Consider the following 115,343-nt stretch of genomic DNA (forward strand, 5'->3'; position numbering starts at 1 on the left):
GATTTATCTGCTGGCCGGCTGCCTGCTGTCGGCAGCGACGGCGCTGCTTATGAAAGAGACGAGCCACAGCTGATCTCCCTTTTGTTTCACGGGCGTGTGACATACTATCGGGTAGAGTCGCACACCTGTGGAACAAGGAGACAGAGATGAATAATAAGGGCTCCAGCCTGACCCCGGCTCAGGCGCTGGAAAAACTCGACGCGCTGTACGAACAGTCCGTCAACGCGCTGCGCGGCGCCATCAGCGAATATATCGAAACAGGGAAACTTCCCGACCAAAAGGCCAGAATCGAGGGCCTTTTTGTTTATCCATCGCTCTCTGTGACCTGGGACGGCAGCGCCAGCAGTAATCCCAAAACCCGCGCCTACGCGCGCTTTACCCACTCCGGCTGCTACAGCACCACCGTCACCCGCCCTGCGCTGTTCCGCCCGTATCTTGAAGAACAACTCACGCTGCTGTACCAGGACTACGGCGCGCACATTGCCGTTGAGCCCTCGCAGCATGAGATCCCGTATCCCTACGTGATTGACGGCTCGGCGCTGACGCTGGATCGCTCCATGAGCGCGGGGCTGACCCGCCACTTCCCGACGACAGAACTTTCACAGATTGGCGATGAGACGGCCGACGGGATTTATCACCCGGCAGAATTTTCTCCCCTGTCGCATTTTGATGCCCGCCGGGTCGATTTCTCCCTTGCGCGCCTGCGCCACTACACCGGTACGCCAGTCGAACATTTCCAGCCGTTCGTGCTCTTTACCAACTACACCCGTTACGTTGACGAGTTTGTCCGCTGGGGCTGCAGCCAGATCCTCGACCCGGAAAGCCCGTACATCGCGCTGTCCTGCGCGGGCGGGATCTGGATCACCGCGGAGACCGAAGCGCCCGAGCAGGCCATTTCCGACCTGGCGTGGAAAAAGCACCAGATGCCCGCCTGGCACCTGATCACCGCCGACGGTCAGGGCATCACCCTAATCAACATCGGCGTGGGCCCGTCAAATGCCAAGACCATCTGCGACCATCTGGCGGTCCTGCGCCCGGACGTGTGGCTGATGATTGGCCACTGCGGCGGCCTGCGCGAAAGCCAGCTGATTGGCGACTACGTGCTGGCACACGCCTATCTGCGCGATGACCACGTGCTTGATGCGGTCCTGCCGCCGGACATCCCAATCCCGAGCATCGCCGAAGTACAGCGCGCGCTGTATGACGCTACCAAAGAGGTCAGCGGCATGCCGGGTGAAGAGGTTAAACAGCGCCTGCGCACCGGCACGGTCGTCACAACGGATGACCGCAACTGGGAGCTGCGCTACTCCGCCTCCGCGCTGCGGTTCAACCTGAGCCGCGCGGTGGCGATCGATATGGAGAGCGCCACCATCGCCGCCCAGGGATATCGCTTCCGCGTTCCTTACGGCACGCTGCTGTGCGTCTCCGATAAGCCGCTGCACGGCGAAATTAAGCTTCCGGGCCAGGCCAACCGTTTCTACGAAGGGGCTATCTCAGAGCATCTGCAGATTGGTATTCGTGCGATTGATTTACTTCGCGCGGAGGGCGACAAGCTGCATTCGCGCAAGCTGCGCACCTTCAACGAGCCGCCGTTCCGCTAATAACAAGGATAAACCATGCACACCACATCACCGCTCTCTGCCCTGCGCCACTGGCTTGAGGCCAGTCAACTCGACGGGATGATCGTCCCGCGCGCGGATGCCTGGCAGAGCGAATACTGCGCGCCCTACGACGAAAAGCTGGCCTGGCTGACGGGCTTTGACGGCTCGGCCGGCGTGGCGCTGGTGTTGAAAAACAAAGCGCTGCTGTTCGTCGACGGGCGCTATCAGGTTCAGGCACGCGTTCAGGTCAATATGGATGAGGTTGAGATCCACCACCTGCACAACGAACCGCTGGCAGAATGGCTGGCAGAAAACGTTGCGGCCGGAACGCGCATCGGTTTTGACGCGCTGCTGATGACCAACTCGGAGTTTGAGCAACTGTCTGCCACGCCGTGCGAGCTGGTGCCTCTGAAGGCCTCGCCATTTGATACGCTATGGACCGATCGCCCTGCCGCGCCGGCGGGGCTTATCCGTGAAATGCCGGTTGAACACAGCGGCGAACGCAGCGCGGACAAACGCCAGCGCGTCGCCGCCGTGCTGGCCGCAAACAATGCGGATTATCTCGCCGTTACCCTGCCGGATAACATCGCCTGGCTGCTAAACGTGCGCGGTGCGGATATTCCCTACAGCCCGGTACCGCTCTCCTTTGCCCTTCTCGGTCGTGACGGTCACGTTGAGTGGTTTGTTAACGACAATAAGCTCAGCGCCCTGCCTGACAATGTGCGCAATGCGTTCACCATTGCGCCGCAGGATACCTTTATTGAACGCTGCCAGCAGATTGCTAAAGGCAAACGGGTGATGATTGATGCCGATTCCGCGCCGGTTGCCCTGCGCTTCGCCATCGAACCATGGGGAGAAATTGTCTGGCGGACCGACCCCATCACCCTGATGAAAGCGACTAAAAACCCGGTCGAGCTGGCAGGCTATCGCGAGTGCCATCACCAGGACGGGGCCGCGTGGGTCAACTTCCTCGCCTGGCTGAGCCGTGAAGTACCGCTGCGCGAGGCGGCTGGGCAACCGCTCACCGAGCTGGACGCACAGGCGCAGCAGCTTGCGTTCCGTCAACAGCAGCCGGGGTTCATCGAGCAGAGTTTTGAAACCATCTCCGCCTCTTCGAGCAATGCGGCGATGTGCCACTACCATTCGAGCGAGGCCAGCAATAAGCCTATCGGGCATGACCATTTTTACCTGAACGATTCCGGCGGCCAGTATGCTAACGGCACCACCGACGCCACCCGCACGCTGGCGTGGGGGAAAGTCGATCCGCAGCAGCGCCTGCACTACACTGCCGTGCTGAGAGGCTTCCTGTCGCTCATTACCCTGCAGTTCCCTTCCGGGACTCAGGGGCATCAGCTGGATGCGTTTGCGCGTCGCCCGCTGTGGGAGATGGGGCTGGATTACGATCACGGTACGGGACACGGCGTGGGGCACCAGCTGCTGATCCATGAGAACCCGCATCGCATCGCCAAAAAGGTCAACCCGTGGCCGCTGGTGGCGGGCAATATCATGACTATCGAGCCGGGCTACTATCTGGGCGATAGCCACGGTATTCGTATTGAAAACCAGGTGGAGATTGTGGAGAGCCGTCCGGGGTTCTGCAAATTTGCCTCGCTGACGCTGATCCCGATCGACTTAAGTCAGGTTGAGCTGCATCTGCTGAGCGAGCAGGAAAAGCAGTGGCTGGATGCGTATCACCGGCAGGTACGCGAGGCGCTTTCACCTCTGGTGAATAGCGATGCGCGTCCGTGGCTGGTTGAGGCGACGGCACCGATTAGTGTGTAATTTCGTGCGGTCTGGTGCCCTCACCCCAACCCTCTCCCACGGGAGAGGGTGCACACACTAAAAACGGCAACAAGGTTGCCGTTTTGCATTTACCTTGCGCAGAAAAGCAAAAAGCCTGCTTTAAAAGCAGGCTTTTTAAATTTGGCTCCTCTGACTGGACTCGAACCAGTGACATACGGATTAACAGTCCGCCGTTCTACCGACTGAACTACAGAGGAATCGTGTGAACGGGGCGCATATTATCGATGCTCCCCCATGATGTCAAAGGCAGAATGCACATTTCCGATCGTTTGCCGAATTATTCTCCACTTCGCGCAATTGTCAGGCATTTTTCCGCGGATATTTCCACAGCCAGCGCCCGCTGACCATCCGCCAGTAGAACAGCGCGCCCCGCACGGCCCAGTCGAGGAACATCCCCAGCCAGACGCCGACCACACCCCATCCGAGCATCACCCCGAGCGTATACCCCGCGACAACGCGACATCCCCACATGCCGAGCATCGATACCCACATCGCAAAGCGGGCATCGCGCGCGCCTTTCAGCCCGGCGGGCAATACCCATGAGGCCGCCCAGATGGGCATGAAGGCCGCGTTGAGCCAGATGAGGATCTTAACGACCTCTTTAACGTCGTCTTCGTGGGTATAGAACGAGGCCATCAGCCCGGCAAACGGCGCGGTTCCCCAGGCAATCAGCGTCAGCCCAATGGTCGACAGCCAGAACACGTGCCGCAGCTGCCGCTCCGCCTGGCCTATCTGCCCTTTCCCGAGCCGTTTACCTGTAATAATGGTCGAAGCCGAACCCAGCGCGTTACCCGGCAGGTTAATCAGCGAGGCAATAGAGAAGGCGATAAAGTTACCGGCGATAACGTCGGTGCCCATCCCGGCGACAAACATCTGCGTGAGCAGCTTCCCGCCGTTGAACAACACCGATTCAATGCTCGCGGGAATGCCGATCCCCATCACTTCCCAGATAATGGCGAAATTAAAGGGACGGAAATAGCTTTTCAGCGTCAGACGCAGCGAGGGGGTGATCCCCGCCATCAGCACCCCAATGATGGCTACCGCACCGATATAGCGTGAAATGGTTAACCCCAGTCCGGCACCAACGAACCCCAGCCCCTCCCACGAGAACACGCCGTAGATCAGCACGCTGCTGATAATGATATTCAGGATATTCATCCCGCCATTGATCAGCAGCGGAATTTTGGTGTTGCCCGCCCCGCGCAGCGCGCCGCTGCCAATCAGCGCAATGGCAGCCGCCGGATAGCTTAAGACGGTCATCTCCAGATAGGTCAGCGCCAGGTCTTTAACCTCGTTCGTGGCCTCCCCGGCGACAAAGTCGATAATCTCTTTACCGAAATAGTGGATCACCGCCGCCAGAACGATCGAAAAAATGGTCATGATCATCAGCGACTGGCGTGCCGCCTCGCGTGCACGTTTGGGATCAAGCTTGCCGAGGCTAAAAGCCACCACCACCGTCGTCCCGAGATCTATGGCGGCAAAGAACGAGATCACCACCATGTTAAAGCTGTCCGCCAGCCCAACCCCTGCCATCGCCTCTTTCCCCAGCCAGCTCACCAGGAAGGTGCTCAGGACCCCCATCAGCAGAACGCAGGTATTTTCCAGGAAGATAGGCACGGCAAGAGGGGTGATTTCACGCCAGAACAGGACACGATAGCTTTTACGTTTTGCATACCACGGCGTGCGCGTTATCGCCTGGCGTAAGGAGGCAGTGACGTTCAAAATGGACCTTAGCGAGAAAAGTTGAAACTCCATTTCAAATGATGGGGGACAAATGCTAATCCTGCAAAGTATTTTCCAGAAAAAGATGTGTGGATTTACAACAAACTGACGACAGAATCAGCAATCGGTCGATTTTCCCTAAGATCAGGTTTGACAAAACTTTTTTCGCCGCTAAGATAAGCCTCCACAACGATTCCTCTGTAGTTCAGTCGGTAGAACGGCGGACTGTTAATCCGTATGTCACTGGTTCGAGTCCAGTCAGAGGAGCCAAATTTAAAAAGCCTGCTTTTAAAGCAGGCTTTTTGCTTTGCGGATGAGGGAAAATGAACGCTCTGTTTGTCTACGGCACGCTGCGCCCGGGCCACTCTAATGCGCATATTCTTGAAGACATCGGCGGCGAATGGCTGGCCGGTTCCGTATCCGGCACGTTTTACGAACGCGGCTGGGGCGCAGCGGCGGACTTCCCGGGAATTGTGCTCCACCCTGACGGACCCCGCGTCGAAGGCTATCTGTTTATCTCGGATAACCTTGCCGCACACTGGCAAATGCTGGACGAATTTGAAGACGGCTACGATCGGGTTGAGGTCACGGTGACCACCCTTGAAGGCAAGCAGGTTAAGGCCTGGATTTATCAGCTACAGCCGCGTTCTGAATCATAAAAAAGGCTCTCTGTCACCAGAGAGCCTTTTTCACTATTCGCTGCGATTACTCGCTTTTTGCTTCGCCGTTTTTGATTTCGCCCATCACTTTCAGCTTTTTAGAGATGTCACGACGCTCTTTGGACAGCTCAGCGTTTTTGATGATGTAGTCATCAACGCGGTCTTCATAGTCGCTCTTCATGCTGGCGATGATGCCCTGAATAGCTTCAACGCTCATACCTGGCTTGATGTAGTCGCTCAGGTTGTCGAGCAGCAGAACACGTTTCTGGTTGTCACGGATCTTCTTCTCAACGTCCTGGATTTCACGCTGCAGCTTGTTTTTGCGGCGGAACAGGCGGACGAATTCCAGAACATCCTGGAACGAAGGCTTGGTAGTTTCCATTTTTACACCCCTGATAATGTGAGATTCGGATTCGTTAAGGCAACCGTTGTAACAATAACCTTACTGACAGCGGCTGCGAATGACAATGAGTATATCGTTTAAAGCTATCATAACCCCAATTGCTGCTGAATCGAAGCAGCAGGCGTCACATACGCCTTTTATTTGCGCAGCGCCCGGCAAATAAGGTGCGATAACAGCTCAAGCTGCCGCGCCAGTTCCATGCTCAGCCAGACATAGCCATGAATAGGCGTTTCCGCCACGTTATCGCTTTGGCGCTCATTGATTAGCTGCTTCAGCTCCGCAACGATCTCATTCAGCCGCTCGCTGTTGGCCAGTATCGGCTGCGGGTTCCCTTCATAGAGCGCATGGGCGATGGTCAACAGCGTTTGCTGCGTCATCTGCTGGGTCTCTTTAAGGGTCTGCGCGTTAAGCATCAACAGATGGCTGGGACGCGAGGCCCAGTGCGCGTTGATCTGCAGTTCAAGCATGCAGACCAGATTGCGGCTTACCGTCTGGATGGCTTCGAAAATCGATTTCTGAATATGGGTTTCTTTGCTGGCGGGCGTGATCAGGCCGCGCATTTTGACCACGTCGTTGAGGATCGTTTGCAGATGCTTTTCCAGCCGGGGACGCTCAACCAGATTCGGGGAAAAACCGGCCTGATAGACGCGGTTAAAGGCGGTGACGTAGTTCGCCATCTGAATACGCCAGTGCAGAAAAGCCCGCTGCGGCCAGATACCGGTGAAGAGCATGGCCAGCAGTGACCCCAGGATGACATCCCCGCTTCGCCACAGCGCGGTGGTCATATCCCCGGCGGGCGCACCGACAACCACCGCGAGCGTAATACCAATCAGCAGCGCCTGATACGGCCTCTTACCCAGCGCCAGCCAGCCGCACAGGAACATGGCGGCACCGCACCATGCCAGCATCACGGGAAATGAGATGAGCTCCAGCTTCAGGGCGATAAGCCCAAGGGCCGAGCCTAAAACCGTCCCGCCAATTCGCTCAAAAGCGCGCGGAACAACGTTTCCCCAAAACGAGATGGGCCCCATCACCACCACAAGGGTGATCAGCGGCCACGTCCCTTCCGGAACGTCCAGCAAACGGACCAGTACAAACGTCAATACGAACGCCAGCGCGATGCGACACCCGTGCACCACGCGGTAATGTTTGTACAACCGAATTTCAAAAGGGGTTAATGATTTGTCGGGACGCACACCCGCTCTCCAGCTACACGGCAAATCACAATTGTACTGTGTTTTCAGCCGGGCGGATCGCTCCCGGCTGAAAAACCCTTCATTTAGCAGGCTTAAGCCGTTTTATGCTCTACCGCGATATACATTTCGATATCCCAGTAGCCGTCTGCATTGCCGTCATTGAGATAGCGCTCGAAGCAGGGTTTGAGCGCCATCTGGTACTTATTGTCCTGCAGCAGGGAATTAAAGAACTGATACCACGGCGTGGCGAAGTCGTAGTTTTCCACGCGCGCCGTCGCCACGGCATAATCCCCGGCCGCGATTTCCGTCATCATGACGCCTTCGCTGTTTTCCGGGATAACGAAATCATCCGGTACCGTAACGGCCGTATCGCAGCGCAGTTTTTCTGCCGGGACCTCATCCGGATTATCGTAGTAGACCGCAACCCACTCCAGCGGCTCAATGTGGCGCCCGTCCACCCACATCACCAGCTGTTCAAAGCCCTGTTTTACCGTTTGTTCCCACGGTCCGACCAAATGAAAACCGGCAATCTTACGTTTCTTTTGCTGCTTGATGCTGTAGTCCATGCTGCCTCCATTTATTACTGTATATACATACACTATAAAGCGGATTCTGAGGGTTCAGCAAACGAGAAGTGTTTATTATGTGAGCAGACTCGCAACCCTGCCAGCCTGCTCGTCAACCGCTAGAGCGTGTGATGCAGATAATCGCTCATGCGAGAGAACAGTCCACCTTTATCAACGGCTTCCAGCGTCACCAGCGGCCAGTGCGCCACCACCTTGTCGCGGTCATAGAGCTGGATCTCCCCGACCCGTTGATGCGCAGCAATCGGCGCTTCCAGCTCTTTTTTATCCAGCACGTATTTGGCTTTGATGTTCGGCACTTCCGCTTTCGGCAGGGCCAGCCAGAAGTCCTGGTCGGTGCCCAGTTTCACCTGCTCCTTATCGCCGTACCAGATACGCTCTGTCCCCACTTTTTTACCGTTGTGCAGAATTTGCACCGTATCGAAGTTCTGCTGCCCCCAGTGCAGCAGTTTCCGGGCCTGGTCCTCACGCCCTTTCGGGCTGTCCGCCCCCATCACCACCGCGATTAAACGACGCTGCCCGTCAACGGCGGACGCAATCAGGTTAAAGCCCGCTCCCGAGGTGTGCCCCGTTTTAAGCCCGTCCACGTTCATGGTTTTATCCCACAGCAGGCCGTTACGGTTTTGCTGGGTGATCCCGTTCCAGGTCAGGCTCTTTTCGCTGTACATATGGTAAAACTCAGGCTCGCCGTGAATGATGGCCCGGGAAAGTACGGCCAGGTCATAGGCCGAGCTGTGCTGGCCCGGTGCGTCCAGCCCGTGGACGGTTTCAAAGTGCGTATCGCGCAGGTTCAGCTTCTGCACGTAGTCGTTCATCATCTTCACAAACTGCGGCTGGCCGCCCGCCACGTGATCGGCCAGCGCCACGCAGGCGTCGTTGCCGGAATCGACAATCAGACCGCGGCTTAAGTCACGCACGGAGACGCGATCGCCCTCTTTCAGGAACATGAGCGACGAGCCGTCAAAAACCGGGTTGCCTTTTGCCCACGCGTCACGCCCGACGGTGACAATGTCGTCCGGCGTAATGCGATGGCTATCAATGGCCCGATCGACCACATATCCCGTCATCAGCTTGGTCAGGCTCGCCGGATTGCGTTGTTGATGTTCGTTGCCCGCCGTTAAGATCTGGCCAGTCGTGTAGTCCATCAGCACCCAGGAGCCAGCCTGAATGGCCGGAGGCTGCGGCGAAAAATCCAGTGGTTCGGCCGCAAAAGCAGATGAGACACTCGAAGCGAGTAAAGAAACAGCAATAAACAGACGGCGTTTCAACGGTATATCCTCAGGTCATTAAAAATCGATGACCTTTTTACGGGAGTTCTGATGTCGTTACCTGGCTTAATTGCAAAAAAATGTGACAGAACGCAGATTATTCTCTGAAGCTGGCGCGCAAATTTGCGTCACGGCGGTGCTTTTTATTCGGTCTGAACCGCACGATCGTTTACCATAGTGACGTCATTTTTTAACAGGATGGTATTACTGGTGTCTGACTCTGCCGCTCGCCCGACTTTTTTATTTCATGACTACGAAACCTTTGGCACGCACCCGGCGCTGGACCGACCGGCGCAGTTTGCCGCCATCCGTACCGACGACGAATTCAACATTATTGGCGAGCCTGAGGTCTTTTACTGCAAACCGGCTGATGACTACCTGCCGCAGCCCGGGGCGGTCATGGTCACCGGGATCACTCCTCAGGAAGCGCGCGAGAAAGGCGTTAACGAGGCAGAATTCGCCCGACGCATCCACGATCTGTTTACCGTCCCCAATACCTGCGTGGTCGGTTACAACAACATCCGCTTCGATGACGAAGTGACGCGCAACATCTTCTATCGTAACTTCTACGATCCCTATGCCTGGAGCTGGCAGAACCGCAATTCACGCTGGGATTTGCTAGACATCATGCGCGCCTGTTATGCCCTGCGTCCTGAGGGCATTAACTGGCCGGAAAATGAGGAAGGGCTGACGAGCTTCCGGCTGGAACACCTGACGCGCGCCAACGGCATCGAGCACAGCAATGCCCACGACGCGATGGCGGACGTCTATGCCACCATTGCCATGGCGAAGCTAGTGAAAAACGCGCAGCCCCGGCTGTTTGAATATCTGCTGAGCCACCGCAGCAAGCAGAAGCTCATGACCCTTATCGACGTGCCGCAGATGAAACCCCTGGTGCATATCTCCGGCATGTTTGGCGCCTGGCGCGGCAATACCAGCTGGGTCGCGCCGCTGGCGTGGCATCCGGACAACCGTAATGCGGTCATCATGGTGGATTTAGCCGGCGATATTTCGCCGCTGCTTGAGCTCGACAGCGATACCCTGCGCGAACGGCTTTATACCCCGAAAAATGAACTCGGCGATCTGCCTGCGGTGCCGGTCAAACTGGTGCATATCAATAAATGTCCGGTACTCGCGCAGGCAAACACGCTGCGCCCGGAAGATGCGGACAGACTGGGCATTAACCGTCAGCACTGCCTCGATAACCTGAAAGCGCTGCGCGAAAACCCGCAGGTGCGCGAGAAAGTGGTTGCTATCTTTGCCGAGGCGGAGCCGTTCATGCCGTCTGAAAACGTGGATGCCCAGCTCTACAACGGCTTCTTCAGCGACGCCGACCGTGCGGCGATGAATATCGTTCTGCAAACCGAGCCGCGTAACTTACCGGCGCTGGATATTACTTTCGCTGATAAACGCATCGAAAAGCTGATGTTTAACTACCGCGCGCGTAACTTCCCCGGCACGCTGGACGAGGCAGAGCAGGATCGCTGGCTGCAGCACCGTCGCAATGTCTTTACCCCGGAGTTCCTTAATAGCTATGCCCAGGAGCTGGAAATGCTTTATGGCCAGTATGAAGGGAATGCTGAGAAACAGGCACTGTTGAAATCCCTGTTCCAGTACGCGCAAGAGATAGTTTGATCGATGGGTATAAAAAAGCCGGAGGCGATGTCTCCGGCTTTTTTTTGCCCGGTGGCGCTTCGCTTACGCGGGCCTACAGGGTATGTAGGTCGGGTAAGGCGTAGCCGCCACCCGACACAGTCTTACGCGACGTCTTCGTACTGTGGAACCGGGTTACGGAAGCTCTTCGTGACGCAGGCCAGGTAAATCAGGCCGATACCCGCCCAAATCAGGCCAAGCACCATAGAGCTCTCTTCCAGGTTAACCCACAGCGCGCCCACGGTCAGGGCACCGCACATCGGCAGGAACAGATACTGGAAGTGATCTTTCAGCGTCTTGTTACGCTTTTCACGGATCCAGAACTGAGAGATAACCGACAGGTTAACAAAGGTGAACGCCACCAGTGCACCGAAGTTAATCAGCGCCGTTGCCATCACCAGGTCAAAGTTAATCGCCAGCAGCGCAATGGCACCGACCAGGATGATGTTCATCGCCGGAGTACGCCAGGTTGGATGAACGTAGCCGAAGAAGCTTTTCGGGAATACGCCATCGCGGCCCATCACATACATCAGACGCGCAACGCCTGCATGCGCGGCCATACCGGACGCCAGTACGGTAATGGTGGAGAAGATCAGCGCGCCAACCTGGAATGCTTTACCCGCCACATAGAGCATGATTTCCGGCTGAGACGCATCCGGATCCTTGAAGCGGGAGATATCCGGGAAGTACAGCTGCAGGAAATAGGTCGAGAAAATAAAGATCAGACCGCCAATCAGCGCCGTCAGGAAGATGGCGCGAGGGATCACGCGCTCTGCATCTTTCGTTTCTTCAGACAGGTTGCTGATGCCGTCAAAACCGGTAAAGGAGAAGCACAGAATGGTTGCCCCGGTAATCATCGGGATCACATGGGCATCACCTGACCAGAACGGCTTGCTGCTCGCCAGAGTGCCGGCACCTTCACCATGGAACACACCGTAAATCACCATGCCAAGAATAACGGCAATCAGGACAACCTGAAGGACGACGATAACTGAGTTAAAGTTGGCAACGGACTTAATGCTGCGCAGGTTAAAGGCCGTCATAAAGGCCACCAGCGCCACGACGAACATCCAGGATGGAATCGACGGCACCAGCGCTTCAAAATAAATTTTTGCCAGCAGAATGTTGATCATCGGCGCGAACAGATAGTCGAGCAGCGAAGACCAGCCCACCATAAAGCCAACTGTCGGGCTGATGGATTTCTGGGCATAGGTGTAGGCGGAACCGGCAGACGGATAGCGACGCACCAGTTTACCGTAGCTCAGCGCGGTAAAGAGGATCGCAATCAGCGCGAAGCCGTATGCCGTAGGCACATGACCGTCTGTGAGGCCTGATACGATACCGAATGTATCGAACAGCGTCATCGGTTGCATATAGGCAAGGCCCATCATAACAACCGGAATCAACGTAAGCGTTTTACGTAATTCCACGCGAGAGGTGTTTGGAGTTGCGTTATGCGACATAGTTATTCTCCTTTACGGTGATAACCGCCACGTAAGCGAAAAATTGCCCCATTTCTTTCTTCCTCAGCGACAACAACTGTCGGATTTTAGTAAATATCTATCCGGTACGAAGCCCGGCCTCTTGGTTTTTAGTTTCGTTTCGTACATGCAAAAAAAAATAACCGACGCCTTTTATATCGTCGATTATTCATTTGGTTGCAGCGGCGGCATTTTGCCCCACATCGGATACAAAAGGCAATACTTTGCAACGCCCGGTCCGTTTTTCTTTTTGCTAACTGGCTGATTTCTGGACGCCGGGCTGAGAGTAGACGGCGGCGATAGCACTATTTGCTAAAATCTCGTCTCGCCACCAGGCGCTTGCAAGCCCGGCAGTTTGTTCATTCCAGCCTACCCACACCGATTCATTACTGCTTTGAGCAAGTACCTGTTTTTCAACAAGCGCACCGCTGTCTATAAACCGCTGCGCCAGATAGCGGGGTAAATAGCCGCAGCCAAGGCCGCTTATTTGCAGTTCCAGCTTGGTTTTATAGTCGAAAACGGTAATGGCCTCCTGCTCATCAAGTAGCTGCGAGGAGACCGAACATTCCGGACGAGAGCTGTCCCCGACAACTATGGCGCGGTAGCCTTTAATCACGCGACGGTTAAGCGGCTCGGGTTCCTGAGCCAGCGGGTGATGAGGCGCTACGGCAAATACCTGCTCGAGCACGCCCAGCCGGGCAAAACCAAAATCACTCAGCTGGGGAGGCTCATGGAGTGCACCGACGAAAATGTCCGCCCTGCCCTGCGTTAAGGCATCCCAGGAGCCACCCAGCACGCCGTTGATAAAGATGAGCCGGGTCACGCTGTGGTGTTGATAGAAGGCTTCAATCAGCGGCGTCAGGAGAGAAAACGGAAAGGTATCATCCACGCCAATAACCAGCTCGTTTTCCCATCCCTGATGGAGTTTTACGGCCTGTTTTTCGAGCTCACGAACGGTATGGAGGACTTCACGGCCTTTTTCCAGCAGCATCTGTCCGGTACGGGTAAAACGAGCGCGGTGCCCGGAGCGATCGAGGATCTGGATATTGAGATCGCTCTCCAGTTTTTGAACGGTATAGCTCAGCGCAGATGGGGTTTTGTAGAGCTTTGCTGACGCAGCGGCAAAGCTCCCCTCTTTTTCCAGAGCATCCAGAATAATAAGAACATCCAGCAGCGGTTTCATGCTCGCCCCCCTTCTGGTGCGCGATCGTCTCCGCTGCGGGTCTTATTCCATGGGCATCACCAGCGGATCGGGATACTGATACTCAAACCCCAGCTCATGACAAATGCGATTGCCATCAACAATTTTGCCTTTACTGTCATCCTTTGCCTCACCGAAAACCGGCGCCGCCAGGCCCAGCTGACGTGCCATCAGCGGGTAAAACGTGCTGCGCGCCGGATGGGAAGGTGCACATATATTATAGATGTGTCCACCTTTCGGAGCCTGTAAGAGTAGCTCAATCGCGCCTACAACATCGTCAAGATGGACAAGATTGACGACATGCTGGCCGTCCGGCGCAGATTTTCCGGCAAAAAAGCGTCCCGGATGGCGGCCAGGGCCCACCAGCCCCGCCAGACGTACGATATCGACCTGCGTGCCGGGAAGATTATGCAGCCAGTCTTCCAGCTCTTTCAGAACCTGACCGCTCGCCGTAACGGGACGGCGCTCGGAACTCTCCTTAACAACGCCTTCAACCTCGCCATAGACCGACGTCGAGCTGGTAAAAATGATGCGCGGAACATGGTGCGCCAGCGCGCTGTCGACGATCTCCTGCATCGCCTGCAGATAAAACGACTCGCCCGGCCCGCTGCGCCGCGCGGGGAGCGTGATCACCAGCGCATCGACGTTCATCAGCGTGTCCAGATCGTCAGCATCACACACCAGCTCCGGTTCAAGGCGCAGTTCAACGCCGTCAATACCGCACATGCGCGCTGCCTCCACCCCATCCGCCGTTGTTTTGCTCCCGGTCACCTGCCAGCCTTTCGCGGCCAATGACATCGCCAGCGGCATTCCCAGCCATCCTAAACCGACAATCGCGACCTTTTTCATGCGAATTCTCCTGACTCATACTCGTCTTTTATAAGGCTACGCCAGCCCGGCAGAACACACAATTCATAGCATCAATATGAAATGAATTAATGATCAAAAAAAGCCCTTGCAATATGTCGTACAACTGGTTTAGGTTAAAAGACATCAAATGAATAAGCATTCATCGAGAATTTATATGACACGCGTTCAATTTAAACACCACCATCATCACCATCATCCTGACTAGTCTTTCAGGCGATGTGTGCTGGAAGACGTTTGGATCTTCCAGTGGTGCATGAACGCATGAAAAAGCCCCCGGAAGATCTTCTTCCGGGGGCTTTTTTTTGGACCGAATTCAGACAGGTTAAAACAGGTTAACGAGGAATAAAGAATGTTAGATAACTCACGCTTACGCATAGCTATTCAAAAATCAGGCCGTTTGAGCGATGACTCACGCGAACTGCTGGCCCGCTGCGGGATTAAAATTAACCTGCACACCCAGCGCCTGATTGCTCTGGCTGAAAACATGCCCATCGACATTCTGCGCGTGCGTGATGACGATATTCCCGGCCTGGTCATGGACGGCGTCGTTGACCTCGGCATCATCGGTGAAAACGTGCTGGAAGAAGAGCTGCTGACTCGCCGCGCGCAGGGCGAAGATCCGCGTTATTTCACCCTGCGTCGTCTGGACTTCGGCGGCTGCCGCCTGTCGCTGGCTACGCCGGTTGACGAAGCGTGGGACGGCCCAGCCGCGTTGAACGGCAAACGTATTGCCACCTCTTACCCTCACCTGTTAAAGCGTTATCTCGACCAGAAAGGCGTGCAGTTTAAATCCTGCCTGCTGAACGGCTCCGTTGAAGTGGCGCCGCGTGCGGGTCTGGCGGACGCCATCTGCGATCTCGTCTCGACCGGCGCGACGCTGGAAGCGAACGGTCTGCGCGAAGTGGAAGTGATCTACCGCTCTAAAGCGTGCCTGATTCAGCGCGACGGCGAGATGGCCGATGCCAAGCAGCAGCTGATCGACAAGCTGCTGACCCGCATTCAGGGCGTGATTCAGGCGCGTGAGTCCAAATACATCATGATGCACGCCCCAACCGAGCGTCTGGATGAAGTGATTGCCCTGCTGCCGGGCGCTGAGCGCCCAACCATCCTGCCGCTGGCGGGCGATCAGCAGCGCGTGGCGATGCACATGGTGAGCAGCGAAACCCTGTTCTGGGAAACCATGGAAAAACTGAAGGCGCTGGGCGCAAGCTCCATCCTGGTGCTGCCTATTGAGAAGATGATGGAGTAATGGCCATGAGCTTTAACACAATCATCGACTGGAATACCTGTAGCGACGCACAGCAGCGCGAGCTGCTGATGCGCCCGGCGATTTCCGCCTCAGAAAGCATCTCACGCACCGTGGCCGAGATCCTGGACAACGTCAAAGCCCGTGGCGATGACGCGCTGCGTGAATACAGCGCGAAGTTTGATAAGACGGAAGTCGGCGCATTACGGGTTACCGAGCAGGAAATCATTGATGCCAGCAATCGTCTGGGTGACGACATCAAACAGGCGATGGCCGTCGCGGTGAAAAACATTGATACCTTCCACACCGCGCAAAAGCTGCAGACCGTGGATGTTGAAACCCTGCCCGGCGTGCGATGCCAGCAGGTCACGCGCCCGGTTGCATCCGTTGGCCTCTATATTCCCGGCGGCTCTGCCCCGCTTTTCTCCACCGTATTGATGCTGGCGACTCCCGCACGCATTGCCGGGTGTCAGAAAGTGGTGCTGTGCTCACCGCCCCCGATTGCCGACGAGATCCTTTATGCGGCGAAGCTGTGCGGCGTGCAGGCGGTATACAAAGTGGGCGGCGCGCAGGCGATTTCGGCTCTGGCGTTCGGCACGGAATCCATTCCTAAGGTCGACAAGATTTTTGGCCCGGGCAATGCGTACGTGACCGAAGCCAAGCGTCAGGTCAGCCAGCGTCTGGACGGCGCGGCCATCGATATGCCTGCCGGGCCGTCTGAGGTGCTGGTGATTGCCGACAGCGGCGCAACGCCGGACTTCGTGGCGTCCGACCTGCTTTCTCAGGCGGAACACGGCCCGGACTCGCAGGTCATCCTGCTGACGCCGGACGCCGATATGGCGAAACGCGTGGGCGAAGCCGTTGAACGCCAGCTTTCCGACCTGCCCCGCGCCGACACGGCACGTCAGGCGCTAGCGGCTAGCCGCCTGATAGTGGCGCGCGATCTGGCGCAGTGCATTACCATCTCCAACCAGTACGGTCCGGAGCACCTGATTATTCAGACCCGCAGCGCGCGCGATCTGGTCGACAGCATTACCAGCGCAGGCTCGGTGTTCCTCGGCGACTGGTCACCGGAGTCCGCGGGCGATTACGCCTCCGGCACCAACCACGTGCTGCCCACGTATGGCTACACCTCAACCTGTTCGAGCCTGGGCCTGGCGGATTTCCAGAAACGCATGACCGTTCAGGAGCTCTCCCGCGAAGGGTTTGCGTCACTGGCGTCTACAATTGAAACCCTCGCTGCCGCCGAGCGGCTGACCGCCCACAAAAATGCCGTTACGCTGCGCGTTGCAGCTCTGAAGGAGCAAGCATGAACATTGAAGAATTAGCCCGCGAAAATGTCCGTCGCCTGACGCCTTACCAGTCTGCGCGTCGTCTCGGCGGCAAAGGGGATGTCTGGCTGAACGCCAACGAATTCCCGACGGCGGTGCAGTTTGAGCTGTCGCAGCAAACGCTGAACCGCTATCCGGAATGTCAGCCGAAAGCGGTGATTGAAAACTACGCGCAGTATGCGGGAGTGAAGCCAGAGCAGGTGCTGGTCAGTCGTGGCGCGGATGAGGGTATTGAACTGCTGATCCGCGCCTTCTGCGAGCCGGGCAAAGACGCGGTGATGTACTGCCAGCCTACCTACGGCATGTACAGCGTCAGCGCGGAAACCTTCGGCGTGGCGTGCCGCAACGTGCAGGCGCTGGAGAACTGGCAGCTGGATCTGCAGGGCATTGCCGACAATCTCGATGGCGTAAAAGTGGTGTTTGTCTGTAGCCCGAACAACCCGACCGGACAGATTATCAACCCGCAGGATATCCGCACCCTGCTGGAGATGACGCGCGGTAAAGCCCTGGTGGTGGCCGACGAAGCCTACATCGAGTTCTGCCCACAGGCGACGCTGGCAGGCTGGCTGGAGGAGTACCCGCACCTGGTGGTACTGCGTACGCTGTCGAAAGCCTTTGCCCTTGCGGGTCTGCGCTGCGGATTCACGCTGGCGAATAAAGAGGTCATCGACCTGCTGCTGAAAGTGATCGCCCCGTACCCGCTCTCGACGCCGGTTGCCGATATTGCCGCACAGGCGCTGACGCCACAGGGGATCAACGCGATGCGCGAGCGCGTGGCGCAAATTCTGGAGGAACGTCAGTATCTGGTGACCGCCCTGAAGGATATCTCATGCGTGGAGCAGGTATTCGACTCAGAAACCAACTACATCCTGGTGCGCTTCACCGCCTCCAGTGCCGTATTTAAATCTTTATGGGATCAGGGCATTATCTTACGAGACCAGAATAAACAACCTTCTCTGAGCGGGTGCCTGCGCATTACCGTAGGCACCCGTGCAGAGAGCCAGCGCGTGATTGACGCCCTGAAAGCGGAGAAAGTATGACCCAGAAGATCCTTTTCATCGATCGTGACGGCACCCTTATTTCGGAGCCACCAGCCGATTTTCAGGTCGATCGATTCGACAAGCTGGCTTTTGAACCGGACGTTATCCCGGTGCTGCTCAAGCTGCAAAAAGCAGGCTTTAAGCTGGTGATGATCACCAACCAGGATGGTCTGGGTACCGACAGCTTCCCGCAGGCAGACTTTGACGGCCCGCATAATCTGATGATGCAGGTGCTGACCTCTCAGGGCGTGGTATTTGATGAAGTGCTGATTTGCCCGCACATGCCGGCCGACGAGTGCGACTGCCGTAAGCCAAAGGTGAAGCTGGTAGAGCGCTACCTGGCAGAAGATGCGCTGGATAAAACCAACAGCTATGTCATCGGCGATCGCATCACCGATATCACGCTGGCGGAAAACATGGGCATCGCGGGGCTGCGCTACGACCGCAACAACCTTAACTGGGCGAAGATTGGCGAGCAGTTGACCAAACGCGACCGCTATTCCCACGTTGAGCGCAACACTAAAGAGACGCAAATTGACGTGAAAGTCTGGCTGGACCGTGAAGGCGGCAGCAAGATCCACACCGGCGTCGGTTTCTTCGATCATATGCTGGATCAGATTGCCACCCACGGCGGCTTCCGCATGGAGATCGCGGTAAAAGGCGACCTCTATATCGACGATCACCACACCGTTGAAGATACAGGCCTGGCGCTGGGTGAAGCCCTGAAGCTGGCGCTCGGCGACAAGCGCGGCATTAACCGTTTTGGCTTCGTTCTGCCGATGGACGAGTGTCTGGCGCGCTGCGCGATGGACATCTCCGGTCGTCCGCACCTGGAATATAAAGCCGACTTCACCTATCAGCGCGTGGGCGATCTGAGCACCGAAATGGTGGAGCACTTCTTCCGCTCATTGTCCTACACCATGGGCCTGACGCTGCACCTGAAGACCAAGGGCAAGAACGACCACCACCGCGTGGAGAGCCTCTTTAAAGCCTTTGGCCGTACCCTTCGCCAGGCGATTCGCGTAGAAGGCGACGCCCTGCCCTCGTCGAAAGGAGTGCTGTAATGAACGTGGTCATTCTGGATACCGGATGCGCCAACCTGAACTCCGTGAAATCGGCCATTGCGCGCCACGGCTATGAGCCGGCGGTGAGTCGTGACCCGGACGTGGTGCTGCGCGCCGACAAACTCTTTTTACCGGGCGTGGGAACCGCGCAGGCAGCGATGGATCAGATTCGCGAACGTGAGCTGGTCGATCTGATCAAAGCCTGTACCCAGCCGGTGCTGGGCATTTGCCTTGGCATGCAGATCCTGGGCCGTCGCAGCGAAGAGAGCAACGGCGTCGACCTGCTGGGCATTATTGACGAAGACGTGCCGAAAATGACCGACCACGGCCTGCCTCTGCCGCACATGGGCTGGAACCGCGTTTACGCCAAAGCGGGCGACAGGCTGTTTCGCGGCATCGAAGACGGCGCGTATTTTTACTTCGTGCACAGCTACGCCATGCCGGTGAACGTGAATACGATCGCCCAGTGCACCTACGGCGAGGCGTTTACGGCAGCCGTACAGAAAGACAATTTCTTCGGCGTGCAGTTTCACCCGGAGCGCTCTGGCGCCGCGGGCGCGCAGCTGCTGAAAAACTTCCTGGAGATGTGATGATTATTCCCGCTTTAGATTTAATTGACGGTACGGTTGTTCGTCTCCACCAGGGCGATTATGGCCAGCAGCGCGACTACGGAAACGACCCGCTGCCGCGTCTGCAGGATTATGCCGCTCAGGGTGCGCAGGTATTGCACCTCGTGGATTTGACGGGCGCGAAAGACCCGGCGAAACGCCAGATCCCGCTGCTTAAACAACTTGTTGCGGGTGTTGATGTGCCCGTCCAGGTCGGCGGCGGCGTGCGTACGGAAGATGACGTCGCGGCGCTGCTGGACGCTGGCGTGGCCCGCGTGGTGGTGGGTTCAACCGCCGTGAAAGATCCTGAGACCGTGAAAGGCTGGTTCCGCCGCTTTGGCGCCGATGCCCTGGTCCTGGCGCTGGACGTGCGTATTGATGAACAGGGTAATAAGCAGGTGGCCGTTAGCGGCTGGCAGGAAAACTCCGGCGTGACGCTGGAAGAGCTGGTCGATATCTATCTTCCCGTTGGTCTGAAGCACGTGTTGTGCACGGACATATCCCGGGACGGAACGCTGGCGGGCTCCAACGTCTCACTGTATGAAGAGGTCTGCGCGCGTTATCCGCAGGTAGCGTTCCAGTCTTCTGGCGGTATCGGTGATATAGAGGACGTGGCCGCGCTGCGCGGTACCGGTGTGCAAGGTGTGATTGTGGGCCGGGCCCTGCTGGAAGGAAAATTTACTGTGACGGAGGCGATTCAATGCTGGCAAAACGGATAATCCCCTGCCTGGACGTACGCGATGGTCAGGTCGTGAAAGGCGTGCAGTTCCGCAACCACGAGATCATTGGCGACATCGTCCCGCTGGCAAAACGCTATGCCGATGAAGGCGCCGACGAGCTGGTTTTTTATGATATTACCGCTTCAAGCGATGGCCGCGTGGTCGATAAAAGCTGGGTGGCACGCGTGGCGGAAGTGATCGACATTCCGTTCTGCGTGGCGGGCGGGATTAAGTCCGCTGACGACGCCGCCAAAATTCTCTCGTTTGGCGCCGACAAGATTTCTATCAACTCCCCTGCCCTGGCCGACCCGGAGCTTATTACCCGCCTTGCAGATCGTTTTGGCGTGCAGTGTATTGTGGTTGGGATCGACACCTGGTATGACGCCGCAACGGGCAAGTACCACGTAAACCAGTACACCGGGGATGAAAGCCGCACGCGCGTGACGCAGTGGGAAACGCTCGACTGGGTGCAGGAAGTGCAGAAGCGTGGCGCGGGTGAAATTGTCCTCAACATGATGAACCAGGACGGCGTGCGTAACGGGTATGACCTCGAGCAACTGAAAAAAGTCCGTGCGGTCTGCCACGTTCCGCTGATTGCCTCCGGCGGTGCGGGCACCATGGAACACTTCCTTGAAGCCTTCCGCGATGCCAACGTGGACGGCGCGCTGGCCGCGTCCGTGTTCCACAAACAGATTATTAATATTGGTGAGTTAAAAACGTACCTGGCCGGCCAGGGCGTGGAGATCAGGGTATGTTAACAGAGCAACAACAGGCGCAGCTGGACTGGGAAAAAACTGACGGATTACTGCCGGTGGTTGTCCAGCATGCCGTCTCAGGCGAAGTGCTGATGCTGGGATATATGAACCAGGACGCGCTGACGAAAACAATCGACAGCGGCAAAGTGACCTTTTACTCGCGCACGAAACAGCGCCTGTGGACCAAAGGCGAAACCTCGGGTCATTTCCTGAACGTGGTCAGCATGGCGCCTGACTGCGATAACGATACCCTGCTCGTGCTGGCAAACCCAATCGGCCCAACCTGCCATAAGGGCACCAGCAGCTGCTTCGGCGAGACGAGCCACCAGTGGTTGTTCCTGTATCAACTGGAGCAACTGCTTGCAGAGCGTAAAACGGCTGATCCCGAGAGCTCCTACACCGCGAAGCTGTACGCCAGCGGAACCAAGCGTATTGCACAGAAGGTGGGTGAAGAAGGCGTTGAAACCGCACTGGCCGCGACCGTACATGACCGCGAGGAGCTGACGAATGAAGCGTCTGATTTGATGTACCACCTGCTGGTGCTGCTGCAGGATCAGGAGCTGGATTTGACGGCGGTGATTGAAAATCTTCGCAAACGTCATAAATAAAAAAACCGGGGATATTCCCCGGTTTTTTTTAATCTGCAAATCAGGCTTTGGGTTTGTAGTTGCGTATTCCATTACGCGCGAGTACTACTACAGAACCCATCATTAAGCCCAGCAGCACGGCAAGGATCAGAATAATAGGTTTTTTTGGGCTGTCACGATGGACAGGCAGATCTGGCTTCATAACGTAACGATAAACGTGAATAGTGTCCGGATTTACGTTCAGATTCTGGATATCCAACAGATTTTGTTTGGTCTGATAATACGCGGCTGAGAAGATCAGCGGGCGTGAAGCTTCATTGTCAATCATCGATTTCAGCCCGTCGCTTCCCAGCAGGAACATCGTTTCCTGGGTTACATCCTGGGTCTGCTGAATGCGCGGCGAGGTAATTTTCGCTGCCTCAGCATTCTTCAGTGCCTCAGCAATCTGTTTGATTCGCAGATCTTTCTGCTCCTGAGCGACCTTCTCCTGACTTACCAGAGAATCGTTCAGGGTTTTAATCTGCTCCTTGATATTGTCCTTGAGGTCAAGAGCAAGTTCTTTTGCCGTTTGTCCATCAACCTGCTGGATATACTGCGCAAGCTGCTTTTGAGCAGCTTCAGCTGATGTGCTGGTATAGGTGACGCTTAACGGCAGCGTTTCCCCTTTAACAGCAGGTTCAATGGTAAGTTTTTCAGGTACGTCCTGATTGTCGAGTGCCTGCGATAACGCGGAGAAAGAAGAGTTAAAACGTCCAATCGCGCGCGTTTGAATGTCCAGCATTGAAGGGGCAGCACTGCCATAGAGGATGTTCAATGCATTTGAATAGGTTGCTATCTGGGCCGCATCAGGTTGTGCAATAATCGCCCTTGAGGTCCATTTTTCCTTTGCGAATGCTAGATATCCAATTGCCATGGCAATAAAAACAACAACAAAGATTGCTATCGTCCACTTCCCACGCCACAACTGTAACATTAAATCAAATAAATCAATGTGCTCAGGGTCATTGCTTCGGCTGACCGGGCTATTGTTGTTTTGCGTCATACAATCCCTAACAGATAAAAAAAGGGTAAACATTATTATGTTTGCATAGTGTATATATTGCTGAAGATTTTTCTATAAGAATCCGATGAGTTATATCGGAAAGATGGGTTATGTAACCTGCACCCTTCGCGCTATCATAGACGTCGTCTGATGCGCTATGGCATCTGTAAGAAAAGGTTTATGAGGGAAGCTATGAAATTTTTGGTCACGGGCGCTGCAGGTTTTATCGGTGCGAATGTCAGCAAACGCCTCCTTGAGGCCGGTCATCAGGTTGTTGGTATCGATAACCTCAATGAATACTACGATGTCAACCTGAAGCTGGCACGCCTGGAACTGTTAAAATCTGAGCGTTTCACCTTTCACAAGCTGGAATTAGCTGACCGCGAAGGTATGGCCACGCTTTTCGCCAGTGAGAAATTTGATCGCGTCATTCACCTGGCCGCACAGGCAGGCGTACGCTACTCCCTGGAAAATCCGCACGCCTATGCGGATGCCAACCTTATCGGCCATCTCAACGTGCTGGAAGGCTGCCGCCATAATAACGTTCAGCATCTTCTCTATGCCTCATCCAGCTCCGTATATGGCCTCAACCGCAAGATGCCTTTCTCCACTGACGATTCCGTGGATCACCCGGTATCGCTCTATGCCGCGACCAAAAAAGCCAATGAACTGATGTCGCATACCTATTCGCATCTCTACAATCTGCCGACCACCGGCCTGCGCTTCTTTACCGTGTACGGTCCGTGGGGACGCCCGGACATGGCCCTGTTTAAGTTTACTAAGGCGATGATTGAAGGCAAAAGCATTGATGTCTATAACTACGGTAAGATGAAGCGCGACTTCACGTATATTGATGACATCGCTGAAGCAATTATTCGTCTGCAGGATATTATTCCTCAGGCAGATGCTAACTGGACCGTTGAGACCGGCTCCCCGGCAACCAGCTCAGCGCCTTACCGGGTTTATAACATCGGTAACAGTTCGCCAGTAGAACTGATGGATTACATTACCGCCCTGGAAGACGCGCTGGGTAAAAAAGCCGAGAAAAACTTGCTGCCTCTCCAGCCAGGCGACGTACTGGAAACCAGCGCAGACACTAAAGCACTGTATGACGTGATTGGTTTTAAACCGCAAACCGCAGTCAAAGACGGAGTAAAGAACTTCGTTGACTGGTATCGCGATTTCTACAAGGTCTGAAAATAAAAAACCCGGCAATTCAGCCGGGTTTTTTACAGGATAAAGCAGAGAATCAGTCGCTACCAAACAGATCGCGGGTATAAACCTTATCCGCTACATCAGCCAGCTCTTCCGCCATGCGGTTTGAAATGATGACATCAGCTTCTTTCTTAAAGGCATCCAGATCGCGGATCACACGGGAATTGAAGAACTGATCGTCCGGCATGGCAGGCTCATAGATAACAACCTCAACCCCTTTCGCCTTAATGCGCTTCATGATCCCCTGAATGGAAGAGGCGCGGAAGTTATCGGAGCCACTCTTCATGATCAGACGGTACACACCAACAACCTTCGGTTGACGCGCAAGGATGGAGTCGGAGATGAAATCTTTACGAGTACGGTTAGCGTCAACAATCGCCGAAATGAGGTTATTCGGTACAGCCTGATAGTTTGCCAGCAGTTGCTTAGTGTCTTTTGGCAGGCAATAGCCGCCGTAGCCAAATGACGGGTTGTTGTAGTGGTTGCCAATACGCGGGTCGAGACACACCCCTTCAATAATCTGGCGGGTATTCAGGCCAAGACTTTCTGCGTAGCTGTCGAGCTCATTGAAATAAGCTACTCGCATTGCCAGGTAGGTATTCGCGAAGAGCTTAATCGCCTCAGCTTCGGTGGAGTCGGTGAACAGCACCTGAATATCTTTCTTCACTGCGCCTTCCTGCAGCAGTGCGGCAAAACGTTCAGCGCGCTCAGAACGTTCGCCAATAACGATACGCGAAGGATGCAGGTTATCGTAAAGCGCTCTCCCCTCACGCAGGAATTCCGGCGAGAAGAAGATATTATCAATACCGAACTTTTCTTTAATGGATTTGGTAAAACCAACAGGAATGGTCGATTTAATGACCATTACCGCATCAGGGTTGATCGCGATAACGTCTTTGATCACCGCCTCTACAGTTGAGGTGTTGAAGTAGTTGGTTTTAGGATCGTAGTCAGTAGGCGTCGCAATGATGACGTAATCCGCATCGCGGTATGCATCTTCTTTATCTGTCGTGGCGCGGAAATTCAGCGGTTTATTGCTGAGATAGTCCTGGATTTCTTTATCCACAATCGGCGATTTTTTCTGATTGAGCATATCGACTTTGGCCTGCACGATATCCAGCGCAACCACTTCATGATTCTGGGCAATCAGAATGCCGTTAGAAAGACCGACATACCCTGTTCCGGAGATTGTTATTTTCATTCGCTAATGACTTCTGTGAGTTAACTGTACTGATGGCCGCCTGACCATCGCGATAAACATAACTGTTGGGCTTTGTACCTCCTGGCAAACTGAACTGTCAAGGCAAACCAGGAGTAATCACTTCGAGCGGGGCGAGATTCAGACTACTTCGAATAACAGACGACATTTTTCGCATAAAAAAACCCGGAGACTGGCTCCGGGTTTTGATTACAGCGAGTAAGTTAACTTATTCCATCCATTCAGTATGGAACACGCCTTCTTTATCGGTGCGTTTGTAAGTATGCGCACCAAAGTAGTCACGCTGTGCCTGAATCAGGTTGGCAGGCAGAACGGCCGCGCGGTAGCTGTCGTAGTAGGCTACTGCAGCAGAGAAGGTCGGAACCGGGATCCCGTTCTGGACAGCGTAGGCAACCACGTCACGCAGCGCCTGCTGATATTCATCCGCAATCTTCTTGAAGTACGGTGCCAGCAGCAGGTTGGCGATACCGGCGTTTTCAGCATAGGCATCGGTGATTTTCTGCAGGAACTGCGCACGAATGATGCAACCCGCGCGGAAGATCTTCGCGATTTCACCGTAGTTCAGGTCCCAGTTGTTCTCGTCTGACGCCGCACGCAGCTGAGAGAAGCCCTGCGCGTAAGAAACGATTTTACCCAGGTACAGGGCACGACGCACTTTTTCAACGAATTCGGCTTTGTCACCCGCTGGTTTAGCCTGTGGGCCAGACAGCACTTTAGATGCCGCGACGCGCTGCTCTTTCAGGGAAGAGATGTAACGCGCGAAGACGGATTCGGTGATCAGAGACAACGGTTCGCCCAGATCCAGAGAGCTCTGGCTGGTCCATTTACCGGTACCTTTGTTCGCAGCTTCATCCAGAATCACATCAACCAGGTATTTACCCTCTTCATCTTTTTTCGTGAAGATATCTTTGGTGATGTCGATCAGGTAGCTGTTCAGCTCGCCTTTGTTCCACTCGGTAAAGGTTTCAGCCAGCTCTTCATTAGAGAGGTTCAGACCGCCTTTCAGCAGGGAATAAGCTTCAGCAATCAGCTGCATGTCGCCGTATTCGATACCGTTGTGCACCATTTTCACATAGTGGCCTGCACCGTCGGCACCGATATAGGTTACGCAAGGCTCACCATCTTCAGCCACGGCTGCGATTTTTGTCAGGATAGGCGCAACCAGTTCGTACGCATCTTTCTGGCCGCCAGGCATGATAGATGGGCCTTTCAGGGCGCCCTCTTCACCACCGGAAACCCCGGTACCGATGAAGTTGAAGCCTTCAGCAGACAGTTCACGGTTACGACGAATGGTGTCCTGGAAGAAGGTGTTACCGCCATCAATAATGATGTCACCTTTTTCGAGGTAAGGCTTCAGGGAATCGATAGCTGCATCGGTACCTGCGCCCGCTTTCACCATTAACAGGATACGACGAGGCGTTTCCAGAGACTCAACGAACTCTTTCACCGTATAGAAAGGAACCAGTTTCTTGCCTGGGTTCTCGGCAATAACTTCTTCGGTCTTATCACGGGAGCGGTTGAAAACGGAGACGGTATAACCACGGCTTTCGATGTTGAGCGCCAGGTTGCGCCCCATCACTGCCATACCGACAACGCCGATCTGTTGCTTGGACATTACATACTCCTGTCAGGTGTGGTCCCACCGGGTACTTCCCGGTGGATATAATATCGAATTATCTTAACTCAGAAATCGAGAGCAGAGGTAGGTAATTATGGTCATTAACACACTTAAACCTTAACAAAAACATGGTTTATCGGAGATTATTTTTTCGTCAGTGAGGGGCATTGATTTTTATTTTCTTTAATAAGTTTCTGATAAATATAATAGCTTAACTTCGGCGTACGCTTCAATGTCTTATCATCAAAATCAACACCAATTATGCCAAACCTATTTTTGTAACCCCATAACCATTCGAAGTTATCAAGCAAACTCCAAAATAGATAGCCCTGGATATCCAACCCTTCCTTTTTTGCTTCCATAACTGCAGACACATGTCTATTGAGATAGTCTGCTCGCAACTTATCAGAAATGACACCGTCATTAAGTTTTTCATCTTCTAAACCAAAACCTGCACCATTCTCAGTAATAATGAAGGTAGGATGTGCATATTTTGCATCAAACTTTTTCATCATCGTAACCATCGCTTCTGGAGAGACAGGTCCGTTTACAGAAGGTTTTTTATCCGGGTTAGGAACATTACCTATTTCAAACGATTCAGATTTATCATGCTTAACCAATGTTGGACCATAATAATTTACGCCGATAAAATCAGGTTTCCCCTGGGTAATGAGTTGCATATCTTGAGATGTAGGGTAATGACTCCAAATTATTGATAGTGTTTTATGTTCAGATAATGCCCGATGACTTTATCATGCAGCTCCACCGATTTTGAGAACGACAGCGACTTCCGTCCCAGCCGTGCCAGGTGCTGCCTCAGATTCAGGTTATGTCGCTCAATTCGCTGCGTATATCGCTTGCTGATTACGTGCAGCTTTCCCTTCAGGCGGGATTCATACAGCGGCCAGCCATCCGTCATCCATATCACCACGTCAAAGGGTGACAGCAGGCTCATAAGACGCCCCAGCGTCGCCATAGTGCGTTCACCGAATACGTGCGCAACAACCGTCTTCCGGAGCCTGTCATACGCGTAAAACAGCCAGCGCTGGCGCGATTTAGCCCCGACGTAGCCCCACTGTTCGTCCATTTCCGCGCAGACGATGACGTCACTGCCCGGCTGTATGCGCGAGGTTACCGACTGCGGCCTGAGTTTTTTAAGTGACGTAAAATCGTGTTGAGGCCAACGCCCATAATGCGGGCGGTTGCCCGGCATCCAACGCCATTCATGGCCATATCAATGATTTTCTGGTGCGTACCGGGTTGAGAGGCGGTGTATGTGAACTGTAACTGCCATGTTTTACGGCAGTGAGAGCAGAGATAGCGCTGATGTCCGGCAGTACTTTTACCGTTACGCACCACCCCGTCAGTAGCTGAACAGGAGGGACAGCTGATAGAAACAGAAGCCACTGGAGCACCTCAAAAACACCATCATACACTAAATCAGTAAGTTGGCAGCATCACCAGATGTAGGCTTGAATTTAGGATATGCAGACTGATACATTTTCAATACTGAATCAGGGTATTTCCCCTTATAAAGAGCATCCAGAATCCAGTTGTTATGGAGATCGTTACATAACTTCTCAGTAGCACTATTTGGATTGTCATTATCAATGCATGGCGATAAGTTTAATGCAATCCCAATACGTCCATCATATTTTGCTTTGTGGTAATTCCGTACTGCCATCGCATTTGCAATCAAAAGATTGTGCAGTGCTATCGCTTGTTTTCCACGAGAAGCAACGGATAAAACGTCACGATATCCGTCTGGCTTTTTATCAATAAGGTTTGCTGCAAGAGGTTCAAGAGTAAAAACGTATCCTTCAGGCTCATTAAAAGTTATAAAATAATGACTTCTGCTACCAAAATTTTCAAAAACTACTTGTGCATATTTCTCAAACCAAACTGGTGATTCAGGATTAGACCAACTTCCTTTCTTATAAAGTGCTAATGGCATGTCCCAGTGGTAAAGTGTAATCACAGGTTCAATATTGGCTTCTTTTAAGTCAGTAATCAATTGGCTGTAATATTCTAATCCCTTTTTATTAACCGTCACTCCGTCGGGCATGATCCTTGACCAGGAAATAGAGAAGCGGTACGAATTGACACCTAATTCTTTCATGAGTTGTATATCTTTTAGATAGACATCTCGCGAAATTTGATTGGCCGCAATATCTCCATTTTCAACAGTGCCAATGGTATACTTTGTGACCTCATTATGGGTAAAATAATCCCAATTTGAAGGCCCCTTTCCATTTATATTCCAACCACCTTCAACCTGGTAGGATGAGGATGCCGTGCCCCAGAGAAAATCACATTGCTGTTTTTCGCCGGAGAATGCAGGAGGTAACAGAAGTACAGAGGTAAAGAAAAAATATTTTGCTTTCATTTTAGAATTATTACCAGATACCCATGAAAGATATGATATTGTTAGATAACAATAACTGCTATTTACTATTCTTTATTAAATTGAGTAAATATTGACCGTAATTGGTCTTGCTCATTTCATTTCCGTAGGTCATGACCTCACTTTCAGTGAGCCAGCCGTTACGGTAAGCAATTTCTTCCAGGCAGGCGATTTTGAACCCCTGTCGTTTCTCAATAGTATGAATAAATTGTGATGCTTCGATTAAACTATCATGGGTACCGGTATCGAGCCATGCAAAACCACGACCCAGCAATTCTACCTGAAGATTCCCCTGCTCGAGATACATTTCATTCAGTGTAGTAATTTCAAGTTCACCGCGTGCTGATGGCTTGACACATTTAGCCATATCAACCACGTTTTCATCGTAAAAGTATAGGCCAGTGACAGCCCAGTTGGATTTAGGCGCAGCTGGCTTTTCTTCTATACTTAATGCCTTGAAGTTTTCATCAAACTCGACAACTCCAAAACGTTCAGGATCCATTACCTGATACCCAAAAACAGTAGCTCCGGCATTGCCGGAAACAACCGATTCAAGTTTCCTGCCAAAACTTTGCCCGAAGAAAATGTTATCGCCTAATACAAGGGCACATTTATCACCCGCGATAAACTCTTCACCAATAATGAATGCTTGCGCGAGGCCATCAGGAGATGGCTGAATTTCATAGGATAAATTAATTCCGAAACGACTACCATCGCCCAGTAAACGTTTAAAAGAAGGCATATCTTCAGGTGTTGTGATTAAGAGAATATCTCGAATTCCCGCAAGCATAAGCACCGACATTGGATAATAAACCATAGGTTTATCATAAATGGGTAAGAGTTGTTTAGAGACTCCACGTGTTATCGGGTGCAAACGTGTTCCAGAACCGCCAGCCAGGATAATGCCTTTCATTTTACTACCTCAATACTTTTAAGCTAAATAGATTAGATATCTTTATTTAAACAACATCTTCTCTGATATCAGTCGAACATAATGTTTTTACCCACGAGTCTACACTATAACGCGAAATTGCATCCAGGTGCGCATCGTTATATGGGATTTCAAAAAAACCAGAGTCGATTTGGATATTATCTCGATCGATAAAGTAAAAATTTTCAGCTGAATAGAAATCGTAATTTTTAACTCGTGAATTGGTAGTTATAAATTTCCTCTTGAGAGGCAAGCATTCTATTGTCCTCATCGTCAAACCTGTCTGACGGGGATGCTGGATATCAAGAACCGCATCAGCACTAGAGAAGAATGATGCTATCTGCTTTTTATTTCTAGAGCGAAGGGTAAAACTAAAAAGTCTGAACCTAATGATAGACTTAATATTAGTAAGAAGAAAACCTGCCAAGACAACAATTGAAGGGAAATAAAGAACAAACCTCAAATCATATTCATTTTTATATTTCTCATAAATCTCCCCCAATAGTCTGTATCTGTCACTATGTACGGTACCGAGAAATGCAATGGATGGCTTAAAATTCTTTGAAGCGTCTTTTTTCGCTGTGCTTACAAAATCCGGGGAATAAAACAATGGTAAATGAGTCATAAAATCATATTCTCGCGCATCGTTATCATCAAAGGTAAACACGCGGTCAAATAAATTCAGGTACTCTTGAATATGAGGGTAGTTTTTAATAGAATCCCATGCGTAGTAAATGAATTTAGCTTTCTTATATTTATTTTTGAATTTTAATAAATTTTTTCTATTGAGAGATTCACCTTTGAGTACTATGACGTAGTCATAGTCATCATTTGTTTGAAGCAAAATCTTCTCAAAATACGCATCTGAAATACGTTTAAGAAAATTATTATCTTTCCAAAGTCTGAGTAATATTTTAAAAAATACGTTATTAAATGGTTTTTCATCGAAATAATCAACGGTGGCACCGGCTCGCCTTAATCCATCAGATATTTCATTTTCATAGTTAAAAAAGCGAGGACATAAAAACAACACTTTCATTTCAAATACTCTTCTTCACAACGGCCGGGATACCTACAAGTAGCACATTGTTATCACAGGAATGCATTACAACAGCGTTTGCAGCGACAATAACATTGTCGCCAATTCGAATACCGCCAAGAACCTTAGCCCCAGAGGCAATAACCACATTATCACCTAAAACAGGGCGATTTAGGTGATTAAAGGGAATATCTATATTTTTTGCGCCCAGAGTAACTTGTTGGTATATCGTAGCGTTAACACCAATTTTAGATGCACCAATAACAATGCCCTGCGAATGAGGAATAAAGAAACCACCACCTATTTCGCAATTAGAAGCAATCTCAACACCAAAGACAACAAAATTTATTAGAGAAAAAACTTTCCCTAAAATAGGTATTTTTTTCTTAAAGCAAAAATGGCTCATCCGGTATAAAATAACTGGAGTCATTTTCATTCCAAAAAAAGCCGATATTATACCTAAGATAGATACTTTTGATTTATTTCGCCCAGTCAGTTTGTAATATCTCAGTACATCATCTTTAACAAACTTAAACATGAGGATGACTCCCTGTAAATATTTTTATTCTCACAAAAACAAGAGTAACAATGAAAAGTAAAAAATAGGTTTGAATAAAGAACAAATTATAAAAGCCACTGAATATTGCACATTGCATTGCAATCGCATAAGGAAACAAACTATAACGATACGATTTAAGCAAATTCTTGTAAGCAATACTAAAAAGCAGAAGTAAACATGTAACCACAATAAGGGAGCCCGCTATCCCAAGATCGGGCATTAGCTTTTCAAACATTGTCGAAACGTTGGCATTATCGTCTACTAACGTCATGGTATCATGGAATCCTAAATCACTGTAAATAAGATTTCGGATAACACTGGGGAAAAGGTCCTGGAAGCTTGTAAAATCGTATACCGGAACTATGTGTGCAAAGTTATATGCAAGGTTTGCAAGACCTGCCGTAACATAGACATAAAACCATGTGAAGCCTGAAGGCAAACTCGACAGAAATTGTCCTTCTGGTGACAACAAATATTGATAAGGATTTTCAGCGCCCCTGATATCTCCTACAGCTCCAAAAAGGAGAACTATTGTGATTACAGAAAACACAGTGTAAATAAACATCTTTTTAGTGAATTTTTTATAGATAAAAAATAAAAAAAATATTTCCACGAGGCCAGACATCAGTATACCTCGTCTGAAGACCAGCATTTCCCATATACTCATCAATAGTATAACCAGCAGAATAATTTTTCTTTTTGACAAAAGAAAATGATAATACAGTGACGGAAAAACAAAAAGGAATAGCATATTAACTATCCCATGATATGTCGGTATACCGAATTCGGTATAATTATAGCCGCCCCTAAACTGCATAATCATTGGAATCCCGCCAGCAACAACCACATCAGGAATTATCGCAAAGCACCAAATGATGAGCCATATTTTAGTCGCTCGCCAGGATGGCATAATTTTATCCAGACGAACGCGATTAATACTGCCAGGAGTGATAAATGGAAGTGAAAAAATCAAACCCAAAACAACATTGATTGATAAAAAAACCACCATCTCGTTTGAGAGCGGGCTAATATTAGTAGTCAATCCAAGCGAATATAATATAATTGTGAACAGCCAAATTGAAGCATACACAAACCCTGGGGACATTAAAAAAATACTCATCCTACATCCTCAGCTGTCGAAGTCTTCCACCTTCAATATATGAAAGTGCCAATACGATCTTATATATGAAGTCAGGTACTTTAATCGCTTTTGTATCTAATTTGTCACACAACCAAAGAAGGCTTTTTCGGGTTGTTGTAAGTGGTAGAAGATGGATAACATTTATGAGCAATTTACTGGGAAGTCTCGTATCATCTAACATTACTTCGTAGGATGAAAAGAGGCTGTCCTTCACGCACTCCGGGTGTTTTTCTTTCAATACAGGGAAAGATTTTGATGCATACACAACCATTCTTTCTGATGCTCGGCGCAATGTTGGTGTATCGCTGTCTTCTGCTTTTGCATCGGGTAAAAAATAAAAGTCATATTTTGCTTTTGAAACTCGGATGCCAAGTTCCTCATCTTCACAGCCGTAATGATAGAACGTCTCATCAAAACCACCGATTGTATTAATGATATCTCGTGTCAGGATAATGCCGTCACTTGCAAAGAAGCGAGTACTTATAATCCCTTCAGGTATATTACGCGCTCCGAGATAACGGCTATCAAAATAACGGAGGTAATTGCTAGTGGAAAGTCTCGCTGGGTCGATTCGTATATTAATTCTGGCTGCCGTGAAGTGCTTACCATGGAAAAAAGAAACTATTTTTTTTATTGCATTAGGTTCAAGCAGGTTGTCGATATCAATAAACATTATCAACGAGTTTGTCGCTAAAGAAATACCAACATTGCGGGAAATAGCCCTGCCAGAATTTACCTGATTCCTGTGGAATGAAAAATTTATTTTATCTTTAAAGGCTTCTCCATAAGAGGCTGCGATTTCTTTCAGTGAAACCGGACTACAATCATCAATAAGAATTAACTCAATAAGGTTATCAGGATAATCAATATTCAGTATGGCATCCATGAAACGCTTAACTTTCGATGGTTCACAATAGGCAGGGACCACTATTGAAATCTTATCATTGTACTGCACCAATGCACCTCGTAGAATAAATTATATTGAAGGCGTAAACTACTGCTAAACCGAAGACGATGTTACTAATACCCATATAATGAAAAATAGCAGGCACAACAGCCACTACCAGGCAGAAAGCTATCAACCACTTAATAGCTAATTTATTTAGCTGATTCATTCTAATTAGAACCATGCTGAGCAATTGATCTATAGCTAAAATTGGGGTTAACCAGACAAACGTTCGCAAATAACTATAGGCATTAACAAGCTTTGCACCATAAAGAATATGAATAATCATGTCTGCAAGAACTGTTGTAAACAATGCGCCTGCGCAGGTTACTGCAAGTGTAGCGAAAACACAGAATGGCAATTTTCTTTTAATGTTTGTTATATCAATGAATTTAAATATAAAAATTGGTGCAATTGCCTGGACAAACAGAATACATATTGCATACCAGTTATCGACCAACTGAAGTGCTGCTGCATAGTTGGAATACATTTCTCCGGAAATTTTACCTTCCAGATATACACGATCAAACTTCATAGTGACCTGTTGCATGATCAAACAAAACCATACGGCAACACCAATCTTAAGATATGAGAAAATTTCAGAATCAACCTTCACAAATCTAAACCCGGTAGCCTTTCTGAAAGAATAAAAGATAAAGCCACAAGGTAAAAGTGATTCAATGACCCATGCTACCCAAAGATAATTTATTGGTAACTGATTCCTTACACCAATATAAATGACAATGAGTTTAATTATTGCAGCTAACATTAGTACCAGGCAAGGTAATTTAAGACGAGCCTGGCTTTGGTACCATGTTAAACCGACGATGAAAGTTTCTCGTAATGCGACAGATATGGCCAAACCAATTATGAACTGTCTGGACAGCCCACTTGCAGCAAAAAATCCCCATGCCACCATACACAACGCAACGAAAGTCCCTGCAGCCAGACGTAATATAATCACGTTGCTCATTGTGGTATTTATTTTAGATGGCGCATCCAGCAATTTAGGAATTACCACCTCGGCCCCACAGATCCATGTGCCTGTCATAAATATGGCTAAAATGACGAGAGAATATTGCCAACTGCTGAAATCACCAAAGTCATAATGATTTATCAACAATCTGTTAATAATAATAATAATAACAAGTTGAGTGATTCTCTCGATGCTAAGATAAAAGAAGTTAACAAAGACTTTTCTTTTATCTTCATCCGCCATAGTTTTTTTTATGGCTGATAATAAAAAATTAGACATCTGTCATATTCTTTTTAAAGTTATCAATCATTATTTCTATATCGGACAATACATTGTTATAGACATGACCGAACTCATTCCTTGTTCTCGTATTATCCGTCGGTGGAAAATATTCTCCTTTGAAACCTTCATGCCATTTGATCGTGCAACCAGTTTTACTTGCAATTAAGTCTGCAATATCAGCAGCTGTTGTATTAACGCCTGATGCAATATTGTAGATGTTATACTCATTTTTACGGCTGATCTGGTAAATAAGCTCAGCAACGTCCGTGACTGAAACATAATCTTTTGCATAGGCAGGGGCAACATACATATCAATATGTTTATTCGAGATTGCATTTCTGATTATGCTAGGCAGGAATAACTTACTCTTTAATGCCAAACCATATACATTGCTGGGTCTGACAATAATCGTATCTCGGTTGCTTTTTAAGCATAACTCTTCACTTACCAGTTTAGTAAGATTGAAAAGCCTTCGGTTATCGCCCGTGCATACCGTAAGATTATCCATTTCCGACGCGCTATCTTGTTCCATGTAAACACGCGTTGATGAAATATAGATTAATTTCGAGAATTGAGCGCGTTCCAAAAGTGTTGCCAGCAACTCGGTGTTAGATTTATATACTTCAAACGGCGTGTTTGCACAATCACCATTGCCAGCAGCATAGATGACAATTCCCAGATCTCTTTCAAAAAGAGTCTTATCATCACGCGGTGGAACCTCAACATTCTCACCCTTAGCCAGAAGGTTTTCAACGATTTCACTGCCAATGAAACCACGTCCACCAATCACTGTATAATGTGCTTTCATAAAGATTTTTTATACTCTGCAAGTGTAATTAATTTAATATCTTTTTCTGAGAGAACTGGTGCTGTTACCGGCCAGTCAATAGCAATATCCGGATCATTCCAGATAATTCCACCTTCATCCTTTGGATCGTAAAAATCAGTACACTTATAGTGAAAATCGGCATATTCGCTTAATACACAAAATCCATGGGCAAATCCGGGAGGAACGTATAATTGGTTATTCTTCTCGCCAGAAAGAAGAACACCCACATACTGACCAAATGTCTCAGAATCGTGGCGCAGATCCACTGCAACATCATAAACTTCCCCGCTGATTACGCTGACTAATTTACCTTGGGGTTTCGTTTTCTGGAAATGCAGTCCACGCAAAACATTTCGACTCGAACGTGAGCGGTTATCCTGTACAAAATTACCTTTGATTCCTGCATTTTCATATTTTTCTTTATGCCAGGCTTCAAGGAAAAAACCGCGAGTATCGCCAAAAACCTTAGGTTCAATGATCACACAATCTTTTAAAGGTGTTTGAATTACATTCATTTAAAATCCCTCAGCTGGAAAGATATTCTCACCAGCTGCTTTATTAGTTAATTTCGGATACTGGTTGAAACTATAAATACTTAACTTTTGTGTTCTTTCCAAAGTAAGTCACAGATATCATCAGTAGGATTAAATGCGGTAGGTGCATTTAACAGTATTTCGCGTACCCGCTCATAATCAAAGTTGCGACATGAGCTATCCAATTCTGCGATAATGTCTTTCATTTCATCCCACGGAAGCATGACTTCATTAGCCGTCTTAATTCGTGGATGCTGTGTTATTGAGACGTTATCGCCAATCAACAATTCTTCATACAGCTTCTCACCAGGACGCAAGCCAGTCGTTTTGATAGCAATATCGCCATAAGGATTTTTATCATCACGAACTGAAAGTCCTTGCAAGGCAATCATACGGTGGGCGAGGTCAATAATTTTGACCGGATCACCCATATCCAATACGAAAACATCCCCACCACTGCCCATTGCTCCAGCTTGAATAACAAGCTGTGCGGCCTCAGGAATGGTCATGAAATAACGTGTGATGTCAGGATGCGTTAACGTCACCGGACCACCAGCAGCAATTTGTTTTTCAAATAATGGTACGACGGAGCCGGATGAACCTAGCACATTTCCAAACCGGACCATGCTGAAACAGGTTTTACTTGACTCTGATGCGAGAGCCTGAAGTATTAGCTCTGCCATTCTTTTTGTTGCGCCCATGGTGTTCGTTGGTCGCACAGCTTTATCCGTAGAGATAAGCACAAAACTTTCGACACCACAGTTTTCGGCAGCTTGTGCACAACATAAGGTCCCGAAGATATTATTACGAACACCATCAATAACGTTAAATTCAACCAGGGGAACATGCTTATAAGCAGCCGCATGATAGATGGTCTCAACGCTAAATGCCTTGATTAACCTTTCAAGATGCGCCATATCCTGAACGTTGCCCAGAATTGGATAAATCTTAACATTTAAAGATTGTGAAAGTATTAAATTTCGCAATTCAGAATCAATTGAATATAGTGAGAATTCTGATAATTCGAAAAGAATTAGTTGAGTAGGTTTATTTCTGATTATCTGTCGACATAGTTCAGAGCCTATAGAGCCACCCGCGCCAGTAACCATGACTGTTTTACCCTGAATATTCTTTGAAATTAATTCAGGGATCGGGGTAACAGGATCGCGACCTAAAAGGTCAGTAATTACTACCTTACGTAAGGCATCGATTCTTGCTTTTCCTTCAACGAGGTCGACCATCCCAGGTATTGAAAGCACCTCGCACGGAAGTCCCTCAAGGGTAGATATAACCTCATTTTTTCTGGCGCGGCTGGCACTTGGCATTGCCAGGAGAATTTTCTTAGCTTCGTACTTCTCTATCAACCAGGCCAATTTTTCAGGTGAAAATACGCTTACACCATGGATGACCTGCCCCTGCAATGAGCGATTGTCATCAACAAAAGCCACAGGATAGTATTCATCCATTTGGCTTAACGCAGGAAGTAACTGGCGTCCAGACGCTCCAGCCCCATATATAATTACGCGTGTTCCCAATTTTAAACCGCGATTGACCAGCATTCTCATAGCAAGGCGTGAGCCTGCAACGAACAATACTCCGAAAGAGAAGTAGATAAACGGGATTGTTCTTGGAAGATAGAGATTCGTGTAAAATGCGGCAATAATCAGCAACAACGACGAAATTAGCATCCCAATAGCAACTACAAGCAGTATTTTCGCAGTTATATACCTTATGACAGCTCTATAAAGGCCAAGTTTTACAAAGATGGCCAAAGTAATCACTATTATCGATGTTAGCAGTAACCAATGAGATACGCTTGATAATGGCGTCATTGAATCAATACGGACCCAAAATGCAAACCAAAATGCGCACATTAACAGTACTACATCAATAGAGAGCGTTATAATCCGTTTTATTAGTCTTGGCAAAGAAATTAAATAAGTTAGCATACTAAAAACTAGTCGCCTCGTTAAAGCTTGCTATTAATTTATAAAATAGTACCTGGAGGGCATATGACATGCTCTTCCACTTTAGCACTATATCCACCCACTGTTCCCGCTTGCAGAAATGCCGATTTACCAATACACGCTCCCCCTGCAAGATGCACCCCAACACCTAAATGGGCAAAATCACCGAGAGTTGAATCATGATCGACTGTAGAATGACAATTAACTATCGTACCTACACCAAGAGTTGAGTTTGCTCCTACAACCGCACCGGCTAAAACTACGCTGCCATGTCCCAAAGTAGCGGACGTGCTCACAAATGCAAAAGGATGAATTAGCGTTATCGGATAAATGCTTAGCAATTCTAGCTGTTGGTGGAATGACTCTCTGAGCTTATTATTACCTATGCCAATTACAATGTGTTTAGCTGTACCAGCATAAACCTTCAGATCTGAGGTTTTCCCGATAACACGAACCTTTGAATTGTCGGAGCGAGATTCATTATCGTCGAGAAATACAATTTTTTCATATCCCAATAGCGTAGCAGTTTCGTACAATGTACGTCCATGTCCTCCAGCTCCAACAATGATCAGATCATTCATTTATGCCTTCTCTTTATCTTTAACTCCAGCACCACATCTGAATACAAGAATAATCAATGGTAACCAGGCGATGGTAATGCCTACAATTCCATCAATTTTTGCAGAGATGATTAAGTAAGCAATAGGGAGCAGCCACATGAAGTTAATAGCTATAGCCGCCATAGTAACAGGAACATGGCTCTTATATTTACGGGCAAGAATTTGGTAACAATGACTTGCATGTGCTTCATAGACTTTCTTACCCGCCAGTAATCTTCTCAGTAAGGTAGTAGTTGCATCAACAATGAAAACACCCATCAGACAGAGTTCTGCGATCAGAACACGTGAGTCCAGCTTTGCAAAATAAAGGATCATCAGCCCAATGGTGATACCCAGAAAACCGCTTCCAGCATCGCCCATGAAGATCCTTGCCACAGGGAAGTTCCACACGATGAACCCCGCGACCGATCCAGCGAGTGCTAATGCAAGCATAGTCATTGCATCAGATGAATCAGAGTAGTTATTGATAGTTATTATCAAGATACTACAAAGCGAAAAGGTAATAGCTTGCGCACTTGCAAGACCATTAATACCATCCATAAAGTTATATAAATTCAACATCCATACAAGATAGATACTACCGAGGATCATTCCAAACCATGACAAAGAAACATCGTAGCCAAACATATTAATGCTTGGGAACGATCCTAGATAAAAAAGCCCTATAGCTGCAGCGATGAAGTGCATTAACAAGCGCCAGCGTGCGGCGATATGGCCATGATCGTCGAGGAAACCAATAACCGCAATCAATAAGCCAGGCACGAAGAAACCTAAAAATGTTGCCTGAGTTATATGATTTGTAAGGACCAGCCATACTAATGAAGCTAACAATGTTAATACAATAGCCACCCCTCCCCCACGAGGTGTAGGAACACTGTGAGAACTTCTTTGGTTTGGTTGATCAATTACATTATTCTTGATGGCATATAACCTTAAACCCCAGGTCAACGCGCATGATATAAAGAATGCAAAAACGACAATGCCCAGATACAACATTATTTGTTACCTTCAATAAAATACTTCGCTGTTTTTACCATCGTTTCTTGTAACGAGACGGGTGGCGTCCATTGAAGCTGCTCTCTTGATTTTCTTGAATCAACTTCCAGATCGCCAAACAGTTGATCATATATACTTTTCTTGCCCAGTATAGAAAGGAAAATTTTCAGTATTGTTTTGGGGAAATAGACAAGTCGCGCTTTCATACCCATCCCGGTAGAAAATGCCGTTATCATTTCTTCAGTTGAAGGATGCACTTCGTCAGCCAAAAGATAGAGTTCATTCTTTGACTTCTCATTCGTTACACATTCGCAGATAAAGCTCACAACATTGTCCAGTGAAGCAAGAGCACGCTTATTTTTAACCGATTTAAAAGGCAGTGGCAGATTTCGCGACACTAGTTTTAACAATCGTTGAATGTTACCCGGTGCATTTGGACCACAAATCAATGCCGGACGCACTATGGTTATCCCCATATTGCTACCAGTAAATGCTTTAAGAAGACTTTCCTCGGCTTCCAGCTTTGAAATAGCATAATCTGAAGTGGGTCTGGCAGGTGTCGTTTCACTAAAAGGTATCCCCGAAGTGGAATTACCATTAACACCTATTGAACTGACGAAGATGAAATGTTTCACATTACAACTTATTGCATCATGAGCTAATTTCATCGTGGCATCGTGATTCACACGACGAAATTCTGTCAGCGTATCTTCGGCTTTATCATTAAGAATATGTGCTCTGCCTGCTGTGTGAATGACAGTATCACAATCCTGGAGAAGGGTTGTCCAGTTTGTTTGTGCAGAGATATCGCCAAGGTTGTACATCCCATTGTCGATATTTTCGTCTCGACGGGAAGTGAAAATTACCTGATGACCTGCCGACCTCAGCGTTTTGACTAAAGCAGAACCGAGAAAACCAGTTCCCCCTGTCACTAAAACTTTCATTGTCATCCCCTATCAGTTAATGAACTATAAACAAATATAGAAATAAACTGCTCTTAACGATTTTGATAATTTTGCGCAATCCAGGATTTATAATTACCGCTTTTAACGTTTTCCACCCATTCTGTATTTGTCAAATACCATTCAACGGTTTTACGAATGCCACTTTCAAAGGTCTCCTGTGGCGCCCATCCCAACTCAGCACTAATTTTATTTGCATCAATGGCGTAGCGACGGTCATGGCCCGGACGATCAGCAACATACGTAATCTGATCGCGATAAGACCCCTCTTTTGGCACAATCTCATCAAGCAGATCGCAAATCGTATGGACCACGTCCAGGTTCTGCTTCTCGTTATGACCGCCAATATTGTACGTTTCACCCGGTTTCCCTTGAGTGACAACGGTGTAGAGAGCACGCGCATGATCTTCTACATATAGCCAGTCACGGATCTGATCGCCCTTACCGTAAACAGGAAGAGCTTTTCCGTCCAGCGCATTCAGGATAACCAGTGGGATCAGTTTTTCAGGGAAATGGTACGGACCGTAGTTGTTTGAACAGTTGGTGACAATGGTGGGGAAACCGTAGGTACGCAGCCAGGCACGAACAAGATGATCGCTCGAGGCTTTCGACGCTGAATACGGACTGCTAGGCGCATAAGCAGTGGTCTCAGTGAAGAGTGGCAGCTCAGTTGACGCCGGATGCTCATCAGGATGCGGCAAATCACCATACACTTCGTCGGTTGAGATGTGGTGGAAACGAAACGCTTTCTTCGCCTGCTCATCCAACGTTGACCAGTACGCACGAGCGGCTTCCAGCAGTACATAAGTGCCGACGATATTGGTTTCGATAAACGCAGCCGGGCCTGTAATCGAACGATCGACGTGACTTTCAGCGGCCAGGTGCATCACCGCATCAGGCTTATGCTTTGCGAAAATGCGATCCATAGCGTCTTTGTCGCAAATATCCGCATGTTCAAAAGCATATCGGCCGCTGTCGCTGACTTCACTGAGCGACTCAAGGTTGCCGGCATAGGTCAGCTTATCCACATTGACGACGTCGTCCTGGGTATTTTTAATAATATGTCGTACAACCGCTGAGCCGATAAAGCCGGCCCCACCCGTCACAAGAATTTTCACGTTATCTGTTCCATCTGTTGGAAATGTCTGGATACTTGCGCTCTGAAACCTGAACATTTATTAACTGACGGTTTCAGAAATTGAGCACGCTACCGCCCCTGGCTTAACAGCTACCAGTGCACTGAGCGATGTGTGATTAAATGATTTTTCTTGTCTGGATACAGACAAAAAACTGGCGTTAATTGTCGTCCTAAACGACCTCAGAAACAAGCACAAATCGCTACAAAGCAATCCGTATTTAGACCCTGTAACTCGCTGTAATCATGGGATTAATAACAAAAAGCGGCAGTCATCATTTTGGTTAGATATCAACACACCAAAATAATGACTACCGCTTGTTCAAATCGTGGCCGGAATATCAGTCGTTTGCGAGCAACTTCTCAATACGGGTTCTGAACTTCGCCCCTTCTTTCAGGTTACGCAGCCCATAGTTCACGAACGCCTGCATATAACCCATTTTCTTACCGCAGTCATAGCTGTCGCCGGTCATCAGCATAGCGTCTACGGACTGTTTTTTCGCCAGCTCGGCAATCGCGTCGGTCAGCTGAATACGATCCCAAGCGCCTGGCTCGGTTTTTTCCAGCTCGGCCCAGATATCTGCGTTCAGAACATAGCGACCTACAGCCATCAGGTCTGAGTCCAGCGTCTGTGGCTGATCCGGTTTTTCGATAAACTCAACGATGCGGCTCACCTGCCCTTCCGTCTCCAGCGGCTCTTTAGTCTGGATCACAGAGTACTCGGAGAGATCGCCCTTCATGCGTTTCGCCAGCACCTGGCTACGGCCGGTTTCATTGAAACGTGCCACCATTGCCGCCAGGTTATAACGCAGCGGATCGGCAGAAGCAGTATCAATGATGATATCCGGCAGCACGACGATGAATGGATTATCGCCCACAACCGGACGGGCACACAGAATAGAGTGGCCCAGACCCAGCGGCTGCGCCTGGCGCACGTTCATGATGGTCACGCCTGGCGGACAAATAGACTGCACTTCCGCCAGCAGCTGGCGCTTAACGCGCTGTTCAAGCAGCGCTTCGAGTTCGTAAGAGGTGTCGAAGTGGTTTTCTACCGCATTCTTGGACGAGTGCGTAACCAGGACGATTTCTTTGATCCCTGCAGCAACAATCTCGTCGACAATGTACTGAATCATTGGCTTGTCGACGATCGGCAGCATCTCTTTAGGAATGGCTTTTGTGGCTGGCAGCATATGCATGCCCAAGCCTGCTACCGGAATGACTGCTTTCAAATTAATCATTATTTCTTCCACCTTAAAATGGTTGACGAATTATAGCTCTTAAACCTGTTTTCGCCAGCATGATTTGCCGTAATCCTCAGGTAATGTTACGCCTTAGCCCTACAAATTTCTGTAGTTGTAATCTGAATAGATCACGCTTCTTTCCCAGGAATAGTCTCAAAACAGCTATTTGTCGATTATCTGTGCGGAAGCGCAAAGTTAAGCTTTTCCGCATTCACCACCTGCTGGTCGACCCGGTCAATATCCACCGAGCTTTGCCCCTTCTCATTCACCGCTTTAATGTTCGCCAGCGACAGCAAGGTCTCATCTTTCGCCATAAATTTCCCCCTCACATCCTTGCGCAGATCGAAGTTGATCTTCAGGGCGGGACCCACAGCGGCTTCCTGCATCACATTGATGTTGCGTAAAAAAAGATGCTGCGGCTTGTTGTGCAGTTCAAGCGTAGCACGCTGCATTTCCACGTTGGTTATCGCCACAAACGAGGTGGCGTTACCGGATGAAATCTGTATTCCGCGCAATTTATACGCAAGCTGACGATTATCGAGATGAATATTGTTGAGCTTGAAGTTCTGCGGGATGGACAAATAATCGCCTTTTATCACCCCATAGCCGATTAACATTCCGGCACTGTTCACCATATCGACATTATCAATAATGAAATTATCACAGCCATAAATGGCCACCGTGGCATTGTCTATTCCCGCCTTTTTACTGAAGTCGGGAGTTATATTTTTGGCCTTAATATTGCGAATAACAAAATGTTTACCGTTTTCAACGTGCACCAGCTGGCGACAGTTGCTGCCGGTAATGTTTGCCACCACGAAGTTCTTGACGGTTTGCTTCTCCGGATAGTCGTTATCGTAGGTGCTGCCGGCGAGGCCAATGCCGATGCCCCAGTTGATCTTGCCGTTGGTGCAGTTGATGTTGTCGATGACATGATCGGAGATCAGGATATTGCGATCGTTGATGGCGACGTTCCACTCGATCGCATCGCCCTGGAGATGGCTAAATTTACTGTTGGTGATGCGGGCACCGTCCACCTGGTTGTGGAAACCCTGGCGCAGGATGGCGTAGTTGGCCTGGCTTACGCTGATGTTATCAATCAGCAAATTGCGCATCACGCTCGGTTTCTTGCCGCCGATGTAGATCTGCGTCACCGGGCCAAAACCGCTCATGGCCAGCCCTTTGATGACGCAGTCAGAGCCGCGAACGTCGAGCGTGATGTTCTCCGTGCGGCCAGCACCTTCGCCTATTACTTTGCTGCCTTCCTGCAGAACAAAGCGGCCGCGCCCGTTGCCGGTTAACGCTCCGCGGATCAGCAGCGTTTTACCGTCGGGAATGAAAATGCCCGTATTGATGTTTGCGCAGGTGAGCCCGGCGGGGACCACGACGGTGTCACCGTCATTGAACGCCTGCTTAAAGGCGGCGATCCAGTCGTTGTTATTGTACTGATTAACAGAGACCGTTCTGCCGCTTGCCGCCTGCGCGATGCGTGACGACAGCAGCGGCGTGGCCGCCAGAACGGAGAGAGAAGAGACAAAGGTGCGTCGGGTAATCTTTTTCAGCATACATCCTCGGCGTTACAACGTTTGCAGCAGGCTGGCTAACTGGCGGTTAATCACCTGCTGGTTAAAATCGGTTTCCACTTTTTGTCGGGCGTTATGGAGCACGGGCTCCAGCGCCTGCTGGTCAATATCGCTGAAGGCTGCTAATCGGTCCGCAAGGGCCATCGCGTTATTCTCCGGCACCAGCCAGCCGGAGTGGTCAGACTTAATCAGCTCCGGGATCCCGCTGTGCAGGGTTGATACCACCGGAATACCTACGGCCATCGCCTCCATCAGCGCCACCGGAATGCCTTCCATATCGCCATCGGCACCCGTCACCGAGGGCAGCAGAAACACATCCGCCTCGTCGAGCATGGACTTGACCTCGTGGCTCGGCTTGAAGCCCGGCATCTCTACGACATCTTCCAGCTGATACTGTTCGATAAGCGTGCGCAGACGACGCTCCCACGGCCCAATGCCGAGAATGCGATAGTGGAAATCCACCCCGCGCGCTTTTAGCTGTCGGCAGGCTTCAATGGCCACATGGAGGCCTTTCTTCTCGGTCAGGCGAGCAACGGAGATGATCTGCAGCGGTTTTCCCGGCACCTTGACAGGACGGCGAGTGAAGCGCGTTAAGTCCACGCCCATACGCGAAACGGCAATTTTTTCTCCCGGGCAGCCCATGTTTTTCAGGCGTCCGGCCCACAGGTCGCTGATAGGCAGCATCATGTCACCGCGTCTGAACAGCTGCTGATACTCCGGCGTGTAGTGGTTAAGCACTTCGCGGCTGGAGATGTCGATACCGTGGAAGATGGTCGCAATTTTGCCGTCAATCACGCCCAGCTCGCGTAGCTTCGCGGCGGTGACGCCCGCCGGGCCAAAGTGGGCGATAAACACGTCGGCACGATACGGCTGCGCGGTTTGCCCGCAGATGGCCGACAGGATCAGATTGCGGGATTCGGACCCATAGCGGGAAACATTCAGCGCCCGCCACGTCGACGCGCGGTGGATCCCGCGCAACGTCTGGCTGGCCCGGTAGCGCAGCTTGCTCAGCTTTCCGGACGGCTCATCCTGCAGCCAGCGGGTTTTCGCCTCCAGCCCATACTGGGTATACGCCGCATGGGTGTTTTTGGTATCGCCCTTTTGCAGGGCGATAATCTCCACGTCATATCCCATATCGATAAACGCGGTGATTTGGTTCAGGACAAACGTTTCAGACGACAGCGGAAATTTCAGTAAGAAGAAACCAACCTTCATTTCCCCTCCCGCACGCGGTCAAGTACCGATTTCACCATCCCAATGCCCTTCTCGCGCTCGGCTTTCACCGCCACCGCCAGGCGTTCATTGATCGCAGGCAGCTGGCCGAGCGTGTCGCCCACCATCGCACCGAGCGAACCATCGAGCAGATGACGGATATCCACGGCCATTTCCGGCATACCGAGCTGCTGCATGATGCCTGCTGATTTGTGTTCGTAGTTGATGGCAATGGCCGGCGTGCCAAAGTTCATGGAGATAATGGCGGAGTGCAGCCGCGTGCCGACGGTCAGGTCGCAGGCGGAGAGCAGCTTGCCCATCTCCAGATCGTTCAGTTCGTCCATCACCACGTGATAGCGGGACGGATCGTTCACCAGATTGCGCAGGTTCAGCGCCACCATGCGGTCGTCTTTGTTGTAGCTGTCGATACCCGTGCAGGTGGAGAGCGCCAGCACCTGGTACCCGCTGTCCAGCACGCGGTTCACCACGTCGGCGAAGGCTTTCTCGTACGCCGCCTGCGTTGTGCCTAAACGCTTATCGAAGGGCGCCAGCTCGCGCAGGGTTATTGCGACGGTTTTCTGTTTCGCCGCCACGTCGAGCCAGTGCTGCACCGCGTAGCTCGGCTGGAAGCTGTCGTCCTGGTGATCCACAAGCCACGCGGTGTCCACGCCGTGCTCAACTTTTGAGGTGTCAATTTCGCTGCGCTTCATCATGTCGAGGCTGACCGACTCGCGCAGGATCAGCGCGTCGCAGTGGCCGAAGACGTAGTTTGCGAGCTGGTTAAACTGCGGATCCTGGAATGGCCCGACGCTGTGGCCAATCATAAACAGCGGCTTTTTCGCCATGAACGTACAAAGCGCATGCTCAAACTGAGGCACGCCGTAGAGATCGACGAAGAAAGAACCGCCAACCTGGATAATGGCGTCATAGCCGGACAGCAGACGAACAAAATCGGTAAAGCCCTGCGCGATAGCGATGTTGCGCAGCTTGCCGGTATCGGTCACACGGGAAAGCAGCACCTGGTGCTGGTAGCGACGACGCAGCACTTTCTTCACGCGGCCCATCACGCCCGCGGCGTTGTTATGCTGTTTCATCTGGCTGTAGAGCGGGTCGCCCATCACCGGGCGGTTCAGCAACCAGGATGAGCTGACCGGATAACGGCTCATCACGTCCACTTCGGTCTCAGGCTTAAGGGTGTTAATTGCATCCAGTAAACCGCGCAGGATGGCGCTGTCGCCACGGTTGCCGCAGGTATGGTTGCCAAGAATTAATAATTTCATAATGGCCTCTTAAATAACTAGCCTGCGCGAAGCAGCGTTTTCATTTTTTCGTTACGGCAAAACTGGCGCTTCATCTCCACCACCAGCGCATTGCGCGACAGCACAATCATCACGACGAATGCCAGCGCCCCCGCGGCAACCTGTACCGCCAGCAGCGCGGCCAGCGGCAGGTGGCCGCCGATGATGATGCCCAGGCCGTAGCTCACCGCCAGGGTCGGCAATGAGAGATAGAACGGCAGCCACAGGCTCAGGATGTACTGACGGTAGCTGGAGCCCAGCACCGGCTTGATCATGATGAAGTAGCTCAGAACGGTATTGATTATCTGCACCAGCAGGAAGCCCAGCGTGACGCCGATGGCGCCTGCCATATGCCCGCCGACGATAATCGCCGGAATAAACAGGAAGGTTTTGAACATGTTGAACTTAAAGCTGATATCCACGCGCGCTTTTGCCATCAGCAGGGAACCGATCGGATTCCCCACGGAGCGCAGGAGCCCCACCACGCACAGCAGCTGAAGGATCGGGATGATGCCGTTCCACTTCTCGCCAAACACCAGCGGCACGAAGTTACTGGAAACCACCATCAGCCCCAGCAGCACCGGGAAGTTGATAATCCCCACCACGGAAAGCAGCTTGTAGAAGTTAACGCGCAGCTTCTCGGTGTCGTCCTGAATCTTGGCAAACGCCGGGAACAGGACGCGGGTGATGATCGGGTTCAGCTTCATCGGCGGCACCACCGCGACGTTGTAGGCCAGGTTGTATCCCCCCGCCACGCTCGCGCCAAGAATACGCGCCAGCACCAGCGTCGACAGGTTGGTATTCACATAGTTGATGATGCTGTCCGCCGTCAGCCACGCGCCAAAGCGCAGGTTGGACGAGACGGATGCGAGAGAGAAATGCAGCCCGGGACGGTAGATCTTGCGGCCAAAGTAGCCGAACAGCAGCGTACGCACGGCAGAGTTAACCAGGTATCCGAGGATGGCGGTCATCGCCAGCGGCCAGAAATGGGCGCTCACGACGGTGAAGGTAAAGCCCGCCAGCACGGCGCTGGTCTCGATCATGCCGATCTTGTTGAACTCCAGCTCTTTCTGCATCAGCGTGCGGAACTGCTGCCCGTGCGGGATCACCACGAAAGCAAACGACAGCGTGCGCATCAGCGGAGCGAGATCCGGGTTATGCAGCACGCTGGCGATAGTGTCGCTCAGCAGAAACACCAGCACGAACACGAAAATCCCCAGCCCCACGTTCAGCCAGTAGAGGGTGGTCAACTCAAGATGGCTAATCTCTTTGCGCTGGATAATCGAGTTGGCAATACCAAAGTCAGACAGCGTATCGGCCAGCGCGATAATCACCAGCGAGACGGTCAGCAGACCGAACTGGTGATTATCAATAATGCGCGCCAGCACGGTCATCTGCACCAGGCCGAGGCCAATGATGACGATGGTCGCCATCGCTGACCACTTCGCCCCGCTGATGGTTTTTTCACGTAAGCTCATCTTAGTACGCCGCTTTGTTCACGAAACCTTTGAAGATGGTCAGAAAAACAATCTTGATATCGAACCAGATACTCCATTCACGGATGTACTCCAGATCGAATTCGATACGTTTTTCCATTTTTTCCAGCGTGTCGGTTTCGCCGCGCCAGCCGTTGATCTGCGCCCAGCCGGTGATGCCCGGCTTCACCTTATGGCGCAGCATGTAGCCTTCAATCAGCGAGCGGTACTGCTCGTTGTGCGCCACCGCGTGCGGACGCGGGCCAACAATCGACATGCCGCCGGTGAAGACGTTGATAAACTGCGGGAGTTCATCCAGCGAGGTGCGGCGCAGGAAGTTCCCCACGCGGGTGACGCGCGGATCGTTCTGCGTTGCCTGGGTCACCACCTTGTCGTTTTCCATCACCTTCATGGAGCGGAATTTCCACACCATAATCGGCTTACCGTCCATACCGTAGCGGGTCTGGCGGAAGATAACCGGGCCGGGAGAGCTCAGCTTCACCGCAAGGGCAATGCAGCACAGAACAGGCGAAATCAGCAGCAGGATCAGCGAAGAGAGCACAATATCTTCCGCGCGCTTCAGCACGCGGTTAATCCCGGACAGCGGGGTGTCGTACAGCGGTACCACCGGCACGCCGTTCACTTCTTCAATGCGTGAATGGAGGATGTTAAAGGTAAAGACGTCCGGGATCAGGATCACCGAACAGGTGGTGTCCGCCAGCTCGCGCATCAGTTGCTTAATGCGGGATTCGTCTCTCATCTGCATGGCGATGTAGACGTTGTGAATTTTACCGGCTTTCGCGTCTTCAATAAGCTGTTCGTAATTGCCCGCCCAGTCAGACGGCACGCCGCCCGGCTTCGCGTCGTGATAAATCCCGACCACTTCAAACCCTAACCACGGCTCTTTGCGGAAGCTGTCGAGCAGGACCTTACCAACCGGCAGATCGCCCGCTACCGCCACGAAGCGACGGTTATAACCGCGGTTACGCAGCCAGCCCGCGCCGAAGCGGATAAGGGAACGGCACACCACCATGCCGACGCTGGTCAGCAGATACCAGCAGAGGTAGGTGACGAGGCGATTATCAAAATCATGGCTGAATGCCACCAGGCCTGCGCTAAAGATCAGGCTTAGGGTCCAGTTCTGCAGCAACAGCATCAGCTCGGTGGTCATTTTCACGCCGCGCCAGGAGCGATAAAAATCGGTCATCCCGCCGATCATCTGAAACACGACCAGCGCAATGAGTGCCATCAGCAGATGCATATATAAGAACGGCAGCCCGCCGATCCGACACACCGCCCATAATCCACCGACCATGATGGTGATATCAGAAAAACGCTGCACCATAGAGATTAACGATGCATTCGTTCTCGCTCGTTCGCGTTTTTTTAGATTCGTCATCGTTGTTCCTTTAGTTCTAAACCTTACCCCTCACCCTGCCCCTCTCCCCAAAGGGGAGAGGGAATTTGAACACCCTCTCCCCTTTGGGGAGAGGGCTGGGGTGAGGGGCAGTTATTACTGATTCAACAGCGCCAGAATGTCCTTCGTTCGGGCTTCCATCAGCGCCGTGTCAGCACGGGACTCCACGTTCAGGCGCACCACCGGCTCGGTGTTGGACGAGCGCAGGTTGAAGCGCCACTGCGGGAACGCCATGCTGATGCCGTCCGTACGGTCAATTTCCAGCGCGTGGATCGCAAAGTGCTGCTCCACGCGGGCAATGGCCTCGGCCGGCTCCGCCAGCTTGCTGTTGATCTCCCCGCTCGCCGGGAACGCCGCCATGCGGTCGCGCACCAGCTCGCCCAGCGTCTGCCCCTTCAGGCACAGCAGCTCGGTGACCAGCAGCCACGGGATCATCCCGCTGTCGCAGTAGGCAAAATCACGGAAGTAGTGGTGGGCGCTCATCTCGCCGCCGTAGATGGCGTCTTCTTCGCGCATGCGCTCTTTGATGAAGGCGTGGCCGGTTTTGGACATTACCGGCGTGCCGCCCGCCGCTGACACCACGTCGACGGTGTTCCAGGAAAGGCGCGGGTCATGGATGATTTTCGCGCCCGGGTTTTTCTCGAGGAACGCTTCCGCCAGCAGGCCGACAATGTAGTAGCCCTCGATGAACTGCCCTTTCTCGTCGAACAGGAAGCAACGGTCGAAGTCACCGTCAAAGGCGATCCCCATGTCCGCGCCGTGCTCAATCACCGCGTTGCGGGTGTCGTCGCGGCATTCCGGCAGCAGCGGGTTAGGAATACCGTTCGGGAAGTTGCCGTCCGGGGTGTTGTGTACCTTGACGAAGGTCACCGGCACGTTCAGCGCCTTAAAGCGGGCTTCCAGCGCGTCCACCACCGGGCCGGCCGCGCCGTTACCGGAGTTAATCACCAGCTTCAGCGGCTTGAGGTTCGCCACGTTGATGTAGCCCAGCAGGTGGTCGATGTACTCTTTCTGCAGGTTGATTTTTTTGTAGCTGCCGCGCTTCGCCTCGTTCACCGGCGGGAAATCGTTGGCTTCCGCCAGGCGCTGCACGTCGCGCAGGCCGGTGTCGCCGCTGATCGGGCGGGCGCCCTTGCGCACCAGCTTCATCCCGTTGTAGTCCATCGGGTTGTGGCTGGCCGTCACTTCGATACCGCCGTCCACGCCCAGGTGGAAGGTGGCAAAGTAAATCTCCTCGGTCCCGGAAAGGCCGATATCCAGCACGTCCACGCCCGCGTCCTGCAGCCCTTTCGCCAGGGCCAGCTTGAGGGATTCACTAGTCAGACGCACGTCGCCGCCCAGCACGATGGTCTGCGGTTTTAAATATTCGCCGTACGCGCGGCCAATGCGCCACGCGATGTCTTCATTCAGCTCTTCGCCCAGCTTGCCGCGAATATCGTAGGCTTTAAAACAGGTTAATTTTTCCATGATGACCCCTTTTTCAGGCAACAGTCGGCCCTGACCACTTAATGGCCAAATTGATTTTTTTGTCATTCGCAGGCCCGGTAAGCGCAGCCCACCGGGCATAATGCAGAGTGCTACACCCGCCCGTAGCGGTCCTGGAAGCGCACGATATCGTCCTCTTCCAGATACGAGCCGGAGCGCACCTCAATTAAGTCGAGAGGAATTTTCCCCGGGTTCTCCAGACAGTGCGTCGCCCCCAGCGGAATATAAATGGACTCGTTTTCACCCAGCAGTTTGATTTCACCGTCGATAGTGACTTTAGCGGTACCCGCAACCACCACCCAGTGCTCGGCGCGGTGATGGTGCATCTGCACCGACAGCCCCTCGCCCGGCTTCACGGTGATGCGTTTCACCTGGTAGCGGTCACCGGAGTCAATGGAGTCATATTTCCCCCACGGACGGTAGACTTCGCGGTGAATATGGTGCTCGTGACGGCCATCGGCCTTGATCTGCTCCACCACTTTTTTAACGTCCTGCACGGCGTTACGGTCGGCAATCAGCACGGCGTCCTTGGTCTGGACAACCACCAGATCCTTCACCCCGACCGTGGTCACCAGGCCGGATTCGGCGTAGACGTAGCTGTTTTCCGTTTTGTGGCTAATAACATCGCCGTGGTGGACGTTACCCTCCGGGGTATGGGCGCTGATCTCCCACAGAGAGGACCAGGAGCCGACATCGCTCCAGCCCGCATCCATAGGTACCACGACGGCGTCCGCCGTACGTTCCATCACCGCATAGTCAATGGACTCTTCCGGGCAGGCGAGGAACGCCTCTTCATCCACGCGGATGAAGTCGAGATCCGGGTCCACCACCGCCATCGCTTTCTCGCAGGCATTCAGAATATCCGGGCGGTATTTGCGCAGCTCTTCCAGGTAGCGTCCGGCACGGAACAGGAACATCCCGCTGTTCCAGTAATATTCACCGCTGGCGACATACGCCTGCGCGGTTTCCAGATTCGGTTTTTCAACAAACTGCGCCACGTCAAACGCCACGCTGTCGCCTTCACCCGGCGTCACGCTGCCGCGACGAATGTAGCCATAGCCGGTTTCCGGCAGATCCGGCACGATGCCGAAGGTCACCAGCTTGCCGCTCTCGGCGTAAGGGATCGCCGCACGCACCGCGTCGCGGAAGGCGTCTTCCTGCTGGATAACGTGGTCTGCCGCCAGGACCAGCATCAGCGGGTCACAGTCCGGGCTGCTGCGTTTTGCCGCCAGCGCCGCCAGGGCGATCGCAGGCGCGGTATTGCGTCCGGCAGGCTCCAGGATGATGTTTTCGGTGAGCTTATTCAGCTGGCGCAGCTGCTCGGCAACAATAAAGCGGTGCTGTTCGTTACAGATCACCACCGGGCTTTCACACTCCACGCCGTGCAGACGGTTTACCGTCGTCTGCAGCATGGTGAGATCCCCTTTCAGGCAGAGGAACTGTTTTGGATAGAGCACGCGGGACAGCGGCCACAACCGGCTACCAGAGCCACCAGCCATCACAACCGGATACAAAGTGGTTTGACTCATGATTTATCCCCGTATATCTGCAATAAATTGGCTCAGCACGTTCTCTTTTTCGAGCGTGCGTTCGGCATATTCACGTGCCACCGTGTTCACTTTTGGCATGGCAAGTGCCTGTTCAATTCCGGTTACCAGCGCCGGGACCGATTCCGGCTCCACGCACACGGCAATCCCCGGATAGCTGTCACACAGCTGGCCTAATTCTGTTTCGGCTTCTGCCGTGATCACCGCGTTACCGCCCACTGCCAGAATGTTGGTCAGCTTGGACGGCAGCACCGCGTCCGCGGCGCCGCGTTTTTGGACCACCAGATGGCAGTCGCCCATCTTCAGCAGCGCAGGCAATGCCTCGTAAGACTGAAGCGGGAAAAATTTCACGTTGGTCAAGCCGCGTTCCCCGGCCATTTTTTCCAGCCGCGCTTTTCCACCGCCCTGCCCGACAATCACAAACGTCCACGGATGTTCACTCAGCAGCTGGGCCGCTTCAATCACGCTTTCCAGCCCCTGCTTTTCGCCGATGTTGCCTGAGTAAAGAATGATTTTTTGATCTTCAGGCAAACCGAGCTGCGCGCGCAGGACATGAGCATCTTGCTCAGTTACATCGCGAAAACGCGCCACTTCGGACCAGTTCGGGAAGAAAATGACTTTCTCCGCCGGGACGCCCTTCTCCTGCGCCTTGTTCATCATCGAGCGCGAGATAGTCGAGACGTAATCCACGTTGTGCAGCCCGCTGCGCTCAAACGCGCTGGCGAGCTTCGCCACCTTGCCGCCCTTGCTTTTGCCTGCCATCCCCAGGCCCAGCATGGCGTCAACTTCATAATCCTGAATATGCAGCAGGGTGCGCGCGCCGGAGAGTTTGCCCAGCAGGCGCATGCCCGGCGTGCAGAACAGCGTCGGCACCACGCCGATAATGCGATCCGGCTTCCAGCGACGCTGCGCCATCAGCGGGAAAAAACTGCTCAGGGCAAAGCTGCCCAGATGAAGTAACCGTTTCAGCGTTGAGGGCTGCTTAGGGACATACAGCGGGCAGCGCCAGACGGTCGCTGCACCCTCTTCGCGACGGTAGCGCCAGCTTGAGTAGCGCTCCCCGACTTTCCACTCCGGGTAGTACGGCGGCGCGGTAATGACCCGCACGTCATGTCCCTGGCTCGCCATCCACTCGACCATCTCGCCGGTGTATTTTCCGATGCCGGTTAATTCCGGCGAGTAGTTGATTCCGTATACGAGGATCTTCATATGCCCGGCACCTCGGCCTGACGTTCAGCCAGGAAATAGGCACGACTGTTGTCATGCACATTGTCGCTGGCAAGCAGCGCCTCTGGCGTTTGCCAGCGGTAGTCGTCATGCTGAGAATCAGGCAGACGCAGGTCTGCCTCACTCACCTTCAGGCGGAACCCCAGCACGATGTAGTGCGTGGTGAACCCGGTGCCTGAAAAGTTATCGTCATAGAAGTGCTGCCAGACCCCGTAAAACTGGCCCGCTGCCATCGGCAGCTGCAGGCCCAGTTCCGCCAGAGTGAGTCGCTCAAACGCATCGCTCAGCGTCTCATCCTTCTGCACGCGCCCGCCGGGCACGAACCAGAAGCCCTGTGCAGGACGGTTGGTTCGTTTCCCCAGCAAGAACTCGCCGCGTTCGTTCTCCACGATCAAATCAATTGAGATGAGCGGAGTGGAACGCACTACCGTGGCAAAATCTTCCTGACTTAAAAACATCGTTACCCCCGGAAGCGGTGCTGGTTTTCCAGGAACCACTGGTAGGTACTGGCCAGACCCTGCTCCAGTGACACCTCGTGATACCAGCCCAGCTGATGCAGACGGGTCACGTCCAGCAGCTTGCGCGGCGTGCCGTCCGGTTTCGTCGCGTCAAACACCACGCGGCCTTTGTAGCCCACTACCTGCGCGATGGTTTGCGCCAGCTCGCGAATGGTGCAGTCCACGCCGGTACCAACGTTGATGTGCGACAGCATCGGCTCGGTGTTCTCCTGCCACACCTCGCGATCCAGCTCCATCACGTGAATGCTGGCGGCAGCCATGTCGTCCACGTGCAGGAATTCACGCATCGGCGTACCGCTGCCCCACACCACAACGTCCGGCGCGTTCTCGGCGGTAGCCTCGTGGAAGCGGCGCAGCAGCGCCGGGATCACGTGCGAGTTGCTCGGGTGGAAGTTGTCGTGCGGTCCGTACAGGTTGGTCGGCATCACCGAGCGATAGTCGCGGTTGTACTGACGGTTGTAGGACTCGCACAGCTTGATCCCGGCAATCTTGGCAATCGCGTACGGCTCGTTGGTGGCTTCCAGCGTGCCCTGCAGCAGTTCGCTCTCGGCGATCGGCTGCTTCGCCATTTTCGGGTAAATACAGGACGATCCGAGGAACAGCAGCTTATTCACGTTGTGCAAATGCGCCGCGTGAATGATGTTGCTCTCGATCATCATGTTTTCGTAGATGAAATCCGCAGGGTAGGTGTTGTTGGCAACAATGCCGCCTACCTTCGCCGCGGCCAGATACACCTGGTCAATGCGTTCGTTAGCAAAGAAGTCCTGTACCGCACGGCTGTCGAGCAGGTTCAGCTCGTCGCGCGTGCGGACAACCACCTCGACGTCACCGCGCTGTTCGAGCTGGCGAACAATCGCGGAACCCACCATTCCGCGATGACCGGCGACAAAAATACGTTGTTTTGTCATTCTCAGGACTCCAGCGCGATGGCAACCTCGTAGCCATGAGACTTAAGCAGAGAGTGTTTTTTCGCTGCTTCAAGATCTTTGGCTACCATCTCGGAAACCATTTCCTGCAGAGTGATTTCTGGTTTCCAGCCCAGCTTCTCGTGCGCTTTGGTTGGGTCGCCCAGCAGGGTTTCCACTTCAGCAGGACGGAAGTAGCGCGGGTCAACCTGCACAATCACGTCGCCTGGCTTCACGCCCGGAGCGTCGTGGCCGGTCACGGAAACCACGATACCTTTCTCTTCCACGCCGGTGCCTTCGAAGCGCAGTTTGATGCCCAGCTGTGCCGCGGCCATTTCAACGAACTGACGAACGGAGTACTGCACGCCGGTCGCAATCACGAAGTCTTCTGGCTGTTCCTGCTGCAGCATCATCCACTGCATTTTCACGTAGTCTTTGGCATGGCCCCAGTCACGCAGGGAATCCATGTTGCCGAGGTGCAGGCAAGACTCCAGACCCTGCGCGATGTTGGCGATGGCGCGGGTGATTTTGCGGGTCACGAAGGTTTCGCCGCGACGCGGAGATTCGTGGTTGAACAGGATGCCGTTACAGGCGTACATGCCGTAGGATTCACGGTAGTTCACGGTGATCCAGTAGGCGTACAGTTTTGCTACCGCATACGGAGAGCGCGGGTAGAACGGCGTGGTCTCTTTCTGTGGGATTTCCTGCACCAGACCGTACAGCTCGGAGGTGGATGCCTGATAGAAGCGAGTTTTCTTCTCAAGGCCAAGGAAGCGGATCGCTTCCAGCAGACGCAGCGTACCCATGGCATCAACGTCAGCGGTGTATTCCGGGGATTCGAAGGAGACCGCTACGTGGCTCATCGCGCCCAGGTTGTAGACTTCATCCGGCTGTACTTCCTGCAGGATACGGGTCAGGTTGGAGGTATCGGTCAGGTCGCCGTAGTGCAGGTGGAATTTCGGGTTCGCCGCATGAGGATCCTGATAAATATGATCCACACGTTCAGTGTTGAAAGAAGATGCACGACGTTTAATACCGTGTACTTCATACCCTTTTTCCAGCAGGAACTCTGCCAGGTAAGAACCATCCTGCCCGGTAACGCCGGTGATGAGAGCGACTTTAGACATGTTTATATTCCTCTACTTATGAATTTAATCAGTTTCAACGCGTTCGCGTATCACCACTGCGGGGTTGCCACGGCAAATTTTATTTGCCGGTAGCGATTTAAAAACGCTGCTGCGGGCACCGACTACCGTGCCATCGCCAACAGAAACACCCGGTGCAACAAAAACATCCGTTGCCAGCCAGCATTTTTCACCTATCGCAATAGGCGAAGCGGTAATATCAAAATGCTGACTCATAAAATCGTGGCTGCCGGTGCACAAATAACACTTCTGTGAAACCACCGAATTTGCGCCAATCGTTATTTCGCCAAGGGTATATAACACCGCGTCATCCCCAACCCATGCGTAATCTCCCAGCGTTAATTTCCACGGATAGGTAATTTTCACAGAAGGTCGGATGACTACGTTTTTTCCGATTTTTGCGCCAAACAGACGCAATAAAAAAGCTCGCCAGCGGTACATTATTTGCGGCGACCAGGCAAATAATGTTGCCTGAACGGCCCACCACAGCTGTACCTTAATACCATTCCCGCCCCGAAAACCTTCCGGCACGGAGAAACCTTTTAAATCCTGCATTGCGTTTCCTTATATTCAGGCTTTGTTATATAAGGTTTTCGTTTTGCCTGTGGTACGCAGGCGTAATAAATAAGATAATTCCGCCCAGAACCCCGGCACGCATAATATTTTACGCTGTACGTTTTTGGCATCCTGGCACAATTCCAGATTATTAGACGTTGACACGCCGCCCATTGAGAATTCAGACACCAGCCCTTTAATTCGACGGAACGGGTAACCAGATTTATACAGGCTGGCTGCCAGCGCATAATCGGAAGACACTTTATACTGCAAATCGTAAGGCTGTTTTTTCAGACCCTTTACCGGGAAGAAAATGGCCTGGTGGCTGGCCGGCAAGCTGTGGTAGATATACCAGCCTGGCTTCGCGCTGCGGCACACTTTATGTCCGTCGCCAAAATCGAGCAGCGCATCGCCAATATACATGGCGTCCTCTTTCTGGCGAGCCAGCTGACGTGCAAACAGCGCCACGTCTTCATGGAAAATATCGCCCGAGTTCAGGAAGATGGCATAACGGCCTTGCGCCATGCTGATGCCTTTATTCATCGCATCATAGATGCCTTTATCTTTCTCGCTGATGTAGCGTAAGTTGAACTCACCGTTGAGTTTTTCCAGAAACTCCGCCGTGCCATCGTTCGAGCCGCCGTCGACCACAATCCACTCAAAGGTGAGGCTTGGATCGCGCGCCAGGTTGCGCAGCGAGCGCCAGGTTTTTACCATCCCTTCGTAATTACGAAAAGCGACAGTAATGACGCTAAGAAACATAAATCACCTCATTTCGTCATACGTTCGTAATATTAAGCGCCTTGCGCAGAATAAACGGACAGACAATCAAGAAAGCATATTCTGGGCTAAATATTGACCCGGTAAAAAACAGCGACACCGGAGTAAACAGATAAAGCTGAACGCGAAAGTTCTGGTTATCACCAAACGCGTTAATCATCATTTTGAAAACTTTAAACAGATACCACAGGGTCAACAGTACGGCGAACCACGAAAAATAAATAATTAACAGATACAGACCATTGTCTATGGTTTTACCGACATCCGCACCGTTAAAGATTCCGAATGATGCAACATATTCGTAAAGTGAGCCGAATCTTACTACCCCATCAATATGGGTTAAGGAATAACCCACCATCACCAGTGGCCCAATGATGCGATAATAGGACGAAGACCCTTCCGTTCCCAAATCACCCAGACGTTCTGAGATGTACGGGAAGGCAAATATCACGCCTACCATAAATACCGTCAGGGAGATAATCGCCAGCGGCAGTTTTTTCTTAATCGCATCTTTGTTCAGGTACTGGAACGCCCACTCCAGCAGGTAAAACAGGATAAATGTCATTACCCCTGAGAACGATCCAGACAGAACAATTCCTGCAAGAATCATAGCATCGGTCTTAGGCGTTTTGATACCAAACTGTTTGATGCTGAGCCAAATTGAGATTAACGCCAGAGCGAAAAACGCCGGTTCAAAATAGAGGGCCGTAGTACGCTTCCCGCCAAACTTGATGAAGTTCAATACATAGCTGTTACTGTAAATGAGATATTTCGAAATTATCTCCATCAGGCTGCTGCCGCCGGTGAGAATAATTTGCGCCATCTCCAGCGCGGCAAGCATAACAATTAACGCAACGGCAATATAAAAGAACCTAAGGATTTTCCGATAATTGTGCGGAGAAATAGTTTTAAACCGAATACTCCAGACCATTCCGATAATAATAACAATATAAACAAACAGCATGGTCGAGGTGACGTATTTACTGGCATCCAGCGACTGGCCAAAGATGTAGTTAAACAGCGTCAGGCCCGTGCCCAGCCCTAAGGCAATCATCAGCTTCTTGAGGTTGATTTTATCGACATACAGCAGAAGCAGAACGGGCAAGAAGGTTACGATGGTTATCGGGAAGCTTTCGCCGAGCTGGGCAATTTTGACGTTGACCAGCAGGTAGATCAGCGGCAGCAGCAGATAACTACAGATTCTGATAGAACGAGACATACTCCTCCAGCATCTGTTGTCCACTGTAGGCCTTGCGGCTGCGGTTGCGGAACGATTCCAGGTCAGTACCAAAAACGATCTCAGCAATCTGCGCCTTCGGCAGCTGCACCAGGGGCAGGACCTCCTGCTCAGTGAAGGTTTTCCCGCCGGACTTTTCCAGCACTTCACGCGCCGCATCGCTGTGGGTGGCAATCACCGGCACGCCGATAGAGAGCGCTTCGCAGAGGATCAGCGGGTAGTTATCCACGCGGGAGCTGAACACCAGGGCGTCCATTTCATTCAGCGCGCTCATCAGCTTGCGCTTGTCGGTCTCAAACCCGTGGTTCACCACGTTGGCCCCTTCGAACGGTGAAAACTTGCCGAAGGTGTGAAGCTCGATCTTGTCACCCAGCGCCATCATGTCGCGCACCAGCTGCTGGTTGGTCTTACCGTCGTAACGCAGGTCATGCGCAACGATAGCGATTTTCGGTTTGCCCGCGGTTTCGGCCACCGGGGTCAGCTCGGCAAGAATGGCTTCCGTCGCTACGTCGATGCCGTTGTTGATAATCTGACAGCGCCCTGCCCCGTACAGGCTGTTGAAGGCATCGGCTACGTGCTGGCTCGGGGAGATAAACGTACAGCCGAGCGAGAGCATGTCGCGGAACAGCTGACGCTTTCCGGCCACCAGCTGATGCGCGCGATCCACCTTCACCGGTGGGTAGTTGCTTAACGTCGGGCACTTCTGGCAGTTATCTTTCCAGCCTTCGCAGCCGTCGGTAAACGCGCAGCGTCCGGTCACGCTCCAGTGATCGTGCAGCGTCCAGACGAATCGGGTGTCGGGCTTGTGGGTCTGCACCTTCTGGCAAAACGCCACCACCTCTTCCAGATTCAGCCAGTAGCTGTGCAGCACGTGAAAATGCAGTACAACCGGGCCCGTGGTGCGGGTAACCGTGCGGTAAAGATTGTTCAGGTTGCCAAACAGATCGCGGTTAAACAGGCGGAACAGCGCAATGTTGGCAATCGAGGTCAGACGCGGCGTGTGCTTGTGCACCTGCGGGAAATTATCGTGGCTGACGCTTTTCTTGCCGCCTTTGCCGTAGCCGTAAATAAAACGAGACTGAAGTCCTTTTTGCAGCGCGCGCTGGTGCAAATCCAGGGCCACGCCTGCCGCTCCGCCTTCTGCGAGGCGTACGTTAAATTGCAGAATGTTCATTTAATCACCTTCACGCGGGCTTTTTCTCCCACCACCAGCGCGTTATCCGGAATGCTGTCCAGCACCACGCTGCCAGCACCAATCGTGACGTTATTACCAATCGTAATGTCACCGATGATCACCACGTTCGCCCCCAGCTCGACGTTATTGCCAATGACCGGGCAGGCCAGGCTGTCAGGCCCGCGGTTGCCAATGGTGACCGCATGACGAATGGTGAAATCATCCCCGGCGACCACGAACTTGTTGATCACCACCGCATAGCCGTGATGGATGGTAAAGCGGCGGCCAATGGTGGCAGCGGCCTGAATTTCATAGCCAAAAAAGCATTCGGTGATGATGCGGTACAGCACCAGCACGGGTGCCGCCCAGATATTGTTCAGCACGTTTTTCTTACGCCACACCGAGCAAAAGTGCGCGATGCGGTACGCCAGAACCATGCAGCACGGACGCAGGCTCCAGCCGTTAGCGCGGCAATCTTCCAGAAACATTATTTCCCCCGAAGTCCATCAGCCAGGCGTTTGCCGTTACGCACGGACAGCAGCGTCAGCAGCGTGCGCCAGTTCATGCGCTTATTGCGGATCTGATAGAGGGTAAAGAGCTGATATTTACGGCTGGCACGGTCAAACTTGTCCTTGTGCTTGCGGTAAAAATGGAAGTAGCCGGAGAACTTTTTCGGCGAGGAGGTGATTTGCATCTCCCCGTGGTTGATATGCAGGATCTGCGTGGCCTCTTCCACTTTCCACGGCTCGCCGTATTCCACCACCATGCGCAGGAAGATATCGTAATCCTGCGCGGCCTTGAGTTCGGTATCGAACAGGCACTCTTTGAAACGCCACGCCCAAGTGAAGACCTGGTTACCAATAATGTTGCGCTTGTAGAACAGGCGGCGAGAGTACGGTGATTTCGGATACAGCGGCAGGCTCGCGGGCTGCGAGTAAACCTCGCCCTGGCAGACATAGTCGTTGGCATACAGGAAAGCGTGCGTGACCAGCTGTTCTTTATGCGACAGGAAGATAGACAGGCGGTTCGGCGTCCATTCGTCATCGTCGTCGATCCCGGTCAGATACTGCCCTTTGGCCTGCATAATCGCCTGATTACGCACCGCACATGCGCCGGAGTTAATGGCGTTATGCGTATAGACCACCCGCGGGTCGTTGAGGTCAGTCACAAACTTTTGCAGCTGTTCATACGAGGAAGAGCAGTCATCAACGATGATCAGCTCCCAGTTATCGTAATCCTGTCGCAGGACGGATTTGATTGCGCGGATCGCCAGCTGCTGACGATTCCATGTCGGCATATAGATTGAAACTAAAGGGCGTTGTGTGGTCATGGTCTTCCCCTTATCCCTCACCCCGCCCCTCTCCCGGAGGGAGAGGGAGAAAGCTGCTCTCCCCTCTGGGGAGAGGGTTAGGGTGAGGGGGATTTTTATTTGCTGTCAGATTTATATTCGTACTCGTAATAGCCGTAATCCTGGTACCCGGTCGCGCGGCGGAAGATGGAGTTCAGGATCACCCCTTTCACCTCAATGCCGTTCTGCTCGAAGCGGCTCAGGCTGGTTTCCACCTCTTTCAGGGTGTTCACCGCGTAACGCGCCACCATCAGCGTGGTGCCCGCATGGCGGCCAACAACGGCCGCGTCGGTCACGGCCAGAATTGGCGGCGTATCGATCAGCACCAGGTCGTAGTTTTTGCTCGCCCACTCCACCAGCTCGGTGAAGCGTTCGCTCATCAGCAGCTCGGACGGGTTAGGCGGTACCTGACCGCGTGGGATCAGGTCAAATTTCGGCACCGTTGTAGGTTTCGCGCTCTGGCTGATTTCACCTTTGCCGAGCAGGATTTCCGACAGACCGTTAACGTTGTTGGTACCCAGCAGCTCATGGGTGTAGCCCTTACGCATATCGCAGTCGATCAGCAGCACGCGCTTGTTGGTCTGGCTGACCACGGCCGCCAGGTTGGCGCAGACGAAGGTTTTACCGATTGACGGGCTCACGCCGGTTAACATCAGGACGTTGTTTTTGGCCTGCATCATGGCGAAGTGCAGACTGGTACGCAGGCTACGGATCGCTTCGATGGCGAGGTCGGTCGGGTTACCCACCGCCAGAAGCTGGCTCTGTTTGTAACGCTTGACGCCCTTGATGGTTTTGACGCTGTCACGGGATTTTTGCCATTCAGACAGCGGAATGCTGGCATAGACGTTGATACCGCTCTCTTCCAGAACCTGCGGGCTTTCGATGCCGCGGTTGAACAGCGAACGCAGCAGCACGCCCACGATGGAGAGCATCAGGCCGAGAATAATGCTGCCGAGAATAATCAGCGCTTTCTTCGGCTTCAGCACCCCAGGCTGGGTAATGGCCGGGTCGACGATGCGCACGTCACCGACGGTACTGGCTTCGGTGATTTTCAGCTCCTGCTGCTTGTTCAGCAGCTGCATGTAAACCTGCTGTCCTGACTCCACGTCGCGGGTCAGACGCACAATCTCCTGCTGCGTTTTCGGCATCGCGGTCACGCGGTCATTGAGCTTCGCCTTCTCCTCTTCCAGCGTGCGGCGTTTCTCCAGCAGCGTGCGGTAGGCCGGGTGACGTTTGGTATAAAGCTTGGAAATCTCCGCCTCTTTGAAGGTCAGCTCGTTGAGCTGCGCATCAATGTTGACCATCGAATCGAGGACCGATTTCGCTTCAAGCGGCAGGTCAACGGAGTCTTTATCCTGACGGTAGGCGTTCAGCTTGTTCTCGGCATCATCCAGATGGGCGCGCACTTCCGGGAGCTGTTTGGCGAGGAAGGCCAGGCTTTTCGCCGCTTCCGCCGACTTACGCTCAACGTTCTGCTCAAGATAGTTGCGGGTAATGCTGTTCAGGATGTCGCGGATTTGATCCTTATCTTCACCGGTAAAGGTCATGCTCAGCACGCCGGTGTCCTTACCGTTTTCGGTGACGGTCAGGTTATTTTGCAGATTGTTGATCATCCCCAGCGTGGAGAATTTGGTGACGGTGAATTCACCGCCCTCCTGGGCGTTAATCGCGCTGACCATCATGCTGACGCCGTCTTTGGTCAGCATCTGCCCCACTTCACCGCGGGCGCTAAAGCCTGCGTCGCTGGTTAGCTGGTACTGTTTCGGGCCAAGCACCTTCAGGGTAAACGTCTGATCGGCCGCCCCTTTCGGCAGCACGAAGTCAGTGACTTTTACCGTGTCGTTGCTTCGTCCCATCAGCCGATCCCAACCGGCACCAAAGACTGGGAAGGTATTCTTGGTGACGGAGATATCGAGCCCGAGGTCGTGAACCGTTTTACCCAGCACCAGGCGTGACTGGATGAGCTGAATTTCGGCGTCGGATGCCGGCGGCTTGTTCGCCAGCGCGGAACCAATGTCCTGCACCAGCGAGTTGCCGGTATTCTGCTCGATCTGCACCAGCGCGTCGGCGCTGTAGATAGGGGTGGCGAACAGCGTATAGACGACGGCCGCCGCGGCGAACACGGCGGTAATGCCCAGCACCCACCACTTTGCCTCTACAACAGTGCCGACCAGGCGCCCAATATCAATTTCATCACTGCCCGAAGTCGGGGCGGCAGAAGGTCTTGTTTTTTCTGTCATTGTTATCCCTGCTGAACTTTCAGTGCCTGCGCCCACTGTTGGGCAGACTGGTCAAGTAAGGTGTAAACCGCCTCAAAGGCCTCATGGCTTTTGCGATACGGATCGGGGATTTCACGTTCATTGTCCCAGTGACCAAACAGCATCACTTTGCCGCGCATCTCCGGAGCGATATCGCACAGCGCATGAATATGGCGTTTTTCCATCGTCAGGATCAGGTCATACTCCCGGCACATGCGGCCAGTGACCTGGCGGGCCACGTGGCCGTCGAGAGAGAGGTGATGATCCCGCGCCACGCTCGTTGCGCGCTCATCGGCACCTTTACCGACCAGTGCACCCAGCCCTGCCGAATCAACGGTCAGTTCGGGCTGGTAGTGTTTCAACAACCGTTCAGCCGTAGGGGAACGGCAAATGTTCCCCACGCATACCACCAGAATTTTGTTAAACATCGCGGATTACCAGGTATGAATGTCGCGCGCCGTATCCGTCATGTAGCGAACGCCACTGATGGTTGGCAGCAACTGGTTGATCAGACGGTTCCAGCGGGCAACCGGCGCGGTGGTGACGTACACCACATCGTATGGCTGGAGACGGAACTCCGTTGCCATCACCAGAGAGGTCGCATCGGACATATCCAGCTGGTAGATGTTGGCAATCTTGCCTTTCGCACTGCCCTCACCTTTCAGCGGACGGATAACGAAGATGCCGGTCGCGTTAGAGGTCGTCAGATCGATACCCTCAGCATTGCCCAGCGCTTCGGTCAGCGTCATACCGCTGAAGTCCATTTTGAGGGTGCTCTGTTTCTTCACTTCACCCATCACGAAGACTTTCAGATCGTCATTGCGCGGCACGTAGAGAATGTCGCCCGGATAGAGCAGGCGGTTCTGGGTCAGATCGCCGTTTTGCATCAGCGCCTGCAGCGAAATGCGCTGCTCCTTCCCGTTGTGGGTGAGCACGACGTTGCGCCAGTCGGCTCCGTCGGTTAACCCACCCGCGGCGTTGATGGCATCCAGTACGGTCAGAGGAACGTTGGTGATGGCCTGCTGGCCGGATTTGTTCACCTGTCCAGAGATATAGGCTTTTTGCGAGCGGAATGCGGCGATATTAACGTCCACCTGCGGATCGGCGATGTACTGCGCTAAGCGGCCGGTAATATCACTACGGATCTCGGCAAGCGTTTTCCCTGCAACATGGACTTTACCAATGTAGGGATAGAACATGGTGCCATCTGACTGCACCCAGTTACCGGTGTCGCTTGAGCTGCGGTACTGGCCCGCTGGCGTGGTCAGTTCAGGGTGGTCCCAGACGGTCACGTTGATCACGTCACCCGGCCCCACGCGGTACTGGTAGGACGCAATTTCCTGGTCCAGTGACATATTTGGCTGGGCAACATTCGGACGTGGACGTAATTGTTCGACCAGACGAGGCGTTAGTGGATAAACATTCACCATTTTGTCGAGATCAAAATCGGCATCCTGTTGCTTGATCACATCCTTACCCATTGTTGACATATTGCTGCCGGGAAAGACCGTGCAACCACTCATCAAGGTCACAGACACCAATAATGGCATCAATTTCATTTTGGATTTCATCATTGATTATTTATCACTTTGGCAGAGTAATTATCCTGTGCAATTTAAATAAGCTCGAGTCGTATTGGGTTTCAGCATGCAGTTAATCAAATAGAAATATAACTGGCATCAGTCCTAAAAAAAGCTTATTCATCCATTGGCTATTGACAGAATAATCGAGGCTGATTCACACGCTTTCAGGCACGCTACCGCCCTTGGCTTTTCAGTTACCAATCCACTGACTAAACAATGTGTTATGGATAGACACCCTCTTGAGCAAGGTCTTCTGGATATATATCAGTCGCTTGAGAAACCCGACGGATAATGAATAACCACCCCTGAAGACCGAACATTAATAGCAACACCGAGATTTAACATTTGATGCTGGGAGAATTGTTGCAGCTAACCTAATAGCAGGCAAGGAGACAACTGTCCTAATATTGGTTTTTAAGATTAATATTAAGAGCAAATTTTTGACCTTTTAGGAATTTCTTTATATTGACAAAATGAGAGTAAAAATCATCACCTGCGATATATCCTAAAATGCCTTCATTGTAATTAAATATACGTATTTCGCTTATTTACACCCTATTGAGAATGCTCTCTTTTTTACCCGTCGTATTAAGAGAAATCTCAGCCCGCCATTGCAATTTCCCCCAGCTTTATCCATGATCGAAGTGTGACATTCGTCATATAACAGAAGGTATTGCTATTACTATGGAATGGATTGCCGATCCCTCAATCTGGGCCGGGCTGGTTACGCTGGTCGTCATCGAGCTCGTGCTCGGGATTGATAATCTGGTCTTTATCGCCATCCTCGCTGAAAAACTGCCCCCTTCCCAGCGCGACCGCGCGCGCGTGACGGGTCTGCTGCTGGCGATGGTGATGCGTTTACTGCTGCTGGCCTCTATCTCCTGGCTAGTGACGCTCACTCAGCCTCTGTTCTCCATTCACGGCCTGAGTTTTAGCGCCCGCGATCTGATCATGCTCTTCGGCGGGTTGTTCCTGCTGTTCAAAGCCACGGTAGAGCTCAACGAGCGGCTGGAGGGCAAAGACAGCGAGAACCCGACCCAGCGCCGCGGAGCGAAATTCTGGCCGGTGGTGGCGCAAATCGTGGTGCTGGATGCGGTCTTTTCTCTCGACTCGGTGATCACCGCCGTCGGGATGGTGGACCACCTTGCGGTGATGATGGCCGCGGTGATCATTGCCATCACGCTGATGGTCATGGCCAGCAAGGCGCTGACCCGCTTTGTGAACAGTCACCCGACCATCGTGATCCTCTGCCTGAGCTTCCTGCTGATGATTGGCTTTAGCCTGGTGGCCGACGGTTTTGGCTTCCATATTCCGAAAGGTTACCTGTACGCCGCCATCGGCTTCTCGGTCATGATTGAAGCGCTCAACCAGCTGGCGATATTTAACCGCCGCCGCTTCCTGTCCGCGAATCAGACCCTGCGTCAGCGCACGGCCGACACGGTTATGCGCCTGCTAAGCGGTAAGAAAGAGGATGCGGAGCTGGATGCCGAATCCTCCGCCATGCTGGCCGATCACAGCGACGGGCTGATCTTCGACCCGCAGGAACGACGGATGATCGAGCGGGTGCTCAATCTGAACCAGCGGACGGTCAGCAGCATCATGACCTCGCGGCATGACATTGAGCATATCGACCTGACGGCACCGGAAGAGCACATTCGCGCCCTGCTGGATAAAAACCAGCACACCCGCGTGGTGGTGACCGGCGGTGAAGAGGAAGAAGAGCTGCTGGGCGTGGTGCATGTTATTGACCTGCTCCAGCAGCAGCTGCACGGCGAGGCGCTCAATGTGCGCGTCCTGGTCCGCCAGCCGCTGGTTTTCCCGGAGGGACTACCGCTGCTTTCCGCCCTTGAGCAATTCCGTAACGCGCGCACGCACTTTGCCTTTGTGGTGGATGAGTTTGGTTCGGTGGAAGGACTGGTCACGCTCAGCGACGTCATGGAAACCATTGCCGGTAATCTGCCTAACGAGGTGGATGAGATTGACGCCCGCCATGATATTCAGAAAAACGCAGACGGTTCGTGGACGGCTAACGGCCATATGCCGCTGGAAGACCTGGTGCAATACGTGCCGCTGCCGCTGGATGAAAAACGGGAATATCACACTATTGCCGGTCTGCTGATGGAGTATTTGCAGCGTATCCCGCAGCCGGGGGAAGAAGTTCAGGTTGGCGACTATCTGCTCAAAACGCTGCAGATTGAAAACCATCGCGTGCAGAAGGTTCAGCTCATTCCGCTGCGGGATGAGGAAGAACTGGATTTTGAGGTTTAGGTAAAACAAAACGGCAACCCGGTTGCCGTTTTTAGTGTTTGCTCCCTCTCCCGTGGGAGAGGGCCGGGGTGAGGGCATCAGGCCGCAACGCCACCCGGCGCAACGGACATTAAAGCTTATCCAGCAGCTTCTTCACATCCTTACCGTCCTGTGAATCTTTATTGCGTTCCGCCCAGCCGCTAAGCCGACGTTTCGCTTCATCCTGCAGATGCTTACGCAGGATCTGATCCACCTCCAGACTGTAATTCAGGGCCTGCCATTTGCCGTATACGGTCAGCGGGACCGGCGTCTCTTTCAGGAAGTCGATGAGCTTGCTTTCACCCTGCCAGCCGGAAAGTACCCGCACGTTAAAGCGCGTGTCAGCCGTCTCTTTCACCAGATCCAGCTTACCTTCACCGGTCATTGATAAGAATGAAGAAGTACCCTGCATACCGTCGAGAGTAAGTTGTCCGTTGTCCAGCGTCAGGTCCGTGGTGAAGCTGTCGAGGCGCGTGGCGCTGTCGTAGTTATCCTGGGCCTTCACATCGCTGCTGCGCTCGACCGCCTGCTGCACCAGCTGCTGGAAGTTAAGCCCTTCCATACGGGAATTTTTCAGATCAAGATGCGCCTGCCCTTGCCACTCGTGGCGGAAAGCATCGGCATCAATTTTCGTGCCTGAGAAGTCACCCGCGAGCGTCAACTGCCCCGTCAGGGATATCGGATAGTTAAACGCGTTCAGGATGGTGCCTATCTCAACGTTGTCGAGACGCGGCTGGAATTCGGCGGTGGCAACGTCTTTACGGACGTCCAGCGTGCCGGGCAGCGAGAGGTTCCCTGCGCCCATCTTTCCGCTCAGCTCGGAGATCACCAGCAAACCGTTATGGTTAAACATCTGGCTGCTCACGTCGGTAAAATCAATGCCGCGCCAGCGCAGGCTATTGGCTTTCAGCAGAATATCCGCCGAGAACCCGCGCAGGGCGTTATAGTCAGGTTGATCGAGATTAGACGAGATTACCGGACGTGATACCGGTGCCTGGCTTTGCCCCGTCTGCGTGGCATCGCTGTCCGTGGCGCTGGCGGGCAGAGGCGGCAGCAGATTTTCCAGGTTGAGCTTGTCAAACTGCAGATTCAGCACCCACTTCGGCTTCTCTTCGAGCGTGACGCTCGCCTGCCCCTTCAGGCTACTGTCATTTGCCTGCAGGTTGAGATTATCCAGCTCCAGCTGCTTTTGCTCTTCGCGCCACACGGCCTGCAGCGTTCCCTGCCCTGCGATCCCCTGGGTGGGAAGATCGGCACCCGTCAGCTGCCAGTTCAGCTGCTGGATGTCGGCCGTAAGCTGGTGCGGATAGTCTGAGGCGTTCACATTAGCATTCAGCGACAGGGACAAATCACGCTGATCGCGGTTCACGCGCCCGCTAAATTCCAGCGACGCAAGATGGTGAGCATCCTGTTCCATCTGCAGGTTAATGTTGCGAATGGTCACCTGCTCCTGGTGCTCATGCTGGAAAACCAACACGCTATCGGCAACTTTCAGCTTGCCGATATCAAAGGACCAGCCGGTATCGGACGGATCATCAGGCAGAGTATTTTCGCGCGGCGCAACCGGCGCACTGGCATCACGCACGGCTTCGGTTTGCGGGGTGAGCTGGATCACCGCGCCTTTCAGCATCACCTGCTTAACCTGCAGCTGATGGGAAATGAGCGGGATCAGCGCCACATCAAGGCGCATGTTGTCTGCGGACACCAGCGGCTGGGCCGCCCCGGCGCCGTGAGCGACATGCGGCCAGAGAGAATGCTGAGCTGCGGCCAGACGTGCCAGCGCAGCGGCCCGTCAAGCTTCAGTTGATAACCACTGCGGGCCTCGACCTGCCGCACCATGTAAGCGCGGAAATCGTTGGGGTTAACCAGCAGAACCAACGCCGAAAGGCCAGCCACCAGCACCACCAGCAAAATCATCAGCGTTGTCAGAACTCTTCTCATGGCATCCTCAATGGGCTAACGATCAGTCTTTATCAATACGGCTGGCAACCGCGCCCTGCTGGTCGCGATATTTTGCGTCCTGCCGACGGTTGTAAGGACGATCTGCCGGGCCTGACAGCGGTTCAAAGCTCAACGCGCCGATCATCATGCCCGGGCGCAGCGCCAGCGGCAATTTACCGGCGTTGAAGAATTCCAGCACGATTCGCCCCGACCAGCCTGGATCGATACGGTGCGCGGTCACGTGAACCATCAGCCCCAGTCGCGCCAGCGAAGAACGGCCATCAAGCCAGCCGACCAGGTCCGGAGGCAGGGTGACGGATTCAAACGTCACCGCCAGGGCCAGTTCACCCGGATGCAGATAAAAAGCTTCGCCTTCATCGATTACGATTTCGTCACTCATCACGCGATCGAGCGCGGCGCTGACTTCGTCCTTCGGCCCGCTAAGGTCAATGAACGGTGCGGTATGGCCGCTAAAGGTGCGGAATTTATTGCCTAACCGGACATCAACGGTCACGCCATTGATACGCTCAACGGGTGGACGTGGGGTAATAGACAAACGGCCTTCATCCAGCCAGGCTTCTATATCGCGATCACAAAGACGCATGGCACTTTCTCCTTTCATGCATCGTACCCTGAGGCGTTAAGCGCTCAGGGTAAAACCAGGTTATCTCTGAACGGTACACAATTCGCGCGGCTTATTCAAAAAACTGGCTGATTTTCGCTTTTAAGATATCAATAGCAATGCGGTTTTTACCCCCGCGCGGCACGATGATATCGGCGTATTGTTTGGATGGCTCAATAAACTGCAGGAACATCGGGCGGACCGTTTTCTGGTACTGCGCCATGACGGAGTCCATCGAACGGCCGCGTTCATTCACGTCACGCTTGATGCGGCGCATCAGGCAGATATCCAGCGGGGTATCAACGAAAATCGAGAAGTTCATGGATTCGCGCAGGCGGGCGTCGGTCAGCAGCAGGATGCCTTCAAGGATAATGACCTTTTTCGGCTCGATGCGGATGGTTTCCTGGGTGCGGGTGTGTTCTACGTAACTGTAAACGGGCAGCTCAATCGCCTGGCCGCTCTTGAGCGCTTCTAAATGCTGGAACAGCAAGCTGTGATCCATTGCATTTGGGTGGTCATAGTTGGTTTTGACGCGCTCTTCCATCGACAGATGGGATTGATCTTTGTAATAGCTGTCTTCGGGAATGACGCCGATATGCTCATCACCTACTTGTTCACGCAGTTCGCGATAAAGCGTACTGGCAATTAGACTTTTACCTGAAGCCGATGCGCCGGCGATGCCTATAATGACGCACTGATGAGACTTATCAGTCATAAATTTAGCGACCTGATTAACCTGGATGTAAAGGAAGGACGACGCCGGAGCGTCAAACGCGGCAATTATAGGGATTTCGCGGGCGTGATACCAGTCGAAAGCACAGGTTCTGCGAGACTGGCCGAAAAGAGGCGCTTTATTCCCTGAGTGAAATTTAAATGAGCGTTTTTTCAGCGTTTAACCGTTTTTTTTCACGGAGCCTCTATTTAATAAGTCTGTGGTGTCAAATTCTGAGCGGTCACCATATGAATTGTAAATTGTTTGTACTAGCATAAACCAAATTATCAAATTCACGCGTTCGGACATCTTCCCTGACGGCATGGCGTCTCTGGATAAAGCGGTAATGAATAAACAATACCAGCGGGTTTTGGTTACCACCCCACATCCTTTAATACGACTTGTCTGTCTGGGCCTGGTCACCTTTATCTTTACCTTATTTTCGCTGGAGCTCACCCGGTTCGGCACCCTGCTTGCCCCGCTCTGGTTCCCCACCGCGATTATGATGGTGGCGTTTTACCGCCATGCAGGAAAAATGTGGCCCGGAATCGCCCTGGCCTGTTCGTTCGGCAATATTCTGGCCACCTGGATGCTGTTTTCGTGGGGATCGATAAGCCTCACCTACACCTCAATTAACGTGGTTGAAGCTTTTACAGGTGCGTTGTTGTTGCGCAAATTGCTCCCGTGGTACAACCCGCTGCAGAATCTGAATGACTGGATCCGCGTGGCCATCGGCAGCGCAGTGATACCGCCGCTGGTTGGCGGCGTCCTGGTGTCTCTGCTGGCTCCCGGCCCTGAACCCTTGCGTAATTTCTTCGTCTGGGTGTTGTCCGAAGCCATTGGCGCACTGGCGGTGGTACCGTTGGGGCTGTTATTTAAACCGCATTATCTGCTGCGCCATCGTGACCCGAGACTGCTGCTGGAAACCCTGACCACGCTGGCCGTAACGCTGGCCCTCAGCTGGGCAGCCATCACCTGGCTGCCGTGGCCTTTCACCTGCGTTATCGTTTTGCTTATGTGGAGCGCCGTGCGCTTGCCGCGGATGGAAGCGTTCATGGTGTTTCTGGTCACGGTGATGGTTGTGTCGCTGATGATTGCTCAAAACCCTGTGGCGCTGACAACCCAGCACGTCGGGCCGATGCTAAACGCCCCCTGGCTGCCGTTCCTGATGCTGCTCCTGCCTGCCAACGTGATGACCATGGTGATGTACGCCTTCCGCGCAGAGCGCAAACACATCACCGAAAGCGAGGAGCGTTTCCGCAATGCGATGGAGTATTCCGCCATCGGTATGGCGCTGGTCAGCATTGAGGGCAAATGGCTGCAGGCTAACAAGGCGCTGTGTAATTTCCTCGGTTACAGCCAGACGGAGCTTCAGTCGCTGACCTTCCAGCAGCTCACCTGGCCGGAAGATCTGCACACCGACCTGGAACAGCTCGAACAGCTGGTCAACGGCGACATCAATACCTATACCCTCGAGAAGCGCTATTACACCCGCAACGGGGAAGTAGTCTGGGCGCTCCTTGCCGTCTCCGTCGTGCGCCATGCTGACGGCTCGCCGCTCTATTTTATCGCCCAGATTGAAGACATTAACGACCTGAAGCAGACCGAGTGGGTCAACAAACGCCTGATGGAGCGCATTACGCTGGCTAACGAAGCGGGCGGTATCGGCATCTGGGAGTGGGATCTGGAGCCAGACATTATCAGCTGGGACAAGCGGATGTTTGAGCTATATGAAATCCCGCCGCACATCAAGCCTACCTGGCAGCTCTGGCACGACACGATGCTGCCGGAAGATCGTGCCCACGCTGAGCAGGTGCTGCGGGACTCGCTGATTTCCCGCCTGCCGTTTAAGCTGGAATTCCGCATCCGCGTGAAGGAAGGCGTGCGCCACATTCGCTCCCTGGCGAACCGGGTGCTCAATAAGCAGGGTGAAGTCGAACGGCTGCTCGGGATCAACATGGATATGACCGAGGTGAAGCAGCTCAACGAGGCTCTTTTCCAGGAAAAAGAGCGTCTGCACATCACCCTCGACTCCATCGGTGAAGCGGTGCTGTGTACCGATATCAACATGAACGTCACCTTTATGAACCCGGTGGCCGAGAAAATGAGCGGCTGGCTGCAGACCGAGGCTATCGGCCAGCCGATCCTGAAGGTGTTGCACATCACCTTTGGTGAAAAAGGGCCGCTGATGGAGAATATTCACAGCGGCGATATGTCCCGCTCCGATATCGATCAGGACGTGGTGCTGAACTGCCGTACCGGCGGTAATTTTGATATTCACTACAGCATTACGCCGCTCAGCACGCTGGACGGGCAGAATATTGGCTCGGTTATCGTGATTCAGGACGTGACCGAGTCGCGCAAAATGCTGCGTCAGCTGAGCTATAGCGCCTCCCACGATGCCCTGACCCATCTGGCAAACCGGGTCAGCTTCGAAAATCATCTTAAACGGCTCCTGCAGACCGTTCGCGAAACGCGCCAGCGTCATGCCCTGGTCTTTATCGATCTCGATCGCTTCAAAGCCGTCAACGATACGGCAGGCCATGCGGCGGGCGATGCCCTGCTGCGGGAACTCTCTTCTCTGATGTTGACCATGCTCCGCTCCAGCGACGTGCTGGCGCGTCTGGGTGGGGATGAGTTCGGATTACTGCTGCCGGACTGCAATATTGAAAGCGCGCGCTATATCGCTGGGCGCCTGATCCACACGATCAATGACTATCACTTTATGTGGGAAGGCCGCCTGCACCGGATCGGCGCCAGCGCAGGCATCACGCTGATTGATGAAAATAACCATCAGGCGTCGGAGGTGATGTCGCAGGCGGATATAGCCTGTTATGCCTCGAAAAACAGCGGGCGCGGCATGGTGACGGTTTACGAACCCCAGCAGGAGCGGGATCACAACACGCGCAGCATGATGTCGCTTGATGAACAGTGGCACATGATTAAAGACAATCACCTGATGATGATCGCCCGCAGCGTCGCTTCCCCGCGCATTCCGGAAAGCAGTAATTTCTGGCTGCTGTCGTTACGCCTGTGGACCAGCCAGGGCGAAGTCCAGGAAGAGCATGCCTTCCGCTCGGGTCTGGCCGAGCCTGAGCTTTTGCACGCCCTCGACAGGCGCATTTTTAATGAGTTTTTCCGCGCCTCTGCCGCACAGGTCGCCAGTAAAGGCATGGGAGTGGCGCTGCCGCTTTCTGAGGCCGGTTTAGCCAGCGTAACGCTGGTCGATGAACTTCTCGACCTGCTGGATAAAAGCCCGATGCCGGGCCGTCTCCTGCATCTGGTTATCTCTGCCGACGTGGTGTGCAGCCCGGATAAAAACCTGCAGCGGAGTCTGCAAAAGCTTCGCCAGGCGGGCTGCCGCGTGATCTTCAGTCAGGTGGGTCGCGACATGAACGTCTTCACCCACCTGACCGCCAATATGGCCGACTATCTGATGCTGGACGCAGAAGTGGTAAGCAACGTGTATGGCAACCTGATGGATGAGATGATGGTGACCATTGTTCAGGGCCACGCCCAGCGTCTGGGGATGAAAACCATCGCCGGCCCGTGCAATCAGCCCATCATGATGGATACGCTCTCCGGCATCGGCATTGATTTCATCTATGGCGACACTATCGCCGAGCCGCAGCCGCTGGATCTACTGCTCAACACCAGCTATTTCGCCATCAACTGACGGCGTCCAGCCGTCGGTATACCAGATATGCAGCAGCGCGTAAGAGCGCCACTGCTGCCAGCGCTCGGCATAACGCCGAATCTGCGCGGGCGTCATCCCGGCAAAGCGTTGCTTAATCAGATAATCATCCGGCAGAAAGACATCTTTCGCCTGCCAGCCGCGCAGGGCCAGGTAGTTTGCCGTCCAGCGCCCTATCCCCGGCCGCTGCTGTAGCGCCTTCATCCCGGCCTCAATATTCGCGGGCGGGAAAAGCGGAAACGTCCCGTCGATGACCGACTGCGCCAGGTGAATTAACGACTCCGCGCGTTTTACGGGCATCCCTAACGCTTTCAGCGCCAGCGGGTCCGCTGCCGCCAGCGCGTCCGGCGTGGGGAAGCAGAGATAGCCCGGACAGTCCGCCACCGGTTCGCCGCACAGCGCCACCACGCGCGACGTCAGTTTCGCCGCCATCGCCACGCTCACCAGCTGCCCGAGGATCGCCCGTACGCCCTGCTCGTACGCGTCCATCGCCCCCGGCAAACGCAAGCCTGGCCGGGCAGCACCGAGATCGCCCAGCGTATCCGCGATATGCTGCGGGTTGCAGGCGAGATCGAACAGGCGTTCGATGCGTTCAAGGCACGTCTGCGCAACCGGGATTAACCCCGGACTGAGCGTGACGGTCAGCGTATGGGTGGCGATATCCGGCGTGGCGCGAAATATCCCCTGATGCCCTTCACAGGCAAAACTGCGCTCGTAGTAGTCGTGTGTGACGGTTTCAATGCCCGTCACCGCACGCGCGCCGAGAAAGCCAAACATCCACTGCCAGTCGTAAGGGGGTTGCCAGTTCAGGGTGTACATCGTTGCTCCTTTTTTGTTCTTATCAGCATAAACGGAAAGACCTTGTATTGCCTTGCTTTCATATTCCTGTTGTCGCCATGAAGACATTTCGTTAAAGTCTCGCCCCTTCTCACTGGCATGGGGATTTATCGTGTTTATTGGATTCGACTACGGTACGGCAAACTGCTCGGTTGCGATTATGCAAAACGGGCAGCCACAGCTCCTGAAAATGGAAAAAGAGAGCACGCTGCTGCCCTCAATGCTCTGCGCGCCGACGCGTGAAGCGGTAAGCGAATGGCTGTTCCGCCACCATCAGGTTCCGGCCACGGCGGCGGAGACCCAGGCGCTGCTGCGCCGGGCAGTCAGCTTTAACCGCGAGGAAGACATCGACGTTACGCCCTCCAGCGTGCAGTTCGGCCTCTCTTCGCTCGGGCACTACATTGAAGATCCTGAAGAGGTTTACTTCGTTAAGTCGCCAAAATCCTTCCTCGGCGCCAGCGGGCTGAAGCCGCAGCAGGTGGCGATGTTCGAAGACCTGGTGTGCGCGATGATGCTGCATATTCGCAATCAGGCGCAGACGCAGGTCTCCGATGCGATTACCCAGGCGGTCATTGGCCGCCCGATCAACTTCCAGGGGCTGGGCGGCGACGAGGCTAACCAGCAGGCGCAGGGGATCCTTGAACGCGCGGCGCACCGGGCAGGATTCCGCGACGTGGTGTTCCAGTACGAGCCGGTTGCGGCGGGGCTGGACTTTGAAGCCACGCTTGCGGAAGAGAAGCGCGTGTTAGTCGTGGATATCGGCGGGGGCACAACGGACTGCTCGCTGCTGCTGATGGGACCGCAGTGGCATAACCGTCGCGATCGTGAAAATAGCCTGCTCGGGCACAGCGGCTGCCGCGTAGGCGGTAACGATCTCGATATCGCGCTGGCATTCAAGAGCCTGATGCCGCTGCTCGGCATGGGCGGTCAGACGGAAAAAGGCATCGCCCTGCCGATCCTGCCGTGGTGGAACGCGATTGCCATCAACGACGTGCCTGCGCAAAGTGATTTTTACAGCACCGCGAACGGCCGCTTCCTTAACGATCTGGTGCGCGACGCGCAGGACGCCGAGAAGGTTGCCCTGCTGTATAAAGTGTGGCGTCAGCGCCTGAGCTACCGCGTGGTGCGCACTGCCGAAGAGAGCAAAATTGCCCTTTCCGACCGCGCTGAGCATGCGGTCTCCTTGCCGTTTATCAGCGACGATCTGGCCACCGCGATTTCGCAGGACGGGCTGGAGACGGCGCTCGCGCAGCCGCTGCAGCGTATTCTGGAGCAGGTGCAGCTGGCGCTGGAGAACGGCAAAGAGAAGCCGGACGTTATCTACCTGACCGGGGGTAGCGCCCGTTCGCCGCTGATCAAAAAAGCGCTGACGGAACAGCTGCCGGGCATTCCGATTGCCGGTGGGGATGACTTTGGCTCCGTTACCGCTGGTCTGGCGCGCTGGGCGCAGGTGATGTTTAGCTAGCATTGTTGCGGTGCGGTCTGGTGCCCTCACCCCGGCCCTCTCCCGCAGGGAGAGGGAGAAAACACCAAAAACGGCAACGGATGTTGCCTTTTTAAGTTTACCTCCATTCAGACCATTCCTGACAGTCTTCCATATTTCCTCCATTTTTCCGCTGTGTTAGCTGACTAAACTAGTATCATTCCCCGAAGTCTTCAGGATGAGAACGTATAACGATGAAAGGCAGTAACAAATCCCGCTGGGCAATCGCCGCCGGCATCATTGTGGTGGTCCTTGCCGCCGCCTGGTACTGGCACAGTCAATCCGCGAACTCCGCCGCTCCCGCAGGTACCAGCAGTCAGGCACAGCGCCCGGCAGGCGGAGGGCGTCACGGCATGCGCGGCGGCGCGCTGGCGCCGGTCCAGGCGGCGACGGCGGTCAATAAAGCCGTTCCTCGCTATCTTACCGGTCTCGGAACCATTACCGCCGCCAACACCGTGACGGTGCGCAGCCGCGTCGACGGCCAGCTTCAGGCCATTCACTTCCAGGAAGGTCAGCAGGTTAAAGCTGGCGATCTGCTGGCCGAAATAGACCCGAGCCAGTTTAAGGTCGCCCTCGCCCAGGCGCAGGGGCAGCTCGCGAAAGACAAAGCCACCCTCGCCAACGCCCGCCGCGATCTGGCCCGCTACCAGCAGCTGGTGAAAACCAACCTCGTGTCTCGTCAGGAGCTGGATACCCAGCAGTCGCTGGTCAGCGAAACGCAGGGCACCATCAAAGCCGACGAGGCCGCCGTGGCCAGCGCACAGCTGCAGCTGGACTGGAGCCGCATCACCGCGCCGATTGACGGGCGCGTGGGCCTGAAGCAGGTCGATATCGGCAACCAGATCTCCAGCGGCGACACCACGGGCATCGTGGTCATCACCCAGACCCACCCGATTGATTTAGTCTTTACCCTGCCGGAAAGCGACATTGCGACCGTGGTGCAGGCGCAAAAAGCAGGTAAAGGTCTGGTGGTTGAAGCCTGGGACCGCAGCAACAAGCAGAAGCTGAGCGAAGGCTCCCTGCTCAGTCTGGATAACCAGATCGACACCACCACCGGCACCATCAAGCTGAAGGCGCGCTTTAACAACCAGGACGATGCCCTCTTCCCGAACCAGTTCGTCAACGCGCGCATGCTGGTCGCGACCGAAGAGAACGCGGTGGTGATCCCCACCGCCGCGCTGCAGATGGGCAACGAAGGTAACTTCGTCTGGGTACTTAACAGCGACAATAAGGTCAGCAAACATCTGGTGAAAACCGGTATCCAGGACAGCCAGACGGTGGTCATCGCCGCCGGCCTTTCCGCAGGCGACCGCGTGGTCACCGACGGCATTGACCGTCTGACCGAAGGGGCCAAAGTGGAAGTGGTTGAACCTGCGAAACAGGGAGAGAAATCCTGATGCAGGTTATGCCCCCAGGCTCTACAGGCGGGCCGTCACGCCTGTTTATCCTCCGTCCTGTCGCGACCACGCTGCTGATGGTGGCGATCCTGCTCGCCGGGATTATCGGCTATCGCTTCCTGCCCGTGTCGGCGCTGCCGGAGGTGGATTACCCAACGATTCAGGTTGTCACGCTCTATCCAGGCGCCAGCCCGGACGTGGTGACGTCCGCCATTACCGCCCCGCTGGAGCGTCAGTTCGGCCAGATGTCGGGGTTAAAACAGATGTCCTCCCAGAGTTCCGGCGGGGCATCCGTCGTGACGCTGCAGTTCCAGCTGACGCTGTCGCTGGACGTCGCTGAGCAGGAGGTGCAGGCCGCCATCAACGCCGCCACCAACCTGCTGCCGTCCGACCTGCCTAACCCGCCGGTTTACAGCAAGGTGAACCCGGCGGATCCGCCAATCATGACGCTTGCCGTCACCTCCTCCGCCATGCCGATGACCCAGGTCGAAGACATGGTCGAAACGCGCGTGGCGCAGAAAATTTCACAGGTCTCCGGCGTCGGCCTCGTCACGCTGGCGGGCGGCCAGCGCCCCGCCGTGCGCGTGAAGCTTAACGCGCAGGCGATTGCCGCGCTGGGCCTGACCAGCGAAACAATCCGCACCGCCATCAGCAGCGCCAACGTTAACTCGGCAAAAGGCTCGCTGGACGGCCCCACCCGCGCCGTGACGCTCTCTGCCAACGATCAGATGCAGTCCGCCGATGAATACCGTCAGCTGATTATTGCTTACCAGAACGGCGCCCCGGTGCGTCTGGGTGACGTGGCGACCGTGGAGCAAGGTGCGGAAAACAGCTGGCTCGGCGCCTGGGCCAACAGGCAGCAGGCGATCGTGATGAACGTGCAGCGCCAGCCGGGCGCTAACATCATCGAAACCGCCGACAGCATCCGCACCATGCTGCCGCAGCTGATCGAAAGCCTGCCGAAATCGGTCAGCGTGAAGGTGCTTTCCGACCGTACCACGAACATTCGCGCGTCGGTCACCGACACCCAGTTTGAGCTGATGCTGGCGATTGCGCTGGTGGTCATGATCATCTATCTGTTCCTGCGCAACGTTCCGGCAACCATTATTCCCGCCGTCGCCGTGCCGCTCTCGCTGGTCGGAACCTTTGCGGTGATGGTGTTCCTCGATTTTTCGATTAACAACCTGACGCTGATGGCGCTCACCATCGCCACCGGGTTCGTGGTGGATGACGCCATCGTCGTTATCGAGAACATTTCGCGCTATATCGAGAAAGGCGAAAAGCCGCTGGCGGCCGCGCTGAAGGGCGCGGGCGAAATCGGCTTTACCATTATCTCGCTAACCTTCTCGCTGATTGCGGTGCTGATCCCGCTGCTGTTTATGGGCGATATCGTCGGACGTCTGTTCCGCGAGTTTGCCGTGACGCTGGCGGTCGCCATTTTGATCTCCGCCGTGGTGTCGCTGACCCTGACGCCGATGATGTGCGCCCGCATGCTGAGCCACGAGTCCCTGCGCAAGCAAAACCGCTTCTCGCGCGCTTCCGAGCGGATGTTCGAGCGCATTATTGCCGCCTACGGCCGCGTGCTGGCGAAAGTTCTGAACCATCCGTGGGCCACGCTCGGCGTGGCGCTGGGAACCCTGGCGCTCAGCGTGATGCTGTGGATTTTCATTCCGAAAGGTTTCTTTCCCATCCAGGACAACGGCATTATTCAGGGCACGCTTCAGGCCCCGCAGTCGGTCTCCTTCGCGAACATGGCCCAGCGCCAGCAGCAGGTGTCAGAGATCGTCATGAAGGATCCGGCTGTAGAGAGCCTGACCTCCTACGTGGGCGTCGACGGCACCAACCCGTCGCTCAACAGCGCGCGTCTGCAGATCAACCTCAAGCCGCTGGATGAACGCGACGACCGCGTCAACGCCGTCATTGAGCGTCTGCAAAACGCCGTCGCGCGCGTGCCGGGCGTTGAGCTTTACCTGCAGCCGATTCAGGATTTGACCATTGATACCCAGGTCAGCCGCACGCAGTACCAGTTCACGCTGCAGGCCACCTCGCTGGACGCGCTCAGCACCTGGGTGCCGCAGCTGGTAAATAAGCTTAACACCCTGCCGCAGCTCGCCGACGTCAGCAGCGACTGGCAGGACAAAGGGCTGGCGGCGTACGTGAACGTCAACCGCGATACCGCCAGCCGTCTGGGCATCACCATGTCGGACGTGGACAACGCCCTGTACAACGCCTTCGGCCAGCGCCTGATCTCCACCATCTACACCCAGGCCAACCAGTATCGCGTGGTGCTGGAGCACAACACGGAGAACACGCCCGGCCTCGCCGCGCTGGACTCGGTGCGCCTGACCGGTAAAGACGGCGGCATTGTGCCGCTGAGCGCTATCGCCACGGTGGAAGAACGCTATACCCCGCTGTCGATTAACCATCTGGATCAGTTCCCGTCCACCACCATCTCCTTCAACGTGCCGGACAATTATTCTCTCGGCGAAGCGGTGGAGGCCATTCAGGCCGCTGAAAAAGAGCTCAGCTTCCCGTCCGATATTCAGACCCAGTTCCAGGGCAGCACACTGGCGTTTCAGGCCGCGCTGGGTAACACCATCTGGCTGATCGTCGCGGCGGTCGTGGCAATGTACATCGTGCTCGGGGTGCTGTACGAAAGCTTTATCCACCCGATCACCATCCTCTCTACCCTGCCGACGGCGGGCGTGGGGGCGCTGCTCGCATTGATGCTGGCGGGCAGCGAGCTGGACGTTATTGCCATCATCGGCATTATCCTGCTTATCGGGATCGTCAAGAAAAACGCCATCATGATGATCGACTTCGCCCTGGCCGCCGAGCGCGAGCAGGGCATGTCGCCGCGCGATGCCATCTTCCAGGCCTGTCTGCTGCGTTTTCGTCCGATCCTGATGACCACGCTGGCCGCCCTGCTGGGCGCGCTGCCGCTGATGCTCAGCACCGGCGTCGGCGCGGAGCTGCGCCGTCCGCTGGGTATCGGCATGGTCGGCGGTCTGCTGGTGAGCCAGGTGCTAACGCTCTTCACCACGCCGGTGATCTACCTGCTGTTTGACCGCCTGGCGCTGTGGACCGAAAGCCGCTTCCCGAAACGTGAAGAGGAGGCATAAGTGAAGTTTTTCGCCCTCTTCATTTATCGCCCGGTGGCGACGATTTTAATCTCGCTCGCCATTACCCTCTGCGGCGTGCTGGGCTTCCGGCTGCTGCCGGTAGCGCCGCTGCCGCAGGTGGATTTCCCGGTGATCATGGTCAGCGCCTCGCTGCCGGGTGCGTCACCGGAGACCATGGCCTCGTCGGTTGCCACGCCGCTGGAGCGTTCCCTTGGGCGGATTGCGGGGGTCAACGAGATGACCTCCAGCAGCTCGCTCGGCAGCACGCGCATCATTCTGGAGTTCAGCTTCGACCGGGATATTAACGGTGCGGCGCGCGACGTGCAGGCGGCCATCAACGCCGCACAAAGCCTGCTGCCGAGCGGGATGCCGAGCCGTCCAACCTACCGCAAGGCCAACCCGTCCGATGCGCCGATCATGATCCTGACGCTGACCTCGGATACGTACTCGCAGGGGCAGCTTTACGACTTTGCGTCTACCCAGCTGGCGCAGACAATCTCACAAATTAACGGCGTCGGTGACGTGAGCGTTGGCGGAAGTTCCCTGCCCGCCGTGCGCGTAGGCCTAAACCCGCAGGCGCTGTTCAACCAGGGCGTGTCGCTGGATGACGTGCGCTCCGCCATCAGCACGGCTAACGTCCGCAAGCCGCAGGGGGCGATTGAGGACGGTAGCCACCGCTGGCAGATCCACACCAACGACGAGCTGAAAACCGCCGCCGAATATCAGCCGCTCATTATTCACTACAACAACGGCGCGGCGGTGCGCTTGAGCGACGTTGCCAGCGTCACCGACTCGGTGCAGGACGTTCGTAACGCCGGGATGACCAACGCTAAACCGGCCATTCTGCTGATGATCCGCAAGCTGCCGGAAGCGAACATTATTGAGACGGTGAACAGCATTCGTGCCCGTCTTCCGGACCTGCAGGAGACCATCCCGGCAGCAATCGATCTGCAAATTGCGCAGGATCGCTCCCCGACCATTCGCGCCTCGCTTGAAGAGGTGGAGCAAACGCTGATTATCTCCGTCGCGCTGGTGATCCTGGTGGTCTTCCTGTTCCTGCGATCCGGCCGCGCGACGCTTATTCCGGCGGTGGCCGTGCCGGTCTCGCTGATCGGTACCTTTGCCGCCATGTACCTGTGCGGGTTTAGCCTCAACAACCTGTCGCTGATGGCCCTGACGATTGCCACGGGCTTCGTGGTGGATGACGCCATCGTGGTGCTGGAAAACATTTCCCGCCACCTGGAAGCGGGCGTGAAGCCGCTGCAGGCAGCGCTGCAGGGCACGCGCGAGGTGGGCTTTACGGTGCTCTCCATGAGCCTGTCGCTGGTGGCGGTATTCCTGCCGCTGCTGCTGATGGGCGGGCTGCCGGGCCGGCTGCTGCGCGAGTTTGCCGTCACCCTCTCCGTCGCTATCGGAATTTCGCTGGTTATCTCCCTAACGCTGACGCCGATGATGTGCGGCTGGATGCTCAAGCGCAGCAAACCCCATTCGCAGCCGCGCCGCAAAGGCTTTGGCCGCCTCCTGATGGCGATGCAGGAAGGCTACGGCAAATCGCTGAAGTGGGTGCTGAACCATACCCGGCTGGTTGGCCTGGTGCTGATCGGCACCATCGTGCTCAACGTCTGGATGTACATCACCATCCCGAAAACCTTCTTCCCCGAGCAGGACACCGGCGTGCTGATGGGGGGAATTCAGGCGGACCAGAGCATTTCGTTCCAGGCGATGCGCGGCAAGCTGCAGGACTTTATGAAGATCATTCGTGAAGACAAAGCCGTGGATAACGTCACCGGCTTTACCGGCGGGTCACGCGTTAACAGCGGGATGATGTTTATTACCCTGAAACCGCGCGGCGAGCGCAACGAAACCGCCCAGCAGGTGATTGACCGCCTGCGGGTGAAGCTCGCCAAAGAGCCGGGGGCAAACCTGTTTTTGATGGCCGTTCAGGATATCCGCGTCGGCGGCCGTCAGGCGAACGCCAGCTATCAGTACACGTTGCTCTCGGACGATTTAGCCGCCCTGCGCGAGTGGGAGCCGAAGATCCGCAAGGCGCTGGCTGCCCTGCCGGAGCTGGCGGACGTCAACTCCGATCAGCAGGACAACGGCGCCGAGATGGCCCTGACCTATGACCGCGAAACCATGTCGCGTCTGGGCATTAACGTTGAAGCCGCCAACAGCCTGCTGAACAACGCCTTCGGCCAGCGCGAGATCTCTACCATCTACCAGCCGATGAACCAGTACAAGGTGGTGATGGAAGTTGACCCGCGCTACACCCAGGACATCAGCGCCCTGGACAAAATGTTTGTGATTAACAACGACGGCAAGGCGATTCCGCTCTCCTACTTTGCCAGCTGGCAGCCTGCCAACGCGCCGCTGTCGGTGAACCATCAGGGGCTTTCGGCAGCGTCGACCATCTCCTTTAACCTGCCGCCGGTTCGTCGCTTTCTGAGGCCAGCGATGCAATCAACCGCGCGATGACGCAGCTCGGCGTGCCGTCCACCGTGCGCGGCAGCTTTGCCGGGACGGCGCAGGTGTTCCAGGAGACGATGAACTCGCAGGTGATTTTGATTCTGGCCGCCATCGCCACGGTTTATATTGTGCTGGGCGTGCTGTACGAGAGCTACGTTCACCCGCTGACCATTCTCTCGACGCTGCCGTCGGCGGGCGTGGGGGCGCTGCTGGCGCTGGAGCTGTTCGGCGCGCCGTTCAGCCTTATCGCGCTCATCGGGATCATGCTATTGATTGGTATTGTGAAGAAAAACGCGATCATGATGGTCGATTTCGCCCTGGACGCCCAGCGCAACGGCAATCTGTCGCCGGAAGAGGCGATCTTCCAGGCCTGCCTGCTGCGTTTTCGTCCGATCATGATGACCACCCTGGCGGCGCTGTTTGGCGCGCTGCCTCTGGTTATCTCGGGCGGAGACGGCTCAGAGCTGCGCCAGCCGCTGGGGATCACCATCGTCGGCGGCCTGGTCATGAGCCAGCTGCTGACGCTGTACACCACGCCGGTGGTCTATTTGTTCTTCGACCGCCTGCGGCTGCGCTTCTCGCGTAAAAACAGAACCACGGTGACCGAGTAAATGACCGATCTCCCCGCTAACGTTCGCTGGCAGCTATGGATAGTCGCTTTCGGCTTCTTTATGCAGTCGCTGGATACGACCATCGTCAACACCGCTCTCCCCTCCATGGCGAAAAGCCTGGGGGAGAGCCCGCTGCATATGCATATGGTGATTGTCTCCTACGTGCTGACGGTAGCCGTCATGCTGCCTGCCAGCGGCTGGCTGGCGGACAAAGTGGGCGTGCGGAATATCTTTTTTACCGCCATCGTGCTGTTTACCACCGGCTCGCTGTTTTGCGCCCAGGCCAACACCCTCGACCAGCTGGTGATGGCGCGGGTGCTGCAGGGCGTCGGCGGGGCGATGATGGTTCCCGTCGGGCGGCTAACGGTGATGAAGATTGTGCCGCGCGAGCAGTATATGGCGGCGATGACCTTTGTGACCCTGCCCGGCCAGGTAGGGCCGCTGCTGGGCCCGGCGCTCGGCGGTATTCTGGTGGAGTACGCCTCCTGGCACTGGATCTTCTTAATCAATCTTCCTGTTGGCATCATCGGCGCCATCGCCACCCTGACGCTGATGCCGAACTATAAAATGCAGACGCGGCGCTTTGATTTCTTCGGCTTTATCCTGCTGGCGGCGGGCATGGCCACGCTTACCCTGGCGCTCGACGGGCAAAAAGGGCTGGGGATTTCGCCCCTGACGCTCGGGCTCCTGATCGCGCTCGGCGTTACCGCCATACTGTGGTATCTGCGGCACGCCAGAGGTAACGATAAGGCGCTGTTCAGCCTGAACCTGTTTAAAAACCCTACCTACCGCCTTGGCCTGTTCGGCAGCTTCGCCGGGCGCGTCGGCAGCGGCATGCTGCCGTTTATGACGCCCGTTTTCCTGCAAATCGGAATGGGATTTTCTCCGTTCCACGCGGGCCTGATGATGATCCCGATGGTGCTCGGCAGCATGGGAATGAAGCGCATCGTGGTGCAGGTGGTGAACCGGTTTGGCTACCGTCACGTGCTGGTGACCGCCACGCTGGGGCTGTCGCTGGTGAGTCTGGTGTTTATGGGCGTGGCGCTGATGGGCTGGTACTACGTTCTGCCGCTGGTGCTGTTCTGCCAGGGGATCGTCAACTCCATGCGCTTTTCGTCGATGAATACCCTGACGCTGAAGGACCTGCCGGACGATCTGGCAAGCAGCGGCAACAGCCTGCTGTCGATGATCATGCAGCTCTCGATGAGCATCGGGGTGACCATCGCGGGTTTACTGCTCGGCATGTACGGCCAGCACCACCTCAGCGTCGACACGCCGGTGGCGCATCAGGTCTTTTTGTATACCTATCTCAGCATGGCGGTCATCATCGCCCTGCCCGCTTTCATCTTCGCCAGAGTGCCGGATGATACCAGCAAGAACGCCGTGATTAGGCGCGGTAAAAGGAGTGGTTCATGAAATTCTGGCGTCCGGGCATTACCGGCAAGCTCTTCGTGGCGATATTTGCCACCTGTATCGTCCTGCTGATCACCATGCACTGGGCGGTGCGGATCAGTTTTGAGCGCGGTTTTATTGATTACATCAAGCATGGCAATGAACAGCGTTTACAGGGCTTAAGCGATGCGCTGAGTGAACAGTACGCCCAGCACGGCAACTGGCGTTTTCTGCGCAATAACGACCGCTTTATTTTCCAGATCCTGCGCTCGCTGGAGCACGATACCGGTGACGATCGCCCGGGGCCGGGCATGCCGCCGCACGGCTGGCGCACCCAGTTCTGGGTGATTGACCAGGACATGCGCACGCTGGTGGGTCCGCGCGCGCCGATACCACCGGACGGCACCCGTCGTGCAATCAAAGTCAATAATGCGACAGTCGGCTGGGTTATCGCCTCTCCGGTGGAGCGCCTGACGCGCAACACCGATATCAACTTTGACCGCCAGCAGCGTCGGACAAGCTGGCTGATTGTCGCCCTCTCTACCCTGCTCGCCGCGCTCGCCACCTTCCCGCTGGCGCGCGGCCTGCTCGCCCCGGTGAAACGGCTGGTGGAAGGCACGCACAAGCTGGCCGCCGGGGATTTCACCACCCGCGTCGATACCCGCAGCCAGGACGAACTGGGCAAGCTGGCGCAGGATTTTAACCAGCTCGCCAGCACGCTGGAGAAGAACCAGCAGATGCGCCGCGACTTTATGGCCGATATTTCCCACGAGCTGCGCACGCCGCTGGCGGTGCTGCGCGGCGAGCTGGAGGCCATTCAGGACGGCGTGCGCCAGTTTACGCCCGAATCGGTGGCCTCTCTGCAGGCGGAGGTGGGTACGCTCACCAAGCTGGTGGACGATCTCCACCAGCTCTCCATGTCCGACGAAGGCGCGCTGGCCTACCAGAAAGCGCCGGTGGACGTGATTAACATTCTGGAAGTGATCAGCGGCGCCTTCCGCGAGCGGTTTGCCAGCCGCAACCTGAAAATCGACCTCTCCCTGCCGGACAGCGCGGTGGTGTTCGGCGACAAGGACCGGCTGATGCAGCTGTTCAATAACCTGCTGGAAAACAGCCTGCGCTACACCGACAGCGGCGGCGGGCTGCACATCTCCGGCAGGCAGGAAAACGGGCGCTTTACCCTTACCTTCGCGGATTCCGCCCCCGGCGTGCAGGACGCGCAGCTGGAAAAACTGTTTGAACGTTTTTACCGTACCGAAGGCTCCCGCAACCGTGCCAGCGGCGGTTCCGGCCTGGGGCTGGCGATTTGCGTTAACATCGTCGAGGCGCATAATGGCACGATCCGCGCCGCCCATTCGCCTTTTGGCGGGGTTAGCATTACAGTAGAGTTACCTCTGGAACGGGATTTATCGAGAGAAGTATGACCGAGTTACCGATTGACGAAAACACGCCGCGCATTTTGATCGTGGAAGACGAACCCAAGCTTGGGCAGCTGCTGATCGACTATTTACGCGCGGCCAGCTACGCCCCGTCGCTGATCAGTCACGGCGATAAAGTGCTGGCATACGTGCGCCAGACCCCACCGGATCTGATCCTGCTTGATTTAATGCTGCCGGGCGTTGACGGACTGACCCTGTGCCGGGAAATTCGTCGCTTCTCCGACGTGCCGATCGTCATGGTCACCGCCAAAATTGAAGAGATTGACCGCCTGCTGGGGCTCGAAATTGGCGCAGACGATTACATCTGCAAACCCTACAGCCCGCGTGAAGTGGTCGCCCGCGTGAAAACCATTCTGCGCCGCTGCAGGCCGCAGCGCGAGCTTCAGGTGCTGGACGCCGAAAGCCCGCTGATTGTGGACGAAAGCCGCTTCCAGGCGAGCTGGCGCAGCAAGCTGCTGGACCTGACGCCTGCGGAGTTCCGCCTGCTGAAAACCCTCTCCCACGAGCCGGGAAAAGTCTTTTCCCGCGAACAGCTTCTGAACCACCTGTATGACGATTACCGCGTCGTGACCGACCGCACCATCGACAGCCATATTAAAAACCTGCGCCGCAAGCTGGAGGCGCTGGACGCCGAGCAGTCGTTTATTCGCGCGGTGTATGGCGTGGGGTATCGCTGGGAAGCGGATGCGTGCAGGATTGCGTAAATACCCCCCCTCACCCTGCCCTCTCCCCAAAGGGGAGAGGGTGTTTGAGTCCCCTCGCCCCTTTGGGGAGAGGGTTAGGGTGAGGGGCAAAGCTTTACCTCCCTGCCCCGCAGCGCTACAATGCCCGCCCTTAAAGTGGGGGATCTCCCCTTACCGCTGCACCTGGTGCACGCGGATCTGACCTGTCATCAGAACGAGAACAAACATGTTTAAACCGGAACTCCTTTCCCCGGCGGGAACGCTGCAAAATATGCGTTACGCTTTCGCCTATGGTGCCGACGCCGTTTATGCGGGCCAGCCGCGCTACTCGCTGCGCGTGCGTAACAACGAATTCAACCACGAGAACCTGCAGCTCGGCATCAACGAAGCGCATGCCCTGGGCAAAAAATTCTACGTGGTCGTGAACATCGCGCCGCACAACGCCAAGCTGAAAACGTTCATTCGTGACCTGAAGCCGGTGGTGGATATGGGGCCGGACGCGCTGATCATGTCGGACCCGGGTTTAATCATGCTGGTTCGGGAGAACTTCCCGGAGATGGATATTCACCTCTCCGTACAGGCTAACGCCGTCAACTGGGCGACGGTGAAGTTCTGGAAGCAGATGGGGCTGACCCGCGTTATTCTTTCTCGCGAGCTGTCTCTTGAAGAGATCGAAGAGATCCGCACCCAGGTGCCGGATATGGAAATCGAAATCTTCGTTCACGGCGCGCTGTGCATGGCCTACTCCGGCCGCTGCCTGCTCTCCGGCTATATCAACAAGCGCGACCCGAACCAGGGCACCTGCACCAACGCCTGCCGCTGGGAATATAACGTCCAGGAAGGCAAAGAGGATGACGTCGGTAATATCGTGCACAAGCACGAGCCGATCCCGGTGACTAACGTCGAACCTACGCTGGGCATCGGCGCGCCAACCGACAGCGTGTTTATGATTGAAGAAGCCAAACGTCCGGGTGAGTACATGACCGCCTTTGAGGACGAGCACGGCACCTACATCATGAACTCGAAAGATCTGCGCGCCATCGCCCACGTCGAACGTCTGACCCAGATGGGCGTGCACTCTCTGAAGATCGAAGGCCGCACCAAATCCTATTACTACTGCGCACGTACCGCGCAGGTGTACCGCAAAGCCATCGACGATGCAGCGGCCGGTAAACCGTTCGATACCAGCCTGCTGGAAACCCTGGAAGGCCTGGCGCACCGCGGCTACACCGAGGGCTTCCTGCGCCGTCATACCCATGACGACTACCAGAACTACGAGCACGGCTACTCTGTTTCCGAGCGCCAGCAGTTTGTCGGCGACTTCACCGGCGAGCGCAAAGGCGCGCTGGCGGCCGTCGCGGTGAAAAACAAGTTCACCAAAGGCGACAGCCTGGAGCTGATGACCCCGCAGGGCAACATGAACTTCACGCTGGAGCATCTGGAAAACGGCAAAGGCGAAGCGATTGACGTGGCGCCGGGTGACGGCCACACCGTCTGGCTGCCGGTTCCGGAAGAGGTGGAGCTGAAGTTCGCGCTGCTGATGCGTAACTTCAACGGTGAAAGCACCCGAAACCCACACGGCAAATAGTTAAGCAGGGAAATTTTTTCGCGCTGGGATAATTCTTAGAATCGGATCACATACCGCTTCGTTCAATACGGGTATTATCCCCCCGCTGAAAAACATAACCCATAAATGCTAGCTGTACCAGGAACCACCTTGACCTGCCCCCACGATTAGATACAACACTCAGTTAGTAACGTCGGAATCTTCATTCTCAGAATGACCCTTTCTCCAGCCCGCTGCAAATTCAGACGGTGTCTGATAATTCAGCGTGGAGTGCGGGCGGCATTCGTTATAATCCTGCCGCCAGTCATTAATAATTTTCCTGGCATGAACGATATCGCTGAACCAGTGCTCATTCAAACATTCATCGCGAAATCGTCCGTTAAAGCTCTCAATAAATCCGTTCTGCGTTGGCTTGCCCGGCTGGATTAAGCGCAACTCAACACCATGCTCAAAGGCCCATTGATCCAGTGCACGGCAAGTGAACTCCGGCCCCTGGTCAGTTCTTATCGTCGCCGGATAGCCTCGAAACAGTGCAATGCTGTCCAGAATACGCGTGACCTGAACGCCTGAAATCCCAAAGGCAACAGTGACCGTCAGGCATTCCTTTGTGAAATCATCGACGCAGGTAAGACACTTGATCCTGCGACCGGTGGAAAGTGCGTCCATGACGAAATCCATCGACCAGGTCAGATTGGGCGCCGCCGGACGGAGCAGCGGCAGACGTTCTGTTGCCAGCCCTTTACGACGTCTTCTGCGTTTTACGCCCAGGCCACTGAGGTGATAAAGCCGGTACACGCGCTTATGATTAACATGAAGCCCTTCACGGCGCAGCAACTGCCAAATACGACGGTAGCCAAAACGCCTGCGCTCCAGTGCCAGCTCAGTGATGCGCCCTGATAAATGCGCATCAGCAGCCGGACGGTGAGCCTCATAGCGGCAGGTCGACAGGGATAAACCTGTAAGCCTGCAGGCACGACGTTGCGACAGACCGGTCGCATCACACATCAACATCACGGCTTCCCGCTTCTGGTCTGTCGTCAGTACTTTCGCCCAAGAGCCACCTGAAGCGCCTCTTTATCCAGCATGGCTTCGGCAAGCAGCTTCTTGAGTCTGGCGTTCTCTTCCTCAAGCGACTTCAGGCGCTTAACTTCAGGCACCTCCATACCGCCATACTTCTTACGCCAGGTGTAAAACGTGGCATCGGAAATGGCATGCTTGCGGCAGAGTTCACGGGCGGGTACCCCAGCTTCGGCTTCGCGGAGAATACTGATGATCTGTTCGTCGGAAAAACGCTTCTTCATGGGGATGTCCTCATGTGGCTTATGAAGACATTACTAACATCGGGGTGTACTAATCAACGGGGAGCAGGTCAACCTCCTTAGCCTGCGTAATCTCCCTTACGCGGGCTTATTTTTTGCCTTCTCTCTCCTCAACCCAGGCAATCAGTTCGTCGATTTGCCCCTCAGAGAAGACGGCTATCCCATGCTCTGCGAGCAACGATGCAGCAACACCCCTCCCCGCTTTATGGATCCCGCGAAAAGATCCGTAATAAATAAACTGACTGCCGCACGTTGGGCTGCCATCGGTTAATAGCGCTGCGCTACACCCCGACTCCTGAGCAGCGCGTAGCGCGAGCCAGGCTGCAAGCTGATACTGCTCAGTCACATCATGCCCTGTATTTTCACTAATTCTGGCTTGCCCGCGCATTACGTCTTTGCCATCAGCGGACATAATCTCTGCCGGAGGACGAGGTACAGGCAGCCCGGCCGCAAGTTCAGGGCAGTGGATAACCAGATGCTGTTCCTGCTGCCAGCGCTTGAGCTGCTCGTTCATTCGCGCTTTTTCACTTCCGTTATAACGAACCTTAAAGCCCATCAGGCAAGCGCTTACCAAAATTTTATTCATCATCACTTTCCTGTGATTACATTAACGTCATCGCTGAAGTGTAACGCGCTTTCGTGCCTATTTTGTTCCTTTCATCCTGTTCTTACCCGCTTTTTTCCTCTCTGCTATACACTCTTACTAACGCTAAAAAAGGGAGCAGCGCGGATGGCAACCTATTCAGACAGTTTATTGATTCTCAATGGCAAAAGCGCAGGCAACGATCTGTTGCGTCAGGCAATTCAGGGTTTGCGTGAAGATGGCGCGCGCATTCACGTCAGGGTGACGTGGGAAAAAGGCGACGCGGCACGCTATATCAATGAAGCCCTCGGGCTTGGCGTCAGCACCATCATTTCCGGCGGCGGCGATGGCACCATCAATGAGATTGCGTCAGCGCTTATCGACCTGCCCCCGGCAAACCGGCCGGTGATGGGCATTTTACCGCTCGGCACCGCCAATGATTTTGCCACCAGCGCCGGGATCCCGGAGGAGTTAGAGAAGGCGCTCCAGCTGGCGATCCTCGGCAAAGCCACCGCTGTGGATATTGCTCAGGTGAATGATAAAACCTGCTTTATCAATATGGCGACCGGCGGGTTTGGCACGCGCATCACCAGCGAAACGCCGGAAAAGCTGAAGGCGGCGCTGGGCGGCGTGTCGTACCTGATCCACGGTCTGATGCGCATGGACACCCTCAAACCTGACCGCTGCGAAATTCGCGGCGAGGATTTTCAGTGGCAGGGAGACGCGCTGGTGATTGGCATCGGCAACGGGCGTCAGGCGGGCGGCGGACAGCAGCTCTGCCCGGAGGCGCTGATTAATGACGGTCAGCTCCAGCTGCGTATTTTCACGGGCGACGGCCTGCTGCCCGCGCTGTTTACTACGCTGACGCAGCCGGAAGAGAGTCCAAATATCATCGCCGGGAAATCGGCGTGGTTTGAAGTGAATGCTCCGCACGGGATGACCTTTAACCTCGACGGAGAGCCGCTGAGCGGGACGCAGTTCCGCATTGAGGTGTTGCCCGGCGCGCTGCAGTGTCGGCTGCCGCCGGACTGCGTGCTTTTGCGCTGATGTTTCGCACGGTGCGCGATGATGCCCTCTCCCACAGGGAGAGGGAGATGGAGCCGTCAGGCAATCGTGACTTTGCTGTCCAGATAGACGTCCTGAACCGCATTGATCAGCTTCACGCCGTCGGCCATCGATTTCTTAAACGCCTTACGGCCAAGGATCAGCCCCATGCCGCCCGCGCGTTTGTTGATAACCGCCGTACGCACCGCGTCTGACAGGTCGGTATCACCGCCCGCCGCGCCGCCGGAGTTAATCAGCCCCGCGCGGCCCATGTAGCAGTTCGCCAGCTGGTAGCGCACCAGATCGATCGGGTTATCGCTGGTCAACTTGCTGTAAACGCGATCGTCGGTGTAGCCAAAGTTCACCGCTTTATAGCCGCCGTTATTCTCGGCCATTTTCTGCTTCACAATATCTGCGCCGATGGTCGCCGCAAGGTGGTTCGCCTGCCCGGTCAGGTCGGCCGACACGTGGTAATCCACGCCGTCTTTCTTGAACGCGTTGTTGCGCAGATACGCCCACAGTACGGTGACCATGCCCAGCTCGTGCGCGCGCTCAAACGCCGCGGAGATCTCTTCAATCTGACGACGGGACTGTTCGGAGCCGAAATAGATGGTCGCCCCTACCGCCACCGCGCCCATGTTGAACGCCTGCTCGACGCTGGCGTAAAGGGTCTGGTCATATTCGGTTGGGTAGCTAAGGGTTTCGTTGTGGTTCAGCTTCACAAGAAACGGAATGCGGTGGGCGTAGCGACGCGAAACCGAGGCCAGCACGCCGTAGGTAGAGGCCACGCAGTTACAGCCCGCTTCAATGGCCAGCTCAACAATGTTCTTCGGATCGAAGTAGAGCGGATTCGCCGCGAAAGAGGCGCCCGCCGAGTGCTCAACGCCCTGGTCCACCGGCAGAATAGAGAGATACCCGGTGCCGCCGAGCCGCCCGGTGTTGTAGAGCGTCTGCATATTTCGCAGGACCGCAGGCGGACGGTTGTTATCGATCATCACGCGGTCAACGTAGTCGTGACCAGGCAGATACAGCTGGTCGGCTGGAATGGTCATACAACGATGCTGTAAAAGGCTGTCGGCGTCTTTGCCAAGCAACTGCGCAATATCAGTCATGTGATACTCCCGTAAGTCCGACATCGTGTCGGTGTGTGTTTATCCAGTCCCATCTTTTATGGGCAGACTAAGCCTGGTACCGACTTAACAGATTTTCCACTCTTTGCTTTTTTTTTCAGCACAATCTGCTGGCTCGATTCGTGTACAACAAAACTGTTACATTGATCAAACAATCGCCACAAAGGTATTTAAAAGGTATTATTGAGTGGTATGTTAAAGGCGTACCCTCTCTGACATGCAGGATTAAAAAATGAAAACGAAAGTCCAACTGTCATTCATGATGTTTGTTGAATGGTTTATCTGGGGCGCGTGGTTTGTGCCGCTGTGGCTGTGGCTGAGCAAAAGCGGTTTTACCGCCGGGGAAATCGGCTGGTCTTACGCCTGTACCGCCATTGCCGCGATCCTCTCGCCGATTCTGGTCGGCTCGCTGACGGACCGCTTCTTCGCCGCGCAGAAAGTGCTGTCAGTGCTGATGTTCGCCGGAGCCATTCTGATGTACTTCGCCGCACAGCAAACCCAGTTCAGCACCTTCTTCCCGCTGCTGCTGGTTTACTCCCTGACCTATATGCCAACCATCGCGCTGACCAACAGTATCGCCTTTGCCAACGTGGACGACGTCGAGGCCGATTTCCCGCGCATCCGCGTGATGGGCACCATCGGCTGGATCGCCTCCGGGCTGGCGTGCGGGTTCCTGCCGCAGCTGCTGGGCTACAGCGATATTTCCGATACCAATATCCCGCTGCTGATGACTGCAGCCAGCTCCGCCCTGCTCGGCGTCTTTGCCCTGTTCCTGCCGAACACCCCGCCGAAGAGCACCGGCAAGCTGGATTTCAAAGTGATGCTGGGGCTGGACGCGCTGATCCTGCTGCGCGACAGAAACTTTCTGGTGTTCTTCTTCTGCTCGTTCCTGTTCGCCATGCCGCTGGCCTTCTATTACATCTTCGCCAACGGCTATCTCACCGAAGTGGGGATGAAAAACGCCACCGGCTGGATGACGCTCGGCCAGTTCTCCGAAATCTTCTTTATGCTCGCCCTGCCGTTCTTTACCAAACGCTTTGGTATTAAGAAGGTCTTACTGCTGGGTCTGATCACCGCGGCCATCCGCTACGGGTTCTTCGTTTACGGCGGAGCGGAACAGTACTTCACCTACGCCCTGCTGTTCCTCGGCATTCTGCTGCACGGCGTGAGCTACGACTTCTATTACGTCACCGCGTACATTTACGTGGACAAAAAAGCGCCGGTGCACATGCGCACCGCCGCGCAGGGCCTGATTACGCTGTGCTGTCAGGGCTTTGGTAGCCTGCTGGGCTACCGCCTGGGCGGCGTGATGATGGAAAAAATGTTCGCATACAAAGAGCCGGTGAATGGGCTGACCTTCAACTGGGCCGGAATGTGGACGTTTGGTGCAATCATGATTGCCGTGATTGCCGTGCTGTTTATGCTGTTTTTCCGCGAATCGGATAAAGAGATCGCCGCAATTGAGGTGGTTGATAGCGATGCCGCGCTGACACAAGGGGAAGTTAAATGAAACAAGAACGTGTTCTCGGTGCTCTTTACGGGCAGGCGTTAGGGGATGCGATGGGCATGCCGTCGGAGCTGTGGCCGAGAAAGCGCGTCAAGGCACACTTCGGCTGGATCGACCGCTTTTTACCCGGCCCGGCAGAGAATAATGCGGCCTGCTATTTCAAACAGGCAGAGTTCACTGACGATACCTCAATGGCGCTGTGCCTGGCGGATGCGATTATCGAGTGTGAGGGAGACATTAACGCGGACGTTATCGGCAAGCATATTCTGCGCTGGGCGCTCGATTTCGATGCGTTTAATAAGAACGTGCTCGGCCCGACCTCCAAAATCGCGCTTAACGCGATTCGCGACGGCAAGCCGGTGAGCGAACTGGAAAACAACGGCGTGACCAACGGGGCGGCGATGCGCGCCTCCCCGCTGGGCTGCCTGCTTCCGGCCACGCGTCTGGAACACTTTGTTGAGCAGGTGGCGCTGGCCTCCAGCCCGACCCATAAATCCGATCTCGCCATTGCCGGCGCGGTGGTGATTGCCTGGGCGATTTCCCGCGCAGTCGACGGCGAAAGCTGGCAGAACATCGTCGATGCCCTGCCGGGTATCGCCCGCTATGCGCAGGAGGCGAAAACCACCACCTTCAGCGCGTCGCTCGCAGCACGTATTGAGCTGGCGCTGAAGACCGTGCGGGAAGCCAACGGGGTTGAGTCCGCCAGCGAGCAGGTGTACCAGCTCGTGGGGGCCGGAACCAGCACCATTGAGTCCGTTCCGGCGGCCATTGCGATGGTCGAACTGGCGGAAACCGATCCAAACCGCTGCGCCATTTTATGCGCCAATCTGGGCGGCGATACCGACACCATTGGCGCAATGGCGACGGCCATCTGCGGTGCGCTCCACGGCGTGCAGGCGATTGACCCGACGCTCAAAGCCGAACTCGACGCCGTCAACCGGCTCGATTTCGGCCTCTATTGCGAGAAACTGCTGCACTACCGGGAGCAAAGGGAGGGCGTATGAATTCATTTGCCCAACGTCTCGACACCCTGCACGCCGCGCGACCAGTGACGGTGCTGGGCGCGGCGGTGATTGACGTCATCGCCGACGCCTACGCCCTGCCCTGGCGCGGGTGCGATATCGAGCTCAAACAGCAGGGCGTTAATATTGGCGGCTGCGCGCTAAACATTGCCATCGCCCTGAAACGGCTCGGCATTGCGTCGCAAAACGCCCTGCCCGTCGGTCACGGCGTCTGGGCGGATATTATTCGCAACGCCATGGCGAAGCAGGATCTGCACAGCGCCATTGCGGCCGAAACCGGCGATAACGGCTGGTGCCTGGCGCTGGTGGAGCCAGACGGCGAGCGCACCTTCATGTCCTTTAGCGGCGTGGAGAACCAGTGGCAGCAGCGCTGGCTTGATGTGCTTAACATCCCGTCGAACAGCCTGGTCTATTTATCCGGCTATCAGCTGGCTTCGCCGTGCGGCGAGCTGCTGACACGCTGGCTGGAGGGGTTGCAGGACGTGACGGCATTTATCGATTTCGGCCCCCGCATCGCGGATATTCCCGACGCGCTGATGGCGCGGATTATGGCCTGCAGGCCGATCGTGTCGCTCAATCGTCAGGAAGCGGGGATCGCAGCCGAACGGCTGGGTGTAGCGGCTGAAAACCTGGGTGTGGAGTGGCAGCATCGCTTCGGCGCCGCGCTGATTGTGCGCCATGATAAAGACGGCGCCGCGTGGTATGACGGTAATGCCTCAGGCGTTGTTCCGGCGTTTCCGGCAACGGTTGTGGATACCATTGGCGCTGGCGACAGCCACGCGGGCGGCACGCTTGCCGGGCTGGCGGCGGGATGGTCACTGGCAGATGCCGTTCTGCTGGGGAATGCCGTGGCGTCCTGGGTAGTCAGCCACCGCGGCGGGGACTGCGCCCCGACTCGCGACGAATTATTCCTCGCATACAAAGACGTATAGATCGCTGCGGCAGTAGCTGATGCTGTACTCAATCGGCCGGTGCTGTTGGTCAAGCGCAACCTGCTTGATCACCAGCACCGGTATTTTTTCGTCCATCTTAATGTGCGACTGAAACTCGCTGTCCGGCATTCGGGCGCTAACCCGTGAACGGGTGCGCTGCGGAAAAATATTCTGACTGCGGAAGTAATCGTACAGCGAAATGCCAATCGCATCGGGATCGGGAATGAGGCCAACCGGCACCCAGGACTCTTCAATCGACACCGCATCGTCATCCACATAGCGAATGCGCTTGAGCAAAAAGACCTCACTGTCCGGAGGTATAGACAGGTGGTTTGCGACCTCTTCCGGGCACTTCACCACCCGCTTGTTGACCCACAGCGTATTGGGCTTTTGACCGCGCAGCACTACCTGCTGGGAAAAACCGCGCGCCTCTTTCAGCGAATATTCAAAGATGTTGTTGATTTGCGTGCCATAGCCACGGGAGCGCGTCACCACGCCCTCTTCCTCCAGCGCCTGCATCGCCTTTCGCACGGTGATGCGCGACACCCCGGTTAACTGGCTCAGATCGCGCTCGCCGGGCAAAATATTCCCGTGCTCCAGCACCCCGCTGCGCACCGCGTTTTTTACCGTTTCGGCAAATTTCAGGTACAGCGGCGTGTTGTCAGGCGCGGCGATCCGTTCATTCAGTTGAGCGATTAACCGGGTATGCGCTTGTTCCATCTCTGTTTTCTCAGGCGTGGTGTTTCCTGCCAGTATACTGGGTTACCACCATGCATGAAAATGATGAACCGGCCCAATACCGTGACCCACTTCCAGAGTATCGGCTTTTGCCAGCGCCGCCGAGAGCCAGATTTTCGCTTCGCGCACCGTATCGGCCCAGCCGTCATGCCGCGGGCGCAGCGCCGCCAGCGCGGCGGAGAGCGTACAGCCCGTGCCGTGGGTGTTTTTGGTCTGCACGCGCGGAGCGGTAAAACGTACTTCGCCATCGCGGGTAAAGAGCCAGTCCGGGCTTTCAGCGTCGTCAAGATGACCGCCCTTCATCAGCACCGCCCCGCAGCCCATCGCCAGCAGCGCGTTCCCCTGTGCTTTCATCTCGCGTTCAGTTTGCGCGTGCGATGTGCCTAACAGCGCGGCGGCTTCCGGAAGATTAGGCGTGATAAGCGCCACCTGCGGCAGTAGCTTTGTACGCAGCGTCTCCACGGCGGAGGTGGAGAGCAGCGGATCGCCGCTTTTAGCCAGCATGACGGTATCCAGCACCACGTTTTGCACCTGATAGCGCTTAAGCCGCTCGGCCACCGCTTCCACAATGTCCGTCTCGGCCAGCATGCCGATCTTGGTGGTATCGATGCGCACGTCGCTGAATACCGAATCCAGCTGCGCGGCAACAAAATCCGGATCGATACGGTAGACCGACTGCACGCCGCGCGTGTTTTGCGCCACCAGCGCGGTAATGACCGAGCAGCCGTACGCGCCAAGGGCCGAGAAGGTTTTGAGGTCAGCCTGGATCCCAGCGCCACCGCTGGGATCGGTGCCGGCAATGGTCAGGGCGTTAATCCGCTTCATGCCTGCTCCTCCAGCGTGTAGAGCGCGTCGAGGAACGCGCTGGCAAAACTGCCCGGGCCACGCGACTGCGCAACGGCCACCGTTCCGGCTCGCTTCATCCATCCGCAGGCGGCGGTGACGTTATCCATCCGGTCGCCCGGCAGCGAACAGCTCGCCGCCACAACGGCAGAAAGCGCGCATCCAGTTCCCACTACGCGCGTCATCAACGGATCGCCGCCCGTAACCGTGCGTGTGCGTTGTCCGTCGGTGATGTAATCCACTTCTCCCGTGACCACGACAATTGCATTCGTCTGACGCGCCAAAGCCTGCGCGGCAGGCACCGCGCTGGCTGCGGTATCGGTCGTATCAACGCCGCGCCCGCCCGCGCTCATTCCGGCAAGGGCAAGAATTTCAGAGGCATTGCCGCGAATGGCGGCCGGTTTCAGGGCAAGGATTTGATGGCAAAAACGGGTGCGGAACGTCAGGGCGCCCGCAGCAACCGGGTCCAGCGTCCAGGGCTTGTCTGCAGCCACCGCGCTTTCTATTGCCCGACGCATCGCCTGGGCACGCGGCGAGGTCAGCGTGCCAACGTTAATCAGGAGCGCATCGGCGATGGCGGCGAACTGTTCAGCCTCTTCGGCCTCAATCACCATCGCGGGTGATGCGCCAAGCGCCAGCAAAACGTTGGCCGTAAAGGTCTGTACGACATCGTTGGTCATACAGTGGGTCAGCGGAGAACGGGTTCGGAAGTGGTGTAAAACGTGTAAATCGAGCAGGTCAGGCTGCATGGGTTCGCTCCTGCCTTGCGTGAAGAAGCGATGACCAGGAAGGCATCTGACTTCCCTACGCTGGCATTATCCAGATCAGGTAATACGGGTATTTCTCAGCCTTCAACGAAGAAGGGCACCCCGAGTCATTGGGTAAGAATTAACTTACATTTTGCCAGATTAGGGTAAGTTGCCTGCTGAAGCAAGCGTGCACTTTTGGGTTTCGATTCTTCGTCCAAGACTACAGGTTCTGCGTTATGATACCTGGAATGAGGAGAACAACTCTGATAATTGCAAAGACATTACGCTTATCTATTTAATATAACGCCATCCGTTATAACATATTCATTACCTCCTAAAAACACGACCCGATTCATCACTGAGATAATTATCCACACAAACAAAATTTTTTTAGTTTGTGATCCATTGACTTTCACTTTCATTAATTACGATCGCTTGTTTCGCTTGAAACAATAAGCACCGGGTTTAAACATCCATCTTTATTAAACATTGATCCTTCAATCAATAGCTTACCAGCAAAACAAGCATCAACCATGCGCATCATAAGTTAATGTAAACATTGAAATAATCCTTACCCAACCACATCCAGCGACTTTAATCATTCATGTCGTTTATGATTTAGATCAATATTAATTATTACACAATATTAGATAGTTACTACGCGTTGCAAAATAAGCGATTAAACCAAAATCGCAGTAACCAACCATGATTTCATTAACGCATAACAAGAAGTTATGACATCCCGCCAGGATAGCGCCCTTACTTTTTTATTAATTTTTTAAGTGGTGAGAGCTTTTAAATGAGAGTTACTAAAATTACTGTTTTTGCGCTTAGCGTTATTTTCTCTGGTTCAATGAATGTAGCTAATGCAGCTAATGTAGACATAAATCTTAATGATAATGTCAACAATCCAGGTACTTCTATTCAGATTCAGGGCACTGATAACACCGCTTATAATCTGGATAACATTAATGGGGATAACGTAAGGCAAGATGGGCAGATCTATAACTTGCAAGGTGATCGCGATCGTTTGCAAGACGAGATTGACGTAAGCAAAGGTAATATCAGTACTAACACCGCTAATATTTCCTCTCTTCAAACTACGGTTTCTAACGTCGATCAGGACGCTAAGTTAGCTGGTGCCCTTGCTGATACCGCTAATAAAAAAGGTGTTGCGGCGTTACAGGGCGTGCTGACTAACGTAACTGCAATTACTAATATTGAAACTGTTAACGCTGTGCAAGATAGTCGCCTTGCAACTGTTGAAGCGACTAACGGTATGCAAGATGGCCGCCTGTTAGCTCTTGAGAATGCACCAAAACCAACTAACGGCGTAGATGGAAAAGATGGTGCGAAAGGTGATAAAGGCGATACCGGCGCGACAGGTGCACAGGGCGTTGCCGGAATTAACGGACGTGACGGAGCGAATGGTAAAGACGGCAAAGATGGAAAAAATGGCATGACGACCACCGTGACACGAACGCAGGTAGACACGGCAACACAGGCTAAAGTCGCTACTAATAGCCAGGCTCTTATGGCCGAGGCTCAGGAGCTGCAGGCAACCAAACAGACATTACAGGCACTGAATAACAACACTAACCAGCAATTTAAATCGCTGCATGAGGAAGTCGATAATAATAAGAAGGAAGCAAACGCAGGTATCAGCGGCGCGATGGCGATGGCCGGTTTACCTCAGGTGCAAACGAATCAGCGCGTAATGTTCTCGGCTGGCGGGGCGACTTACAACGGTGAAAGCGCTTTAGCGGTTGGGCCTCTGTTAACTTTAACAAACATATGGTTGCTAAAGTGAGCTTCTCTGATGATAGCGCGAATAACATGGGTGCTTCAGTCGGCGTAGGGATTGGTTTTTAATAAACAAGCAGCATGAGAAAATACATTGTTATCTCCGTAATATTGTACCTAATGCTTATTATCGTTGGCGCATGGTTAGGTAGTATGTATCAGGCTTATTATATTTGCGTCAATTAAATATCCTTCTATCGTACATATTTTATCTAAGGTATTTTTGAAATGAAAAAGTCACTACTGGCGGTATTAATAGCTGGTGCTGCCATCCTTCTTTCTGCGTGTACTTCATCTGCTCAGCGCATGGCCGATTGCGAGCTTCAGGGGATTAGCAAAGATACCTGCTACCTCGCTGAGCAAAACCGCCAGAATGCCTACAATGAAGCCGCACAAAATGCAGCATGGGCGAACGCGCGTGATGCCGCTGCGGGTACGGGAATCTGGGCTAAGAAAGATGCGAAACAACATGCTCAGGCAGCTAAATCAACGCACGCCTTTAAATGGGGAGGAATGAAAATTACGATTAGAGGTGAGATATTAGATGTTGACGGAGTATTAGGCGCGCTGGATGAAAACGAGCCTCAGGCAAAGGTTTATTCACAAGGGTTATACACCTTCATTTACTATCCTGCTAAAGGTAAATTAGCGGTAAGTAAAGAAGGTCAGTTCCAGGGCTATGCCAGAAAGATTAAATAATAATAAAGGCGACATCAGTCGCCTTTATTATTTGCGGACCTTACTGATTTTTTATGATGTAACCCATTTACTCTAACTGCCACGCCCCGGCATCAATGAGCGACGCACTCCCCGTCCAGGCAAACAACGCCAGCTCGCGAGCCCCGCTTCAGGATAAATGCGGCTGCTGAGGCACGCTTCCCCCTCATTGACAAACACCTCCACAGACGAGTTGTCAAAGAACAGACGCAGGTTTAGCGTGTCGTTCAGGTTAAGCGCGACGCTTCGGGTACCGCACAGGCCATACTGCGGATAGTGACGCTCCAGCACCAGGTGCTGCATCTGCGCATCAACATAGACGCGTAGCCCGTCTCCAAGGCAAATACCGTATTGCTCCGCGCTGCTATTAGCGCAATCCCACCGCAGAATGACCTCCAGCGCGTCGCAGCTTTCCACCTGAGCGATTTGCTGGTTATTAAGCGTACTTATCGGCCAGGGGAACCACGCCCCGCGCAGGCTTTCGACTTCTCTGGCTGGCCGCATTTGCAGGCGGTTATCCTCACTAAGCGTCAGATCGCGCGGTAAGGAGAGCATACCCGCCCAGCCATCCTGCTGTTCCGGCAGGGGCGATTCCCACATGTCCAGCCAGCCGATAACGATGCGGCGGCCATCAGGCGTGAGGAAACTTTGTGGCGCATAGAAATCATGTCCGCGATCCATCTCCACAAATTCCCCTTCACGCACAAAAGGTTGGCCGGGCTGCCACTCGCCCAGCAGGTATCCGCTCTGGAAAAGATTACGATTTTTGAATCCCTCTGCCGCCAGCCCCTGAGGCGAAAACATCAGCACGCGTTTACCATTTAGGGTGAAAAAGTCGGGGCATTCCCACATATAGCCCATCTCTTTTTCAGCCACCGCAAGCACGCCCATATCCAGCCACTCGCGCAGATCTGCAGAACGGTACAGGCGCACCTGGCCCGTCTCGCCGTCGCGCGCGCCGACAACCATGTACCAATCCTCCCCTTCACGCCACACTTTCGGATCGCGGAAGTGATGCAGGCCTGGCGGGGTGTCAACGATCGTTCCCTGCCGGGTAAAATGAACGCCGTCACGGCTGGTCGCCAGGCACTGCACCTGGTAGAGATTAGCCTCATCATCAGGATCGCCGTGGAATTTATGTCCGGTGTAAATCAGCGCCAGCGTATCGCCATCTACTACCGCCGAGCCGGAAAAACAACCGTCCTTATCCTCTGGCCCTTCCGGCGCCAGCGCAACCGGGAGATGCTCCCAGCGAACTAAATCCTTGCTCCGCGCATGGCCCCAGTGCATCGGCCCCCAATGGGTCGAATATGGATGATGCTGATAAAACGCGTGATACCAGCCGTCAAACCATACCAGGCCATTCGGGTCGTTCATCCAGCCGGCACGCGCGGCGAGGTGGTAACGCGGATACCATCGCAGGTTAAAACTGCCTTGTCTGGCCTGCAGTTCCTGTTCAGCTTTGGCAATGGAATACGTCATGTGTCTACTCTTTTCAGTCAGATGGTGGAAGGTTGCGGCATTAACGGGTCAGAAGAGGACTTACCCGAGCGCAACAGGAAGATGGAGATGAGCGTGGTGCTGAAAACTAACAGGCCCATAATGAGATAGGACTGGGCAAAGCCGTATTTCTCATAGCTGTAACCGGCCAGCGGCGACAGGACCGAGGCGATCACCGAGCTTGTACAGGCAAAGCCCACCAGATAGAGGGTGGAAGAGAGCCGCTTATCAAAATGCAGGCTGTTATATTTAAAGATTGAGACCAGCAAAACGGGCAGTTCAACCGCGTGCAATAGCTTGGTAATGGAGATCAATACCGGCCCCTCAACCAGGCCCGATGCCACCATACGCATCGCCATCACCATTCCCGCGAAAATCAGGCCATTTTTCGCACCGAGGCGATTCACCAGCCACGGGGCGCAAAACATACCCGCAGCCTCAAGGAAAACCTGGAAGGAGTTGAGATAGCCGTACATGGCGTTTCCTTCCTGTAACGTCGGGAACTGGGAGGAGAAATAGACCGGGAACTGCTGGTCATAAACGCCATAAATACAGGTGCCGATAACGAAAAATACCAGCGCCCAGAAGCGCGGCAGCGTCAGCAGGCGCAAGGCATCTTCCAGAGTGACCTTACCGCCGGACACCGCTTCCTGCATGGCGTGCGGGGCGGAAGAGACCCTGAGACGCGCCAGCAAAACAAAAAACACCAGCCCTGCGCAGCTCGCGACAGCGAAGTTCAGCTTTGGATTAATGTTAAACAGGAGCCCCGCAAAAAAGGTTGCCGCCGCCCAGCCAAGCGATCCCCACATCCTCGCCTTGCCGAATTCAAACTGGCTCTGGCGGGCCACACGCTCGGTATAGGACTCCAGTACCCCTATCCCGCCGTTAAACGTCAGGCCGATGAAAATCCCGCCGAAAATGCTGCCAAGTAACACGTTAATCTGCAGCAGATAGCCAAACAGCAAAAAAGCCGGACCAGAAAGAACGAGCAGGCTGGTCAGAAACCAGAGCAGGTTTTTACGCAGGCCAAGTTTGTCCTGAATAAATCCATAGCAGATTTGAGCAAAAAGGGCGGAGACGGAAAGCACGGCATAGATAACGCCAGTATCCCCCGCTTTTAAGCCCACTTCCTGATGAAGCCAGATGGAGAGTAACGAGCCGGAAGATGACCAGGTGACAAAAAAGAAAAACAGTAATGCGCTCAGTAAAGGGTAGCTGTGAGAGCGATGCGTTTTCATCATGACATTCTCGTGTTGGAGTAATGACCCAATGGTAACGTTAACATTGTTTCTTTCTCACGCAGTTTGGCTAAGATTTAAGATGTTAATCACGAAAGTTAACGTTAACATTGAGAGAGTGAGATCGCGATCAAATATTCATCACGGAGATCAGTTTGACCTAATCAGGGCATCAGCCTTCCTTTTACATCAGCGACTTAGTTGTATACCCTCTCACACAGAGCACTAAAGGAGTAACAAAATGGCTTCCCTGAAGGACGTCGCAAAGCTGGCTAACGTATCGCTGATGACGGTTTCCCGCGCGCTTAACAGCCCGGAGCGTCTAAAACCGGAGACGCTGGCGCGCGTTCAGTTGGCTATCGAGCAGACCAGCTACGTTCCTGACCTGTCCGCCAAGAAAATACGTGGCGCGCACGCCTCGCCGAAAACCATAGGCGTACTGGCGCTCGATACGGTAACGACACCTTTCTCGGTGGACATCACGCTATCTATTGAAGAAACGGCCAGAATGCACGGCTGGAACAGCTTCGTGATGAATATGTTTACCGATGACAACCCGGACGCCATTGTCGACCTTCTCCTTGCTCATCGCCCTGACGGGATTATCTACACCACCATGGGGTTACGTCAGGTTCCTCTCCCGGCCAAACTCCTCACCCTTCCCTGCGTGCTGGCCAATTGCGAAAGTGACGGTGAAAAGGTCGCCAGCTATATTCCTGATGATGAACAGGGGCAGTATACCGCCGTGCGGGCATTACTCGCGCAGGGGTATCGACGACCTCTCTGCCTGCATTTACCTGCGGGACTCCTGGCCACAACCCGACGCCGTCAGGGGCTGGAACGCGCTTGCCGTGAAGCGGACCTCGACCCGCACAGCCTGGCGCACAGCTATATGGCGTTAGGGGATGAGCACTATCGTGATATCCCGTCAGTGCTGCTGGCGCACATGCAGAATGGCATTCCCGGGTTCGATTCCGTTATCTGCGGCAACGACCGTATCGCGTTTATGGTATACCAGACGCTGCTGGCGCAAGGGCTTCGCATACCGGAAGACGTCGCGGTTATCGGCTATGACAATATGGTGGGGATCGGGGAGTTGTTTCTGCCTCCTCTCACTACGGTTCAACTGCCGCACTATGAAATTGGCCGCCTGAGCGCCTTGCATATTATTAACGGCGAAGAGCATCAGAACACCACGCGCGTTGAAAGTCCTTTTTTAATGCGTGATTCCGTTGTGCATGCATCATGAGCACCGCTTTTTGCGCATGACGAAGGAATAGAGACAGCCAGCCTCCTTTTTTGCCTTTCGATGGCACGTTTTGTCACACTCTTTTCTGCAACTTTACGCGCCGGACAAACAGCCTGTAACAGGCTGTTTTTATTTAGCATAAAATGCAATTTTCATTTTAAAAAAGGGGATATTTTCTCCCCACAACCCCGTGTCACAAAACAGTAAACAAATTAACCATTGAGCCCCGTGGCAAAAGGCTCTATATTGGCGGCGTTTTTTTCAGGCCCCATCTGTTTTTTAACTTTTTATTCAATCGTGGCTCATAACGAAGCGGCGGTTGTAGGAGTGATATGATGACGGATAAAGTCCGTATTGACACCGTAGATGCCCACAAAAGCAACGAAACCTATCTGGCCCGTCAGGCCGAGTTTGAATCTAACGTCAGGAGTTATCCGCGCAAACTGCCTTTAGCAATTACTAAAGCAGAAGGCGTGTGGATCACCGATGCAGACAATAAAGAATACCTTGACTGTTTAGCAGGCGCGGGGACCCTTGCGCTTGGCCATAACCATCCTGATGTGCTGAAAAGCATCCAAAATGTCATTACCAGCGGCTTGCCGTTACATACCCTGGATCTGACTACGCCTCTGAAAGACGCGTTTTCTGAATACCTGCTCTCTCTGCTGCCTGGTCAGGGCAAAGAGTACTGCCTGCAGTTCACCGGTCCATCCGGTGCTGACGCCGTTGAAGCGGCGCTGAAGCTGGCGAAAAAAGTGACCGGTCGTAGCGGTATCATCAGCTTCTCTGGTGGTTACCACGGTATGACCCACGGCGCGCTGTCCGTGACCGGCAACCTGTCTCCGAAAGAAGCGGTTGACGGTATGATGCCAGAAGTACAGTTCATGCCTTACCCGCACGAGTACCGTTGCCCGCTGGGTATCGGTGGTGAAGCGGGCGTGAAAGCGCTGACTTACTACTTCGATAACCTGATCAACGACGTTGAAAGCGGCGTGCGTAAACCTGCAGCGGTGATTCTGGAAGCCGTTCAGGGCGAAGGCGGCGTGAACCCGGCTCCGGCTGAGTGGCTGCAGCGCATCCGTAAAGTGACTCAGGAACACGGCATTCTGCTGATCCTCGACGAAGTTCAGGCTGGCTTTGCCCGTACTGGTAAATTCTTCGCCTTCGAACACGCTGGCATTGAGCCAGACATCATCGTGATGTCTAAAGCAGTGGGTGGCGGTCTGCCGCTGGCCGTGCTCGGTATCAAAAAGCAGTTCGACGCATGGGCGCCAGGTCACCACACCGGTACCTTCCGCGGCAACCAGCTGGCGATGGCAACCGGTCTGACGACGCTGAAAATCCTGAAAGACCAGAACATCGCAGGCAAAGTGGCTGCACAGGGCGAATGGCTGAAAGGCCAGCTGAAAGAGATGGCAAAACGCTATCCGGTGATCGGCCACGTGCGCGGTCTGGGCATGATGATTGGTATTGAGATCGTTAAGCCACACGAAGCCGCTGACCACATGGGCTGCTTCCCGGGCGACGGCGAGCTGTCTGCACTGATTCAGAAGAAGTGCTTCGAAGCCGGTCTGATTCTGGAGCGCGGTGGCCGTAACGGTATCGTTCTGCGTCTGCTGCCGTCTCTGCTGATCAGCGACGAAGAGCTGAAAATCTTCCTGGATAAATTTGAGCAGGCACTGCTTGCTGCGGGCGTTCGCCCGGCGTAACCGGAGTTATTGATTACGATGTCTGATTCAAACCCAATGTTGTTCTCCTCTGCGCAGAGCATTGAAGCTTACCAGCAGGCGATCGAACAAAGCACTCAGGCTGTGATGCAGTGGCTGAAACAGCCTGAGATGTACCAGGGCAAAACGGTCGCGGAACTGCGCGACCGTATTAAGCTGGATTTCAACCCGAAGGGGCTGGGCAACGAAGCGGCGATTGAACGCGCCGTGGAGTTCTTCCTGAAAGACAGCTTGTCCGTTCATCACCCGCAGTGTGTGGCGCACCTGCACTGCCCAAGCCTGGTGGTAAGCCAGGCGGCGGAAGTGCTGATCAACGCCACTAACCAGAGTATGGACTCCTGGGATCAAAGCCCGTCCGCAACCATTATCGAGATCAAACTGATCGAGTGGCTGCGTACCCGCGTGGGTTATCAGGCCGGCGACGCAGGTGTCTTCACCAGCGGCGGCACCCAGAGCAACCTGATGGGCCTGATGCTGGCTCGCGATGCGTTCTTCGCGCGTCAGGGCCACTCCGTTCAGCAGGACGGACTGGTGGGCGATCTGCGCAAAATTCGCGTACTGTGCTCCGAAAACGCCCACTTCTCCGTGCAGAAAAACATGGCGCTGATGGGTCTGGGCTACCAGTCCGTGGTGCAGGTGAAAACGGACGAATTCTCCCGCATGGATCTGACCGATCTGGCGGCGAAAATTGAACAGTGCAACGCGAACGGCGAGCAGATTCTGGCGATCGTCGCGACGGCAGGTACCACCGATGCCGGTGCTATCGACCCGCTGCGTGCAATTGCAGAGCTGGCCGCGAAGCAGAACATCTGGGTACACGTTGATGCGGCCTGGGGCGGCGCGCTGCTGATGTCTGAGCAGTATCGTCACTACCTGGACGGCATCGAGCTGGTGGACTCCGTCACCCTGGACTTCCACAAGCAGTTCTTCCAGACCATCAGCTGCGGCGCGTTCCTGCTGAAAGAAGCGCGTCACTATGAGCTGATGCGCTATCAGGCGGCCTACCTGAACTCCGAGTTCGACGAAGAGGCAGGCGTGCCAAACCTGGTGTCCAAATCTCTGCAGACCACCCGTCGTTTTGACGCGCTGAAGCTGTGGATGAGCCTGGAAGCGCTGGGTCAGGAGCAGTACGCGGCGATCATCGATCACGGCGTGACCCTGGCGCAGCAGGTTGCGGCCTACGTGAAAGAGCAGCCTGCTCTGGAACTGGTTATGCAGCCACAGCTGGCAAGCGTTCTGTTCCGCTTCCGCGGACAGGTTCAGATGGATGACGCGGGCATCGCCTTGCTGAACCAGAAAATTGGTGATGCGCTGCTGGAATCCGGCCGTGCGAACGTCGGTGTGACCGAGCACAACGGCGTCACCTGCCTGAAGCTGACGCTGTTGAACCCAACCGTGACGCTGGAAGATATTAAAATCCTGCTGTCTCTGGTTGAGCGCACCGCTCAGGAAGTTCTGGCTAAGTAATACAACACCCCTCTTCCGCCGGGAGAGGGGTTATTTTTATACGCCTGCCCACCACATCCTTAATTTTAATCCCCAGTAGCTCGTCCAGCCCGTCGTGGTACTGACCACATTGCCCTTCGACACAATCACCAGCGTCGGCGTTACGCTCACCTGCCACTGCTGCGACAACGCACCGTTTTCATCGTTTATCACCGGCATTTTCAGCTGTTTCTTTTCAACCCAGCGCGCAAGCTTTGCGTTATCGCCGGAACGCATGGCAATACTCACCACGTTCCCGCCCTCTTCTGCCAGCTGATTAACGGAAGGCGTCGTGTAACGGCATATGCTGCACCAGGTGGCCCAGACGTAAATCAGCAGCGGCCGTTCCTGGCTCAGGGCCGAGATATCGTGAACGTTGCCGTCGATGCTCTGCATCGGCGTTGCACTAAAACTGGCGGGGAGTGTCGGTTTTCGATACTGATCAACACCCCACACTACGGCCAGCGTCAGCAGAACGAGTATGATCCCTTCCCGCGCCCAGCGGCGCAGTCGACTGATTTTGCGGTTATCCATTATGACCTCATGTTTTAACGAAGGTCATCTTAACGGGCAATACGCCATCACGCTGTAAAGAAATGTCGCGCCAGGTTTACTCCTGGGTATAACCGTAGTCGTAATGGCTATATCCCGAGTTGTAATAAAGCACGGCAGATTTCACGATATCATTGAGGATCGCGCCATTCACCTGCACACCCATTTGCTGCAGACGCTTCAGGCAGTTCTCGATCTCCTTGACGCTGGTTTTACCAAAGCGGGCGACCAGCAGCGTGGTCGCCGCTGCTCGGGCTATCAGCAAGGCATCCGTTACGGCAAGCACAGGCGGGGTATCGACAATCACGATGTCGTACAGTTTGTCTATCTGCGACATCACGGCCTGGAAGCGTTCATTCATGAGCAGCTCAACGGGATGTAAAGGTTGGGGTCCGCAGGTCAATACATCAAAACCGCCTTTCTCAACGCGTTGAACCGCTTCCTGCCACTGCACGGCTCCTCCGAGCACGCAGGATAATCCCCGATGATTGCTCAGTTTGAAAACATTGTGGACATATCCCTTGCGCATATCTGCATCAATAAACAGCACTCGCTGTCCGGCCTGAGCGGCAATCGACGCCAGTGAAGTACTGACCAGCGTCTTTCCGCAGTCCTGCGTGGGTCCAGACACCATGACAATCCGGTTTGTGGCATCCATCATGGTAAAATGCAGACTGGTGCAAAGCCCGCGTACCGCCTCGACAAACATATCTGCCGGGCGGTCAACGGGCAGAAAAGGGACGTTCGACGTCTTGTGCTTCCAGTGGGAAGCAAACAGGGTTCTCCTGCGCAGGTGCGTTTTTTTCCAGAGCCATACCGAGCGCGGAAGCGTCGCCAGAAGCGGTATCCCCTGCACTTCCAGTTGTTCAGACGAGGTAATGCCCCGATTAAAGGCTGAGCGCACTAAAACCATGCCGGCAGAGAGCATCAACCCCATCAGCATACCCAGTACGATAATGAGCGCTTTGCGCGGTTTGATCGGCTCTGGCTGCACCACGGCCGGGTCAATAATCCGCACGTTCCCGATAGTGCTGGAACGCGAAATACTCAGCTCTTGCTGACGCGTCAGCAACTGCAGGTATATGGTACGCCCGGATTCAACGTCACGACTCAGCCGTAAGATTTCCTGCTGCGTGGAAGGCATGGTTGAGACGCGATTATTCAGGCGCGCACGCTCGCGTTCAAGCGTTTGTTTTTTCTCCCGCAAGGCACGGTAGGTGGGATGGTCCTTTTTGAAAAGTTGTGAAACCTCTGCTTCGCGGAACGTCAGCTCGTTAAGCTGGTTTTCCACGTTAACAACCTGATCTAGGACTGACTTTGCTTCCAGAGATAAGTCGACAGAATCGCGTTGCTCTCTGTAGGCATTCAGACGCGCTTCAGCTTCATCCAGCTCGCGGCTGATCTTAGGTAATTGCTCCTGTAAGAACGTGAGGCTACGGGAATCTTTCGCTTCCTGGCGCGCAATATTCTGGCTGAGAAAATTTTCAGCAATGGTATTAAGTACCGTGGCGATCCTGGTGGGGTCTTCACCCATTAACGTTAATGCGATCATACCGCTCTGTTTCGCCGACTCAACAACCGTAAACCTGTTCTGAATGGCATTGATCGCGTCAAGCCTTGTGACGGTTTCGAGGGTAAACTGGGTGCCTGGTACCGCGCTGAGGGATGTCACCAGAAGCGACATTCCGTCTTTAACCAGCGCTTTCCCCACGGTGCCTTCTGCTTGAAGCGTTTTTCCCTCAAGACGATACCGCCCTTTTTCCTGTACGGTGAGTAAAAGCGTTTGTGGCTTACCTTCCAGAAGGGGAATAGTCAGCGCACCGATCGTTATTTCATCGGATTTACGTCCCCGCACGTGTTCCCACAAAGACCCGATGACAGGAAAAACGCGTCGCCTGGCGTTGTACGTCAGCCCTAATTGATCAACGGTCTCTCCCAGAATCATCCGTGATTTAAGGAGTAAAAGTTCCGGCGCGACATCTGGCGAGAGTTCGGACCCGAACGGAGTCAGGTTCTTGAGCAGTGAGTTACTCTGCTTCGCTTCTACCTGCACCAGGGCATCAGCCTGATAAACCGGCGTGGCGCTGAACGCGTAGATCCCCGCGCATACCGTGAACAGGAGCGTGACACACGCGATCGTCACCCGGTTATCAAACATCTCAGCAAACAACTGAAGAAGATCGATTTCATTATTCTGCGGTGTCGCAGCACTATATTTGTCTGATTTAGAAGACGACATTACGGCTTCATTCCTTGTTGACTCAAACGACGAGCCCATTCCTGACTGGCTTTCCCCAATTGCTCGAAAACATATTCATAGACTTCGCGACTTTTGTGATACGGGTCGGGAATGTCCCTGGTTTCCAGCCATTGACCAAAGAGCAGCGATTTTCCCCGGTTCTCCGGGGTCATTGTGGCAATGAAACGGAGGTGTTCCGGCTCCATTACCAGAATCAAATCGGATTGTTGCAACAGGCTGCGCGTCACCTTTCGGGCAACATGCCCTTCCAGCGAAACGCCATGACGCCAGGCGACAGCCTGCGCAGCCGCATCAGCCGGGCGTCCTTCAAGTCCCAGAATACCTGCTGAGGTAACCTGCTTGCCGGGTAATTGCTGACGCAACAGCCGCTCACCAATCGGTGAACGGCAAATATTGCCGGTGCAGACCACTAAAATTGACTGAAACATTACTGCGGCCACGATCTGATGTAACGAACGGTTTCGGTCAGGTCATGGACACCGCTGATGGTAGGCACCAGTTGGGTGATCACGCGATTCCAGCGTGATAACGGTGCCGTAGTGACGTAAACGATGTCATACGGCTCCAGCTGGAATTCCGTACCCAGCACCATGGCTGACGCATCTTCAGCATTCAGTTGATAGATATTGGCAATTTTGTCCGTGTCGCCTTTTTTAGATATTTGCCGAATAACAAAAATGCCGGTTGCATCGGCCATATTTTGGTTAAGTCCACCGGCATTTCCCAGGGCTTCGGCCAGCGTCATGCCGCTACGATCCATCTTAAGCGTACTCTGCTTGACCACCTCGCCCATCACGAACACTTTCAGCGCGTCGTTCCGGGGAATAAACAGGATATCGCCTGGATAAAGCAGCTTATTTTGGGTCAAATCGCCATGCTGCATCAGCGCATAGAGCGAAAGGCGGGAGTCTTTACCATCATGCGTGAGCACGACATTACGCCAGTCGGCATCCGCAGAAAGACCGCCAGCGGCGTTAACCGCATCCATCACCGTCAGCGGAATATTGGTTATGGGTTGTTGGCCCGATTTTTCGACCTCTCCGGTGACATAGGCTTTTTGGGAACGGAAGGCGGCAATGCTGACGTCCACCTGCGGGCTCTCAATGACTTTATCCAGTCGCGCTGTAATCTCTTCACGTACCTGTGAAACCGTTTTTCCCGCCACCTGCAGCTTACCGACGTAGGGATAAAAGAGCGTACCATCGGCGTTGACCCAGTTGCCTGCATCGCTTGCACTACGATATTGTCCCGCGGGCGTCGTTAATTCAGGGTGATCCCAGACGGTGACCGTCAGGATGTCGCCTGTTCCAATACGGTATTCCCAGTTTTTGATCTGCTCATCCAGATTAGGATTTGCCTGAGATTTCGATACGGTCGGACGCAGCTTTTCAATCAATCCTGGCGTTAATGGGAAAATTTCCACGCGCTTATCAAGATTATAATTAACGTCTTCAGCCGCAATGACTTTTTTGCCGGACACACTTAAGTTCTGGCCGGGGGAAAATACACACCCCGTTAACTGACTAACGGTGAGAAATAACAGCGAAAATGCAGTTGTACTTTTCATTTGTATAAATATTTCTTTTTAACGTTGCGCTTATCGTCAATCTTGCAAAGAGACCAAACCTAACACCATGAAATTTAATTGATTATTTTCATGCAATATGAAATTCTGACATTGTAAAACGTGGTCAACCCGCTCTCTAAAACACGAAAGCAATACTCGACCCTGTAAGAAAAAAGGAAGTAAGACTGCTTCACCTGAAGGTAATATTAAATCGTCTTCAGAGGGAAAGCATTCACACATCAGTCCAATTTTGACGTCGAAAGTTATTTTCACAATTGATTAGTGAAATAATAAATTTTAAAAATATAAAGAGCAGACAATATTCACCACAGTGATAAACATCATCCAATTCGACTACACAAAACCGTCCACTTTTGTTACATTTTTTTTCAAACATACCCTGCGTTGATACTTAAAATGGACTGTCTGCTCCGCTTTGCACGACCTGCAGACGAAAAGTATCTGTAACGATATCACTGGAGAAAAAATGGCTAAGCGTAAATTGCTGCTTATGGGTGTATTACTGTCTCTGGCGGGATCCGCATTCGCTGCCCCGCAAACGGCCGCTGCGCCATCCGGCATCAAGGCCTATGAAGAACAAGAGTTCATCGCTGACTTTACGAAATTCAAGATTGGCGACACGGCGCCGGCGCAGTATCAAACGCCGGAGTACACCATCAAACAGTACCAGTTACGTAACCTGCCGGCTCCGGATGCCGGAACCCACTGGACCTATATGGGTGAGAACTACGTGCTGATCGGCGATGCTGATGGCAAGATCTACAAAGCCTACAATGGAGATATTTTCTATCACCGCTAACTCAATTCTGATTCGCCCCTGGCAGGAAAGTGACCGCCCTTTCCTGCGCACGCTCTACCTCCACGCCCGGCGAGAAGCCTGGCCATGGCTGGACAGTGCAGACTGGCAGCTTG

98 protein-coding genes, 2 tRNA genes, 3 pseudogenes, 1 riboswitch and 1 other annotated feature (2 of these 105 only partly in view) are annotated in these 115,343 nt (G+C 53.9%); of the genes and pseudogenes, 37 read left to right on the forward strand and 66 right to left on the reverse strand.

What is annotated here, in order from left to right; all coding sequences use genetic code 11:
* From shiA to ACJ69_RS10375, 3 genes are all read left to right on the forward strand, one after another.
* Positions 1–73, forward strand: partial view of a shikimate transporter gene (gene shiA / locus ACJ69_RS10365; protein WP_059347005.1) — the final stretch only. Its footprint begins 1,244 nt before the window's first position; 73 of the gene's 1,317 nt are visible here — the last part of the coding sequence; its start codon lies off the left edge, out of view; its stop codon occupies positions 71–73.
* A 73-nt stretch (positions 74–146) separates the two neighbouring features.
* Entirely contained in the window at positions 147–1,601 is a 1,455-nt protein-coding gene (locus ACJ69_RS10370) for an AMP nucleosidase (protein ID WP_047647370.1), read from the forward strand.
* Positions 1,602–1,616: 15 nt separating this feature from the next.
* Complete coding sequence (locus ACJ69_RS10375; RefSeq protein WP_059347006.1) at positions 1,617–3,383, forward strand: aminopeptidase P family protein; 1,767 nt, start codon at positions 1,617–1,619, stop codon at positions 3,381–3,383.
* A gap of 142 nt (positions 3,384–3,525) precedes the next feature.
* On the opposite strand, the gene ACJ69_RS10380 is transcribed toward ACJ69_RS10375, so the two are convergent.
* Positions 3,526–3,601: transfer RNA gene (locus ACJ69_RS10380), tRNA-Asn, on the reverse strand.
* 103 nt (positions 3,602–3,704) lie between these two features.
* Positions 3,705–5,159 (reverse strand): multidrug efflux MATE transporter EmmdR, encoded by a 1,455-nt coding sequence (emmdR, locus tag ACJ69_RS10385; protein WP_121931991.1) that lies wholly within the window; start codon positions 5,157–5,159, stop codon positions 3,705–3,707.
* A 161-nt stretch (positions 5,160–5,320) separates the two neighbouring features.
* Here emmdR and ACJ69_RS10390 point away from each other — a divergent pair.
* Positions 5,321–5,396: transfer RNA gene (locus ACJ69_RS10390), tRNA-Asn, on the forward strand.
* Positions 5,397–5,449: 53 nt separating this feature from the next.
* Complete coding sequence (locus ACJ69_RS10395) at positions 5,450–5,785, forward strand: gamma-glutamylcyclotransferase family protein (protein ID WP_054830036.1); 336 nt, start codon at positions 5,450–5,452, stop codon at positions 5,783–5,785.
* A gap of 46 nt (positions 5,786–5,831) precedes the next feature.
* Here the strand turns inward: ACJ69_RS10395 and ACJ69_RS10400 are convergent, their stop codons facing one another.
* The 4 genes from ACJ69_RS10400 to dacD all read right to left on the reverse strand — a co-directional run bounded on the left by ACJ69_RS10400 (position 5,832) and on the right by dacD (position 9,236).
* Complete coding sequence (locus ACJ69_RS10400) at positions 5,832–6,167, reverse strand: DUF496 family protein (protein WP_008499467.1); 336 nt, start codon at positions 6,165–6,167, stop codon at positions 5,832–5,834.
* Between the two features lie 158 nt (positions 6,168–6,325).
* On the reverse strand, positions 6,326–7,384 hold the full coding sequence (locus tag ACJ69_RS10405; protein ID WP_023312358.1) for an FUSC family protein: 1,059 nt from the start codon (positions 7,382–7,384) through the stop codon (positions 6,326–6,328).
* Positions 7,385–7,476: 92 nt separating this feature from the next.
* Positions 7,477–7,950 carry a DNA gyrase inhibitor SbmC gene (sbmC, locus tag ACJ69_RS10410; protein WP_029739252.1) on the reverse strand — a complete coding sequence of 158 codons (474 nt, stop codon included), beginning with the start codon at positions 7,948–7,950 and terminating at the stop codon, positions 7,477–7,479.
* Positions 7,951–8,069: 119 nt separating this feature from the next.
* Positions 8,070–9,236 carry a serine-type D-Ala-D-Ala carboxypeptidase DacD gene (gene dacD, locus ACJ69_RS10415; RefSeq protein ID WP_045887846.1) on the reverse strand — a complete coding sequence of 389 codons (1,167 nt, stop codon included), beginning with the start codon at positions 9,234–9,236 and terminating at the stop codon, positions 8,070–8,072.
* A 198-nt stretch (positions 9,237–9,434) separates the two neighbouring features.
* Between dacD and sbcB the strand changes: the two genes are divergently transcribed.
* Positions 9,435–10,871 (forward strand): exodeoxyribonuclease I, encoded by a 1,437-nt coding sequence (gene sbcB / locus ACJ69_RS10420; protein ID WP_407027166.1) that lies wholly within the window; start codon positions 9,435–9,437, stop codon positions 10,869–10,871.
* Positions 10,872–10,993: 122 nt separating this feature from the next.
* Here sbcB and plaP read toward each other — a convergent pair whose 3' ends face one another.
* From plaP to ACJ69_RS10435, 4 genes are all read right to left on the reverse strand, one after another.
* Complete coding sequence (gene plaP, locus ACJ69_RS10425) at positions 10,994–12,352, reverse strand: putrescine/proton symporter PlaP (RefSeq protein WP_023312362.1); 1,359 nt, start codon at positions 12,350–12,352, stop codon at positions 10,994–10,996.
* Positions 12,342–12,404, reverse strand: a complete 63-nt coding sequence (gene yoeI, locus ACJ69_RS25245; RefSeq protein ID WP_099458931.1) for a membrane protein YoeI — start codon at positions 12,402–12,404, stop codon at positions 12,342–12,344. The genes plaP and yoeI overlap by 11 nt, the downstream gene beginning before the upstream one ends.
* Positions 12,405–12,623: 219 nt before the next feature.
* Positions 12,624–13,553, reverse strand: coding sequence for a LysR substrate-binding domain-containing protein (locus ACJ69_RS10430; RefSeq protein WP_047647364.1), 930 nt, complete (start codon positions 13,551–13,553; stop codon positions 12,624–12,626).
* A gap of 42 nt (positions 13,554–13,595) precedes the next feature.
* Positions 13,596–14,420 (reverse strand): SDR family oxidoreductase, encoded by an 825-nt coding sequence (locus ACJ69_RS10435; protein WP_023312364.1) that lies wholly within the window; start codon positions 14,418–14,420, stop codon positions 13,596–13,598.
* Positions 14,421–14,595: 175 nt separating this feature from the next.
* Between ACJ69_RS10435 and hisL the strand changes: the two genes are divergently transcribed.
* The 9 genes from hisL (at position 14,596) to hisIE (ending at position 21,812) form a co-directional block, all read left to right on the forward strand.
* Complete coding sequence (hisL, locus tag ACJ69_RS25250; protein WP_001364200.1) at positions 14,596–14,646, forward strand: his operon leader peptide; 51 nt, start codon at positions 14,596–14,598, stop codon at positions 14,644–14,646.
* Positions 14,622–14,745, forward strand: a sequence feature (His leader region). It overlaps the preceding gene by 25 nt.
* Positions 14,746–14,790: 45 nt before the next feature.
* Positions 14,791–15,690, forward strand: coding sequence for an ATP phosphoribosyltransferase (gene hisG / locus ACJ69_RS10440; RefSeq protein WP_000886595.1), 900 nt, complete (start codon positions 14,791–14,793; stop codon positions 15,688–15,690).
* A 5-nt stretch (positions 15,691–15,695) separates the two neighbouring features.
* Entirely contained in the window at positions 15,696–17,000 is a 1,305-nt protein-coding gene (hisD, locus tag ACJ69_RS10445) for a histidinol dehydrogenase (RefSeq protein WP_054830037.1), read from the forward strand.
* Positions 16,997–18,058 (forward strand): histidinol-phosphate transaminase, encoded by a 1,062-nt coding sequence (hisC, locus tag ACJ69_RS10450; RefSeq protein WP_029739247.1) that lies wholly within the window; start codon positions 16,997–16,999, stop codon positions 18,056–18,058. The genes hisD and hisC overlap by 4 nt, the downstream gene beginning before the upstream one ends.
* Positions 18,055–19,122: a bifunctional histidinol-phosphatase/imidazoleglycerol-phosphate dehydratase HisB gene (gene hisB / locus ACJ69_RS10455; protein WP_047647361.1), complete on the forward strand. Its 1,068-nt coding sequence runs from the start codon at positions 18,055–18,057 to the stop codon at positions 19,120–19,122. Before hisC ends, hisB begins: the two co-directional genes overlap by 4 nt.
* Positions 19,122–19,712 (forward strand): imidazole glycerol phosphate synthase subunit HisH, encoded by a 591-nt coding sequence (gene hisH / locus ACJ69_RS10460; RefSeq protein WP_023336242.1) that lies wholly within the window; start codon positions 19,122–19,124, stop codon positions 19,710–19,712. Before hisB ends, hisH begins: the two co-directional genes overlap by 1 nt.
* Positions 19,712–20,449: a 1-(5-phosphoribosyl)-5-[(5-phosphoribosylamino)methylideneamino]imidazole-4-carboxamide isomerase gene (gene hisA, locus ACJ69_RS10465; protein ID WP_047647359.1), complete on the forward strand. Its 738-nt coding sequence runs from the start codon at positions 19,712–19,714 to the stop codon at positions 20,447–20,449. Before hisH ends, hisA begins: the two co-directional genes overlap by 1 nt.
* The gene (hisF, locus tag ACJ69_RS10470) at positions 20,431–21,207 is read left to right on the forward strand and encodes an imidazole glycerol phosphate synthase subunit HisF (RefSeq protein WP_023312370.1); all 777 of its coding nucleotides are present in this window, start codon (positions 20,431–20,433) and stop codon (positions 21,205–21,207) included. The genes hisA and hisF overlap by 19 nt, the downstream gene beginning before the upstream one ends.
* On the forward strand, positions 21,201–21,812 hold the full coding sequence (gene hisIE, locus ACJ69_RS10475) for a bifunctional phosphoribosyl-AMP cyclohydrolase/phosphoribosyl-ATP diphosphatase HisIE (protein WP_029739243.1): 612 nt from the start codon (positions 21,201–21,203) through the stop codon (positions 21,810–21,812). The genes hisF and hisIE overlap by 7 nt, the downstream gene beginning before the upstream one ends.
* A 40-nt stretch (positions 21,813–21,852) precedes the next feature.
* Here the strand turns inward: hisIE and wzzB are convergent, their stop codons facing one another.
* Complete coding sequence (wzzB, locus tag ACJ69_RS10480) at positions 21,853–22,833, reverse strand: LPS O-antigen chain length determinant protein WzzB (RefSeq protein ID WP_029739242.1); 981 nt, start codon at positions 22,831–22,833, stop codon at positions 21,853–21,855.
* A 192-nt stretch (positions 22,834–23,025) separates the two neighbouring features.
* On the opposite strand from wzzB, the gene ACJ69_RS10485 reads away from it, so the two are divergent.
* Entirely contained in the window at positions 23,026–24,030 is a 1,005-nt protein-coding gene (locus tag ACJ69_RS10485) for an NAD-dependent epimerase (protein ID WP_059347009.1), read from the forward strand.
* Between the two features lie 52 nt (positions 24,031–24,082).
* Here the strand turns inward: ACJ69_RS10485 and ugd are convergent, their stop codons facing one another.
* From ugd to ACJ69_RS10675, 39 genes are all read right to left on the reverse strand, one after another.
* Positions 24,083–25,249, reverse strand: a complete 1,167-nt coding sequence (ugd, locus tag ACJ69_RS10490) for a UDP-glucose 6-dehydrogenase (protein WP_059347010.1) — start codon at positions 25,247–25,249, stop codon at positions 24,083–24,085.
* Between the two features lie 226 nt (positions 25,250–25,475).
* Positions 25,476–26,882 (reverse strand): NADP-dependent phosphogluconate dehydrogenase, encoded by a 1,407-nt coding sequence (gene gndA, locus ACJ69_RS10495; RefSeq protein ID WP_024908082.1) that lies wholly within the window; start codon positions 26,880–26,882, stop codon positions 25,476–25,478.
* A 146-nt stretch (positions 26,883–27,028) separates the two neighbouring features.
* Entirely contained in the window at positions 27,029–27,565 is a 537-nt protein-coding gene (locus tag ACJ69_RS10500; RefSeq protein ID WP_071886564.1) for a family 1 glycosylhydrolase, read from the reverse strand.
* A gap of 29 nt (positions 27,566–27,594) precedes the next feature.
* A protein-coding gene (locus tag ACJ69_RS10505; RefSeq protein WP_103215986.1) for an IS1-like element IS1A family transposase occupies positions 27,595–28,292 on the reverse strand; the annotation gives its coding sequence in 2 pieces (ribosomal slippage) (positions 27,595–28,043 and positions 28,043–28,292; 699 coding nt in all).
* Positions 28,293–28,320: 28 nt separating this feature from the next.
* Entirely contained in the window at positions 28,321–29,271 is a 951-nt protein-coding gene (locus ACJ69_RS10510; protein ID WP_059347011.1) for a glycoside hydrolase family 1 protein, read from the reverse strand.
* A 58-nt stretch (positions 29,272–29,329) separates the two neighbouring features.
* On the reverse strand, positions 29,330–30,202 hold the full coding sequence (gene rfbA, locus ACJ69_RS10515) for a glucose-1-phosphate thymidylyltransferase RfbA (RefSeq protein WP_029739237.1): 873 nt from the start codon (positions 30,200–30,202) through the stop codon (positions 29,330–29,332).
* A gap of 46 nt (positions 30,203–30,248) precedes the next feature.
* Positions 30,249–31,259 (reverse strand): CgeB family protein, encoded by a 1,011-nt coding sequence (locus tag ACJ69_RS10520; protein WP_047647356.1) that lies wholly within the window; start codon positions 31,257–31,259, stop codon positions 30,249–30,251.
* 1 nt (position 31,260) lies between these two features.
* The gene (locus ACJ69_RS10525) at positions 31,261–31,797 is read right to left on the reverse strand and encodes a serine O-acetyltransferase (RefSeq protein ID WP_029739235.1); all 537 of its coding nucleotides are present in this window, start codon (positions 31,795–31,797) and stop codon (positions 31,261–31,263) included.
* The gene (gene wzy, locus ACJ69_RS10530) at positions 31,790–32,938 is read right to left on the reverse strand and encodes an O45 family O-antigen polymerase (protein ID WP_059347012.1); all 1,149 of its coding nucleotides are present in this window, start codon (positions 32,936–32,938) and stop codon (positions 31,790–31,792) included. The genes ACJ69_RS10525 and wzy overlap by 8 nt, the downstream gene beginning before the upstream one ends.
* Position 32,939: 1 nt before the next feature.
* Positions 32,940–33,914: a glycosyltransferase family 2 protein gene (locus ACJ69_RS10535; protein WP_059347013.1), complete on the reverse strand. Its 975-nt coding sequence runs from the start codon at positions 33,912–33,914 to the stop codon at positions 32,940–32,942.
* Positions 33,901–35,160 carry an O45 family O-antigen flippase gene (gene wzx / locus ACJ69_RS10540; protein WP_059347014.1) on the reverse strand — a complete coding sequence of 420 codons (1,260 nt, stop codon included), beginning with the start codon at positions 35,158–35,160 and terminating at the stop codon, positions 33,901–33,903. Before wzx ends, ACJ69_RS10535 begins: the two co-directional genes overlap by 14 nt.
* Positions 35,153–35,971 (reverse strand): NAD-dependent epimerase/dehydratase family protein, encoded by an 819-nt coding sequence (locus ACJ69_RS10545; protein ID WP_054829915.1) that lies wholly within the window; start codon positions 35,969–35,971, stop codon positions 35,153–35,155. Before ACJ69_RS10545 ends, wzx begins: the two co-directional genes overlap by 8 nt.
* A complete protein-coding gene (rfbC, locus tag ACJ69_RS10550) occupies positions 35,968–36,507 on the reverse strand; it encodes a dTDP-4-dehydrorhamnose 3,5-epimerase (protein ID WP_029739230.1) in 540 nt (179 codons plus the stop codon). Before rfbC ends, ACJ69_RS10545 begins: the two co-directional genes overlap by 4 nt.
* Before the next feature lie 80 nt (positions 36,508–36,587).
* Positions 36,588–38,474, reverse strand: a complete 1,887-nt coding sequence (locus tag ACJ69_RS10555) for a polysaccharide biosynthesis protein (protein WP_059347015.1) — start codon at positions 38,472–38,474, stop codon at positions 36,588–36,590.
* Between the two features lie 38 nt (positions 38,475–38,512).
* Positions 38,513–39,073, reverse strand: coding sequence for a PglD-related sugar-binding protein (locus ACJ69_RS24160; RefSeq protein ID WP_071886565.1), 561 nt, complete (start codon positions 39,071–39,073; stop codon positions 38,513–38,515).
* Positions 39,074–40,108: an MraY family glycosyltransferase gene (locus ACJ69_RS10560; protein WP_059347016.1), complete on the reverse strand. Its 1,035-nt coding sequence runs from the start codon at positions 40,106–40,108 to the stop codon at positions 39,074–39,076. It abuts the gene before it with no gap.
* Complete coding sequence (locus ACJ69_RS10565; RefSeq protein WP_054829914.1) at positions 40,108–41,052, reverse strand: NAD-dependent epimerase/dehydratase family protein; 945 nt, start codon at positions 41,050–41,052, stop codon at positions 40,108–40,110. Before ACJ69_RS10565 ends, ACJ69_RS10560 begins: the two co-directional genes overlap by 1 nt.
* Positions 41,053–41,105: 53 nt before the next feature.
* A complete protein-coding gene (gene rfbB, locus ACJ69_RS10570; RefSeq protein WP_054829908.1) occupies positions 41,106–42,188 on the reverse strand; it encodes a dTDP-glucose 4,6-dehydratase in 1,083 nt (360 codons plus the stop codon).
* Between the two features lie 358 nt (positions 42,189–42,546).
* The gene (galF, locus tag ACJ69_RS10575; RefSeq protein WP_029742022.1) at positions 42,547–43,443 is read right to left on the reverse strand and encodes a GalU regulator GalF; all 897 of its coding nucleotides are present in this window, start codon (positions 43,441–43,443) and stop codon (positions 42,547–42,549) included.
* Between the two features lie 176 nt (positions 43,444–43,619).
* Positions 43,620–45,011 (reverse strand): colanic acid biosynthesis protein WcaM, encoded by a 1,392-nt coding sequence (wcaM, locus tag ACJ69_RS10580; protein WP_054829907.1) that lies wholly within the window; start codon positions 45,009–45,011, stop codon positions 43,620–43,622.
* A gap of 12 nt (positions 45,012–45,023) precedes the next feature.
* Positions 45,024–46,244: a colanic acid biosynthesis glycosyltransferase WcaL gene (wcaL, locus tag ACJ69_RS10585; protein ID WP_059347017.1), complete on the reverse strand. Its 1,221-nt coding sequence runs from the start codon at positions 46,242–46,244 to the stop codon at positions 45,024–45,026.
* On the reverse strand, positions 46,241–47,521 hold the full coding sequence (gene wcaK / locus ACJ69_RS10590) for a colanic acid biosynthesis pyruvyl transferase WcaK (RefSeq protein ID WP_032658813.1): 1,281 nt from the start codon (positions 47,519–47,521) through the stop codon (positions 46,241–46,243). Before wcaK ends, wcaL begins: the two co-directional genes overlap by 4 nt.
* 17 nt (positions 47,522–47,538) lie before the next feature.
* Positions 47,539–49,017: a colanic acid undecaprenyl disphosphate flippase WzxC gene (gene wzxC / locus ACJ69_RS10595; RefSeq protein WP_059347018.1), complete on the reverse strand. Its 1,479-nt coding sequence runs from the start codon at positions 49,015–49,017 to the stop codon at positions 47,539–47,541.
* Between the two features lies 1 nt (position 49,018).
* Positions 49,019–50,413: an undecaprenyl-phosphate glucose phosphotransferase gene (gene wcaJ, locus ACJ69_RS10600; RefSeq protein WP_029742027.1), complete on the reverse strand. Its 1,395-nt coding sequence runs from the start codon at positions 50,411–50,413 to the stop codon at positions 49,019–49,021.
* Between the two features lie 114 nt (positions 50,414–50,527).
* Entirely contained in the window at positions 50,528–51,898 is a 1,371-nt protein-coding gene (cpsG, locus tag ACJ69_RS10605) for a colanic acid biosynthesis phosphomannomutase CpsG (RefSeq protein WP_047647343.1), read from the reverse strand.
* 110 nt (positions 51,899–52,008) lie between these two features.
* A complete protein-coding gene (gene cpsB / locus ACJ69_RS10610; RefSeq protein WP_029742029.1) occupies positions 52,009–53,445 on the reverse strand; it encodes a mannose-1-phosphate guanyltransferase in 1,437 nt (478 codons plus the stop codon).
* A 3-nt stretch (positions 53,446–53,448) separates the two neighbouring features.
* Complete coding sequence (gene wcaI / locus ACJ69_RS10615) at positions 53,449–54,672, reverse strand: colanic acid biosynthesis fucosyltransferase WcaI (protein WP_059347019.1); 1,224 nt, start codon at positions 54,670–54,672, stop codon at positions 53,449–53,451.
* Entirely contained in the window at positions 54,669–55,148 is a 480-nt protein-coding gene (locus ACJ69_RS10620; RefSeq protein ID WP_029742031.1) for a GDP-mannose mannosyl hydrolase, read from the reverse strand. The genes wcaI and ACJ69_RS10620 overlap by 4 nt, the downstream gene beginning before the upstream one ends.
* A 2-nt stretch (positions 55,149–55,150) precedes the next feature.
* A complete protein-coding gene (gene fcl, locus ACJ69_RS10625) occupies positions 55,151–56,116 on the reverse strand; it encodes a GDP-L-fucose synthase (RefSeq protein WP_013097874.1) in 966 nt (321 codons plus the stop codon).
* Between the two features lie 2 nt (positions 56,117–56,118).
* On the reverse strand, positions 56,119–57,240 hold the full coding sequence (gmd, locus tag ACJ69_RS10630; RefSeq protein WP_014884502.1) for a GDP-mannose 4,6-dehydratase: 1,122 nt from the start codon (positions 57,238–57,240) through the stop codon (positions 56,119–56,121).
* Between the two features lie 24 nt (positions 57,241–57,264).
* Positions 57,265–57,813, reverse strand: a complete 549-nt coding sequence (gene wcaF / locus ACJ69_RS10635; RefSeq protein ID WP_059347020.1) for a colanic acid biosynthesis acetyltransferase WcaF — start codon at positions 57,811–57,813, stop codon at positions 57,265–57,267.
* 15 nt (positions 57,814–57,828) lie between these two features.
* The gene (wcaE, locus tag ACJ69_RS10640; protein WP_059347021.1) at positions 57,829–58,575 is read right to left on the reverse strand and encodes a colanic acid biosynthesis glycosyltransferase WcaE; all 747 of its coding nucleotides are present in this window, start codon (positions 58,573–58,575) and stop codon (positions 57,829–57,831) included.
* 16 nt (positions 58,576–58,591) lie between these two features.
* Positions 58,592–59,812 carry a colanic acid polymerase WcaD gene (gene wcaD, locus ACJ69_RS10645; protein WP_029742034.1) on the reverse strand — a complete coding sequence of 407 codons (1,221 nt, stop codon included), beginning with the start codon at positions 59,810–59,812 and terminating at the stop codon, positions 58,592–58,594.
* A complete protein-coding gene (wcaC, locus tag ACJ69_RS10650; protein ID WP_054829905.1) occupies positions 59,787–61,004 on the reverse strand; it encodes a colanic acid biosynthesis glycosyltransferase WcaC in 1,218 nt (405 codons plus the stop codon). The genes wcaD and wcaC overlap by 26 nt, the downstream gene beginning before the upstream one ends.
* Positions 61,001–61,492: a colanic acid biosynthesis acetyltransferase WcaB gene (wcaB, locus tag ACJ69_RS10655; protein WP_059347022.1), complete on the reverse strand. Its 492-nt coding sequence runs from the start codon at positions 61,490–61,492 to the stop codon at positions 61,001–61,003. The genes wcaC and wcaB overlap by 4 nt, the downstream gene beginning before the upstream one ends.
* Positions 61,492–62,334, reverse strand: coding sequence for a colanic acid biosynthesis glycosyltransferase WcaA (gene wcaA / locus ACJ69_RS10660; RefSeq protein WP_023312403.1), 843 nt, complete (start codon positions 62,332–62,334; stop codon positions 61,492–61,494). The genes wcaB and wcaA overlap by 1 nt, the downstream gene beginning before the upstream one ends.
* A gap of 95 nt (positions 62,335–62,429) precedes the next feature.
* The gene (gene wzc / locus ACJ69_RS10665) at positions 62,430–64,592 is read right to left on the reverse strand and encodes a tyrosine-protein kinase Wzc (RefSeq protein WP_059347023.1); all 2,163 of its coding nucleotides are present in this window, start codon (positions 64,590–64,592) and stop codon (positions 62,430–62,432) included.
* A gap of 2 nt (positions 64,593–64,594) precedes the next feature.
* Entirely contained in the window at positions 64,595–65,038 is a 444-nt protein-coding gene (wzb, locus tag ACJ69_RS10670; RefSeq protein ID WP_023312405.1) for a low molecular weight protein-tyrosine-phosphatase Wzb, read from the reverse strand.
* A gap of 6 nt (positions 65,039–65,044) precedes the next feature.
* On the reverse strand, positions 65,045–66,184 hold the full coding sequence (locus ACJ69_RS10675; protein WP_014170829.1) for a polysaccharide export protein: 1,140 nt from the start codon (positions 66,182–66,184) through the stop codon (positions 65,045–65,047).
* Positions 66,185–66,877: 693 nt separating this feature from the next.
* On the opposite strand from ACJ69_RS10675, the gene ACJ69_RS10680 reads away from it, so the two are divergent.
* Positions 66,878–68,461: a TerC family protein gene (locus ACJ69_RS10680; RefSeq protein ID WP_059347024.1), complete on the forward strand. Its 1,584-nt coding sequence runs from the start codon at positions 66,878–66,880 to the stop codon at positions 68,459–68,461.
* A 109-nt stretch (positions 68,462–68,570) separates the two neighbouring features.
* On the opposite strand, the pseudogene asmA reads toward ACJ69_RS10680, so the two are convergent.
* The 3 genes and pseudogenes from asmA to udk all read right to left on the reverse strand — a co-directional run bounded on the left by asmA (position 68,571) and on the right by udk (position 71,757).
* A pseudogene (asmA, locus tag ACJ69_RS10685) lies at positions 68,571–70,420 on the reverse strand (outer membrane assembly protein AsmA).
* Positions 70,421–70,442: 22 nt separating this feature from the next.
* A complete protein-coding gene (gene dcd / locus ACJ69_RS10690) occupies positions 70,443–71,024 on the reverse strand; it encodes a dCTP deaminase (protein WP_023312408.1) in 582 nt (193 codons plus the stop codon).
* A gap of 91 nt (positions 71,025–71,115) precedes the next feature.
* On the reverse strand, positions 71,116–71,757 hold the full coding sequence (gene udk, locus ACJ69_RS10695; RefSeq protein WP_008500855.1) for a uridine kinase: 642 nt from the start codon (positions 71,755–71,757) through the stop codon (positions 71,116–71,118).
* 343 nt (positions 71,758–72,100) lie between these two features.
* On the opposite strand from udk, the gene ACJ69_RS10700 reads away from it, so the two are divergent.
* Complete coding sequence (locus ACJ69_RS10700; protein WP_059347830.1) at positions 72,101–75,430, forward strand: diguanylate cyclase; 3,330 nt, start codon at positions 72,101–72,103, stop codon at positions 75,428–75,430.
* Here ACJ69_RS10700 and alkA read toward each other — a convergent pair.
* Positions 75,395–76,267 carry a DNA-3-methyladenine glycosylase 2 gene (gene alkA, locus ACJ69_RS10705; RefSeq protein WP_059347025.1) on the reverse strand — a complete coding sequence of 291 codons (873 nt, stop codon included), beginning with the start codon at positions 76,265–76,267 and terminating at the stop codon, positions 75,395–75,397. The genes ACJ69_RS10700 and alkA overlap by 36 nt on opposite strands.
* Before the next feature lie 130 nt (positions 76,268–76,397).
* On the opposite strand from alkA, the gene yegD reads away from it, so the two are divergent.
* From yegD to trhP, 8 genes and pseudogenes are all read left to right on the forward strand, one after another.
* Entirely contained in the window at positions 76,398–77,750 is a 1,353-nt protein-coding gene (gene yegD, locus ACJ69_RS10710) for a molecular chaperone (protein WP_059347026.1), read from the forward strand.
* 212 nt (positions 77,751–77,962) lie between these two features.
* Positions 77,963–79,165 (forward strand): MdtA/MuxA family multidrug efflux RND transporter periplasmic adaptor subunit, encoded by a 1,203-nt coding sequence (locus ACJ69_RS10715; RefSeq protein WP_059347027.1) that lies wholly within the window; start codon positions 77,963–77,965, stop codon positions 79,163–79,165.
* Positions 79,165–82,287 carry an MdtB/MuxB family multidrug efflux RND transporter permease subunit gene (locus ACJ69_RS10720; RefSeq protein ID WP_059347028.1) on the forward strand — a complete coding sequence of 1,041 codons (3,123 nt, stop codon included), beginning with the start codon at positions 79,165–79,167 and terminating at the stop codon, positions 82,285–82,287. Before ACJ69_RS10715 ends, ACJ69_RS10720 begins: the two co-directional genes overlap by 1 nt.
* Positions 82,288–85,364: pseudogene (mdtC, locus tag ACJ69_RS10725) on the forward strand (multidrug efflux RND transporter permease subunit MdtC).
* Positions 85,365–86,780 carry an MFS transporter gene (gene mdtD, locus ACJ69_RS10730; RefSeq protein ID WP_059347029.1) on the forward strand — a complete coding sequence of 472 codons (1,416 nt, stop codon included), beginning with the start codon at positions 85,365–85,367 and terminating at the stop codon, positions 86,778–86,780. It begins immediately after the preceding pseudogene.
* Positions 86,777–88,180 carry an envelope stress sensor histidine kinase BaeS gene (baeS, locus tag ACJ69_RS10735; RefSeq protein WP_059347030.1) on the forward strand — a complete coding sequence of 468 codons (1,404 nt, stop codon included), beginning with the start codon at positions 86,777–86,779 and terminating at the stop codon, positions 88,178–88,180. Before mdtD ends, baeS begins: the two co-directional genes overlap by 4 nt.
* Positions 88,177–88,899, forward strand: a complete 723-nt coding sequence (baeR, locus tag ACJ69_RS10740) for an envelope stress response regulator BaeR (protein ID WP_029741119.1) — start codon at positions 88,177–88,179, stop codon at positions 88,897–88,899. Before baeS ends, baeR begins: the two co-directional genes overlap by 4 nt.
* A gap of 205 nt (positions 88,900–89,104) precedes the next feature.
* Positions 89,105–90,466, forward strand: a complete 1,362-nt coding sequence (gene trhP / locus ACJ69_RS10745; RefSeq protein ID WP_023312421.1) for a prephenate-dependent tRNA uridine(34) hydroxylase TrhP — start codon at positions 89,105–89,107, stop codon at positions 90,464–90,466.
* 159 nt (positions 90,467–90,625) lie between these two features.
* Here trhP and ACJ69_RS10750 read toward each other — a convergent pair.
* Both ACJ69_RS10750 and ACJ69_RS10760 read right to left on the reverse strand, forming a co-directional pair.
* Positions 90,626–91,746, reverse strand: a protein-coding gene (locus ACJ69_RS10750; protein ID WP_087451024.1) for an IS3-like element ISSen4 family transposase whose coding sequence is annotated in 2 segments (ribosomal slippage) — positions 90,626–91,488 and positions 91,488–91,746 — 1,122 coding nt in all. Because the reading frame shifts where the segments join, the coding sequence is not laid out codon by codon here.
* A gap of 106 nt (positions 91,747–91,852) precedes the next feature.
* Positions 91,853–92,353 (reverse strand): 2-thiouracil desulfurase family protein, encoded by a 501-nt coding sequence (locus ACJ69_RS10760; RefSeq protein WP_054830088.1) that lies wholly within the window; start codon positions 92,351–92,353, stop codon positions 91,853–91,855.
* A 141-nt stretch (positions 92,354–92,494) separates the two neighbouring features.
* Between ACJ69_RS10760 and yegS the strand changes: the two genes are divergently transcribed.
* A complete protein-coding gene (gene yegS / locus ACJ69_RS10765) occupies positions 92,495–93,394 on the forward strand; it encodes a lipid kinase YegS (protein ID WP_058841481.1) in 900 nt (299 codons plus the stop codon).
* A gap of 56 nt (positions 93,395–93,450) precedes the next feature.
* On the opposite strand, the gene fbaB is transcribed toward yegS, so the two are convergent.
* Positions 93,451–94,503, reverse strand: a complete 1,053-nt coding sequence (fbaB, locus tag ACJ69_RS10770; protein ID WP_023312424.1) for a class I fructose-bisphosphate aldolase — start codon at positions 94,501–94,503, stop codon at positions 93,451–93,453.
* A 250-nt stretch (positions 94,504–94,753) separates the two neighbouring features.
* Here fbaB and ACJ69_RS10775 point away from each other — a divergent pair, with 250 nt between their 5' ends.
* Genes ACJ69_RS10775 through ACJ69_RS10785 form a run of 3 tightly spaced genes read left to right on the forward strand, consistent with a single transcriptional unit; the run spans position 94,754 to position 97,982 of the window.
* On the forward strand, positions 94,754–96,031 hold the full coding sequence (locus ACJ69_RS10775; RefSeq protein ID WP_029739882.1) for a nucleoside permease: 1,278 nt from the start codon (positions 94,754–94,756) through the stop codon (positions 96,029–96,031).
* On the forward strand, positions 96,028–97,032 hold the full coding sequence (locus tag ACJ69_RS10780) for an ADP-ribosylglycohydrolase family protein (RefSeq protein WP_059347031.1): 1,005 nt from the start codon (positions 96,028–96,030) through the stop codon (positions 97,030–97,032). The genes ACJ69_RS10775 and ACJ69_RS10780 overlap by 4 nt, the downstream gene beginning before the upstream one ends.
* The gene (locus ACJ69_RS10785) at positions 97,029–97,982 is read left to right on the forward strand and encodes a PfkB family carbohydrate kinase (protein ID WP_054830089.1); all 954 of its coding nucleotides are present in this window, start codon (positions 97,029–97,031) and stop codon (positions 97,980–97,982) included. Before ACJ69_RS10780 ends, ACJ69_RS10785 begins: the two co-directional genes overlap by 4 nt.
* Here the strand turns inward: ACJ69_RS10785 and ACJ69_RS10790 are convergent.
* Genes ACJ69_RS10790 through thiM form a run of 3 tightly spaced genes read right to left on the reverse strand, consistent with a single transcriptional unit; the run spans position 97,956 to position 100,312 of the window.
* Positions 97,956–98,702 (reverse strand): GntR family transcriptional regulator, encoded by a 747-nt coding sequence (locus tag ACJ69_RS10790; RefSeq protein ID WP_054830090.1) that lies wholly within the window; start codon positions 98,700–98,702, stop codon positions 97,956–97,958. The two genes, ACJ69_RS10785 and ACJ69_RS10790, sit on opposite strands and share 27 nt — an antisense overlap.
* 42 nt (positions 98,703–98,744) lie before the next feature.
* The gene (thiD, locus tag ACJ69_RS10795) at positions 98,745–99,545 is read right to left on the reverse strand and encodes a bifunctional hydroxymethylpyrimidine kinase/phosphomethylpyrimidine kinase (protein WP_054830091.1); all 801 of its coding nucleotides are present in this window, start codon (positions 99,543–99,545) and stop codon (positions 98,745–98,747) included.
* Positions 99,542–100,312, reverse strand: coding sequence for a hydroxyethylthiazole kinase (gene thiM, locus ACJ69_RS10800; RefSeq protein ID WP_054830092.1), 771 nt, complete (start codon positions 100,310–100,312; stop codon positions 99,542–99,544). Before thiM ends, thiD begins: the two co-directional genes overlap by 4 nt.
* Before the next feature lie 35 nt (positions 100,313–100,347).
* Positions 100,348–100,445, reverse strand: a riboswitch (TPP riboswitch).
* A 666-nt stretch (positions 100,446–101,111) separates the two neighbouring features.
* Between thiM and ACJ69_RS25735 the strand changes: the two genes are divergently transcribed.
* The gene (locus ACJ69_RS25735) at positions 101,112–102,122 is read left to right on the forward strand and encodes a YadA-like family protein (RefSeq protein ID WP_232248322.1); all 1,011 of its coding nucleotides are present in this window, start codon (positions 101,112–101,114) and stop codon (positions 102,120–102,122) included.
* A 221-nt stretch (positions 102,123–102,343) separates the two neighbouring features.
* Positions 102,344–102,814, forward strand: coding sequence for a hypothetical protein (locus ACJ69_RS10810; protein WP_054830094.1), 471 nt, complete (start codon positions 102,344–102,346; stop codon positions 102,812–102,814).
* A 67-nt stretch (positions 102,815–102,881) separates the two neighbouring features.
* On the opposite strand, the pseudogene ACJ69_RS10815 reads toward ACJ69_RS10810, so the two are convergent.
* Both ACJ69_RS10815 and ACJ69_RS10820 read right to left on the reverse strand, forming a co-directional pair.
* A pseudogene (locus ACJ69_RS10815) lies at positions 102,882–104,314 on the reverse strand (glycoside hydrolase family 32 protein).
* A 17-nt stretch (positions 104,315–104,331) separates the two neighbouring features.
* The gene (locus ACJ69_RS10820; RefSeq protein ID WP_047647295.1) at positions 104,332–105,573 is read right to left on the reverse strand and encodes an MFS transporter; all 1,242 of its coding nucleotides are present in this window, start codon (positions 105,571–105,573) and stop codon (positions 104,332–104,334) included.
* Positions 105,574–105,811: 238 nt separating this feature from the next.
* On the opposite strand from ACJ69_RS10820, the gene ACJ69_RS10825 reads away from it, so the two are divergent.
* The 3 genes from ACJ69_RS10825 (at position 105,812) to ACJ69_RS10835 (ending at position 110,013) form a co-directional block, all read left to right on the forward strand.
* The gene (locus tag ACJ69_RS10825) at positions 105,812–106,819 is read left to right on the forward strand and encodes a LacI family DNA-binding transcriptional regulator (RefSeq protein ID WP_054830095.1); all 1,008 of its coding nucleotides are present in this window, start codon (positions 105,812–105,814) and stop codon (positions 106,817–106,819) included.
* A 332-nt stretch (positions 106,820–107,151) separates the two neighbouring features.
* Positions 107,152–108,528, forward strand: a complete 1,377-nt coding sequence (locus ACJ69_RS10830; protein ID WP_014884533.1) for a diaminobutyrate--2-oxoglutarate transaminase — start codon at positions 107,152–107,154, stop codon at positions 108,526–108,528.
* An 18-nt stretch (positions 108,529–108,546) separates the two neighbouring features.
* Entirely contained in the window at positions 108,547–110,013 is a 1,467-nt protein-coding gene (locus ACJ69_RS10835) for a pyridoxal phosphate-dependent decarboxylase family protein (protein ID WP_059347032.1), read from the forward strand.
* Positions 110,014–110,049: 36 nt separating this feature from the next.
* Here ACJ69_RS10835 and ACJ69_RS10840 read toward each other — a convergent pair whose 3' ends face one another.
* From ACJ69_RS10840 to ACJ69_RS10855, 4 genes are all read right to left on the reverse strand, one after another.
* Positions 110,050–110,565: a protein disulfide oxidoreductase gene (locus tag ACJ69_RS10840; RefSeq protein ID WP_059347033.1), complete on the reverse strand. Its 516-nt coding sequence runs from the start codon at positions 110,563–110,565 to the stop codon at positions 110,050–110,052.
* A gap of 76 nt (positions 110,566–110,641) precedes the next feature.
* Entirely contained in the window at positions 110,642–112,822 is a 2,181-nt protein-coding gene (locus ACJ69_RS10845; RefSeq protein ID WP_059347034.1) for a polysaccharide biosynthesis tyrosine autokinase, read from the reverse strand.
* Positions 112,822–113,271 carry an arsenate reductase/protein-tyrosine-phosphatase family protein gene (locus tag ACJ69_RS10850; protein WP_047647289.1) on the reverse strand — a complete coding sequence of 150 codons (450 nt, stop codon included), beginning with the start codon at positions 113,269–113,271 and terminating at the stop codon, positions 112,822–112,824. The genes ACJ69_RS10845 and ACJ69_RS10850 overlap by 1 nt, the downstream gene beginning before the upstream one ends.
* Positions 113,271–114,410 carry a polysaccharide export protein gene (locus ACJ69_RS10855; RefSeq protein WP_059347035.1) on the reverse strand — a complete coding sequence of 380 codons (1,140 nt, stop codon included), beginning with the start codon at positions 114,408–114,410 and terminating at the stop codon, positions 113,271–113,273. Before ACJ69_RS10855 ends, ACJ69_RS10850 begins: the two co-directional genes overlap by 1 nt.
* A gap of 487 nt (positions 114,411–114,897) precedes the next feature.
* Here ACJ69_RS10855 and ACJ69_RS10860 point away from each other — a divergent pair, with 487 nt between their 5' ends.
* Together ACJ69_RS10860 and ACJ69_RS10865 are read left to right on the forward strand one after the other, a co-directional pair.
* Positions 114,898–115,230 (forward strand): RcnB family protein, encoded by a 333-nt coding sequence (locus ACJ69_RS10860; RefSeq protein WP_029740174.1) that lies wholly within the window; start codon positions 114,898–114,900, stop codon positions 115,228–115,230.
* Positions 115,205–115,343, forward strand: the beginning of a protein-coding gene (locus tag ACJ69_RS10865; protein WP_232248317.1) for a GNAT family N-acetyltransferase. The gene runs 317 nt beyond the window's last position; 139 of the gene's 456 nt are visible here — the first part of the coding sequence; it begins with the start codon at positions 115,205–115,207; its stop codon lies off the right edge, out of view. The genes ACJ69_RS10860 and ACJ69_RS10865 overlap by 26 nt, the downstream gene beginning before the upstream one ends.

Origin of the sequence: Enterobacter asburiae, assembly GCF_001521715.1 — a bacterium.
Taxonomy (GTDB): Bacteria; Pseudomonadota; Gammaproteobacteria; order Enterobacterales; family Enterobacteriaceae; genus Enterobacter; species Enterobacter asburiae.

Bases quoted from the DNA above. Each gene is read 5' to 3' on its own strand.
- ACJ69_RS10370 (WP_047647370.1), top strand. From the start codon at position 147: ATGAATAATAAGGGCTCCAGCCTGACCCCGGCTCAGGCGCTGGAAAAA.
- ACJ69_RS10375 (WP_059347006.1), top strand. From the start codon at position 1,617: ATGCACACCACATCACCGCTCTCTGCCCTGCGCCACTGGCTTGAGGCC.
- emmdR (WP_121931991.1), bottom strand. From the start codon at position 5,159: ATGGAGTTTCAACTTTTCTCGCTAAGGTCCATTTTGAACGTCACTGCC.
- ACJ69_RS10395 (WP_054830036.1), top strand. From the start codon at position 5,450: ATGAACGCTCTGTTTGTCTACGGCACGCTGCGCCCGGGCCACTCTAAT.
- ACJ69_RS10400 (WP_008499467.1), bottom strand. From the start codon at position 6,167: ATGGAAACTACCAAGCCTTCGTTCCAGGATGTTCTGGAATTCGTCCGC.
- sbmC (WP_029739252.1), bottom strand. From the start codon at position 7,950: ATGGACTACAGCATCAAGCAGCAAAAGAAACGTAAGATTGCCGGTTTT.
- sbcB (WP_407027166.1), top strand. From the start codon at position 9,435: ATGGTATTACTGGTGTCTGACTCTGCCGCTCGCCCGACTTTTTTATTT.
- plaP (WP_023312362.1), bottom strand. From the start codon at position 12,352: ATGTCGCATAACGCAACTCCAAACACCTCTCGCGTGGAATTACGTAAA.
- ACJ69_RS10430 (WP_047647364.1), bottom strand. From the start codon at position 13,553: ATGAAACCGCTGCTGGATGTTCTTATTATTCTGGATGCTCTGGAAAAA.
- ACJ69_RS10435 (WP_023312364.1), bottom strand. From the start codon at position 14,420: ATGAAAAAGGTCGCGATTGTCGGTTTAGGATGGCTGGGAATGCCGCTG.
- hisG (WP_000886595.1), top strand. From the start codon at position 14,791: ATGTTAGATAACTCACGCTTACGCATAGCTATTCAAAAATCAGGCCGT.
- hisD (WP_054830037.1), top strand. From the start codon at position 15,696: ATGAGCTTTAACACAATCATCGACTGGAATACCTGTAGCGACGCACAG.
- hisC (WP_029739247.1), top strand. From the start codon at position 16,997: ATGAACATTGAAGAATTAGCCCGCGAAAATGTCCGTCGCCTGACGCCT.
- hisB (WP_047647361.1), top strand. From the start codon at position 18,055: ATGACCCAGAAGATCCTTTTCATCGATCGTGACGGCACCCTTATTTCG.
- hisH (WP_023336242.1), top strand. From the start codon at position 19,122: ATGAACGTGGTCATTCTGGATACCGGATGCGCCAACCTGAACTCCGTG.
- hisA (WP_047647359.1), top strand. From the start codon at position 19,712: ATGATTATTCCCGCTTTAGATTTAATTGACGGTACGGTTGTTCGTCTC.
- hisF (WP_023312370.1), top strand. From the start codon at position 20,431: ATGCTGGCAAAACGGATAATCCCCTGCCTGGACGTACGCGATGGTCAG.
- hisIE (WP_029739243.1), top strand. From the start codon at position 21,201: ATGTTAACAGAGCAACAACAGGCGCAGCTGGACTGGGAAAAAACTGAC.
- wzzB (WP_029739242.1), bottom strand. From the start codon at position 22,833: ATGACGCAAAACAACAATAGCCCGGTCAGCCGAAGCAATGACCCTGAG.
- ACJ69_RS10485 (WP_059347009.1), top strand. From the start codon at position 23,026: ATGAAATTTTTGGTCACGGGCGCTGCAGGTTTTATCGGTGCGAATGTC.
- ugd (WP_059347010.1), bottom strand. From the start codon at position 25,249: ATGAAAATAACAATCTCCGGAACAGGGTATGTCGGTCTTTCTAACGGC.
- gndA (WP_024908082.1), bottom strand. From the start codon at position 26,882: ATGTCCAAGCAACAGATCGGCGTTGTCGGTATGGCAGTGATGGGGCGC.
- ACJ69_RS10500 (WP_071886564.1), bottom strand. From the start codon at position 27,565: ATGCAACTCATTACCCAGGGGAAACCTGATTTTATCGGCGTAAATTAT.
- ACJ69_RS10510 (WP_059347011.1), bottom strand. From the start codon at position 29,271: ATGAAAGCAAAATATTTTTTCTTTACCTCTGTACTTCTGTTACCTCCT.
- rfbA (WP_029739237.1), bottom strand. From the start codon at position 30,202: ATGAAAGGCATTATCCTGGCTGGCGGTTCTGGAACACGTTTGCACCCG.
- ACJ69_RS10520 (WP_047647356.1), bottom strand. From the start codon at position 31,259: ATGAAAGTGTTGTTTTTATGTCCTCGCTTTTTTAACTATGAAAATGAA.
- ACJ69_RS10525 (WP_029739235.1), bottom strand. From the start codon at position 31,797: ATGTTTAAGTTTGTTAAAGATGATGTACTGAGATATTACAAACTGACT.
- wzy (WP_059347012.1), bottom strand. From the start codon at position 32,938: ATGAGTATTTTTTTAATGTCCCCAGGGTTTGTGTATGCTTCAATTTGG.
- wzx (WP_059347014.1), bottom strand. From the start codon at position 35,160: ATGTCTAATTTTTTATTATCAGCCATAAAAAAAACTATGGCGGATGAA.
- ACJ69_RS10545 (WP_054829915.1), bottom strand. From the start codon at position 35,971: ATGAAAGCACATTATACAGTGATTGGTGGACGTGGTTTCATTGGCAGT.
- rfbC (WP_029739230.1), bottom strand. From the start codon at position 36,507: ATGAATGTAATTCAAACACCTTTAAAAGATTGTGTGATCATTGAACCT.
- ACJ69_RS10555 (WP_059347015.1), bottom strand. From the start codon at position 38,474: ATGCTAACTTATTTAATTTCTTTGCCAAGACTAATAAAACGGATTATA.
- ACJ69_RS24160 (WP_071886565.1), bottom strand. From the start codon at position 39,073: ATGAATGATCTGATCATTGTTGGAGCTGGAGGACATGGACGTACATTG.
- ACJ69_RS10560 (WP_059347016.1), bottom strand. From the start codon at position 40,108: ATGTTGTATCTGGGCATTGTCGTTTTTGCATTCTTTATATCATGCGCG.
- ACJ69_RS10565 (WP_054829914.1), bottom strand. From the start codon at position 41,052: ATGAAAGTTTTAGTGACAGGGGGAACTGGTTTTCTCGGTTCTGCTTTA.
- galF (WP_029742022.1), bottom strand. From the start codon at position 43,443: ATGATTAATTTGAAAGCAGTCATTCCGGTAGCAGGCTTGGGCATGCAT.
- wcaM (WP_054829907.1), bottom strand. From the start codon at position 45,011: ATGCTGAAAAAGATTACCCGACGCACCTTTGTCTCTTCTCTCTCCGTT.
- wcaL (WP_059347017.1), bottom strand. From the start codon at position 46,244: ATGAAGGTTGGTTTCTTCTTACTGAAATTTCCGCTGTCGTCTGAAACG.
- wcaK (WP_032658813.1), bottom strand. From the start codon at position 47,521: ATGAAATTATTAATTCTTGGCAACCATACCTGCGGCAACCGTGGCGAC.
- wzxC (WP_059347018.1), bottom strand. From the start codon at position 49,017: ATGAGCTTACGTGAAAAAACCATCAGCGGGGCGAAGTGGTCAGCGATG.
- wcaJ (WP_029742027.1), bottom strand. From the start codon at position 50,413: ATGACGAATCTAAAAAAACGCGAACGAGCGAGAACGAATGCATCGTTA.
- cpsG (WP_047647343.1), bottom strand. From the start codon at position 51,898: ATGGAAAAATTAACCTGTTTTAAAGCCTACGATATTCGCGGCAAGCTG.
- cpsB (WP_029742029.1), bottom strand. From the start codon at position 53,445: ATGAGTCAAACCACTTTGTATCCGGTTGTGATGGCTGGTGGCTCTGGT.
- wcaI (WP_059347019.1), bottom strand. From the start codon at position 54,672: ATGAAGATCCTCGTATACGGAATCAACTACTCGCCGGAATTAACCGGC.
- ACJ69_RS10620 (WP_029742031.1), bottom strand. From the start codon at position 55,148: ATGTTTTTAAGTCAGGAAGATTTTGCCACGGTAGTGCGTTCCACTCCG.
- fcl (WP_013097874.1), bottom strand. From the start codon at position 56,116: ATGACAAAACAACGTATTTTTGTCGCCGGTCATCGCGGAATGGTGGGT.
- gmd (WP_014884502.1), bottom strand. From the start codon at position 57,240: ATGTCTAAAGTCGCTCTCATCACCGGCGTTACCGGGCAGGATGGTTCT.
- wcaF (WP_059347020.1), bottom strand. From the start codon at position 57,813: ATGCAGGATTTAAAAGGTTTCTCCGTGCCGGAAGGTTTTCGGGGCGGG.
- wcaE (WP_059347021.1), bottom strand. From the start codon at position 58,575: ATGTTTCTTAGCGTCATTACTGTCGCTTTTCGTAATTACGAAGGGATG.
- wcaD (WP_029742034.1), bottom strand. From the start codon at position 59,812: ATGTCTCGTTCTATCAGAATCTGTAGTTATCTGCTGCTGCCGCTGATC.
- wcaC (WP_054829905.1), bottom strand. From the start codon at position 61,004: ATGAACATTCTGCAATTTAACGTACGCCTCGCAGAAGGCGGAGCGGCA.
- wcaB (WP_059347022.1), bottom strand. From the start codon at position 61,492: ATGTTTCTGGAAGATTGCCGCGCTAACGGCTGGAGCCTGCGTCCGTGC.
- wcaA (WP_023312403.1), bottom strand. From the start codon at position 62,334: ATGACCACACAACGCCCTTTAGTTTCAATCTATATGCCGACATGGAAT.
- wzc (WP_059347023.1), bottom strand. From the start codon at position 64,592: ATGACAGAAAAAACAAGACCTTCTGCCGCCCCGACTTCGGGCAGTGAT.
- wzb (WP_023312405.1), bottom strand. From the start codon at position 65,038: ATGTTTAACAAAATTCTGGTGGTATGCGTGGGGAACATTTGCCGTTCC.
- ACJ69_RS10675 (WP_014170829.1), bottom strand. From the start codon at position 66,184: ATGATGAAATCCAAAATGAAATTGATGCCATTATTGGTGTCTGTGACC.
- ACJ69_RS10680 (WP_059347024.1), top strand. From the start codon at position 66,878: ATGGAATGGATTGCCGATCCCTCAATCTGGGCCGGGCTGGTTACGCTG.
- dcd (WP_023312408.1), bottom strand. From the start codon at position 71,024: ATGCGTCTTTGTGATCGCGATATAGAAGCCTGGCTGGATGAAGGCCGT.
- udk (WP_008500855.1), bottom strand. From the start codon at position 71,757: ATGACTGATAAGTCTCATCAGTGCGTCATTATAGGCATCGCCGGCGCA.
- ACJ69_RS10700 (WP_059347830.1), top strand. From the start codon at position 72,101: ATGAATAAACAATACCAGCGGGTTTTGGTTACCACCCCACATCCTTTA.
- alkA (WP_059347025.1), bottom strand. From the start codon at position 76,267: ATGTACACCCTGAACTGGCAACCCCCTTACGACTGGCAGTGGATGTTT.
- ACJ69_RS10715 (WP_059347027.1), top strand. From the start codon at position 77,963: ATGAAAGGCAGTAACAAATCCCGCTGGGCAATCGCCGCCGGCATCATT.
- ACJ69_RS10720 (WP_059347028.1), top strand. From the start codon at position 79,165: ATGCAGGTTATGCCCCCAGGCTCTACAGGCGGGCCGTCACGCCTGTTT.
- mdtD (WP_059347029.1), top strand. From the start codon at position 85,365: ATGACCGATCTCCCCGCTAACGTTCGCTGGCAGCTATGGATAGTCGCT.
- baeS (WP_059347030.1), top strand. From the start codon at position 86,777: ATGAAATTCTGGCGTCCGGGCATTACCGGCAAGCTCTTCGTGGCGATA.
- baeR (WP_029741119.1), top strand. From the start codon at position 88,177: ATGACCGAGTTACCGATTGACGAAAACACGCCGCGCATTTTGATCGTG.
- trhP (WP_023312421.1), top strand. From the start codon at position 89,105: ATGTTTAAACCGGAACTCCTTTCCCCGGCGGGAACGCTGCAAAATATG.
- ACJ69_RS10760 (WP_054830088.1), bottom strand. From the start codon at position 92,353: ATGATGAATAAAATTTTGGTAAGCGCTTGCCTGATGGGCTTTAAGGTT.
- yegS (WP_058841481.1), top strand. From the start codon at position 92,495: ATGGCAACCTATTCAGACAGTTTATTGATTCTCAATGGCAAAAGCGCA.
- fbaB (WP_023312424.1), bottom strand. From the start codon at position 94,503: ATGACTGATATTGCGCAGTTGCTTGGCAAAGACGCCGACAGCCTTTTA.
- ACJ69_RS10775 (WP_029739882.1), top strand. From the start codon at position 94,754: ATGAAAACGAAAGTCCAACTGTCATTCATGATGTTTGTTGAATGGTTT.
- ACJ69_RS10780 (WP_059347031.1), top strand. From the start codon at position 96,028: ATGAAACAAGAACGTGTTCTCGGTGCTCTTTACGGGCAGGCGTTAGGG.
- ACJ69_RS10785 (WP_054830089.1), top strand. From the start codon at position 97,029: ATGAATTCATTTGCCCAACGTCTCGACACCCTGCACGCCGCGCGACCA.
- ACJ69_RS10790 (WP_054830090.1), bottom strand. From the start codon at position 98,702: ATGGAACAAGCGCATACCCGGTTAATCGCTCAACTGAATGAACGGATC.
- thiD (WP_054830091.1), bottom strand. From the start codon at position 99,545: ATGAAGCGGATTAACGCCCTGACCATTGCCGGCACCGATCCCAGCGGT.
- thiM (WP_054830092.1), bottom strand. From the start codon at position 100,312: ATGCAGCCTGACCTGCTCGATTTACACGTTTTACACCACTTCCGAACC.
- ACJ69_RS25735 (WP_232248322.1), top strand. From the start codon at position 101,112: ATGAGAGTTACTAAAATTACTGTTTTTGCGCTTAGCGTTATTTTCTCT.
- ACJ69_RS10810 (WP_054830094.1), top strand. From the start codon at position 102,344: ATGAAAAAGTCACTACTGGCGGTATTAATAGCTGGTGCTGCCATCCTT.
- ACJ69_RS10820 (WP_047647295.1), bottom strand. From the start codon at position 105,573: ATGATGAAAACGCATCGCTCTCACAGCTACCCTTTACTGAGCGCATTA.
- ACJ69_RS10825 (WP_054830095.1), top strand. From the start codon at position 105,812: ATGGCTTCCCTGAAGGACGTCGCAAAGCTGGCTAACGTATCGCTGATG.
- ACJ69_RS10830 (WP_014884533.1), top strand. From the start codon at position 107,152: ATGATGACGGATAAAGTCCGTATTGACACCGTAGATGCCCACAAAAGC.
- ACJ69_RS10835 (WP_059347032.1), top strand. From the start codon at position 108,547: ATGTCTGATTCAAACCCAATGTTGTTCTCCTCTGCGCAGAGCATTGAA.
- ACJ69_RS10840 (WP_059347033.1), bottom strand. From the start codon at position 110,565: ATGGATAACCGCAAAATCAGTCGACTGCGCCGCTGGGCGCGGGAAGGG.
- ACJ69_RS10845 (WP_059347034.1), bottom strand. From the start codon at position 112,822: ATGTCGTCTTCTAAATCAGACAAATATAGTGCTGCGACACCGCAGAAT.
- ACJ69_RS10850 (WP_047647289.1), bottom strand. From the start codon at position 113,271: ATGTTTCAGTCAATTTTAGTGGTCTGCACCGGCAATATTTGCCGTTCA.
- ACJ69_RS10855 (WP_059347035.1), bottom strand. From the start codon at position 114,410: ATGAAAAGTACAACTGCATTTTCGCTGTTATTTCTCACCGTTAGTCAG.
- ACJ69_RS10860 (WP_029740174.1), top strand. From the start codon at position 114,898: ATGGCTAAGCGTAAATTGCTGCTTATGGGTGTATTACTGTCTCTGGCG.